Source organism: Arenibacter sp. 6A1 (assembly GCF_012272855.1).
Lineage (GTDB): Bacteria > Bacteroidota > Bacteroidia > Flavobacteriales > Flavobacteriaceae > Arenibacter.
Map to the genome: position 1 here is coordinate 1 of NZ_JAAXCQ010000018.1, position 104860 is coordinate 104860.

79 protein-coding genes and 2 pseudogenes are annotated in these 104860 nt (G+C 38.5%); 39 read left to right on the top strand and 42 right to left on the bottom strand.

Annotated elements, in window-relative coordinates:
* From HCG49_RS14770 to tnpC, 4 genes are all read left to right on the top strand, one after another.
* The coding region (locus tag HCG49_RS14770; protein ID WP_240938715.1) for an IS256 family transposase at window positions 1–834 on the top strand (834 nt) is incomplete at its 5' end.
* 42 nt (window positions 835–876) lie between these two features.
* Complete coding sequence (gene tnpA, locus HCG49_RS14775; protein ID WP_168470300.1) at window positions 877–1158, top strand: IS66 family insertion sequence element accessory protein TnpA; 282 nt, start codon at window positions 877–879, stop codon at window positions 1156–1158.
* A gap of 53 nt (window positions 1159–1211) precedes the next feature.
* Entirely contained in the window at window positions 1212–1499 is a 288-nt protein-coding gene (tnpB, locus tag HCG49_RS18855; RefSeq protein ID WP_410488999.1) for an IS66 family insertion sequence element accessory protein TnpB, read from the top strand.
* Between the two features lie 74 nt (window positions 1500–1573).
* On the top strand, window positions 1574–3124 hold the full coding sequence (gene tnpC, locus HCG49_RS14785; RefSeq protein WP_168470302.1) for an IS66 family transposase: 1551 nt from the start codon (window positions 1574–1576) through the stop codon (window positions 3122–3124).
* Between the two features lie 381 nt (window positions 3125–3505).
* Here tnpC and HCG49_RS14790 read toward each other — a convergent pair whose 3' ends face one another.
* From HCG49_RS14790 to mnmE, 9 genes are all read right to left on the bottom strand, one after another.
* A complete protein-coding gene (locus HCG49_RS14790; protein ID WP_168470303.1) occupies window positions 3506–6712 on the bottom strand; it encodes a type I restriction endonuclease subunit R in 3207 nt (1068 codons plus the stop codon).
* A 25-nt stretch (window positions 6713–6737) separates the two neighbouring features.
* A complete protein-coding gene (locus HCG49_RS14795) occupies window positions 6738–7439 on the bottom strand; it encodes a TIR domain-containing protein (RefSeq protein WP_168470304.1) in 702 nt (233 codons plus the stop codon).
* 4 nt (window positions 7440–7443) lie between these two features.
* Window positions 7444–8040, bottom strand: a complete 597-nt coding sequence (locus tag HCG49_RS14800) for a hypothetical protein (RefSeq protein ID WP_168470305.1) — start codon at window positions 8038–8040, stop codon at window positions 7444–7446.
* Window positions 8022–9194 (bottom strand): toll/interleukin-1 receptor domain-containing protein, encoded by a 1173-nt coding sequence (locus tag HCG49_RS14805; RefSeq protein ID WP_168470306.1) that lies wholly within the window; start codon window positions 9192–9194, stop codon window positions 8022–8024. Before HCG49_RS14805 ends, HCG49_RS14800 begins: the two co-directional genes overlap by 19 nt.
* Window positions 9184–10344, bottom strand: coding sequence for a restriction endonuclease subunit S (locus tag HCG49_RS14810; protein WP_168470307.1), 1161 nt, complete (start codon window positions 10342–10344; stop codon window positions 9184–9186). Before HCG49_RS14810 ends, HCG49_RS14805 begins: the two co-directional genes overlap by 11 nt.
* Window positions 10334–11896 carry a type I restriction-modification system subunit M gene (locus tag HCG49_RS14815; RefSeq protein ID WP_168470308.1) on the bottom strand — a complete coding sequence of 521 codons (1563 nt, stop codon included), beginning with the start codon at window positions 11894–11896 and terminating at the stop codon, window positions 10334–10336. The genes HCG49_RS14810 and HCG49_RS14815 overlap by 11 nt, the downstream gene beginning before the upstream one ends.
* Before the next feature lie 58 nt (window positions 11897–11954).
* Window positions 11955–12152 (bottom strand): helix-turn-helix domain-containing protein, encoded by a 198-nt coding sequence (locus HCG49_RS14820; protein ID WP_168470309.1) that lies wholly within the window; start codon window positions 12150–12152, stop codon window positions 11955–11957.
* Window positions 12153–12546: 394 nt separating this feature from the next.
* Window positions 12547–13701: a site-specific integrase gene (locus HCG49_RS14825; RefSeq protein ID WP_168470310.1), complete on the bottom strand. Its 1155-nt coding sequence runs from the start codon at window positions 13699–13701 to the stop codon at window positions 12547–12549.
* A 180-nt stretch (window positions 13702–13881) separates the two neighbouring features.
* On the bottom strand, window positions 13882–15279 hold the full coding sequence (gene mnmE / locus HCG49_RS14830; RefSeq protein WP_168470371.1) for a tRNA uridine-5-carboxymethylaminomethyl(34) synthesis GTPase MnmE: 1398 nt from the start codon (window positions 15277–15279) through the stop codon (window positions 13882–13884).
* A 229-nt stretch (window positions 15280–15508) separates the two neighbouring features.
* Here mnmE and HCG49_RS14835 point away from each other — a divergent pair, with 229 nt between their 5' ends.
* A complete protein-coding gene (locus HCG49_RS14835) occupies window positions 15509–15850 on the top strand; it encodes a DUF4870 domain-containing protein (RefSeq protein WP_168470311.1) in 342 nt (113 codons plus the stop codon).
* A gap of 368 nt (window positions 15851–16218) precedes the next feature.
* Here HCG49_RS14835 and dnaN read toward each other — a convergent pair whose 3' ends face one another.
* The 5 genes from dnaN to HCG49_RS14860 form a co-directional block, all read right to left on the bottom strand.
* The gene (gene dnaN, locus HCG49_RS14840; RefSeq protein ID WP_168470312.1) at window positions 16219–17337 is read right to left on the bottom strand and encodes a DNA polymerase III subunit beta; all 1119 of its coding nucleotides are present in this window, start codon (window positions 17335–17337) and stop codon (window positions 16219–16221) included.
* A gap of 152 nt (window positions 17338–17489) precedes the next feature.
* The gene (gene gldG, locus HCG49_RS14845; RefSeq protein WP_168470313.1) at window positions 17490–19154 is read right to left on the bottom strand and encodes a gliding motility-associated ABC transporter substrate-binding protein GldG; all 1665 of its coding nucleotides are present in this window, start codon (window positions 19152–19154) and stop codon (window positions 17490–17492) included.
* Complete coding sequence (gene gldF, locus HCG49_RS14850; protein WP_168470314.1) at window positions 19154–19885, bottom strand: gliding motility-associated ABC transporter permease subunit GldF; 732 nt, start codon at window positions 19883–19885, stop codon at window positions 19154–19156. The genes gldG and gldF overlap by 1 nt, the downstream gene beginning before the upstream one ends.
* A gap of 9 nt (window positions 19886–19894) precedes the next feature.
* On the bottom strand, window positions 19895–20191 hold the full coding sequence (locus tag HCG49_RS14855) for a putative quinol monooxygenase (RefSeq protein ID WP_168470315.1): 297 nt from the start codon (window positions 20189–20191) through the stop codon (window positions 19895–19897).
* The gene (locus HCG49_RS14860) at window positions 20192–21022 is read right to left on the bottom strand and encodes an S-adenosyl-l-methionine hydroxide adenosyltransferase family protein (RefSeq protein ID WP_168470316.1); all 831 of its coding nucleotides are present in this window, start codon (window positions 21020–21022) and stop codon (window positions 20192–20194) included.
* Window positions 21023–21149: 127 nt separating this feature from the next.
* Here HCG49_RS14860 and HCG49_RS14865 point away from each other — a divergent pair, with 127 nt between their 5' ends.
* Both HCG49_RS14865 and HCG49_RS14870 read left to right on the top strand, forming a co-directional pair.
* Window positions 21150–22103: a PhoH family protein gene (locus HCG49_RS14865; protein ID WP_168470317.1), complete on the top strand. Its 954-nt coding sequence runs from the start codon at window positions 21150–21152 to the stop codon at window positions 22101–22103.
* Window positions 22104–22107: 4 nt separating this feature from the next.
* A complete protein-coding gene (locus tag HCG49_RS14870; RefSeq protein ID WP_168470318.1) occupies window positions 22108–23061 on the top strand; it encodes a phosphoribosylaminoimidazolesuccinocarboxamide synthase in 954 nt (317 codons plus the stop codon).
* A 104-nt stretch (window positions 23062–23165) separates the two neighbouring features.
* On the opposite strand, the gene HCG49_RS14875 is transcribed toward HCG49_RS14870, so the two are convergent.
* The 4 genes and pseudogenes from HCG49_RS14875 to HCG49_RS14885 all read right to left on the bottom strand — a co-directional run.
* Complete coding sequence (locus HCG49_RS14875; protein WP_168470319.1) at window positions 23166–23840, bottom strand: PolC-type DNA polymerase III; 675 nt, start codon at window positions 23838–23840, stop codon at window positions 23166–23168.
* Window positions 23837–25759: a DUF294 nucleotidyltransferase-like domain-containing protein gene (locus tag HCG49_RS14880; protein ID WP_168470372.1), complete on the bottom strand. Its 1923-nt coding sequence runs from the start codon at window positions 25757–25759 to the stop codon at window positions 23837–23839. Before HCG49_RS14880 ends, HCG49_RS14875 begins: the two co-directional genes overlap by 4 nt.
* Window positions 25760–26185: 426 nt before the next feature.
* Window positions 26186–26917 carry an iron-sulfur cluster repair di-iron protein gene (ric, locus tag HCG49_RS18625; protein ID WP_317167506.1) on the bottom strand — a complete coding sequence of 244 codons (732 nt, stop codon included), beginning with the start codon at window positions 26915–26917 and terminating at the stop codon, window positions 26186–26188.
* A gap of 54 nt (window positions 26918–26971) precedes the next feature.
* Window positions 26972–29194, bottom strand: a pseudogene (locus tag HCG49_RS14885) (nitric-oxide reductase large subunit); the annotation flags it as partial.
* Window positions 29195–29945: 751 nt separating this feature from the next.
* Between HCG49_RS14885 and HCG49_RS14890 the strand changes: the two are divergent.
* From HCG49_RS14890 to HCG49_RS14910, 5 genes are all read left to right on the top strand, one after another.
* Complete coding sequence (locus HCG49_RS14890; protein ID WP_168470320.1) at window positions 29946–30326, top strand: hypothetical protein; 381 nt, start codon at window positions 29946–29948, stop codon at window positions 30324–30326.
* Between the two features lie 117 nt (window positions 30327–30443).
* Window positions 30444–31832 (top strand): TolC family protein, encoded by a 1389-nt coding sequence (locus tag HCG49_RS14895; RefSeq protein WP_168470321.1) that lies wholly within the window; start codon window positions 30444–30446, stop codon window positions 31830–31832.
* Between the two features lie 9 nt (window positions 31833–31841).
* Complete coding sequence (locus HCG49_RS14900) at window positions 31842–35009, top strand: efflux RND transporter permease subunit (RefSeq protein WP_168470322.1); 3168 nt, start codon at window positions 31842–31844, stop codon at window positions 35007–35009.
* A gap of 25 nt (window positions 35010–35034) precedes the next feature.
* The gene (locus HCG49_RS14905; protein ID WP_168470323.1) at window positions 35035–36144 is read left to right on the top strand and encodes an efflux RND transporter periplasmic adaptor subunit; all 1110 of its coding nucleotides are present in this window, start codon (window positions 35035–35037) and stop codon (window positions 36142–36144) included.
* Window positions 36145–36774: 630 nt separating this feature from the next.
* Window positions 36775–37986: a site-specific integrase gene (locus HCG49_RS14910; protein WP_168470324.1), complete on the top strand. Its 1212-nt coding sequence runs from the start codon at window positions 36775–36777 to the stop codon at window positions 37984–37986.
* A gap of 585 nt (window positions 37987–38571) precedes the next feature.
* On the opposite strand, the gene HCG49_RS14915 is transcribed toward HCG49_RS14910, so the two are convergent.
* Entirely contained in the window at window positions 38572–39177 is a 606-nt protein-coding gene (locus tag HCG49_RS14915) for an RNA polymerase sigma factor (protein WP_205764417.1), read from the bottom strand.
* Between the two features lie 82 nt (window positions 39178–39259).
* Between HCG49_RS14915 and HCG49_RS18760 the strand changes: the two genes are divergently transcribed.
* The 16 genes from HCG49_RS18760 to HCG49_RS14990 all read left to right on the top strand — a co-directional run bounded on the left by HCG49_RS18760 (window position 39260) and on the right by HCG49_RS14990 (window position 66025).
* A complete protein-coding gene (locus tag HCG49_RS18760) occupies window positions 39260–40399 on the top strand; it encodes a FecR family protein (protein ID WP_168470326.1) in 1140 nt (379 codons plus the stop codon).
* A gap of 124 nt (window positions 40400–40523) precedes the next feature.
* Window positions 40524–43883 carry a SusC/RagA family TonB-linked outer membrane protein gene (locus tag HCG49_RS14925; protein WP_168470327.1) on the top strand — a complete coding sequence of 1120 codons (3360 nt, stop codon included), beginning with the start codon at window positions 40524–40526 and terminating at the stop codon, window positions 43881–43883.
* Between the two features lie 9 nt (window positions 43884–43892).
* The gene (locus tag HCG49_RS14930; protein ID WP_168470328.1) at window positions 43893–45428 is read left to right on the top strand and encodes a RagB/SusD family nutrient uptake outer membrane protein; all 1536 of its coding nucleotides are present in this window, start codon (window positions 43893–43895) and stop codon (window positions 45426–45428) included.
* 236 nt (window positions 45429–45664) lie between these two features.
* On the top strand, window positions 45665–48196 hold the full coding sequence (locus tag HCG49_RS14935; protein ID WP_168470329.1) for an alpha-N-acetylglucosaminidase: 2532 nt from the start codon (window positions 45665–45667) through the stop codon (window positions 48194–48196).
* A 63-nt stretch (window positions 48197–48259) separates the two neighbouring features.
* Window positions 48260–48991 (top strand): phytanoyl-CoA dioxygenase family protein, encoded by a 732-nt coding sequence (locus tag HCG49_RS14940; protein ID WP_168470330.1) that lies wholly within the window; start codon window positions 48260–48262, stop codon window positions 48989–48991.
* Window positions 48992–49048: 57 nt separating this feature from the next.
* Window positions 49049–52033 carry a glycoside hydrolase domain-containing protein gene (locus tag HCG49_RS14945; protein WP_168470331.1) on the top strand — a complete coding sequence of 995 codons (2985 nt, stop codon included), beginning with the start codon at window positions 49049–49051 and terminating at the stop codon, window positions 52031–52033.
* A gap of 18 nt (window positions 52034–52051) precedes the next feature.
* Entirely contained in the window at window positions 52052–54373 is a 2322-nt protein-coding gene (locus HCG49_RS14950; RefSeq protein WP_168470332.1) for a glycosyl hydrolase family 95 catalytic domain-containing protein, read from the top strand.
* 216 nt (window positions 54374–54589) lie between these two features.
* Complete coding sequence (locus HCG49_RS14955; RefSeq protein WP_168470333.1) at window positions 54590–57736, top strand: DUF5107 domain-containing protein; 3147 nt, start codon at window positions 54590–54592, stop codon at window positions 57734–57736.
* Between the two features lie 231 nt (window positions 57737–57967).
* On the top strand, window positions 57968–58399 hold the full coding sequence (locus HCG49_RS14960) for a transposase (protein WP_240938717.1): 432 nt from the start codon (window positions 57968–57970) through the stop codon (window positions 58397–58399).
* A gap of 290 nt (window positions 58400–58689) precedes the next feature.
* The gene (locus tag HCG49_RS18860) at window positions 58690–58815 is read left to right on the top strand and encodes a DDE-type integrase/transposase/recombinase (protein WP_410488998.1); all 126 of its coding nucleotides are present in this window, start codon (window positions 58690–58692) and stop codon (window positions 58813–58815) included.
* A 642-nt stretch (window positions 58816–59457) separates the two neighbouring features.
* Window positions 59458–60465: a zinc-binding alcohol dehydrogenase family protein gene (locus HCG49_RS14965; protein WP_168470334.1), complete on the top strand. Its 1008-nt coding sequence runs from the start codon at window positions 59458–59460 to the stop codon at window positions 60463–60465.
* 11 nt (window positions 60466–60476) lie between these two features.
* The gene (locus HCG49_RS14970) at window positions 60477–62129 is read left to right on the top strand and encodes a UxaA family hydrolase (protein WP_168470335.1); all 1653 of its coding nucleotides are present in this window, start codon (window positions 60477–60479) and stop codon (window positions 62127–62129) included.
* A gap of 652 nt (window positions 62130–62781) precedes the next feature.
* Complete coding sequence (locus tag HCG49_RS14975; RefSeq protein WP_168470336.1) at window positions 62782–64230, top strand: tagaturonate reductase; 1449 nt, start codon at window positions 62782–62784, stop codon at window positions 64228–64230.
* Between the two features lie 492 nt (window positions 64231–64722).
* Complete coding sequence (locus HCG49_RS14980; RefSeq protein ID WP_168470337.1) at window positions 64723–64992, top strand: helix-turn-helix domain-containing protein; 270 nt, start codon at window positions 64723–64725, stop codon at window positions 64990–64992.
* Between the two features lie 3 nt (window positions 64993–64995).
* Entirely contained in the window at window positions 64996–65268 is a 273-nt protein-coding gene (locus tag HCG49_RS14985; RefSeq protein ID WP_168470338.1) for a hypothetical protein, read from the top strand.
* Window positions 65269–65539: 271 nt separating this feature from the next.
* Window positions 65540–66025 carry a hypothetical protein gene (locus HCG49_RS14990; RefSeq protein ID WP_168470339.1) on the top strand — a complete coding sequence of 162 codons (486 nt, stop codon included), beginning with the start codon at window positions 65540–65542 and terminating at the stop codon, window positions 66023–66025.
* Between the two features lie 12 nt (window positions 66026–66037).
* Here the strand turns inward: HCG49_RS14990 and HCG49_RS14995 are convergent, their stop codons facing one another.
* From HCG49_RS14995 to HCG49_RS15055, 13 genes are all read right to left on the bottom strand, one after another.
* Window positions 66038–69076 (bottom strand): TraQ conjugal transfer family protein, encoded by a 3039-nt coding sequence (locus HCG49_RS14995; protein WP_168470340.1) that lies wholly within the window; start codon window positions 69074–69076, stop codon window positions 66038–66040.
* An 11-nt stretch (window positions 69077–69087) separates the two neighbouring features.
* The gene (locus HCG49_RS15000) at window positions 69088–69627 is read right to left on the bottom strand and encodes a conjugal transfer protein TraO (RefSeq protein ID WP_168470341.1); all 540 of its coding nucleotides are present in this window, start codon (window positions 69625–69627) and stop codon (window positions 69088–69090) included.
* A gap of 2 nt (window positions 69628–69629) precedes the next feature.
* A complete protein-coding gene (locus HCG49_RS15005) occupies window positions 69630–70595 on the bottom strand; it encodes a DUF4138 domain-containing protein (protein WP_168470342.1) in 966 nt (321 codons plus the stop codon).
* Complete coding sequence (gene traM / locus HCG49_RS15010) at window positions 70595–71608, bottom strand: conjugative transposon protein TraM (protein ID WP_168470343.1); 1014 nt, start codon at window positions 71606–71608, stop codon at window positions 70595–70597. The genes HCG49_RS15005 and traM overlap by 1 nt, the downstream gene beginning before the upstream one ends.
* A 7-nt stretch (window positions 71609–71615) precedes the next feature.
* The gene (locus HCG49_RS15015; RefSeq protein ID WP_168470344.1) at window positions 71616–72236 is read right to left on the bottom strand and encodes a hypothetical protein; all 621 of its coding nucleotides are present in this window, start codon (window positions 72234–72236) and stop codon (window positions 71616–71618) included.
* A gap of 46 nt (window positions 72237–72282) precedes the next feature.
* The gene (locus tag HCG49_RS15020) at window positions 72283–73194 is read right to left on the bottom strand and encodes a hypothetical protein (RefSeq protein ID WP_168470345.1); all 912 of its coding nucleotides are present in this window, start codon (window positions 73192–73194) and stop codon (window positions 72283–72285) included.
* 1 nt (window position 73195) lies between these two features.
* The gene (locus HCG49_RS15025; protein ID WP_168470346.1) at window positions 73196–73819 is read right to left on the bottom strand and encodes a hypothetical protein; all 624 of its coding nucleotides are present in this window, start codon (window positions 73817–73819) and stop codon (window positions 73196–73198) included.
* Window positions 73816–76365 carry a TraG family conjugative transposon ATPase gene (locus tag HCG49_RS15030; protein WP_168470347.1) on the bottom strand — a complete coding sequence of 850 codons (2550 nt, stop codon included), beginning with the start codon at window positions 76363–76365 and terminating at the stop codon, window positions 73816–73818. Before HCG49_RS15030 ends, HCG49_RS15025 begins: the two co-directional genes overlap by 4 nt.
* A complete protein-coding gene (locus HCG49_RS18865; protein WP_168470348.1) occupies window positions 76350–76673 on the bottom strand; it encodes a DUF4133 domain-containing protein in 324 nt (107 codons plus the stop codon). The genes HCG49_RS15030 and HCG49_RS18865 overlap by 16 nt, the downstream gene beginning before the upstream one ends.
* A gap of 11 nt (window positions 76674–76684) precedes the next feature.
* On the bottom strand, window positions 76685–77044 hold the full coding sequence (locus tag HCG49_RS15040) for a TrbC/VirB2 family protein (protein WP_262888042.1): 360 nt from the start codon (window positions 77042–77044) through the stop codon (window positions 76685–76687).
* The gene (locus HCG49_RS15045; protein WP_168470350.1) at window positions 76977–77207 is read right to left on the bottom strand and encodes a hypothetical protein; all 231 of its coding nucleotides are present in this window, start codon (window positions 77205–77207) and stop codon (window positions 76977–76979) included. Before HCG49_RS15045 ends, HCG49_RS15040 begins: the two co-directional genes overlap by 68 nt.
* Window positions 77208–77337: 130 nt before the next feature.
* Window positions 77338–77781, bottom strand: a complete 444-nt coding sequence (locus tag HCG49_RS15050) for a hypothetical protein (RefSeq protein WP_168470351.1) — start codon at window positions 77779–77781, stop codon at window positions 77338–77340.
* Window positions 77781–78476 carry a ParA family protein gene (locus HCG49_RS15055; RefSeq protein ID WP_168470352.1) on the bottom strand — a complete coding sequence of 232 codons (696 nt, stop codon included), beginning with the start codon at window positions 78474–78476 and terminating at the stop codon, window positions 77781–77783. The genes HCG49_RS15050 and HCG49_RS15055 overlap by 1 nt, the downstream gene beginning before the upstream one ends.
* Before the next feature lie 864 nt (window positions 78477–79340).
* Here HCG49_RS15055 and mobC point away from each other — a divergent pair.
* The gene (gene mobC, locus HCG49_RS15060; protein WP_168470353.1) at window positions 79341–79730 is read left to right on the top strand and encodes a plasmid mobilization relaxosome protein MobC; all 390 of its coding nucleotides are present in this window, start codon (window positions 79341–79343) and stop codon (window positions 79728–79730) included.
* On the top strand, window positions 79727–82012 hold the full coding sequence (locus tag HCG49_RS15065; RefSeq protein ID WP_168470354.1) for a relaxase/mobilization nuclease domain-containing protein: 2286 nt from the start codon (window positions 79727–79729) through the stop codon (window positions 82010–82012). The genes mobC and HCG49_RS15065 overlap by 4 nt, the downstream gene beginning before the upstream one ends.
* 186 nt (window positions 82013–82198) lie before the next feature.
* Here HCG49_RS15065 and map read toward each other — a convergent pair whose 3' ends face one another.
* Window positions 82199–82963, bottom strand: coding sequence for a type I methionyl aminopeptidase (gene map, locus HCG49_RS15070; protein ID WP_168470355.1), 765 nt, complete (start codon window positions 82961–82963; stop codon window positions 82199–82201).
* Window positions 82964–83123: 160 nt separating this feature from the next.
* Complete coding sequence (locus HCG49_RS15075) at window positions 83124–84050, bottom strand: TolB family protein (RefSeq protein ID WP_168470356.1); 927 nt, start codon at window positions 84048–84050, stop codon at window positions 83124–83126.
* A gap of 677 nt (window positions 84051–84727) precedes the next feature.
* On the opposite strand from HCG49_RS15075, the gene HCG49_RS15080 reads away from it, so the two are divergent.
* From HCG49_RS15080 to HCG49_RS15090, 3 genes are all read left to right on the top strand, one after another.
* On the top strand, window positions 84728–85303 hold the full coding sequence (locus HCG49_RS15080) for a recombinase family protein (RefSeq protein ID WP_168470357.1): 576 nt from the start codon (window positions 84728–84730) through the stop codon (window positions 85301–85303).
* Between the two features lie 344 nt (window positions 85304–85647).
* On the top strand, window positions 85648–86085 hold the full coding sequence (locus HCG49_RS15085) for a nucleotidyltransferase substrate binding protein (protein ID WP_317167507.1): 438 nt from the start codon (window positions 85648–85650) through the stop codon (window positions 86083–86085).
* A complete protein-coding gene (locus tag HCG49_RS15090; RefSeq protein WP_168470358.1) occupies window positions 86085–86396 on the top strand; it encodes a nucleotidyltransferase domain-containing protein in 312 nt (103 codons plus the stop codon). Before HCG49_RS15085 ends, HCG49_RS15090 begins: the two co-directional genes overlap by 1 nt.
* A gap of 332 nt (window positions 86397–86728) precedes the next feature.
* Here the strand turns inward: HCG49_RS15090 and HCG49_RS15095 are convergent, their stop codons facing one another.
* A complete protein-coding gene (locus HCG49_RS15095; RefSeq protein ID WP_168470359.1) occupies window positions 86729–87901 on the bottom strand; it encodes a helix-turn-helix domain-containing protein in 1173 nt (390 codons plus the stop codon).
* Window positions 87902–88412: 511 nt separating this feature from the next.
* Here HCG49_RS15095 and HCG49_RS18870 point away from each other — a divergent pair.
* From HCG49_RS18870 to HCG49_RS15105, 3 genes and pseudogenes are all read left to right on the top strand, one after another.
* Window positions 88413–88493, top strand: a pseudogene (locus tag HCG49_RS18870) (recombinase family protein); the annotation flags it as partial.
* 329 nt (window positions 88494–88822) lie between these two features.
* The gene (locus HCG49_RS15100) at window positions 88823–89110 is read left to right on the top strand and encodes a helix-turn-helix domain-containing protein (protein WP_168470360.1); all 288 of its coding nucleotides are present in this window, start codon (window positions 88823–88825) and stop codon (window positions 89108–89110) included.
* Window positions 89111–89304: 194 nt separating this feature from the next.
* Window positions 89305–89556 (top strand): hypothetical protein, encoded by a 252-nt coding sequence (locus tag HCG49_RS15105; protein WP_168470361.1) that lies wholly within the window; start codon window positions 89305–89307, stop codon window positions 89554–89556.
* Window positions 89557–89906: 350 nt separating this feature from the next.
* On the opposite strand, the gene HCG49_RS15110 is transcribed toward HCG49_RS15105, so the two are convergent.
* From HCG49_RS15110 to HCG49_RS15125, 4 genes are all read right to left on the bottom strand, one after another.
* Window positions 89907–90194 carry a type II toxin-antitoxin system RelE/ParE family toxin gene (locus tag HCG49_RS15110; RefSeq protein WP_168470362.1) on the bottom strand — a complete coding sequence of 96 codons (288 nt, stop codon included), beginning with the start codon at window positions 90192–90194 and terminating at the stop codon, window positions 89907–89909.
* Window positions 90187–90426, bottom strand: coding sequence for a type II toxin-antitoxin system ParD family antitoxin (locus tag HCG49_RS15115; RefSeq protein ID WP_168470363.1), 240 nt, complete (start codon window positions 90424–90426; stop codon window positions 90187–90189). Before HCG49_RS15115 ends, HCG49_RS15110 begins: the two co-directional genes overlap by 8 nt.
* A 699-nt stretch (window positions 90427–91125) precedes the next feature.
* Window positions 91126–91488, bottom strand: a complete 363-nt coding sequence (locus tag HCG49_RS15120; protein WP_168470364.1) for an SdpI family protein — start codon at window positions 91486–91488, stop codon at window positions 91126–91128.
* 261 nt (window positions 91489–91749) lie between these two features.
* Window positions 91750–92139 (bottom strand): hypothetical protein, encoded by a 390-nt coding sequence (locus tag HCG49_RS15125; protein WP_168470365.1) that lies wholly within the window; start codon window positions 92137–92139, stop codon window positions 91750–91752.
* 624 nt (window positions 92140–92763) lie between these two features.
* Here HCG49_RS15125 and HCG49_RS18695 point away from each other — a divergent pair.
* From HCG49_RS18695 to HCG49_RS15135, 3 genes are all read left to right on the top strand, one after another.
* Entirely contained in the window at window positions 92764–92892 is a 129-nt protein-coding gene (locus HCG49_RS18695; protein WP_262888043.1) for a hypothetical protein, read from the top strand.
* A 906-nt stretch (window positions 92893–93798) separates the two neighbouring features.
* On the top strand, window positions 93799–101748 hold the full coding sequence (locus HCG49_RS15130; protein ID WP_168470366.1) for an MBG domain-containing protein: 7950 nt from the start codon (window positions 93799–93801) through the stop codon (window positions 101746–101748).
* 47 nt (window positions 101749–101795) lie between these two features.
* Window positions 101796–102686: a hypothetical protein gene (locus tag HCG49_RS15135; protein ID WP_168470367.1), complete on the top strand. Its 891-nt coding sequence runs from the start codon at window positions 101796–101798 to the stop codon at window positions 102684–102686.
* 140 nt (window positions 102687–102826) lie between these two features.
* Here HCG49_RS15135 and HCG49_RS15140 read toward each other — a convergent pair whose 3' ends face one another.
* The 3 genes from HCG49_RS15140 to HCG49_RS15150 all read right to left on the bottom strand — a co-directional run bounded on the left by HCG49_RS15140 (window position 102827) and on the right by HCG49_RS15150 (window position 104556).
* Entirely contained in the window at window positions 102827–103207 is a 381-nt protein-coding gene (locus HCG49_RS15140; protein WP_168470368.1) for a transposase, read from the bottom strand.
* Between the two features lie 146 nt (window positions 103208–103353).
* Window positions 103354–103932: an NAD(P)H-dependent oxidoreductase gene (locus HCG49_RS15145; RefSeq protein ID WP_168470369.1), complete on the bottom strand. Its 579-nt coding sequence runs from the start codon at window positions 103930–103932 to the stop codon at window positions 103354–103356.
* Between the two features lie 60 nt (window positions 103933–103992).
* Window positions 103993–104556: a Crp/Fnr family transcriptional regulator gene (locus HCG49_RS15150; RefSeq protein WP_168470370.1), complete on the bottom strand. Its 564-nt coding sequence runs from the start codon at window positions 104554–104556 to the stop codon at window positions 103993–103995.
* Window positions 104557–104860: the final 304 nt, after the last annotated feature.

Genomic DNA, 104860 nt, shown 5'->3' on the forward strand with positions numbered 1-104860 from the left:
TACGAAAAACATCAGAAGTCCAATGGCGGCAATGTTCGCAACGGACACTCCAAGAAGAAGGTAAGAACTTCTTTTGGGGAATCCGAGATCTTGGTTCCCAGGGACAGGGAGGCTTCCTTCAACCCCATGATAGTCCCCAAGCGGGGCAGTATCGTTGATGGGATCGAGAACGTCATCGTATCGCTCTATGCCAAGGGAATGAGCAATAGCGATATTGAAGAGCAGATCCGTGAGGTATATAATTTTGAGGTATCCACTTCCACCATATCCAGGATCACCGAAAAAATATCTGGTGATGTCGTCGCTTGGCAAAATCGCCCTTTGGAGCCTGTCTATCTCATTGTCTGGATGGACGGTATCGTCTTCAAGGTACGCGAGAACTCCAAGGTCATCAACAAAACGGTATACATAGCCGTCGGTCTGCGCCGGGACGGAAAAAAGGAAGTGCTGGGCCTATGGTTGGGCAAGAACGAGTCCGCAGCTTTCTGGATGAGCGTACTGACCGACATCAGGGCCCGTGGAACCGAGGACATCCTGATTACCGCGACCGATAACCTTAACGGGTTTACGGATACCATCAAGAATGTGTTCCCCGAATCCAAGACCCAGATCTGTGTGGTCCATCAGATCCGCAATGCGTGCAGGTACGTCGTATGGAAGGACAAGAAGGCCTTCACCGCGGATATGAAGCATATATATAACGCCCCCAACCAAGAGGCTGCCAAGATGGCCCTGGAGGATTTTGCCCAGAAATGGGACGACAAATACTCCTATGCCATAAAGAGCTGGAGGGACAACTGGGAAGTATGCATCCCACCAAACACATATTGTTAACTTGATTTCCTGCATCTAGCTTTGCTGATAAATTAGTATATAATGAGCAAGGAAGAGAAAATGTTTGCCCTTATCGAGGAATTTGAAGACAGTTCCCTTAACGGTAGGGATTTTTGCAAGGAAAAGGGCCTTTTGCCCTCGACCTTCTATTACTGGAAGAAAAAGAAAGCACAAGAGGAGACATCCGGGAGCGGTGGATTTGTGGCCATCCATTCTAAATCGGAAATAACTGGAAGCCTAGAATTGATTTACCCTAATGGGGTCCGGCTACGACTGGACACCTCACAACTTCCATTGATCAGCAAGCTTCTAAAGCTCTATTAATGTTTGCCCTGAGCTCCTACCACACCTACTATTTTTACCCAAGGCCCTGCGACATGCGCAAGTCGTTCAATGGCCTGAGCGGTTTGGTCAAGAACGAACTGGGCAGGGAACCGACCAGTGGGGATGTATTTATTTTTTTGAACCGAAACCGCACCCATCTCAAGCTCCTGCATTGGGAGGCCGGTGGTTTTGTGCTGTATTACAAACGTCTGGAACAGGGCAGTTTCAGTCCCCCGGTTTTTACAGGGGACAACCATTGTTTGACCTGGTCCAAATTGGTGCTTATGGTTGAGGGGTTGCAAGTGAAAGAGGCCCATCAGAAACTCCGTTATCCAAGATAAAAAAAGTGGTAAAACACTAATAAAAACAAGGGGTTTCAGCAGGTTCTATAGGATGGTTTTTGTATTTTTACACTATGCAAGAACCCCTAGAAAATCTTACCAAAGAACAGCTTTTGGCACTCCTTGAAATACAGGAAAAATCCTTGCAAAAGGAGGCCAAGAAATTGGCTAAAGTTGAGGGCGATCTTGCCAAGAGAGAGCATAGGATTTCCGAGCTTGAATTTCAACTGGCATATTACAAACGCTTGGCCTTTGGTCAGAAAAGGGAGCGCTTCGAGGGCGATAAGGACCAGATGAGCCTTCCCTTTGAAATGGAAGCGGAAAAGGCGGAAAAACAAGAAGGGGAGCTTAAGGAGAAACTCACTTATGAGCGCCGCAAAAGAACATCGGCCCATAAGGGAAGAATGGCCCTTCCGGACCACCTGCCCGTGGAAGAGATCAAGATCTACCCTGAAGGAGACCTTACCGATATGGTATGTATCGGGGAAGAAGTGACCGATGAGCTGGAGTACGAGCCTGCCAAATACTATATCAAACGCTACATCCGCTATAAGTATGCCCCAAAAAACAAAGAAGGAGTGGTAATCGGCGCACTTCCCGAGCGGGTAATCGAAAAGGGCATTCCCGGGGCGGGATTACTGGCCTCCATCCTAGTCGACAAATATCAGGACCATCTCCCGCTTTATCGACAAATACAACGCTTTAAAAGAGCGGAGATACCCATAGCTTCCTCGACCTTGGAGGGCTGGACCAGGCAGAGCCTTAAAATCATCGACATTCTTTACCAATACCTCCTTGAGGATATTCGCTCCAAAGGATACCTGCAAAGTGATGAGTCCACTATAAAAGTGATGGACCCCAATAAAAAGGGAAAAACCCATAAAGGCTATTATTGGGTGCATCATTGTCCCATTGATGGCACCGTACTCTTTGATTATCAGCCCGGACGTAGCCGAGAGGCTGCCAAGCATGTATTGGCAGATTTCAAGGGCTATCTTCAGACCGATGGCTATGTGGCCTATGATAAAATAGGAAAACGAGAAGGTGTTACCCACCTAAACTGCTGGGCCCATGCAAGAAGGGAATTCGATAAAGCGAAGGACAATGACAAAGAGCGTGCGGAAAAAGCCTTGACCTTTATCCAAAAGCTCCATGCGATAGAAGCCAATGCCAGGCAAAGGGAACTAAATCCCAAGGAGCGAAAAGCCCTAAGACTGGAGGAGTCCCTACCAGTGATCAATGAATTCGGAAAATGGCTGTTCCAGCAGATGAAACAGCAACTGGTCCTACCCAAGAGTCCCATCGGAAAAGCTTTCCTATATACCATGAACCGTTGGGACCAGCTCAGCACTTATCTTTATGACGGCATCCTGGAAATCGATAATAACCTGGTGGAAAATGCCATAAGACCCCTGGCCCTAGGAAGAAAAAACTATCTCTTCGCAGGTTCACATGATGCCGCACAAAGGGCCGCTGGCATCTATTCCTTTTTTGCTACCTGCAAAAAACACGAGGTAAATCCATATGAATGGTTAAAGTATACCTTGGAGAATATCATGACCATCAACCATAAGGACATCCGGGACCTTTATCCACAGAACTATAAAAAACTTAAAAAAGGATAAACCCGCTATAAGGTAAAGACCTTATAAGAATTAATCGGTTCTCCAAGACGTGGTTCGTGGGACGGATACCAGACTTTAGATAAAAGTCCAACCCCTGTTATTTTAAACTTACACAGTTAACGGGATAGTGTCATTTTAAACTTACACAGTTTACGGGATAGTGTCTACATTTCGTAAAATGGACCTCACATTCTGCCATATAATTTGTCATTTTGACTATTTAGACCTACCTAAACACTAGAAATTGAATTTATATGGTAATATTCTATTAATATAAATCTATTATGTGAAACCTCGTTCTCCGCTGAAAAGCCCCGTAGACTCAATGTTTACGGGGTTTTGTTTTTATGGGTGCTGAATTAGGTGTTGTTTGTAAAGTTTTTAAACTTTATTCTTCTTGAAATTTTCGGCTTGTTCAAAAATATCCTTGTAAACTTCATCACGTTGTACAGGCGGATAACCGTGTTCATCTAAAAGTAAAATTAAACCAACTTTTAAGGCAGATTTTATATCATCTCTTTTACTCCAATCTGGAAATTTCGCTTGACCATCAACCAAATCTTTCACAGCTTTGGCCAATTGTATTAATTTATCCTCAGGATAACGGAAATCGTATTTCACGCACAACTCTTTTAAAATGTCATAAAATGCTTTTTCCTCAAAATCAATTCCCAATTCATCACCAGATGTAAATTCTTTTTGTACTTCCCAAATTAAGTTAGTAAGATGCTCAGCCATTTCTTCGTAAACCTCACTACGTAAGACATCATCTTCTTTGCGCTCGTTGTATCGTTCAACCAAGGTTTGCATTTTCTTAGAGAAGTCAATTCCTTTTACTTTGTTTACCTTCTTTATTTCTCCAATTGCTTTGGCCAACAATTGTTGAAGCAATTTTATTTTGGTATTTGGCAACTTAATCTTGTCGATTTTCGCTAAATAATCTTCATCAAAAAGGTCTTGTTCCGACTCTGATTCGTCTCCGAGTTTAAAAATCTCTTGAACACCATCACTTTCTAATGCGTCCTTAATCATTTCTCGTACCCTGGCGTTCATTTGTGCTGTGTCAGGCGCATTACCTTTAGTGAGTTTAAAAACGATTGACCTAACCGCTAAGTAAAAGTGTGTATAATCTCTTTCTTCTTGAATTAGCTCCTCACTTCCTGCACAAATATCGTATGCAGCTTTCAAGCGCTTAACTAAGTCCATAAAACGAGTTTCGAGGTCTTTGGTCAACTGAACATATTCCGCAGCGGAATTTAATGTGTTTAGTTGCTCTAATGGCGTTCCATCAAAGTATTTTGAATCATCAAATTTATGTAAGACTTTGGATAATAGATCTAAATGATTCCTGACTATAATTAAAGACTCTTGGATATCCTCAAAGTTTTCTCTTTCACCTTTATTGTATTTGGCAAGAGCCAAATTCATAGCTTTCTTGATGCCAATGTAATCAACAACCAAACCTTTGTTTTTTCCTTTAAATTTTCGATTTACTCTTGAAATAGTTTGAATTAAGTTATGTTGCTGAATCGGTTTATCAATGTAGATTGAATCTAAGAATGGCACATCAAAACCTGTGAGCCACATATCAACCACAATTGCTATTTTGAAATTTGATTTTTCATTTTTGAATTGGCGGTCCAATTCTTTTCGGTATTCCTTGGTTCCGAGCAAATCATACATTTCTTTTGGGTCATCTTTGCCTCTGGTCATTATCATTTTGATACGTTCCATAGGTTTAATTTCCCTTTTGTCTTTGTCGTTTAAAACCACTCCTTCTTCTGCTATTCTTTTTTCAGCCCATTCAGGTCTTAAGGCAATTACGTTTTTGTAAAATTCGTACCCTATTTCCCGACTACTGCAAACAAACATCGCTTTCCCTTTTACAGTTGCCCCCTCGTTAACCCTGTTTTCATAGTGCTGCACAAAGTCCTCTGCCAACTTTAACAAGCGGTCTGGGTCACCTAATATGGTGTTCATTGTTGCCGTAGCTTTTTTGCTTTCTTCTATTTGGTATTCATTGGCCCCTGCTTCCGCTGCCTCTTCATAGTATTTTTCGATTTTCTCTAATTCACTATTATGCAAGGCAACTTTGGCTGCTCGTCCTTCATAGACAATTCTAACCGTAATTTCATCTCTTACCGATTCAGTCATTGTATAAGCATCGACCACGTTCCCGAAAACATCTAAAGTAGCATCAATAGGAGTTCCTGTAAATCCAACAAATATGGCGTTGGGTAATGAATCATGTAAATATTTTGCAAAACCATAAGTTTTCTTAACTCCTTCGGAAGTTACTTTTACTTTCTGGTCGAGATTTGTTTGGCTTCTATGGGCTTCATCAGAAATACAAATAACATTGGTTCTATCAGTTAGCAGTTCTGTATCTTCTGTAAACTTATGAATAGTAGTTAAAAAAACGCCCCCACTATGTCTGCCTTGAATTTTGTTTCTTAAATCGGTTCTACTTTCTACACTTACTACAGCATTATCGCCAATAAACTCCTTGGCATTGGTAAATTGTCCTGCTAATTGGTCATCTAAGTCTGTTCGGTCTGTAATAAGTATTATGGTAGGATTCTCAAAATGCTTGCTTCTCATTAACAAACGAGTAAGGTAAAGCATTGTATAGCTTTTTCCACTTCCTGTTGCACCAAAGTAAGTTCCACCTTTTCCGTCTCCTTCAGGTTTTTCAGCCTCTTTTATACTTTCGTATAGGGTGCGTGCGGCGTAGTATTGAGGATAACGACAAACTATTTTTTCATCTTTTTTTGAATTGTCAGGAATGAAAATAAAGTTTCGAATAATATCTCGCAATCTTTTTTGGTTCAACATACCCTGGACAAGTGTAAACATACTACTAATACCGTCTACATCTTTTACCGAACCTGCAATTCTACGCCAAGCATAATAAAATTCATAAGGGGCAAAAAACGAACCTGCTTTATTGTTAACTCCATCACTAATTACACAAAACGCATTGTATTTAAACAGTTCTGGAATATCCCGTTTGTAACGTGTTGTTATTTGAACATAAGCATTGTAAATAGTGGTATTTTCTTGAATAGCAGTTTTAAATTCAAAAACCACAAGGGGTAAACCATTAATGTAAATGATACCATCTGGTATACGTCTTTCTGTGCCTACAATTTCTAATTGATTAACAAATTTGTAGATATTTATGTCTGGTGGATATTTAACAATGGGGTCAGCAACAATAGAATCTAAATTTTGACTTTTACGCTGATTCTCTAAGCCTTTGTAATCAATGAGTTCAATATGGATGTCTTTCTGTTGCCTATCCTCTCTTTTTAAGATGAATCCGTCTGCCAACCATCGCATAATTTTTTTATTGCTTTCGTAAAGGTCTGTTGAGGAAAGTGTTTTAAGTTGCAGTATAATAGATTGAGCTTCGGTTTCAGTTAAACTTTCTTTTTCGTAACGATTAAGCAAATAGCTTTTTAAATCATCTTCAATTAACACTTCATCTTCTGCACGAGCAATGGTATTGCCCGTGAAATGTGGGAAATCTTCATTTCCTAAAAGCTCAATAAAAGCCTGTTCTAATTTTGCCTCTGTAAATTTCATTTGTGCTATAATTGGTTCGAACTTTTTATTCTAGATTCACATGAATATTGTAAGAGCTTTCATCATTTTTAATTTCAATCGCTTTATCAAAATAAAAGCTATACGAATTACCATTCATAAAATCATCCCACTTTACAGTTTTAATGAAAGAAGGTTCATTTTTAATGTGAATTTTAGATCCGTTGCACTCTCTATAATCCTTCTCAAGAATGTTAAACATGTTATCCTTTAGAATTTTAAAAAGTTGCCCTGTATGATGTGTAATACTTTTGCAGGTGGGATTTGAAGTGTAGTACCATTCATAATTTCCGTTTTCATCTGGAAGTACAACGCCCAAAACCGCATTTCTTTGTTTTGTATAGCCTCCTGTTGGTACAACTCTTAATGAGTATGAAACTTCCCAAGGTATCCATTGATCTTTTTCGAGCACATTGGATTTCATGCCTTTAGAAATTAGAACAACTGTAATACTGCATTGTCTTATCCTTTTTTTTAGTGAAGATTCTATTTGTTGGTCAGTAAAAGCTTCAAGACTTTCTCCATCTTTTTCGCCGAGATTGATATTGTCAGCTCCTATTTTCTCTTGTAGCTTGTCTACATAATCACGAGCTCGAGTACGTCTAGTATTGAATTTCATAAAACCATCAACATTCTCGTAATAGGAATCTTGAAGCTTAGCTACCTTTTCATCTTTATATTTATATGAAACAAAAATTTTTCTCGCCATAATCTTAAATTTTATCCATCAGGAATTTTTGAAATAATGACATATACCCATAATCTTTTTCGAGCCTTGTATTTTTGAAGTTTTCAGGAATAAAATTGTCATATATAATTTTGGTTGCAGCACCTGTACTAGCTATTGGAAGTAATATTGCTTCTGGGTGATATTCTCTAAACATTTTATATTCATCTTCAATACCATCCATCCCTCCAATAAAGACTGCTGCTGAGAAATCATTTTCTGATAACATTTGTTCTCTGAGTAGTTTTATACTAGCAGAAATACTGTCCTCTTTTTTCGTGAATACAATATTTTCAAACTTATTATTATCTTGAGGAAAACTATCTTTAAACCATAGCGACTGATATAGCTTGACGTGATCTTGAATGTTTATATCCAATTTCTCCATTACATAGTAAATCAAAGGAGTAATTGAAGGGTGTCCACCCCAAACTATTCTATGTTGCGGTAAAACTACTGTGGTTAAAGCAATAACTGCATCACGAATCGCAATAATATCTGCTGTTTCTATGTACTTTGCATCTCTACTAGGCAGGGGAATACTAGCAGATAGAAATATATTCTTTACGCCTTTTGTAGCCATAATTCGAAATCTTGTTTTTTTAATGTTTTTATATCCTTTCTGAAATTGTCATTTAACCATTCTAAATGTTTCAACCATTTATCACGTATTCGCAAATCATCATAGATTAGGCGTATAGAAACCTCATCATATCCCAACAACTCCTTTTTTATTTCAGCCGATTGACAGCTTGTTGATTGAGGTATGCCAATAGTAGGGATGTATATTATATGTTCTCCGTTTGGTAAATCTTCAGTTAAAATCTTTTCAGGTTGAACAGTCACGGTTCTGTTATTCTTCTCTGCTATATTTCTAAATTCAGTGATTAAATTATCCTGTCTCGCTGCTAAATTTCTTGCACGGACAGATTCTACTTCGGTAAGCACACATTTAACCACTGATTCAATAAATCGTCCAGAACTATCAGACACTTTATTGATAAAATCATCTTCTACTAATTGAATTGGGTAACTGATATAAGAAGATTTGTCAATATCCTTTATTTGATGGTTAGGCCATACTAACTGGACAATACCTATTTGCTTTGCACTTGCTTCTGCAAACTCTTCTTTACACCAATGACTTTCTAAAAAGCCTGGAGTATTTAGAAGCACAATAACATCACAATCTGTCATGCGATGCCACAACTCATCTTGAAAAGGTTCTCCCTTTTGAATTGAATGCGTATCGAGAAATACATCAAAATTATAAGCTTCTAAAGCCTCAAATAATTGAATAGCTGCAGCGGTAGATTCTGCCCTTCGGTAACTAATGAATACTTTTCTTGTACTTCGTAACAATTCAAAAGCTTCTAAGACAACATTAGCAATCCTATTTAATTCATTATCTGAATATTTAACGGCATTTTGATTTTCTAAAACGCACGGAATATCGGTTTCAAAACTGTCATAAAAGATTGGTAGTATCATCGTGCCATCTTTCATAAGCTTCTGAGTAACATCTAAATCCTTAAAATTGCTATTAGTGTCTCCAAAGTAAAGCGCAAACGCAGGTTGGTTACCCTTATATTCCGCTTCAATAGAAGATGCCGGAATAACTTTAATAAACTCTTCAGGCAATTTAAGATTCCTTAATTCCGTTCTTATTTGGTCAATTATTATCTGCCTTTCAGGAACGTTTGAGCCTAATGTTATGAGTTGATATTTATATTTCATAGTTTACTTCTTTTAAGTTAGTTTCCAAACGCTCCACAACCCCACGCATCAACACAGGACATAGAGGTTTTATACTATCTTTTAACTGCTCGTTAATACGTTTTCGAGTTTCTAAAGTGTGGTAAATGCTAACAATGGCTTCTTGTATTTTTTTGCCTGGAACAGGAACTTTTATTTCACAAAACCTTTCCCACTCTAAACTAGCTCTTACACTACTATCGCTTATGAACCAACCGAAGCGATTAAATTCTGGACGGTAGAACCATAGCATTAAAAACTCAGGTAACATTTCTACATCATCTTTAACTTTAAAAACACTATACGCAGGGGAGATTATGGCAGGCTCATCAAATGAATAAAGTACAACACGAACTGTTTCATCTCTTCCAACTTGCATTGCAGAATAAGCAAATTGACCTTTTTCGATAACTTTATACTTTACGAGATTAGACTCTGTTGTTTTTGCCTTTGATGGCATAAAAACTTTATTTACATTAATACCAAGTAGATTTGTATTCGCTCCTTCTGAATTTCTATTATCAACTAATTCTACTAAATCTCCAATTGGTTCTAAAAACTTGTTTTTCAAAGTATCCATATAAGAATTACAAGTTATCTGTAAATCTTCCAAGCTATTTTCATACACTTTTTGGTTTGTTAATAGCCCCTTATAAATATCAACATATATTTTTTGTTCTTCAATTGGAGGTATAGGAATTTCTATTTCGCATAGTCTATCCCAATCTAAACCTCCCCTCACACTACTATCACAGTAATACCATGATAAACGATGAAACTCAGGTCTTTGAAATTCAATCATTAAGTATTCAGGAAGCAATTCGTTTTCATCAATTACTTCAAAAACCTTGTAAGCTGGTGAAACTAATGCTGGCTTATCATCTTCATATAGAGCTACAGGAAGTCTTTCATCTCTACCAACATGCATAATGTTGGTTGCAAATTGACCTTTTTGAACTAATTTATATTTAGATAAATCTAATCCAGAACGATTTGCCACAGAAGGCATAAAGTTGTTTGTAATGTTTATACCTAACAAATTAGTAACCGTTAAATCTTTGTTCCGGTTATCTACTAGCTGAATGTAATTGCCAATAGGTTTGTAATTGCCTCCGTCGATTTTACAATTCATATCCTAAGGTTTTAAAAGCATTTATGAGTTGTTCTTGACTTTCTTTTTCTTCTTTTAATAACTCTTTAAAATCCTTTTGAATACGCTTCATTTCAGTATCAAAGTCAATACCGCTATCACCATCTATAAACTTAATGTATTTGCTAGGCACTAAAGAAAAGTCGTTTTCCGCTATGGTATCAAAATGTACAGACTGGCAATATTCAGGAATATTTTTATAGGTGCTTTTGTAATCTGTTTGTTGCCAATTGTGATAGTTTTCTGCCACCTTTTCAATATCATTAGCTGTTAATTCAATAAACTTCTTTTCGTACTCACTTCCCCAACGTCTTAAATCCATAAAAAGAACTTCTTTTTCACGCTCTCGATATGTTTTTATTCTATCATTAATTGTAACACTACGTTTGCTCTTATTGTGATTTAAAATCCAAAGGGTTACACTGATATCTGTGGTATAAAAGGTGTTTCTTGGAATTATAATAATTGCTTCGACCAAGTTATTTTCAATGAGTTTCCTACGGATTTTATATTCTTCACCGCCACCTGATAGTGCTCCATTTGCCAGAATAAAGCCTGCTACACCGTTGTCAGATAACTTGCTCACCATATTTAAAATCCAACCATAATTGGCATTGCTTTTTGGTGGTACATCATAACCCTTCCAACGTGGATCATCTAATAACTCATCCTCTCCTCTCCAGTCCTTTTGGTTGAAGGGAGGGTTGGCCATTATAAAATCTGCTTTTAAATCTTTATGTTGGTCATTAGAGAATGTATCCGCATGTTTATCTCCTAGATTTGCAGAAATACCTCGAATAGCTAAATTCATTTTAGCTAATTTATAAGTAGTAGGAGATGATTCTTGCCCGTAAATTGAGACTTCTTTTTTGCTTCCTTGATGGCTTTCTATAAACTTAATAGACTGTACAAACATACCACCAGAACCACAGGCAGGGTCATAGATAATTCCTTTATATGGCTCTATCAATTCAGCTAGCAAGTTTACTATAGTTTTTGGTGTGTAAAACTCTCCCTTTCCTTTCCCTTCTTTGATTGCAAATTTTCTTAGAAAATATTCGTAAACTCTACCTATGATGTCTTGGGATTCATCTTCTAAGGTGTTTATTTCATTGATTTTATCTACCAATGACGCTAATTTGGTTCGGTCTAAACCTAAGCGAGAAAAATAATTATCTGGCAAAGCACCTTTTAATGCAGGATTGTCTTTTTCAATAGTATGTAATGCAGTATCTATTTTTAAGGCTAAATCATTCTGTTTTGCATTTTTACTGATATAGGACCAACGAGAAATTTCTTCCAGGAAGAATATATTTTTCATATTGTAGAATTCTTTCATTTCTACATATTTCTCTTTGCCTTCCGCAATCAATTCTCTTTTTCTCTCTTCAAATTTATCACTCGCAAACTTTAGGAAAATTAATCCTAAAACTACGTGCTTGTATTCTGAAGGGTCCACTGAACCTCTTAGCTTATCACAAGCTTGCCAAAGTGTTTCTTCGATAGATTTTTCTTTTACTACTTTTTTTGCCATTATCCTTTTTTGTTTTTGCTTTGATATTAATGATTTTCAAATTGTTTAGAGTGAAAATCTAATTTTTGTTGACTTCTATAATTAATTCTTTGGGCTCGACCTTTAGAATCGTTGCAATTTTAAATAACACCTCTAAACTTGGTTGTGCTCTATTTTGCACATAGCCATTAACAGTGTTAAAACTCTTACCCAACTGCTCTGCCAACCATACTTGCTTAATTCCCTTTTCTTCCAACACTTCTTTTATCCGGTTCATCTTTTTTATTTGGGATTATAAACATACATTATTTTGTGTATAAATACATTGTTATACGTTATATTATTATTTAGTTGTTTTTCATATACTAGAATAAAAAAACCGCAATGAAGCAGTTTTAATTATTTAGACATTTTAACATTTTAATGAATAGTTTTTCTTCTTATATCAATTCGTTGTGTGGGTATCAAGAATCAATTTAAGATAAGCACATTTACTTAGATTATGTTATCTTTTTTTCAATGTCTCCCAAACCATCTTTTTCTTTTAATGTTAATTCTTGAAATTCTATTAGATTTATTTTAAAAATCTGAAACAAAATTTTTCTTGCCATGTGCTTAAGAATTAATTCGTATAAACATCTTAGAAGAAAATAGTGAAGAGCAATAGAGCTTTAATTAAAATCAATGTTTAATTCCGGAAGTAAGTTCGCAGCCTCCTTCATTTTCTTGTCAATGATTTTGGCATAAATTTCCGTAGTTCTTATTTCACGGTGACCAAGACGTTTGGAAACCGTATAGATGTCCGCTCCATTTTCTAATAGCAGTACCGCATTGGTATGCCTGGCGGAATGGAAGGTGATGTGCTTGTTAATACCGGCAAACATACACCAACGTAGGAGCTGTAAGTTCATATGGGCACTATATCGAAGGCCTTTAAAGACGCGGTCATTGGGACCTCTACGTTCCCCTAATAGCTCCCTAGCTTGTTCTGAAATATATAAGTATTCAACGCCCTCTGTTTTCTTTTGCTGAAACACAATGCGGTAAATAAGATCCCCGGAATTGTCCGTACCCTCATCACGTACCTCGGACCACTTTAGTTTATTAATGTCGGACCAGCGTATCCCCGATAAGGTGGAAAAGAGAAAGGCACGTTTTAATAATGGAATAGAGCAGGGAGTCTGGGATAGTTTTTGAAGTTCATCTGAAGTAAGATACTCCCTGGTGGATTCTCCCGCTGTAAAACCTTTAACCTTCTTAATGAGGTTCTCCTTTAGGTACCCTTCTTCAAAAGCGGCATTTAAACAAGCCTTAAATTTATTGTAGTACGTATTTTTGGTGTTTTGGGATAACTTCTTTTTGCTCTGTGTAACAGCAACGGTATCCAGGTATTTCTTATAACCTTTAATAAAATCGACATCAATATCGTCAAAAGTTATGGTAGGGGAGCAATAGGCTTCTAGATGTTTCTGTGCAGCATCCCAATTGTCATAATTGCCTTTGGACTGGTAGCGTTCCTCTTTCTTCTGAATATAAAAGTCTAATAAACTAACTTTTCCTTTGGTGTCGTTTTTAAGGTCATACTTCCCCTGATAGACTTCAGCCTTTCTTATTGTCAGTATTTGTTCAGCAAGCTCCAAGGTTTCCTTGTTTTTCTTTATTTCAGCATCGGTCTTGGGATCGGTTGTGAGATAGAGCTCTAGATATTCAAAATCCCTTAGATGTTTTGTTTTTCCTTCCGGAGTTAATCTATGTCCTTTATAGTATTCAATATATAGGCTAGACATTCCGCTTTTTAGCTTTTTCTTTCTGAGATGGACTTTCATACGAGGTGCATTTTTTACACCTCAGGTGTAATAAATTATTGCGAGGTGTAAATGAGATGTAAAAAAGTACAAAAAATAAATAACTATAAGAAAGTAAAACTCTTAAAGTTATTAACAAATAATTGATTTTCAGATACTTACAATTAAATGGTGTTATATGATTTCAAATAAAATGAATGTCTATTTCCCGATACAGAAATTAGCAAAAATATTCCCCAATAAATCGTCACTAGTGATCTCTCCCGTGATCTCGCCAAAGTGAAATAGGGCTTGGCGAATGTCTATGGCCAATAGATCGGCGGGCGTATCCTCGTCCATGCCAAACTGCACCCTTTCTACCTCTTCCAATGCCTTTAGGAGGGAGTTGTAGTGTCTTGTATTGGTAACGATGGTTTCGTTGTTGCGCAGGGCTCCTGTGTTGACGAACTCTAACAGCCGCTCTTTTAAGGTATCTACGCCTTCACCGGTTTTTGCCGAAATAAAATAGAGGTTTGGGATTTGCTGGTGAAGCGATTCTTGTTCCTCGGCGCTGATCAGATCGGCTTTGTTCCCTAATATCAATAAAGGTTTTTGCGGGTATTTGTTCTTTATCTTTTCGAGTTCAACTTTTAGTTTTTCGATATCAAATTCTGACTGTAGTACGGAAGAACCATCTAACATAAATATAACAACCTGTGATTGTTCTATTTTTTCGAAGGTTTTCTTAATCCCTATGCTTTCTACCACATCTTTTGTATCCCTGATTCCTGCAGTATCTATAAACCTAAATCCAATTCCACCTATGGAAATTTCATCTTCAATGGTATCTCTAGTAGTCCCGGCAATATCACTAACAATAGCTCGTTCTTCGTTCAGCAGTGCATTTAATAAGGTAGATTTACCAACGTTGGGCTCTCCAACAATAGCAATCGGAATCCCGTTCTTAATCACGTTCCCTACGGCAAAAGAGTCGATTAGTCTTTTTAGTACTTCCTGAATTCTACGCAGTAGGTCCTTAAACTGACTCCTATCGGCAAACTCCACATCTTCCTCCGCAAAATCGAGTTCCAGTTCTATTAAGGAAGCAAAATTCAGCAGTTCATCGCGTAATTTTTTAATCTCGTTGCTAAACCCACCTCGCATTTGTTGCATGGCGATTTGGTGGCTTGCCTCATTGTCAGAGGCAATAAGATCTGCTACTGCTTCGGCCTGACTAAGGTCTAGTTTTCCGTTTAAAAAGGCCCTGAGGGTAAATTCTCCTGCATCGGCGGTCCTACAGCCATTTCGCAAGAACAGTTGAATTATTTGTTGTTGTATATAAGGTGACCCATGACAGGATATTTCTACCACATCTTCACCGGTATAAGAATTTGGTCCTTGAAAAACTGAGACCAATACTTCATCCAAGATTCTATCATTTTCCACAATATGGCCTAGATGAATGGTATGGGTTTTTTGTTTTACTAAATCTTTTCCTCGAACCGATTTAAAAAAAGGAGCAGCCAGGGCAATGGCCGATTTTCCTGAAATACGGATTACCGCTATGGCTCCGGCCCCAGAAGGGGTGGCTAATGCTATAATGTTGTCGTTGGGGGTCATATCTTTTAATTGGTGTAAAAATACAATATATAAATTTCTGAACACAGTGGTTCCTTTAAAAAACAATCCCCCAAAAGATATGATTGGTCGCTGTCTTATCTATTAGCTGAAATAGAAATGATTATCCTCTAAAACAATGATCGCTTTGTATTTTATGTAACATTAGACTTACTTTATAGTCTAATAAATATATATTCATTTTAAAGGATCTTAAAATACGAGAAAAGCCATGAAGGAGCAGAATAATCAATTATTGGTATTGACCCATTTAAGTCAGCTATTAGATTTGGTGACCGGTTTTGGTGGGTTTATAGTGCCGCTTGTGATATGGCTTACAAAACGGGATAGCATTGTGGGTATGGATGAAAATGGAAAATCTATCATCAATTTTCAATTGAGTATGTTTCTCTATGCGATTATTAGCATTCCATTTATATTATTTTGTGGTGTCGGGATTGTAGGACTTATTGCCGTAGGGATCATGTGTTTAATATTTCCAATTGTCAATGCCGTAAAAGTTTCTAATGGAGAAATTCCAAAGTACCCTTTGAGTATAAAGTTTATTCTATAAGGGTTTTAGTCCGAAAAAAGAATTCTTGTTAGGCGATCCTTTACAATAAGACACTTTATCAGGATCTAATGAAAGTCTGTTATAGAATGAGCATGACCGAAAATTGATTGCATATACGAATTACATAGGACCATTAAAAAACAATAAATAGCTATTTCTGAAAAGTCGTTTTGTTTTAAATGACTACCTGTATATTGCGTTAGGGACCGCGGCGGCATCCCCGCAGCAGAGCAAGGGATATAGCCAAGGGCCCGCCCGACGCAGGAGGGAACGCCCAAAACATTATGCTAATTCTTAGGAGAAAAGATTCCATAAAAAAGCCGCACTGTATCATACAGCGCGGCTTTTTCTATAAAAAATCGGTTATTTTAATTGTTGAGCATCACCGGCATTACCAACATGGTAACGTTTTCTCCTTCGTCCAAGCCATCAACAGGGGTTAGGATACCCGCTCTGTTAGGAAGGCTCATTTCTAATTGCACGTCCTCAGAAGTAAGGTTGTTCAGCATCTCTACCAAAAACCTAGAGTTGAATCCGATTTGCATATCGTCTCCTTGGTAAGAACAGGTCAAACGTTCTTCGGCCTTGTTGCTATAATCGATATCCTCTGCAGAAATGTTTAATTCGGCTCCTGCAATTTTTAATCGGATCTGGTGCGTAGTCTTATTAGAGAATATAGACACCCTTCTTACGGAGCTTAAGATCTGATTGCGGGAAATAGCCAGTTTGTTTGGATTTTCTTTAGGTATAACAGCTTCATAGTTAGGGTATTTACCGTCTATAAGCCTACAGATCAATACCGTATTTTCAAAGCTAAACTTGGCATTGCTTTCATTGTATTCAATAACCACATCGGTTTCGCTACCTCCTAAAATACCCTTTAAAAGGTTCAATGGTTTTTTAGGCATAATAAATTCTGCAACTTGTGAGGCCGATACATCGGTACGTTGGTATTTTACCAATTTATGGGCATCGGTAGCAACAAAAGTTAAATTTTCTGGAGAAAACTGAAAAAAGACACCGCTCATCACAGGTCTTAGGTCATCGTTTCCGGCAGCAAAAATAGTTTTATTAATGGCAGTGGCCAAGATATCGCCTTCGAGGGTGGTAGACGTAGGATTAGAAAGTTCTATGGCCTTAGGAAATTCTGCCCCATCGGCATAGGCCAAGGCGTATTTACCGTGGTTAGAGCTGATCTCTACGGTGTTGTTGTCTTCCACAACAAAAGTCAATGGTTGTTCCGGAAAAGTCTTTAAGATTTCTAACAAAAGTCTTGCAGGAACAGCGATAACGCCCTCACTATTGGAGTCCACATCTAAGATAGAGCTCATGGTTGTCTCCAAATCCGAAGCAGATACCTTAAGTTGATTCTGCTTTAGATCGAAAAGGAAATTATCCAGAATAGGTAAGGTGTTACTGTTGTTGATAACGCCTCCTAAAACTTGAAGCTGTTTAAGTAAATAGGTGCTAGATACTATAAATTTCATTCGTTTATTGTTTTTTAAGGAACCCCATGATTATAAAATTAAATATAAAGAACGGTTGGTTAATAACCGCTCTATTTTGTAAAATTCCTTGAATCTCTATCAAAACAAAGATATTTTAAATGTCCTTTTCAAGGAAACAAACTTATTAACACTTAATGGCCGTATTTTTTCCTTCGAATACTGCCAATTATCAATCCACAAATCAAGGTCAAAACCAACGGGAGGCCAATATTAATCAACTGCCATTTGTTTTTTTGGTCATTTATTTTTTCCTCATCCAGGAATGGGATTGCTACTTTTTTATTCCGAATGTTTATAAGTCCGGTTTCGTCCAAGAGGTAATTTAGGCTATTTATCAGGAATTCCTTGTTGCCATAAAAATTATTGGTCCACCGGTCATAACCAAGTTCTAGCGGTCTGTTGTTGCTAACTTGGTTTTTTATAATGTCGCCATCTGCAATAACGATCATTTTATTCTGACTTCCTTTTTCTATGGGGGTCTTTAGTTTTATCGGTTTAATTCTGTTGGTGTAGGCCGATGTAAATGCCCCTTCAATTAATACTGCCAATGGTTTGTTTCCATGTCGGTAAGTTTCCTTATTTGGAGGTGTATTGATAATGTCTAATCGTATTTCTTTGGGCAGAGCTTCCTCTTTGGATAAGGGCGAGCTTTGTAAAAGGATTTGTTTTTTATATCCATTGGCCAGCGTGTCTATACTACTTGGGAATTGTAACCTTAGGGCCTCTATATTATTGTTTATAGGATGGTTGTTCTTGGAGAATACCATGGGATGGTAATACCAGGGGACTGGATTGTATTGTGAATCATTGCCTTCGCCGGAAGCGATTACAATTTGGGTAAAATATAGGTCGTTGACCAACACAGGGTTAATACGGATACCGTATTTAAAAAAGAGATCGTCTAGGTTAAGATCTCGGGGAATGGCAAAGGCAGCACCATTTTCATTGTATAAACTGTCCATTTCCATAACAGCACCATCAACAAGCCATAAGGATTTTCCTCCTTGAACCATATATTGATCCAAAATGTACTTTTCTGCTTCTGTAAATGCAACCGTGGGCTTGGCAATAATAGCTGCGTCAAAACCATTTAACTGCTCTAATACCTTTTCTGGGTTTTTGGGAACAGAATCTAAAGTGATAGCTCCAATATTGTAATACTCCCGTATCTCTGTTAAAAAGTCTGCCAAGTAAATATCCTCCAATTCGCCATTTCCTTTTATAATGGCAACCCGTTTTTTTTGGGTAATGTTTAGTTTGGTAAAGGCATTGGCAAAAGCATATTCTAAATGTTGTACAGAATTGTTTACCCTTTGTTCGGTGGTGGCGCCTATTTTATTTTTTAAGAGCGGAACTTTAATGGTGGTACTATTGTAGTTGACCAATGCCCAAGGGAACAATATTTCCTGGGATACCTTGCCTTGGTGGTCTATGGTGACATTCACGGGGGTTAACCCCATTCTTTGTAAATCAGAAATAATGGTGTTGACGGAGGCTTCTTCTTCGAGTGGATTTACAAAATTGAATTTGATATTATTGTTTTCCGATGCAAACTCCTGTAATAACTGTTGGGTTTCTGTTTTTAGCTTTATAAATTCTGCCGGTAGGTTTCCCCCTAATAGAATATCGATAATTACGGGGCTGTCAAACCCTTGGACGGATTGAAGAGAGGATGCGGTTAGGGTGTATCGTTTGTCTTCTGTCAGATCTAATCTAGCATGAAAAAAAGAAGCCAGAATATTCACCAAAATTAATATTGCCACCACCTTTATAATAGCTACATACTTTTTCGTCATTACCTATTTTGGTTTTTAAGTTGAACTGTGGTAAGGAAAATAAAAAACAGGCTTAGGCTAGAAAAATAAATGATATCTCTGGTGTCGATTACTCCTCTGGCAAGGTTGTCATAATGTGTTTTCATGCCCAATGGCTGTAGTAGTAGCTGCAAAGCTCCATCTGTCGAAAGGCCCGCTAACCCTTCAAAACCATAAAACATCAGAAAAGACAATATCATGGCGATAAGGAAGGCTACAATTTGGTTTTCGGATAGGGTGGAAGCAAACAGACCAATAGCGGTATAGGTAGCTATAAGGAATAAAAGGCCAAAATAAGAGCCCCAAATAGCGCCCATATCCAAATTCCCAATGGTTGTTCCTAGTTCAGATATGGTATGCACATAGAGTAGGGTAGGTAGCATAGCTATTATGGTTAACACAAAAGCCCCAAGGAATTTGCCAAAAACCATTTCCCCTAATCCAATAGGTTTAATGAACATCAACTCTAAAGTGCCTAGTTTTTTTTCTTCCGAAAAACTCTTCATGGTAATCGCCGGAATTAAAAAAAGAAAAATCCAGGGGGAGAGCAGAAAAAAATTGTCCAAATCGGCAAAACCATATTCAAAAATATTGAACGGTCCTTTGAATACCCAAAGAAACAAACCGTTTAAGGTAAGATATAACCCAATTACCAAATACCCTATGGGCGATGTTAAGTACGATTGAATTTCCCTTTTAAATATCGCTAGCATGCTTTAAAATTACTTGAGTGTTTCTTTCTTTATCAGGCTCCAAGCCGCTGGTTTTTCTGAAAACAAAGGTTTGGTTTCTGACCATACCTTTTTAAAAAAATCGGAATTCCTGTAATTATCTAAATCCGCCTGGCTATCCCAATAGCTATAGGTAAAAAATAAGGCCGAATCATCCTTGTCTTGGTACAGTTCCAAAAAATTACATCCGGTGACCTGGCGAATCAATTGTTTATTTGTATCGAAAATTACTTCAAATTTTTTAATATTTTCCTTCTTGAAGCGTAATTTTACAATTCTTACCAGCATTTAAAAGAAATTTATAGTAATGGTATCCCTATAATCGAGTCCCAAAAGGGTAGAGGCACCACCAACGGTATTTAAATCACTTTTGTAAATCGCAATTTCTATATAACCCGAAGAATTAAAAAGGGCCAGCAGTTCGCCAGGGGCTTTACGCTGACTTTTATCGAGCTCAAAATTGACAATATCGCTATACTTGTTATAGATCGCTTTTATTTTTTTGTTCCGAGCCAACAATTCAAAATCCCTTCCGTTTCCGTGAACGTTAAACATGCTTTTTTGGATATTGGTCACTACATTGCCATAATTGTCTATATAGATGACACTTCCAGAGATAGCATCCCCATTATTGGTGATTCTAGCACTAAAATCCTTGAGATCCTTCAGTTCGTTAAAGGGGCGGCCTATAACTTCTAAAGTTCCCCCTCTTGCGATATGACTTGCCGCTTTTACAAAGACCTCCATAACCGGGAAAGGTCCATCTACGGAATCTGGCAATTGGATTTCAACGATTTTTTCGGGTACAATTTCTGATATGATCAATCCAATCACCCCATTATTGGCCATGATAAAGTAATGATTGTCTACCAGAACGGCAATATGTTGATTTTCGGGACTCAATTCCGAGTCTACCCCTACGATATGTATGCTTCCGTCGGGAAAGTTTTTATAAGAATTCTTTAATATATAGGCACATTCTTGTATATTGAAGGGAGAAACATCATGAGAAATATCAACAATTTTAGCGTCTGGTAACTCCTTATATATAGTTCCTTTTATGGCGCCTACAAAATGGTCTTTATGTCCAAAATCAGTAGTTAATGTAATTATAGCCATAGAAAACTGTTGATATATTTTTAGTTAGGTAAGTTGTTTTTTACTTAAGTTTGTTGAACAAAATTACATAAAAAAATAGCGTGTCAAAATATATATTTTATGTCTAACAATTAAATACAAATATTCATTGAACGAACTTGTCATAGAGCTTACAGACATTAGCCCGAGAGATTTTTTTGGGCAAAATAATGAAAACATAGATTTAATAAAAAAGTTCTTCCCCAAACTTAAAATTGTTGCCAGGGGAAATAAGATAAAAGTATATGGAGACGAAGACCTTTTAGAGGAATTTGATCTTCGGTTTGATATGTTGACAGCTCATTATAACAAATACAATAAGTTAGACGAGAATAGTATAGAACGTTTATTGGCGAGTAATGGGGATGACGATTTTACCGCTTCAGTAACTAGTGGGGAGGTTTTGGTCCATGGCGTTAGCGGAAGGCTTATTAGAGCACAAACGGCAAATCAAAGAAAGCTTGTTGATGCCTCTAGGGAAAGCGACATGGTTTTTGCAGTAGGCCCGGCAGGGACAGGGAAAACCTATACCGGAGTTGCCTTGGCCGTAAAAGCCTTGAAAGAAAAGCAGGTAAAACGTATAATATTGACCAGGCCTGCCGTAGAGGCAGGAGAAAATTTAGGGTTTTTGCCTGGAGACCTCAAGGAAAAACTAGATCCGTATATGCAGCCATTATACGATGCCCTGAGAGATATGATTGCCCCAGAAAAACTGGCACATTATATAGAAAACGGCATCATTCAAATTGCCCCAATGGCATTTATGAGAGGGCGAACCCTGGACAATGCCTTTGTTATTCTAGATGAAGCGCAAAATACGACCCACGCACAAATGAAGATGTTCCTTACCCGTATGGGTAAAAATGCCAAATTTTTGATCAATGGAGATCCTGGGCAGATAGATTTGCCAAGAAGGGCGGTTTCTGGTTTAAAGGAGGCGTTATTGGTGTTGCAAAATGTAGACGGAATTGGAATTATTTATCTGGACGATAAGGACGTTATAAGGCATAAATTAGTTAAAAAAGTAATAGCAGCTTACAAAAGTATAGAGCATAATAATTGAGTAAATGAGTAATACAATAATTGACACAAATTTTAATTTTCCAGGACAGCAAGAGGTGTATAAGGGAAAAGTAAGGGAGGTATACCGTCTAGAAAATGATGTTTTGGTAATGGTAGCTACCGATAGGCTTTCTGCCTTTGATGTGGTGATGCCCAAGGGTATTCCTTACAAGGGACAAATTCTGAATCAGATTGCGACCAAAATGATGGCCGATACCGCTGATATTGTTCCTAACTGGTTAACTGCTACCCCAGACCCTAACGTTGCGGTAGGATACGCTTGTGAGCCGTTTAAGGTAGAAATGGTAATCCGTGGTTATATGTCCGGACATGCAGCAAGGGAATACAAGGCAGGGAAAAGAGTATTGTGCGGTGTTGCAATGCCCGAAGGAATGAAGGAGAACGATAAATTCCCAGAACCAATACTAACACCTGCTACCAAAGCAGAAATGGGCGACCATGATGAAGATATTTCTAGGGAAGATATTTTGAAACGCGGAATCGTTTCCGAAGAAGATTACCTGGTTTTGGAAGAATATACCAAAGCCTTGTTTAAAAGAGGTACCGAAATTGCTGCTAAGAGAGGGTTGATTTTGGTAGACACTAAATACGAATTTGGAAAGACTTCAGATGGTAAAATAGTACTGATAGACGAAATCCATACCCCGGATTCTTCGCGCTATTTTTATGCCGATGGATATCAGGAAAGACAAGACAAGGGGGAGGCTCAAAAGCAGTTGTCCAAGGAGTTTGTCCGTCAGTGGTTGATCAGCAATAATTTTCAAGGCTTAGAAGGGCAGACAGTTCCAGAAATGACCGATGAATACATCACTAGTGTTTCGGAACGTTATATAGAACTTTATGAAAATATTACCGGTGAGAAATTCGTAAAAGCCGATATTTCGGATATTCAAAGTAGAATAGAAACCAATGTGCTTGCTCACTTAAACGGAAAATAAATACCGTTTCGGGGTTCTACTAAGAAGTCTAACTGATATAGCTTTTTTAGGAACGATTTGCACATGGAAACAAAAAAAGGATGGCATTGCCATCCTTTTTTTGATTAGGAACCTAATTTTATCAAATCCTTTAATTTTAACGGCCCCTTGCTTTTTAAGCGAGTCCATATTTTTAGAAAGGCAATGGCGGTAATATAGGCGTCTCCGATGGCCGTATGGCGGTCTTTCATAGAAATATCAAATTTTTCGGCCAACTCATCCAAGGAGTAGTGGTCTTTCTTTTTAAAGACATTGGAGGTGAGCAAGGTGTTTCTATACAGTGTAGAGGTGTCCAGTGTCTTATTCAATAATTTTGGAAGCTGATGCCTTTCCAAGGCCTGATTAATCATGTTAATATCAAAAATAGTATGATGCGCTATGATTACTGCATTACCCACAAAGGCCAAGAATTGCTTTAAAGCTTCAATTTCGGTGATACATTCGGTTCCTCTGCCGTTCTTTAAAATTCCGTGGATTTTTGCGGTTTCGGCATTGTAATGATCTTGAATTAGGTATAGTTCGAAGCTTTGGTTTATAGCAATGTGATTGTTGGTGAGGTTTAGTGCCCCAATAGATAATATTCTATCATAGATATAGTCAAACCCCGTGGTTTCTGTATCTAAAACTACAAACCTAACCAAATTTACTTCCTCTGGTTGTTTTTCTAGAAAGCAATTTTCATAGGTCTTCCAGAATTCCGGGAGGTTCGCCGGTGGTCTCTTTTTAAAGAAATTTATCATCTTAAAATATTTGATATCTTGAATCTCACTGTTAAAAGTTCCTGGATTTCCTTGATCGTTTTAAAAGTCCTTTTCAGTTTTACTTTGTCCTCTTTTGTAAGTTTGTCAATGGCAATATATCTTCCCGAATCGTTGTGTAATAATCCTTGTTTGGTACGGAACTTTAATAAGGCTTTTGTGGCATAGGAGCAGGCCATAAAAATTTCTTCATTGTTAGGCTCAAGTTCCGCTAATTTCTCGTATCGCCCAGGTGTATTGTTTATAGATTTTACAGAATGGGATAAAATCAAGACCCTTGCGGCATCGGTAAGTGGCATAAGAGCTCTTCTTTTTAGGTCGAAAAAATCCTTATGCTCTCCATCTTGTTCTACTAATAGCTGTCTAAAAAAGCCTGTTGGAGACGGGTTTTGGAGTGCGCCACTGGCAAGATGAAGGAAAAAAATCGGATATTTCTGGGTGATTTCAAAGATATAATCAGAGAGTTGGTTCACCAAAGTAATATCGCCATAGGTGAGGTTGTAATCAAAAAAGATAGATGAAAGAAGTATTTCATCAGCTCCCGGATTGGTAACCCATTGGGTGATGGCTTTTTTCCATTGATCTAAACTCAGGCACCAATTAGGGTTGGAGGCCATCATTTCTGCCGGACAGTATTCATATCCAATGTCGAATAACCCTTTGTTGATGATCTTTGACAATTCTAGGAAATAGGCCGTGGTTTCTTCCATTTTCTCATCAGGAACATTCTGAAAAACTAGGGCATTGTCCTGATCGGTCTGTAATAATTGTTCATTCCGCCCCTGACTTCCAAGGGAGAGCCATGCAAAGGCTACCGGGGGTTTCTCGGGCATCTTGTCCAGGGCCATCTCAATGACCCGTTTTATACAGGCGTCGTTGAGCTCAGATATTATTTTAGAGGTCAGTGTTAAAGGAATGTTTTGTTCCAAATAAGCCCGTAATAAGTGGGTAATGCTTTTGCGGATATTTCGAATGTTTTTCACCTTTTTAGCACGCTGAATGGCTTTGATTAACACTGCTGGGTTATTACCAATGGCAACCATTAGGTCGTGTTTAGACAATATTCCAATAGCCTTGGAGTTGGGGGTGCCGTCCTTGGTAATACACAAATGGCTGATACTGCTCTTCATCATGGCTATTTGCGCCTGGGTAATGGTCATGCTTTTTGCATATGTAATGACCGGGGAAACCATAATTTTGGATGCTTCCGTGGTAATCGGATATTTACCGGTAACAATATTGTTACGCAGGTCTTTGTCGGTAATAATTCCAATCGGAAGTTTGTCCTCTACGACCAACATTGCCCCCACTTTTTTTTCGGTCATTTTCTCAGCAATCTCTTTTGCCGTGGTTGTAGCAGAACAGCTTATAAGTTTTTTAGAATATTTAACAGGTTGTAGGTCAAAAAGTTGTGCTTCAGGAGTGATAGGGCCTAAATTGGGGATTTCTTCGTACAATTTGCCCCTATGGCTTTTGGAATAAGGGTTTCGGGTATTGGAGGCAAAACTCTCTATTAAAAAATTCCCCACCTCCTTGTTTTCCCTCGCATAAGGTTTAAAGATATGTATAGGTATAGCGTAAAGGATGGTTTCCTCATGGGCCTGGGCCGTCATCTTATAATTTTCGAGTGCTATCAGAGGTCTAAGACCAAAAATATCGCCTTCGTCGCACATGTCCAAAATATCCATTTTCTCTCCCCTTTTAAGGGCTACAGCTCCTTTATGTACAACGTAAAAACTTGTATGTGGTGGATCGTTTTCCGAAAAAATGACATTGTCCTTTTCCTTGTAAATGATGGTAATTTCCTTAGAAAGCGTCGCTAATTGATCCTGCGCTAACTCATTAAAAGGAGGGAAATGTTCCAGAAAATCGGCAACCCTTTCGGAAATAGTATTTTTCATCATTAGTTGTATTGTTTTAAACCATCAACAGGCAATAAGCTATTTTATTCAGGCATATCAACCTATATATAGATCGGCTTTTTATATAGCTATAATTTTGGTTAAAGTTACCTTTTTAAGAAATTCGGTAAAAGAAAATGAAATGAAATTTGTGTTGGAAGATACTATGTTTTTTTGAGGGTAGAAAAGGGATCATGGGCGTGATAAAAAGTAAGGGGTATAATGCGACCGTTCACGGACATAATTTGAATGCCAATAGAGACATAAAGATATTTGCTTTGAAATGAACCCGTATAGTCAGGAAGGAACATAAACGAACCAAGTCTGAAACCTACCATAAAAAAGCAACATACCAAAAAACAGCACCCGATGCTAACGGTGCGCATCGGGTGTTGTATTTAAATTGTTTAATAGTTTATATATCGTTTAATTATTAGAGAAGAAAGCTAGGTTATCATTACCAACAATTCCTTTTTCTATGGCTATCGCCTTTGGAAACAATATATTATTCTCCAAGTGGATATGTAAAAGTAAATCCGCTTCAAATTCCTTGAGTAATGAAAAGGTAACCTTATAGGTGGCACAAGCATCATTTGGAGGTGTGAAATTGTTAGAGAGCGTTGCGATTTTTTTAAAGTTTTCTCCTTCATTGTCATGTTCTTGCATCATCTTGGAAATGGGGTTTTCTACAGAGCCAAAATCAGGGAGCACTAGGTTAATATCGGCTTCTAGGTTCTTGGTCATTTTTCTAACAATTGGGAAGAGAGTGGTTTCTTCCATAATCATATGATGATTTAGGTGCGTCGCCGTTTCTTTAAAAAGATCATTGATTTTGTAAAGTTCGGGGTGACGTCTTCCATGGACTTTACAGAGCTTATTAAGGTATTCTAGAAGGGTAGGAATGTTTCTTTTTACATATTGATGGTGTGTGTTTTCAATATGATCTGCTAACAGTTCCAGTGACCACGACTGATAATCGATGTCTTGGCTATCGGTAGTGTTCATTACTTCATTTAAACGCTCTAGGAGATGCTCCGTATCAATACCTTTATTTAGGCAAACTTCGTCAATAGTTTTTTCTCCTTTACTACAGAAATCAATATCATATTTAGAAAAAATTGTTGCTGTTCTATAGTTTTGGGCTACTAATTTACCCACTTGGGTTGTACCTTGAGTTTCATGTCTAACGGAAATAAGACTAACGATTTTATTTTTTAAGGTTAAATCAAATACAAACCAACAAGTGGTTACAATTCCGACCGCAAAAATGATATCGCCAATAGATCTCATCCACTTCAAAACAACCATTGTGGGGTGTTGCATCAGTTCTGCAGAACGGGCATACCACATGCCTTTTTCCATACTTTCCAATGCTTGCCATATGCCAATAGGCAAAAGGCTCAATAATGCCATTGCTAAAAGCCCTATATTAAGTGACCAGAAGGTTATTTTAAGAATTTTTTCGTTCCAAGAAACATTGCGGTACAAACTTCTTAGAACAAATAACATAAGTCCAATACCTAGCATACCATAAACACCAAATAGTGCGGTATGACCGTGTAGTGGGGTTGTATTTAAACCTTGCACATAGTACAGGGCTATGGGAGGGTTAATTATAAAGCCAAATACGCCTGCCCCCAAAAAATTCCAAAAAGCCACCGCAACCATAAAATAAATAGGCCATTTGTATTCTTCCAACCATTTTGTTGCTTTGGATAGTTTATAATTATGGTAGGCTTCATATCCAATAAGGGTAAGAGGTACAATTTCGAGCGCACTGAATGTTGCTCCTAAGGCCATTATAGCCGTAGGTGTTCCAGAAAAATAAAGGTGGTGAAAGGTGCCTAAAATACCTCCAGACATAAATATAATAGTGGCAAATAGCACGTTTGCAGTAGCGGTCTTTGTTTTTAAAAGGCCCAATCTTACAAATAGAAAAGCAATCACTACCGTAGCAAATACTTCAAAAAATCCTTCTACCCATAGGTGAACAACCCACCACCTCCAGTATTCGGCTATGGCCAGATTGGTTTGCCTGCCCCACATCAATCCTGCTGCGTAAAATAGGGCTATGGCGGTACAGGAGATTAAAAACATTATGATGAGGTTTTTTTCTGCTGTTTTCTTTTTTATGACCGGTAGCAGAGGTCGGACCATCAATGCCAACCATAGAAAAAGTCCCACCAATAGAAATATTTGCCAAAACCTACCTAAATCCACGTATTCATATCCTTGGTGCCCAAACCAGAAATTTTCAATCAAATCGAGCTTTTGCATCACTCCAAGCCATTGGCCGAACATAGATCCTACAACAATGATCAACAGGGCAACAAATAGGAAATTAACACCAAATTTTTGAAATTTTGGGTCCTTGCCAGATACTGCCGGAGCAATGTATAATCCGGTCGCCAGCCAGGCGGTGGCAATCCAAAAGATGGCTAGTTGTGTATGCCAAGTACGAGTGACCGAATAGGGGAGGATCTGGTCTAGCGGAATACCGTAAAATCCATCGCCTTCAACACCGTAATGGGCCGTTACAATACCCAGTAACATTTGCACGACCATTAATAGGCTTACCACCCAAAAATATTTTTTGATTAAATGCATTGAAGGTGTTATTCCTTGCTTCAACAAAGGGTCTTCGGATGGGGGAGGTATACTTTCTTCTTCCCCAGACCTTACATGGTAAAAAACAAGGATTCCTATGCACAGGATCAGCAATATAATGCTAACGCCAGACCATGTGTACAAGCTTGTTGTAGGAGTGTTGCCTACTAGTTCATCGGAAGGCCAGTTATGAGTATAGGAAACCGCCTCGCCAGGTCTTTCCGTTACCGTTGCCCATGTTGCCCAGAAAAAAAATGCATTCATTTTTTGCATCCTGGTGTCGCTTTTAATGGTGTTTTTAGGGATAGCATAATCTGACCGTAGTTTATCAAAGTTAGGGTCGTCTGTAAACAAGCCTTTGTAATAGTTGCTTAAATATTTAAAAGCAGCTATTCGCTCTTCTGTTATAGTAATCGTATTACTTTTTTTGTCATAGGTGTTTGTTCTAAGATTTTTTTGAAGTCGCACCTTTAAAGCAGCTTGTTGTTCTTTGTTTAAGTCATCGTAATTTTTGTTGAAATCGGACTGTGCATAGCCATTAAGAATAAATACGGCTTCTCTGTGAAGCCAATCTGCTGTCCAGTCAGGAGCAACATATGCACCGTGTCCCCATATGGAGCCCACTTCCTGACCGCCGATACTCTGCCAGATATTTTGACCTTCTTTGATGTCTTTCCCTGTAAAAACCACCTGGTTATCGGTCGATATAACTTTTTCGGGTATCGGTGGGGATTCTTGATAAATTTCAAATCCATAATAACCTAATACCCCAAAGGACAGCAGGATTACTGCTGCAAATCCAAGCCATAGTTTTCGTTCTTTCTTCATAAGTATGTATTCATTAATAATTTCAGACAAAATTGTCCTTTTAGTTGGTAAATTTTTTTATCATTTTAAAGATTTAGAATCAGATCTTAATTTATAAGGCAATGGTAATCAGTTCTTACAGTATGCGCTATCTCTTGATTAGGTTTTAAGTGTAATGGGAAGGCTACCATAAAGTTTGGAGCTAAAATCCTTTTTATGTCTTTAATTGATAGGACAAATATATTATTTTTTTTAAATAAGATAAAATTGTCCGAAATAAAAATTAGTATTTCACAAAGCGGTCGTAACTTGTTAATTTACGATAATTGGGTTTTAAAAAATATGGTTGTTTTAAGATCAGCGTATCTTTTTTGTAGTCATATGAGGGATTTAGGATTGGAGAAGGCATTGGGTTGGCGAATGATTGTTTCGTATTCATAATTATTCCGCGTTAGGGATGGCGGCGGCATCCCCGCAGCGGAGCGAGGGATATAGCCAAGAGCCCGCCCGACAAAGGAGGGAACGCCCAAAGTAAGACGTTAAGGACCCTCAGTAAATTTCTATAAATCTATAAAACCAGCACTTCTAGATTTGATCTACTGATTTTAATTAATCAGACTCTTTATAAACAGCAGTTTTATCAAAGAAAATGCCTTAAAATTCAATTCAAGCAACCTAAATGTGTTAAAAATTTACAAATTGAGGGGCTTTTTTTTTATCCTTAATTAAATCGGTATAGTTTAGCGGCCCAATGGATAGGACTACATTAAATATGGCCAAGAATTATCGACAATACTTGTTTGTATTTGTTGCCATGATTTTAGTACTGATCTCTTCCTGTTCTGTTAAATCTGGAATAAAGAGTCTCGCCGGTGTCCCTTTTTCAACCGAACAAAATACGACCAAAAAAGGCAATGTAGTATTTGGAGCCCATAAGGCGAACTGTATCAATACAGAGACAGCAAACAAGGAAATCTCTCAATCCATTTCTTTGGATACCGCCGATTCATTGCCAGAAGCACTTCTTGTGGCGGCGTTTATCTTTGTTTTCGGAAATACGCTTTACAAGCAGCAGCTCCATCCACGTTACAGTAACTTAAAAATTCCAGGTTCTTTACCTATCTTTCTTCAGAACCAAAAGCTTATCCTTTGATACCCACCTAGTCTTCTTTCTTAATATATCACATGCATCCATGTGTCATATTTCCATTGTTTTCAATTAAAAAATCTTAGGTCGGGTTGATGACCTTTTAACAAATAGTATAATAGTATGGTAAAGCAGATTATGGCAATCACAGGCCTGTGGTTGACCGTTGCTGTTATGTTCCCATTGTATGGGCAACAGCAAAACGAGCATACCTTGGGCACGTTATGGCCAAAGGTAGTAGCGTATTATCCGGGTATTGGTGTAAAAAACTCCGCAATTGATGTGGCAAAATTACAAGAGCGGGCCGTAAAAAGCGAAATGCTTCCGCAGATAAAGGCACAGGCCCAAAATACTTATGGCACCTACCGGGGAAATGCGGGAGCATTTTTCCCGCAGATGGGTACATTTAATGTAAATGCTGCGACTAGCAACATGGGGGAAAGTGCCATTGCAGCAAACAGTTATGGATCTACTACGGTAGAATGGGAAGTATTTTCTTTTGGAAAACTTCGTAAACAAAGTGAAGCTTCCAAGGCCCAGTACCAAAAGAAAGTTAGTGAAAAAGAGGCCTATCTTTTGAGCCTTAAAAAAATCGTATCGGAGCGATATATCAGCCTTCTTTATAATGCTGCCAAGCTACGCTGGTCAGAAAAAAACACGGAACGTTTAGATGATATCCGAAAAATCACATCAGGACTATCTGCAGCCGGCCTAAGGCCGGCTGCAGATAGCTTGCTGGCCTCTTCTTCCTTCATGCAATCTAAAGGTGAGCGGGATAAATGGAAAGGGTATAAAAAGGCGTCATCTATTAAGTTATTGGAGCTCTTTGGTGGCGATTCCATTAACTATGCGGCATCTGCCGCCCGTTTTTCAGAGGGATCCGCACAACATTACCTAAACCAGGAAAACACCATAAATCCCACACATCCTGTTTTGGATATGTTAGAAAAACAATCCCAATATTATAGGCTAAGTGGGCAATCTCAAAAAAGAGCATCCTTACCATCGCTGCGTTTGATGGGCGGCTATGCCTATCGCGGGACGGGAATTAACTCGGACGGGACCGTATCTGATTCTTGGAGCGACGGGTTTTCCAATAAGACCCATAATTACCTTGCTGGTATAGGCCTAACTTGGAATATTAGTAGCCTGCATACCAGTAGGTTAAAGGGGGCGGGACTTTTTAAGGAAGCTGAAGGTGCCGATTTGCTCCAAGAACAGTATGGGCAAGCTATGCAGGCCGATCTGACGGCATCACAGGCTAAATTAGTTCAACAATTTGAGCAGCTCCAAAAGACAAGCATTGCCGTAAAACAGTCACAAGAGGCTTATGCCATGTATTTGGCCCGTTACAAAAGTGGTCTGATCACCCTGAGTGAATTATTACAGATACGCCTGTTGTTGGAACAAACCGAGAATAATCATGTAGAGGCCTCACGGGACTATTGGATGCTCCTTGCTTACGAGGCGGAATTGACTGCCGATTTCGATTTCCTGTTTAATAACCTTTAATTTTTAACTATGAACTTAATAAGATTTGCGTTAAGAAGACCCATTGCCATTATGGTCATCGTACTGGCAATTACCTTCTTTTCCTATAATGCCATAAAAAAGATCAATGTGGATATCTTTCCGGAGGTGGAACTTCCGGCGATGTATATTGCTATGCCCTATGGCGGATTATCCCCTGCCTATATGGACGGGTTTATGGCCAATGAATTCCAAAAAGTATTGTTGTTTGTCAGCGGCGTCAAGAACATGGATTTCAAAAGTATCCAAGGCCTTACCCTAATGAAATTGACCTTTTATCCGGGAACTGATATGGCCCAAGCGGCCGGAGAAGTATCTACCTCCGTATCTAGGGCCATGGGCTTCTTGCCCCCCGGAGCGGTACCGCCAATGGTAGTACGCTTCGATGGGAGCTCGCTCCCCGTAGGGCAGTTGGTCTTTGAAAGTGATGAGCATTCCATTAGCGAATTACAAACCCTTGTCATTTCCAAGATAAGGCCTATGTTCGTGGAGATACCCGGTATCACTGCTCCGGCACCATTTGGAGGAACCAGTCGTTCTATCGTCGTAAATTTAGACCCTCAATCCTTGCAAGCTAACGGACTTAGTCCGGAAGAAGTTACCTTAGCGATTACAAAGAGTAGTATTCCGTCTCCCGCAGGAAATATCCGCATTGGAGAGGAAAACCTGATGGCCCCGATTAATTCCATCGCCAGAGGTCCGACAGAATTCCTTAACACTCCGATTAAATCATCCGATGGACGTACGGTTTATGTGAGGGATGTAGCGAAAGTCGACGATGGCGCCGATCAAACCGTGGGCTATGCACTGGTCAACGGGAAACGGTCTGTTTACCTGCCTATTATCAAAAAAGCGGATGCCTCTACACTAGATGCGGTAAAAAACCTTAAGAGATCTATCCCAATGCTAAAGGAACAGCTACCCGAAGAGGTGGAGATACGGTATGAGTTTGACCAGTCCAAATATATCGAGGGTTCCCTTTCTAACCTGATACATGAAGGCATATTGGGGGCTGTGTTTACAGGTTTGGTCATCTTCTTGTTCCTTGGAGATACCCGTGGCGCTATGATTGTGGTGATGACCATCCCCATAGCCATTTTAACGGCAGTTACCGTCCTTCATCTTTTTGGGCAGACTATTAATATTATGACGCTGAGCGGATTGGCATTGTCGATCGGTATTCTGGTAGATGAGGCCACCGTTACCATAGAAAACATCCATCAGCACATGGAAATGGGCAAAAACAAGCAACGGGCCATTTTAGATGCCTTAATAGAGATATCCATTCCCAAGCTATTGATTTTGCTCTGTATCCTGGCCGTTTTAACGCCGGCATTTATTATGACGGGCATTCCAAAAGATATGTTCATGCCTTTATCTATGGCTGTAGCCTTCGCGATGATCGCATCTTTTCTTGCATCCCAAACCTTTGTTCCCATATTGGCGAACTGGATGATGAAGGACAAGCATAAGATCGTTGCCGATACCCCCAGAAAACGTGCCTACTTTGAAAAGTTCCGGGTTAACTATTCCTACCGGATGCGAAAATGGTCTACCCGATCGCTTTCTCTTTTTTTACTGTATATTGGAATTGCCGGTGGTACCGCGGCATTGCTGCTAAATGTGGTAGGTACGGATGTGATGCCTGTATCGAACAGTGGTGATCTCCAAATGCGTATTCAGGCCCCGCAGGGTAGTAGGATCGAAAAAACAGAAAGCCTTGTCAGAAATATTATCGAGGATATCAAGAGTCAGCTTCCTAAAAACGGAATTTCCATTTCTTCGGCATTTGTGGGCATGCATCCGGCAACATCACCCATCAATCCTATCTTCCTTTTTTCCAATGCTTCGCATGAATCCGTTCTGCAGCTATCTATAGATCAGGAGTTATACGATGGGTCTATGGAAGCGCTCAAGGAGAAAATCAGGAATGTTGTTGCCAAAAACCATCCCGAAGTTAAGTTCAATTTTGAGCCTATGGAACTGACGGAAAAGATTATGGGTCAAGGAGCAATGACCCCTATTGAGGTAAAAGTTGGTGCGGGTCAAATTAAAACGGCCTTTGCCCATGCCTCTAAAATTGAGGCCAAGTTAAAAGGTATTCCATATTTAAGGGATGTGCGTATTGCCGAGCCCCTAGAATATCCCACCCTAGAAATAGAAGTGGACAGGGATCTTGCCGGACAGTTTGGAATGACGATGAAGGATATTACTCGTAGCCTGGTCGCGGCCACCTCGTCTACTCGTTTTACGGACAAAAACCTTTGGGTAGATCCAAGCTCGGGACGGGTATTTCAGGTGCAGGTACAGTTTCCCGAAGCCATCATGGATTCTGAGGAAAGGCTGCGCTCCCTACCCTTAAAAAACGGTAGTATCCGTCCGGTATTGGAAGATGTTGCAAAGATACGCCGTGTAACCAGCCCGGCACAGATTAATCGGAAAGGTCCAAACCGCTATGTAACCATAGTGGCCAATGTTTATGGCAAAGATTTGGGAACGGCTTCGAAGGCCGTGAACAAAGCCATTGAGGATGCCGGGGAGGCACCCCGTGGTACCACCATTTGGACCGAAGGTACCTTACAGCTTTTAGAAGACACCTTAAGTAGTCTCCTTGCGGGTCTGGGGGTTGCTATAATCGTTATATTCCTAATGCTGGCTGCCTACTATCAATCGTTTAAAGTACCACTGATTATCCTATCGGTCTTGCCTGCCGTTATTGCTGGTAGCCTTGTTATCCTTTACCTTACGGGAAGTACGTTGAACCTTCAGTCTTATATGGGTATTATTATGTCCTTGGGGGTATCTGTCTCCAATGCGGTACTACTGATCAATCAGGCCGAATACTATAGGCGAAATCTAGCGCTTAAGCCTGCCAATGCCGCACGTTTGGCAGCATCATCCCGAATTAGACCAGTACTGATGACCGCTGCAGCGATGCTGGCGGGGATGTTACCAATGGCTATCGGAATCGGTGAAGGGGCAGAACAGGTAGCTCCTCTGGGAAGGGCAGTAATTGGAGGTGTAATCGCTTCTACAGCTACTATTTTGTTGCTGCTCCCGCATTTTTTCTCTTCCATGATGTCTAGAACTAAAATTGTAAGTCCGTCTCTAGACCCCGATGATCAGGAAAGCAGGTATTTTGAAAAACAACAAGTATAAGTGTACCCATAAAAAATATAAAAAAATGAATCGTAAATCATCCATAGAAAACCAATCAGGTATTATGCTAGCAATAAGTCTGGCCGCGACCTTATTATTTACCGCATGTTCCAATAATGAGAAGGAGATGAATAAGGCTGAAATAACGCCTGCAAACTCCCTTGAGTATGCTACAACCCCTGTCCAGTATATCAATCCTGAATATACCCTATCTGTACCCGGAGAATTAAAACCCTATGAACAAGGGGCTATTTACGCTAAAGTAACCGGCTTTGTAAAGGAACTCTATGTAGATCGGGGAGATCGTGTTCGGAAAGGACAGCTGCTAGCTTTGCTGGAAGCTCCCGAAATGAACCAAAAATACCTTTCTGACAAATCTGCCGAGGATAAGGTATATAGTGATTATTTGTTTGCCAAACAGGCCTACGACCGACTTTTAGAAGCATCTGCTACTGTAGGGGCGGTTGCGGCCATTGAAGTGGATAGGGCCAAAAGTGCTATGGAAAGCGCCAAATCTGCCTATGAATCTTCCAAGGCAGAAACGGCACAGACCTCGCAGTTACAAAAGTATCTGCGCATTACGGCACCATTTGATGGCGTAATCACCGATAGAAACGTTTCTGTGGGCGCATTGACAGGTGCTAACACGGGGCTGCCTATTTTTATGATGGCTCAGGGCAGCCGTTTGCGACTGACCCTTGCGCTACCGGAAAAACATGCCGCTTCGGTCAGAGAAGAAATGCCCGCTACCTTTACAGTAAGCTCGCAACCGGGAAAGGTATTTGATGCTAAACTATCAAGGACTTCGGGCTTGCTGAACCAACAGAATCGTGCCCTGACGCTAGAATTTGATGTGGACAATGTTCTTGACGCGTTACAAGGGGGCGAATATGCACAGGTACAGTTAAAATTACAGCGTAAACAACCTTCGTACTGGGTAAACAATAAAAGTGTGCTCTATGCACAGTCCGGAACCTTCGTCATGACATTGAATAACGAAGAGATAAAACGCATTCCGGTAAAGGAAGGGATAAGACTCGATACCCTGACAGAGGTCTTCGGGGAGCTTTCATCACAGGATAATATCCTTGAAAAACCATCCGAAGAAATTAAGCTGGGTAAGATTAGTCGGTAGCCTTTTAAAATATAAATGATGTGAAATAAGCCATTGATGCCTTATGCCTAAACAGCATAATAATTCAATGGCTGTTTTCATTAGTACTTAAAAATTCAATTATTAACAATCAACCGTTGAAATGTAGATCAAAAATCGGGTAGATAATGTTGTGACTTTTAAGGTAATGTGTTTTTCCTTCTCTGCTAAATTTGACATTGAACCACAAACGCATCCGCAGAATCGTTCAATGTTAAAAATAAAGTGTTCAGGGCACCGTTCTGAAGTGTTAGAAATATTGAATTCTTCCTATTTAATCTCTCGATTTTTTTTGCTTAAAAACAACATTTGGCCATGATCCCAAATCTTGACTTGATCCCAATAAAGCAGCTTGGAATATTATAAAAAATAAAAAACCCCAAGATAAAAATCTTGGGGTTTTCCTTGTAGCGAGAACGAGAGTTGAACTCGTGACCTCCGGGTTATGAATTTTCAAAGACCTGTACTGAAATAGTATTAAATCCCTTATAATCAGAGTGTTACAATTTATGTTTAATGATTTAAATTGATTTAAAACCATTAAAAACCATCAAATGTTGTACATATGTTGTACATAGATTTTGTATCTTTAATATTGTTAGACAATAAGATATGGCCACTATTAAGATAATATTACGGAAAAATTATCAAAAGAAGGATAAAACATTTCCTATTGTTTTACGATTAACGAAGGATAGGAAGTCGAAATATTTATTTACTGGAGAGTATATATTGAAAAAGGATTGGGATGAAACTAAGGGATTGGCAAGAAATAGTCACCCAAATTCCGCACGACTTAACAATATGCTTTTAAAAAAGCTTAGCGAGGCTCATGATGCTGCCTTGAAAGAAGTGGCAAGTAATAACAAATCTTCGGTATCTACTATCTTAAAAAGAATAAAATGCGAGGATGAATTTGATTTTTTCCAAGCAAGTGAAATATTCCTTGAGAATATTTTAAGACGAAAAAAGTTTGACCAACATTACAACCAAAAAAAGAGATTAATAATATTCAAAGAATTTTTAGGTTGTAAAAAATTATTTTTTACCGATTTGGATGTCAAATTGCTGAAGAAATTTGAAGCACATTTACTTTATGAACGAAAAGTTTCTCCAAGAACTGCGGTGAACTACCTTATTTTAATTAGAACTGTTTATAATTTAGCCCGAAAGGAATATCATGTAGAGGACAGCAATTATCCATTTGGAAAAGGAAAAATTCAGATAAAGTTCCCGGAAAGTGAGAAAATTGGTTTAACCAAGGAAGAGATTAAATTGCTCGAAGGAGTGAGCGGTTTGTCGGAAGCTCAACAGAATGCGGTTAACACCTGGCTAATAAGCTTCTATTTCGCCGGTATAAGGGTTGGGGACGTTATAAAATTAAAATGGTCTGATATTAAAGATGGAAGGCTTTATTATCGGATGGGAAAAAACAAAAAACTTGTGTCATTATCAATACCTGCAAAAGCAAAAGGAATATTACATCAATACGTGTCCTTGAAAAAAGGGCAGAACGGTTTAATATTCCCGTACTTAAAGGATATTGATTTGAAAGACAATAAAAGGTTACTAATCCGTGTCAAGACTATCACAAGAAACTTAAATAGGCGATTGAAAATGGTTGCCGAAAAACTTGGCATTGAAAAGAAACTCAGTATGCATATTGCTCGACATAGTTTTGGTAATATTTCTGCGGATAAGATTCCTATTCAAATGTTGCAGAAATTATATCGACATTCCTCTATAACGACCACGGTAAATTATCAGTCAAATTTTATGCATAAGGAAACGGATGATGCTTTGGAAATGGTTATAAATTTTTGAGTTTCTGCTTGTAAAACTACTACATTAAATTCTTTTAAGACATACTGATTTGCTTATCTTTTTTAGTGGCTGAAAGCTTTGCTGTGCGAATTGAAAGTAGGGGATTGTTATCATCCTGTGCCTAAGGCTATTTGGCGAAAATAAAGTGGCATGACGTATTTACTTGTATGAATTGTGGACATCAACAGGATTTTAAAAAATCTAGATATAAGTATCCATGTTATGGTTGCCAACATCTCATAAGTGAGGCCTCCAAGAGCGTCACTAATAAATGGATAGGTTACAAACCTTTAAAAAAAGGTAGAATATTAAGCAGGAATTTAATGACAACGGTAAAAAAACACAGAACTTTATATGGCAATCATGCAATTAAAATCTTACCTCAGGGCAATACCAACCCAAGTTGCCAAATGACCTATACAAAATTAATTCGATCAATTTTGCTTGAGAATTAATTGCTCTCAGTTTAAACAAAGAGTTTTTGTAAAACAATATTAAGATAAAGAATGGTTAAAGTAAAACCAATCTAACATGAAGGTATAAAACAGGTCCTTAGTGTATAATTCAATCCTTTTAAATGGATATTTAAAACCTAGCTTTGATTGATCTGGGTACTAAAACCAATAGAAATAAAAGCGAATTGGGAATGTTCTGTCTTATTCGTTTTAGGGCTCGGCCTATGTGACTCTCTACAGTGTTTTCGGAAATATTTAAAATTTTTGAAATTTCCTTATAGGTTAATCCCCTTTTCTTATTCATTATAAATATCTTTTTAGATTTGGGCGGCAAAGCATTAATTTCTTTGTTTAACCACTCCAACTTACTTTTGATTGAATGTTCCTCTTCTTCAATTGATTGTTGTAATACTTCATAATGTATTTTGTCAAGAACATTTTCATTGCGCAGATGCTTCCTGTAATCGTTAATAAATAAATTATAGACGGATTTATAAAGATAACTTTTAATGGAGGAGCGAATTTCTAATGTATTCCTTTTTGTCCAAAGGTTTACAAAAACATTTTGTACTAAGTCTTCAGCCTTAGGTTCATTTTTGGTTAGACTGGTGGCATACAAAATAAGAACCTTGTAGTAATTCTCAAAAAGTAAGCGATAGGTTTGTTTATCGCCTTCCCGAATCTTATCCAACATGACGTCTTCGTCATAAATTATCTTATCCAACTCTCCATGCATAATTGAAATTAAAAAAAAAGATTAAAAAAAATGCAAGGTATTACATTTCTTGATTGTCATAAGGTAAACAAGATAGGTTAAAGTGAAAACAAACATAAAGATAATAATAAGAAAATATCTTCAAAATACAATTTCAGAAGAGGATTTGGACCATCTTAAAGATTGGATTTCCAATAAGGATAATCAAAAACATTTTAGAGAATATATATACTCTCATTATAATAATAAAGCTTATGACGCCAAGAGGGCTTTTAAATTATTCGAAGATGCAACATTTGATAAAAAATCGGTAATCCAATTTAAGAGTGTGAAAACCACTATTTTCAAATATGCAGCAGTATTTGTTGGCTTACTTGTATTGAGTTATACTATATTTTATTTTAACCAAAATAAAGTCACTGAACAGCCTGAAAATCAAGTAACATTGGAAGTGGAAGGTAGTGGCGTGAAATTCCTCAATACTTCTGTAACTAAAGATCTTAAAGGTAAGGACGGTCAGGTTTTAGCGAAGCAAAATAAAAATACTTTGGATTATCAAGGATTAGGTAGTGAAGACGGTGAAATAGTATTTAATGTTCTTCGTGTTCCCTATGGCAAAACATTTCAAGTATTGCTGCCAGATCAAACCCACGTTATCTTAAATGCTGGATCTAGTTTACGATATCCTAATAAATTTCAGAAAGGAAAGAATAGAGAGGTTTATTTAGAGGGAGAAGGCTATTTTAAAGTAAGCAAAAATAAAAACTCCCCTTTCATAGTAAAGTCCAATGGAATAACTACTGAAGTTTTTGGAACTGAATTTAATATTTCCTCATATACGGATGATTCTTTTACTTCTGTGGTGCTGGTTGAAGGAAGTGTTGGTGTAACAGATAATTCAGAACGGCAGTCTAATTTCAGAACTAATTTAATGCTAAAACCCAATGAAATGGCATCAAAAACTATAGGTGCTGAAATCTCAATTCAACAGGTAGATATAGCAGATCATGTTTCATGGGTTGATGGAACACTCTTTTTCAAGAACGAAAGCTTTGGGTCAATCGTTAAGAAATTACAACGGCATTATAATGTTGTAGTTATAAATAATAACAAAGCACTAGAGGAGAAAAAATTTACCGGCCGTTTCGATATAGAATCTATAGAGCAAATCTTGAAAACCTTTCAAAAAACAAATAATTTCAGCTATATAATCACCAAGAACAATATTGTTATTAACCCTTAAAACTTTAACAAAACATGAAATAAACCAACATCTATTTGAAAAATCGGGAAATGGTACCAGCATCCCCCGATTCGTAATTCAATTAAAAAAAGCTATTAAATAACCTTTTAACCAAAACAAAAATATGAAAAATGCAGGAAAGCATTACATCTTTGGTGTATTCAAATTTGATTTAAAAATGAAACTGACAACTCTGCTATTATTTGCATGCTTGTTTCAGATCAATGCCAGTACTTATTCCCAAATTACCAAATTAACATTAGATATTGAAAATGAAAGTATTGAATCGATACTGTTTAAAAAAATAGAACATGAAACCGAATTTAAATTCTTTTATGAAAATTCGACTTTGGACTTGGGTAAGAAAGTAACGTTCAAAATAAAAAAGAAACGCATTGATGAAGTATTGAAAATAATGTTTGAGAATACGAACATTGACTTCGATATTATTGACAAGCAAATCGTTCTTACTAAAAAGAACACTCTTCCAATTAAAAGGTTGGAGCCTTCCTCGAACTTTGATTCCATACCTTTAAAATGGCAAAAAACTATAAAGGGTACGGTCAAAGATCAAAGTGGCCAGCCACTGGCCGGTGCCAGTATTGTTGAAAAAGGATCCAGTCGTGGGACTCAATCTGATTTTGATGGGAATTTCTCGATCGAGGTCTCATCTGGTAATGCCACCTTAGTTGTATCCTATTTAGGATTTGCAACAAAAGAAATACAGATCAACAATCAATCTGTATTGGATATTGTATTAACAGAGGATGCCAGTTCACTAGATGAGGTGGTTTTGGTTGCATACGGTACACAAAAAATTACCAGCGTTACTTCAGCCGTGTCTGCTGTTGATGTTGAAGAATTGGGTAATATTACCAACTCTAATATTGCCGCAGCATTGCAGGGTCGTACTCCAGGTCTATATATTAAAGACGGCGGGTATAATCAAGGGTTGTCAGTACAGGTAAGAGGAGCAACTACGATAGGAAATAACTCACCTTTATATATTGTGGATGGGGTTCCTCAAGATTTACTGCAGGTAGATCCTAATGATATTGAGGCGATTTCCGTTCTAAAAGATGGTGCTGCTTCTGCGATTTATGGGTCTAGAGCGGCAGCTGGTGTCATAATTGTTAAAACTAAAACTGGAAAAAATAAAAAAGCAAGTTTTAATTTTGAAAGCTTTGTGAGTTTTAGTGATTTAACAACCACTCAAAAATCTGCCAATTCAATTCAATCCGCTACCATTATGAATGAGGCCTCCATAAACTCTGGAGGGCAAGTTTTGTTTTCACCTGAAGACTTTTCAAAATTTGAAGCAGGAAATGATCCAGCATATCCAAATACCGATTGGAAAAAAGAGTTTCTAAAAACAGAAGTTACGAACAGATACTTTTTGAGTGCTTCCGGGGGGAATGAGAAATCATCTTATTATTTTTCATTGGGTTACAGGAATGCTGATGGGATCGTTAAATCAGGAATCGACAGAAAGCAATACAATTTAAGAACCAACCTAAAAACAAAGCTAAGAGATAACATCGATTTAGATGTTAATTTGAGTTATAGCATTTCAGATAATACGGCACCAAATGTCAATGCGGGTATTGATAATATCTACCAGCACATGAATGGTACAGCTCCTTTTTTACCAGTAAGAAATGCAGATGGTGATTTTGAATTCTTTAATCAAGCTGGTGCTTACGGAAGAGGATTTTGGAATGTCATGTGGGAATTGGAGGCAGGAACGGCCAATACGAAAAACAAAGCTTTTACTGCTAATACTAATCTTACTTGGGAACTCATAGATGGTTTAAAAGTTATTGGGCGTTACTCCTTAATTTCAGGAACAAGCAGGGGAGTTTCCAGTATATATAAAAGATCTACTACTGGTGGTCCAACTTGGTTTTCAGATATAAATAGTCTAGGGCAAACCTGGAGGGATAATAACCAGTATAATGCCCAAACATTTATAAGCTATGAAAAATCTTTAGATAAACATAATATTGGAATTTTGGCCGGCTGGGACGTTCAGTTTAATAAGGACTCTTTTATTAGTGCTGGAAGAAGGAACTTTCAATTTGATAATTTATTAACTGAGTTTAGCGCTCCTAATTCTGGGGATAATGATGATATCACGGGGTTAAGTAGCAATACAGGTGAAAATGCTTTACAGTCAGGGGTAGGTAGAATCAATTATGATTTTGATGAAAAATACATACTTGAGATAACGGGAAGATATGATGGGGCATCCATTTTTGCACCTGAAAATCGATACGGATTTTTTCCTTCTGTATCCGCAGGATGGTTGATCAGTAAAGAAGATTTCATGAGTTCTAATTCAATTGACCAATTAAAATTTAGAGCGTCTTACGGAACAACGGGTAATAATAGGGTTTCAGGTAGTTATTTTTCAAATATATCATTTGGAACTTACTATTTTGGAATGGGTGATATTGTAGAATCTACTGCTTCAGAAGGAGGCATTCCATTTAGAGATTTAAAATGGGAAACTACCAGCACTATTAATCTTGGTCTCGATTTTTCATTACATAAAAGATTCCTATCGGGCTCATTGGATTATTACATTAAGGAAACCGAGGACATTTTATTGCCGAGCCCAGTGCCAGGAACCGTTGGAACTGGAAGAAGCGGTCCTGCCATTAATGCAGGTAATGTTCAAAATAAGGGATTTGAGTTAGTTTTAAATCATCAAAATACTTTATCAAATGGTTTGAATTATGGTGTTTCAGTGAATGGAACCTATAATACGAATGAAATTACGGAATTGACAAAGGCTTTTTCTGAATTCAATACCAGTTATAGGGTAGGCGATGCTTTAGGAACTGTTTACGGATATGTATCAGATGGTATTTTATCATCTCAAGCTGAAGTCGATAATTATAAAGCTCAAATTACTTCAGGTGTTAGTCCAAATACTACAATGGGTGATATTCGTTATGTGGACCAAAATGGTGATGGTTCATTAAATTTTGAGGATAATGTCGCTATTGCACAAACACTTCCAAAAATTACTTATGGGATTAACTTGAATGCCGAATGGAAGAATTTCGATATACAAATGTTCTTCCAAGGAACAGCTAAAGCAAAAGATTATAGGTCCAATGATTTATTTGGTAATTTTGGATGGATTCCAGAAGAAGCAAACGACGCTTGGAGTTCCACAAATCCGGAGGGAACTTATCCAAGGCTCTTGCTTTTTGGACAACAAACCTACTTCCAAAATTTTTACACCAATTCAAGTTACTGGGCATTCAATTCTTCTTATTTAAGATTGAAGAATCTGCAATTAGGTTATACACTTCCGATAAATGACAATAAGTACATTCAAAGAGCTAGACTCTATTGTACAGGTACAAATTTGTTAACGGTGTCTGATTTTAGACCTGGTTTTGACCCTGAATCAAATGGTTTGGCAATACCGCCTTTAAAGTCGATTGCACTGGGTGTAAATATTAATTTCTAAAAAAATAATATGAAAAATTATATTAAATCTATATACGTATTAATTTTTGCCTTTGGAACTCTTCACAGTTGTACAGAAGAGGAAATTACCAAACTTCCAGTTACAGCACTATCTGAAGATGCTTTTTGGACAAGTGAAGATGAGGTAAAACAAGCCGCTAATGCACTTTATGGGTCATTATCCAATGTGGGGCAGATAGAATGGGATGCATTAACCGAGATAATGTTTAGTCAAAGTGGAGCTTCAGTGGAAATTTCTACAGGAGGTATTAATCCTGGGGCTGGTTTGGTCAATAGTTTATGGACCGGTCAATATGCTACCATTAGAGATGCCAATTGGTTTTTGGACAATGTTGATAAAGTTGGTTTGTCTGAAAGTGCATTAGCACAGTATAAGGGACAAGTGCGATTTTTTAGGGCTTGGGCGCATTATAAGTTGATGTATCAGTTCGGAGATATTCCCATAGTGACTAAATTATTGGCAATTAATGAAGGCCAGGTAGAGCCTAGTTCCAGAGAGGCGGTTTTAAATTTTGTGTTATCGGAATTGGACGGAACCATTACAGAATTATCTTCTTCAAACTATACGCCCGAGTACGGTAGAGTAACCAAATGGGCCGCTATGGCATTAAAGTCTAGGATTTTGCTTTATGAAGGGACTTTGTCTGCAGATAATACGATGTTGACAGAAAGTGCAAATCTGGCTAGTCAGATCATGTCTGGAGGTTTTAGTTTGCATAACAATTATACCGAACTGTTTAGACCAGAAGGAGAAGGGAACTCGGAAATTATTCTTGCTAGAATTAATGCAGATCTAGAGGGGCGTTATCATTCCTTGGGCCAATGGTTGGGACCCATTAGTTTTCATGCATCATGGACCACTTATTCACCTACGAAAGCTCTTGTAGACAGATATCCAGATATAAATGGAGAAGATATTGCAACCAGTCCTTTGTACGATTCTGATATGCCATTCACAAATAGAGATCCCAGATTAAATCAAACCATTTTTAATTGGAATGAGGAGGTGGACTACGAAGGGTCGATGTTCGTAAATAATGGTACTTGGCTTAATTTTAGAAAATGGATCGATCCGGCAGAAACTGCAGAACAAAGAAGCCATATTGACTTTATAGTATTTAGATTGGGCGAAGTATATCTTAATTATGTTGAAGCCATGAATGAGGTGAACGGTCCATCCCAAGACTTGCTAAACCTTATCAATGAGCTAAGAGCTAGGGGTGGTAAAGGAGCAGCTGCAGATGGATCCGATGTTGTTGTGCCCCCTATTGCGCTGGCTGGACTAACCAAAGATAGTTTCAGAGAGATTATTAGAAGGGAAAGAATAATCGAGTTAGCAGCTGAGGGTATTCTGTATTATGACTATCATAGATGGAAGTGGTTGGAGACAACCATGAATCAACCTGCGGTCGGAGTGGTTCCATTGGAAAATAGAGTTTTCACTGCTCCGAGAGATTATAAATGGCCTATTCCTGATTTTGAATTGATTAACAATCCAAATTTGAAACAAAATACAGGTTACTAAACGAATTAAATAAAAATATAGGAAATCCCCGCTTCAAAGGGTTGTTAGTTGTTTGATGGCGGGGTTTCTTTTTATTCGAATTGCTTTTCCACAATTTTTGGTTGTAGTTTGAGAATTTGGGATATGAAAAAGTATAAGGCTTTTTCTGTTCCGAAAAATTCTATTGTTTGGTAATAAGCATATTTCTGATTCAATTTTAACCAAAATAGCCTTGTAATTCCTTAAAATAATATTGAATGAAATCATTAACTCTGACATTTTGCATATTCCTTTTACTTGCCTGTCAAAAGGAAGTTGAAAGAGCAACTCCCAAGGAAATAAATGCACATAAAGTATTGGAAAGAACTATTGGAGTTGAGCATGCCTCAAAATTTATCTTTCAACTTGAGGAAAATGATTCGTTGGATTCATTTCATTATTCAGTGAAGGATAATAAAGTAATCGTTATTGCCAATACTCCTACTTCCCTTAATAGGGGGGCTTATGACTATTTGAAAAGCGCCACAAATTCCATGATAAGTTGGTCTGGGAAAAACATCAATATTCCAGAGGAATTGCCCGAAGTAGAAAAAACAATTACCTCCCCATACGAGAACAGATATTATTTAAATGTATGTGCTTTTGGATATTCAACACCCTACTGGGACTGGGAACGGTGGGAAAAGGAAATAGATTGGATGGCCCTGCACGGAATGAATTTTCCTTTAGCATTAGTTGCCAATGAAGCAATAGCAACACGTGTATGGAAAAAGCTGGGCTTAACGCAAGACGAAATAGATGCTTTTTATACAGCGCCCTCATTATTGCCATGGCAACGGATGGGAAATGTAAATAACCTTGGTGGTGAATTGTTGACAGAAGAATGGCATAATGGACAAATAGCACTGCAGCACAAAATATTGAATAGGATGAAGGAACTTAAGATGAACCCTATTCTTCCCGCCTTTGCCGGTTTTGTGCCTAAGGATATTAGTAGGTTGTATCCAGAAAATGAGCTGTTACAGGTAAGTTGGGGAGGTTTTCCGGAAAAATACCAAGGAGCCCTCATAAGTCCAAAAACACCTTTGTTTGACAAGATAGGAAAGCTTTTTATCGAGGAGTGGGAAAGAGAATTCGGAAAAGGAAAATATTACCTTGCCGATAGTTTTAATGAAATGGACCTTCCAAAAACAGATCGGCCGGTAACCGAGCTTTTGGCCGAATACGGAAGTTCTATCTATGAGTCACTTAAATCTGGAAACCCAGATGCCGTTTGGGTAGTACAGGGATGGATGTTTACTTATCAAAGAAATATTTGGAACAAGGAAACAACGAATGCTCTTTTTAGTAAAATTCCTGATGAGAAATTAATGATTCTCGATTATGCATATGAGTATAACGGTATCGCTTATAAAAACGGGTTTAACTATGATGTTTTCGAGGGGTATAACAATAAACCCTGGGTGTATGGCTTTATGCTCAATAGTGGTGGAAAAACTGGACATACAGGTGTACACGATTATTATGCTACAAACCCAATAGCGCTTTTAAAATCTCCATATTATAAAAGTAATGCTGGTTTTGGCTTTGCCCCCGAAGGAATAGAAAATAATGAGGTCACCTTTGAACTAGTGTCCGATATGGCATGGACAGGCGAAGCTATTGATTTGGACAATTGGTACGTCGATTATGCAAAAGCACGCTACGGAGCCGCGCCGACGGCCATGGCTGAAGCATGGCAGCTACTTAGAAAAACTAGTTACGGAACTATGACAGACCATCCTCGCTTTGGTTTTCAAGGCAATAGTGGATCATGGTCTACAGGAACCATAAACAAAGATCCCCGTATTTTTGAAGCAATAGAAAAATTTCTTTCCTGTTCGGATGAATTAAAGGATTCTGAACTTTATAAAGCAGATGCCCTTGAATTTGCAGCAACTGCCTTATGCCATAAAGCTGAAGATTGGTTTGGCTATGCCTATAATGCGCATCAAAATTCAGATTTTGAAACACGGGACCAAGCAGGTGAATGGGCATTGCGGCTACTAGCTGACGCTGACAGATTGTTGGAAAACCATCCAACTTTAAATCTACAACGATGGATTGATTTTGCCCGAGCAACAAGTACCGATACAAATCAACAGGATAAGTATGAAGAGGACGCAAGAAGAATTTTGACCGTTTGGGGCCCACCAAAACTTAAATTAGGGGTTAATGATTATGCCGCTAGAATGTGGGGAGGTCTGATCCGTGATTATTATCGGGAGAGAATGGCAGGTAAGTTAGAAAGCTTACGTTTAAACGAAACCTATGATCATAGAGCATTTGAGGATGCTTGGGTACGAAACAAAGGGGTGAGTAAAATAGAGCCTTTTAAAGATCCATTGGAGTCGGCAAGGAAGTTGGTAAAACAAGCTATTGAAAGACCTATTCCTGTAATCGTACATGAGGATGATATTGTGGTGGGCGAATGGTCTTCAAAGGATAATACCATGGAATGGCCTATTAATAGAGCGGATTTGCCAAAAATTAAAGAGGTTAAATTCATTTATACCAGCGGAAAAACGCCTGTCAGTATAAAAGATGTAACATTAATTGCCGATGGTAAGCCTATCTATAAAGGCTCACAGCTTGGTTTTCTTGCTAGAGGGAATGCAACAGTAGTATATCCTTTGGAATTACCAAAAGGAGTGAGGGCAAATAACGGTGCATCTCTAAAAGTGTCAATGGACAGTAAGAAAGATGGAACACTAGCGAAAGGCAAGGTGGTTTTAATTCTTGAAGATTGAAACAACAATAGAATCGGCAAATGGAAAGAAGAACAATTGGTTTCGTTAACAAAAAAAGCGATTATGAAATTATTATCTAAACAGCAAAAAACTTTTTTCGAGGAAGAAGGGTTTTTAGTCATTGATAATTTGTTGAATGAGGCAGAGGTGATTTATTATAAAAGCCTCTATGATTCATTTTTGGACAATAAAATCGATGCCTCAAGGTACCGGTCAGATCTATCAGGTTCAGATGAGACTACTGGGGAAAACATCACGCAAATTATGGTTCCCAGTAAGTTAGTTCCAGAACTTTTGAAAAAGGCACTGCATATTAAAACCTTAAAAATAGCGCAAGAACTGATGGGCGATGATATAGCCTTGGATTTTGATATGCTTATCAATAAAGCACCGAATACCAAAACTATAACCCCATGGCATCAAGATGCAGCATATTGGATCGATATGGCCGATAAACGAGCAGTAAGCTGCTGGGTGGCTATTGATCGTGCCTATAAGGAAAATGGCTGTATGTGGTATACGCCAAAATCTCACCTCTCAAAAATTTTGCAACATGAGCAGACAGGCAACAAGGGCGCACTTAAATGTGCCGGAAGTGAGGATAATTCCATTTGTATAGAATTGTCTCCTGGAGCTTGTGTTTTTCACCATGGTAACACCTTACATTATAGTAGAGGTAATTCTACAGAGGATAACAGAAGGGCAATTATAACGAATTTTAGACCAAAGTCAATGATCGCCTTTGAACGGTCTAAAGGTATAGATCACACAGGGGAAAGAAAAGTTAAGCCATAAACCTTCAATTTTTCAATTAAATCTAAAAAAGCATCAATTTCAAATACGAATTTATTTATGAAATGTATTAAAAGGTTAATTCCTGTTCATTTTAAGCAACTACTATTTAATATCCTTATTATTTCTTTTAGTCTTTTGGGTTACTCCCAGTCAGAAGTGAAGTATAGCATTGCCGACATCCCATGGGAGTCAGGCCTTGGAAATCATAGGGCCATATTAGAAGTGCCTAAAAAAGCGCAAGCGGTTAAACTAAAGTTTAGTTGGAGGCGACATGACAAATCAATTGACAAGCGAAAGTTTATTATAATCAATGCCAAAACTGGGGATACTATTGAAAATATTCATCGTATAGATGTTGATAATGAAAAATGTGAGTTGGTTTTTGGTCCTGCAGAAAAGGGAGAGTATCATTTTTATTACTTACCCTTTAAACCGGATCCTGAATGGGGCTATTATAGATACGGATACCTAGAACAAGAAAAATCACCAGATCAGTTGTGGGTAGCAAATAATAGGCTTAATAATGAAAAGCAGCTACGTAAGTTGCCAAAAGCCACTTGTACAGAAATCCAAGCAAGAATGGAATTTGATTCCTTCTACCCTATGGAGGTTGTAGCAACCCAAGAAGAATTAGAACAGTTTGTTAGTAGTTCAGATTCGGATTATATAGCCATCCCAGAGGATAGAAAATATCCGATTAGGATGCGGGATTATCTCCCTTTGAAATGGATTAAAGATGGTATTCCCCATCAATTTAAAGGAAGTGCCAAAAGGCATGAATATTATGCTTTTCAAGTAGGAATTTATGCTTCAAAAAAGTCATTAGAAAACGTAAGACTGGAATTCTCTGGTTTTAAATCGTCTAATGGAGATACGTTGCCGCAAAGCGCTTTTACCTGTTTTAATACCCATGGAGTAGATCCATATGGAAAACCTTTTATAAAACAAGTTGATGTTGTTAAGGGTAGGGTGCAGCCATTATGGGTTGGAATAGATATTCCGAAAGATATTACGGCCGGTCTCTATACTGGTAACATAGCTGTAAAAGCCAATGGTCAACCAGATCAAATTATTACTGTCGCCTTAAATATTGAAGATCAGATAATTGCTAGCCGTGGTGATGATGAACCATGGAGACACTCCAGATTACGCTGGTTAAACTCCACAATCGGAATTGATGATGAGCCAACCGATGCATATTCGGGTATTGTTTATGATCAAAAGACCAATAAAGTGGATCTGTTGGACAAAAAAATCGCGTTCGGCGATAGTGGGTTGCCGACTTCAATAAAAGTGTCGGGTACGGAAATATTAGCAGGTCCTATTAGGTTTGTTTTGGATAGAGAACCGTTACAGAATGAAAAACTAGAGTCGACAAACAGCAAATCGGGCATAGTAGTTAAAAAGTCTACGTCTAGTACCGAGAATTTTGATATTCAAACAGAATCCACTATTGAATTTGATGGGCATATAAATTATAAGATCAAATTACTTGCCAAATCAGATGCTGACCTTAGTGAGTTTAAATTAGAAATACCTTTTCATCCATCCGTTGCAGAGTATATAATGGGTATGGGACTACCAGGCACGAAAGTACCTGGACAACACCAAGCGAATTGGAAAGGGCCACATGATAGTTTTTGGGTAGGAAATACATATGGTGGCCTGCATGTGGAACTTCGTGGCGGTGAGTACCATGGCCCCTTATTAAATCTATATAAACCAGATCCCCCAAGAAGTTGGGACAATGGTGGTAAAGGCGGCTTCTCCATAGCAAAAAAAGAAGAAGAAACCATAGCCACCATATTTTCCGGAAAAAGGAGATTTTCTAAAGGAGAAGAACTTGATTTCGAAGTTTCTTTCTTAATTACCCCGGTAAAGCAGATAGATAGTAAATCCCAATTTACTAATAGATATTACCATGATGGGTTAGCGCCAAAACCTGAAATGGATGAGATTAAGGATGGGGTGAAAATTATCAATGTTCACCATGCCAATAAATACAATCCCTACATTAATTATCCATTTATCAATACAAAAGAACTTCGAGGTTTTGTAGATGAAATGCATGCCAATGATTTAAAAGTAAAAATCTATTATACAATTAGGGAGCTCTCTAACAATGCTACCGAAATATGGGCTTTGCGAAGTTTAGGTAATGAGATCTTGGGAACTGGAAATGGCGGAGGTTATCCTTGGCTGCAGGAGCATTTGGTCACCGATTATAATACACAATGGTATTCACCATTAGAAAATGGCATTGATGCGTCAATAATAAATGCTCCAGGAGACTCACGTTGGTATAACTACTATTTGGAAGGTCTTTCTTGGTTATTGAAAAATATGGATATAGACGGCCTATATCTGGATGATGTTACATACGATAGACGAATCTTAAAAAGGATGCGGAAAATCTTGGACAGGAATAAGCCCGGGTCTATGATCGATCTTCATTCCAATACTGGATTTTCAAAGGGACCGGCCAACCAATATGCAGAGTTTTTTCCATATTTAGATAAATTGTGGTTTGGCGAGAGTTTTATATATGATGAAATGCCACCAGAAAATTGGTTGGTAGAAGTATCTGGCATCCCTTTTGGGCATATGGGCGATATGCTACATGCCGGAGGAAATCCATGGCGGGGTATGGTGTACGGGATGACCGTCCGATACCCTTGGTTTACAGAAGGTGTAACCTCAGATCCTAGAGATATTTGGAAGGTATGGGACGATTTTGGAATTGCGGAAGCTACGATGATTGGCTATTGGGATAAGAATCCGGTTGTGTTCAGTAGTCGGGCGGATGTCAAGGCAACTGCCTACGTTAAAGAAGGAAAAGTACTCATCTCCATAGCTAGTTGGGCTAAGGAAACTGTGAATGTACAACTGAATTTAAATTGGGAGGCTTTAGGGATAAACAAACGTCAAGTTCAGATGGTTGCCCCAAAGATTAAAGATTTCCAACCCGAAAGAACATTTTCCGTAGAAGAAGAAATTCCTATTGAGCCAACCAAAGGTTGGTTGTTGATTATTGAAGAATAAACTAATATACTAATAAACATGAAATTAAAATTAAGTATAAAAACTATTTTAAGTTGTATTATATTCTTGAGTCTCTTGGCGTCCTGCTCACAAAAAAAGCCAATAGCCGTTTTGTCGGAGAGACTTCCTGATTATGAACTGGAATTTGATGCCCTGGCCACAACTTGGGATGAGGGAATCCCCTTGGGGAATGCTACCTTAGGTGCATTAGTGTGGCAAAAAGATGGAAAACTTAGGTTTTCCCTCGATCGTTCGGATCTATGGGACTTACGACCTATGGAAAACTTAAACTTTGAGGATTTCGACTTTAATTGGGTACATGAACAATGGAAAAATAATACCTATAAAAATGTTCAGGATAAATATGATGCCCCATATGATAATTCACCGGCCCCGTCCAAGATTCCAGGAGGTGCATTGGAATTTGATATCAGTGAACTTGGAGAAATTGCATCTGTTAAGCTAGAAATAGCGTCGGCTACCTGTGTTGTAAAGTGGAAGAATGGAGCTGTTTTAAAAACGTTTGTACATGCCACGGAACCTATCGGTTGGTATCAATTTGAGAATTTGGAGACACCTATTCGTCCGACTATCGTTCCTCCACCATATTATGATGCCAAGAAATCAGAGGCTCTAGATCCAGTCAGTGGACAAGACCTTAGGAGGTTAGGGTATAGTCAGGGAAAAATTACACGTAGGGACAACTCCATAACTTATGACCAATCGGGATGGAATGAGTTTAATTTTCAAGTACATACTAAATGGGAGGACAGATCGGATTCTCTTTTGGGAAGTTGGAGCATTAGTTCTCAAGAAACGAAAGATGAAACTGTAACCTCGGCAACTGAGATTGTAGCGACTTCTTTCTCAAAGGATTTAGGGGAAGCATTAGAAGAACATTCCTCTTGGTGGCATCGATTCTGGAGCCGATCTAGAATTTCTATTCCCGATACCATTTTGCAAAACCAATGGTATATGGAAATGTACAAATTGGGATCTGCCGCTCGTCAAGGATTAGCACCAATTTCCTTACAAAGTGTATGGACAGCTGATAATGGTAAGCTACCGCCTTGGAAGGGCGATTTTCATCACGATTTGAATACACAGCTTAGTTATTGGCCTACCTATTCTGGTAATCATTTGGATCTAGAACAGGGATTTATAGATTGGCTCATTAAGTATAAGCAAACCTTTAAGCAATATACTAAGCAATTCTATGGTACCAATGGTCTTAATGTTCCTGGGGTAACGACATTAACCGGTGAACCCATGGGAGGTTGGATACAGTATTCCTTTGGACCAACAGTAGGGGCTTGGCTTGGCCAACATTTTTATTGGCATTGGCGCTATAGCATGGATCGTGATTTCCTAAAAGATCAAGCTTATCCTTGGATTAGTGAGGTTGCCGTACATTTCAACGAATTATCGGTATTAGGTGAAGATGGCAAGCGAAAACTCCCGTTGAGTTCAAGCCCGGAAATTCACAACAATTCTCGTGAGGCCTGGTTTGGGGAAATGACGAATTTTGATCTATCACTCGTCAGATGGACTTATAAACACGCCGAAGAACTTGCTTTGGAGTTAGGGCTAAGTGAAGAAGCTCGTAAATGGAAGGAAGAATTGAAAGCATGGCCAGACTATGCCGTGGATGAACATGGCTTAATGTTATCCTCAAATTTACCTTACCAAGAGTCCCATCGTCACTTTTCACATTTGATGGCTATTCACCCACTTGGATTGATAGACCCTTCCAATGGGGAAAGAGATATGGAAATAATTCGAAAGACCATTGAAAATTTAGAGGCTATAGGTAGTGACTATTGGACCGGGTACTCTTTTAGTTGGTTAGGCAACCTAAAAGCAAGGGCTTTAGATGGGGAAGGAGCGGCCAAGGCACTTAAAGACTTCGCTACCTCATTTGTTCTCCCCAATAGTTTTCATGTTAACGGCGACCAATCGGGCACCGGAAAATCCAATTTTACCTATAGGCCTTTCACATTGGAAGGTAATTTTGCTTTTGCATCAGGACTTCAAGAAATGCTGATCCAAAGTCATACTGGGACCGTACGACTGTTTCCTGCTATTCCAAAGAAATGGCATACAGTAGGTTTTGATAAACTCCGTACAGAAGGGGCCTTTTTAATATCTGCCCAAAAAGAAAATGGAGGCTTGAAGTGGGTTAAGGTCATTTCGGAAAAAGGAGGGGAATTGCGATTGAATAATCCATTTGAATCAAAAGATATTCGCTTTGATAAACTCGTTAAGCATGAATGGATTGATGATGTGCTTATTTTGAAAACCGAAGCAGGACAGGAAATTTTGCTCTCGAATGAGTTGTGATTTTGTCTATTTGGTTAGTAATAGGTAAGCGACTTATACCACTTGTGTGATAGAATATCAACTCTGTTAGTCATCAGTATCAAACTGTTTTTACGCGATGATTTCCATAATAGTTTATCGAATTAAGTTTGGAGAAATTTCTGAACTTGTAAAGAGCTCCATTTTAATGTTTGTCATAGTTTATTATAATTGAAGCAACACGGTAAAACAGTAAATATGCATAAGATACAATCAACATTATTACTACTTATTTTAGGATTTATGTGCGAGCAAGGTGTTTCACAAAAAGCAACAGTTCGGGAAGAAAATTTGAACATGAAAACTTATATGTTCGCAGACCCCGATCCTGTGGCCAATATTAACCGTATCTACCCTTATTTTCGTTTTGACGGTTATACGGACCAAGGGGAGTATCGGGACTGGAAAATGGTGGTGCTGGAGAACAACTATATCAAAGTATATGTTTCTCCGGAAGTTGGAGGAAAGATATGGGGAGCCATCGAAAAATCCACAGGAAAGGAATTCATGTATTTTAACGAGGTTGTGAAATTCAGGGATGTGGCCATGCGCGGAGCGTGGACTTCAGGTGGATTGGAATACAATTTTGGGGATATCGGACATATCCCCACCTGTGCCACCCCCGTGGATTACGCGTTAAAGGAATATCCGGACGGGAGCGTTTCCTGTGTGGTAGGGGCCCTGGACCTTCCTTCTAGAACCAAATGGAACGTAGAGATAAAACTGCACCCGGACAAGGCATATTTTGAAACTATCGCCACATGGGCAAATACCAGTGAGGTTCCGGTAACGTATTACCATTGGATGAATGCCGCGGCCAAAGCCGATGGTGACCTGGAATTTATCTATCCCGGTAACAAAAGAATCGGACATGGAGGGGAATTGGGGGATTGGCCCCTAGATTCCGGTAGGGATATCTCAAAATACGAAAACAATAATTTTGGGATCTATAAATCGTACCATATAATCGATAGTTATGCGGATTATTTTGGCGGTTACTGGCACGAAGATGATTTTGGGTTCGGGCATTATGCCAGTTATGAGGATAAGCCCGGTAAGAAAATATGGATATGGGGATTGTCCGATCAAGGGATGATATGGGAAGACCTGTTGACCGATTCCAATGGGCAATACATAGAATACCAGGCAGGTAAACTCTTTAGCCAAGCGGCCAATAGCAGTACTTTCACCCCTTTTAAGCACCGGGAATTTACGCCCCATGATGTGGATATCGCCAAGGAGCGATGGTTTCCCCTTAAAGGGACCAAAGGGATGGTGGCCGCATCGGAATATGGGGTGCTGAATGTGATGAGAAAGGGCAATAGCGTTGAAATTCGCTTAAGTGCCCTTCAGCCCTTGGATACTTATATAGTCGTCCGTACAGGAGCTAATTTGCATTTAAAAAAGAATATAGAGCTAAGTACCTTAGACCTATATACAGAGACCTTGACCTTTGAAAGAGATCAAGAATTTGTGGTGGTTCTTGGAAATAATCTTTTGGTCTACAATTCCAATGAAGCTTTGACGCTTCTAGATCGTCCCTATGAATCGGAAACAGTATTCGATTGGGAATCTGCTTATGGACTTTATGTGAAAGGATTAGAGCTTGAAAAACAGCGGAGGTATACCGAAGCCCATGAAACTTATTTGAAAAGCTTTGAAAAAGAAGCTACCCATGTCCCTACCTTAAACAGATTGGGACTGAGTTACTACCGATTGGAAAATTGGGAAAAGGCCTTGGAATTCTCCAAAAAAGCCTTGGAAGTAGATACCTATGACGGTCTGGGGAATTACCTATACGGACTTGCCAATTCGTCTTTGGGCAATTATGTAGATGCCAAAAGCGGATTTTCTATTGCTACGCAATCCGTGGGAATGCGAACGGCTTCCTATACAGAGTTGGCAAAACTTTTAATGAAGGAAGGGCTATATGCTAAAGCGTTGGAATATATGGACAAAGCGTTGACATACAATGCCAATGCTATTCCCGCATTGGAACTCCGGGCAATACTGTTCCGGAAAATGGACAATGAGGAAGGTGGGAGAAGAGTACTAGCCAAAATCTACGAGAACGATGCCACCAATTTATTCCATGCTTTTGAAAATTACTTTTTGGGAGCTTTGACCAAGATAGAAGTTCAGGCAAAGATCACCAACGAGCTGGCTTATGAGTCCTATTTAGAGGTAGCATTAAAGTACATGGCATATGGGGCGCAGAAGGAGGCATTACAAATACTAGAAATGTCGCCCCAACATCCCATCGTTGCCTTGTTCATGGCGCACTTGGGCAACAAAGATCAGCAAAACCTATTGGAAGGAGCGCTAGCAATGGATGCGGATATGGTATTTCCCCATAGAACTGAGACCGGTAAGGTATTAAGGAACTTCTTAAAGAATAACAGTCATTGGAAATTAAAATATTACCTGGCACTACAGCAATGGAGCAAGGGAAACATAGAAGTGGCCAAGGAACTTTTTATGGATTGCGGCAATGAACCGGATTTTGTTCCTTTTTATTTGGCAAAGATCAAATTGTATCCTGAAAATGCAGCTACTAGACTTGAAGCCCTAGAACGTGCAGTTGATTTAGATAAGGAAAACTGGCGGGTCCAGCTTGCATGGATAGAGCATTACATGGAAACAGATCAATGGAAGGCTGCTAAAAAGCTGACAAAAAAGGCCTTGTCCAAATATCCCGAGAAGGCGGTATTGGGAATGCGTTATGCAAAAATACTTTTGGAATTAAAGGAGTATAAGGCGGGTCTTCATTTTCTTGAAAACTTTAATGTACTGCCTTTTGAAGGTGCAACGGAAGGGAGGACGGTCTACCATGAGACCTGTGTGCGCTTAGCAATGCAGGCTTTGATGGCCAATGACTACGATGAGGCAATTTTTTATTCAAAGAAAGCTAAATTATGGCCTAAAAACCTAGGGGTAGGGAAACATTACGATGTGGACGAGCGATTGGATGATTATCTTTTGGCCTTGGCCTATAAGAAGAAAGGAGAGGCGGAAAAAGCTGAAAAGTATTTTGACAGGATTATGTCACATCAAACTCCGGACTACCTAAATGAAAGCTCAAAATTGTACTTCCAATTAACAGTATTCGAGAAGTTTAAAAAGAAAGATCAGATCCAACAATTATTGCAAAAGATATCAAAAGACCAAAGTGATAACAAATACTTGGAATGGGCGGTTGCCCGGTATCAGGATACCGATCATGAAGCTTTAAAGAAAGCTATACTTAGTTCAAAAGAAGAGGTACATGCCTATGATACCAAATTCGTGGATGAGGAGTTTAAGCTGATATTAAGTATTGTTGATTCATTAATGGAAGTAAAATAAGAAAAATATATTTAGCCAGGAAGGAATTACTTTACCTGTTAATCATAATTGTCTCGTTATTGGTTTTTATGGTGTATTGCTAGTGACCTCACTAATCCAATGGTTTTAGCTTTTAAAAAGCTGGTGCCTGAACTTACCAATGTTAAGGCTTTGTTGGTTCAATTCGTATTTTATTTCGGTTACTTTTTCATTACACTACCTATTGCTTATTTTCTTCGGAAATATAGTTATATGTCTGATATTTTTATAGGATTGGTATTTTATGCTATACTTATATACTCAGAAGAATGCAAAAAGCGTCTTAATTCGGAATTCGAAAAAGGAAAGTTCAGTGTTCTCTATTTGGAGAAACTTCATGGAGTCACTCACGCGACCATTTATCGATGGATCTATAAATTCTCTATCTTTAATGAAACTGGATTTGGAGTTATAGAGATGAAAGGCAGAAGCAACAAAAAGATGAAGGAACTCGAGGCTCGCGTAAAGGAGTTAGATCGTACGAAGGGCCGTAAACAGATCATAATTGACTTTTTGGAGAGGATGATGGATATCGCCAAGGAGGAACTAGATATCGATATCAAAAAAAAAACTTCGGCACCCCACAATCAACTGGTTCCGGAAAAACCAGCAAAAAATGAGTTTTTCCATGAGCAATTTGTATAAGGAAGCTGGTTTAAACTAACAAGAAGTCCTTCTATATGATGCACGACAGAAGATCTTTGACGGCAAGGTTAGTCAGCTAGTCCTCGAGGCGGACGATCTAGAAGATCATCCAGGTTGTATGGTAAAGATATTCCCTTAAACCCGGATTTATTGGAAGGGATAGCTTCGTTGAACTGATAAAGTAACTAGGATATAGTTTGAAGCGCGAAAAGAACTATATATGAGCGACTATCGCCTCCAAGATATATAACCTAAATCTTATCAAAGGAATGGTGGTGAATCGCCCATCGATGGTCTGGCAGTCTGATATTACTTATATTCCAATAGGTGATAGACACTATTATGCGTTTTTCATAATTGACGTTTACACTAAGAAAACTGTTGGATACATGGTTTCCGATAATCTGAGAGCGTAAGCAAATATGGATTCCTTGAATATTGCACTTAAAGACTATGCAGCTCCTTTGTTCCATCATAGCAATAGAGGAAGTCAGTATACGAATAAAGAGTATATTATGCTTTTAAAGAAAAACGGAAGCGAGATAAGCATGTAACTTTTAGCCCAAGACAATGCTTACGCAGAACGCATCAACAGAATCATAAAATAGGAATACCTGAACCCTTGGAAACCTAAAAACTTTATTGGGTTAAAGCTTTATGTTGTAAAAGCGGTCAATAATTACAACCATAAAAGACCGCACAACAACATAGGAAGAATGCTCCTATCACTTATAATGTTAAAGTGTCATTTTTACACCCTGATCAAAGAGAAAAACTCGTTATCTTTAATAATGAAATTAATGTCCAATACCGGTCAATACTAATCAGGGAAGTTCAGTCGCCTATTATTGAGGAGCTTTGTTGCACGTTCTAAAAGGAAGTACTTTTGGCTTATACAACCTTAAAAAGCACTTAACCAACACTGAAGACTGTTTTTTTTAGGGATTTGAAGTAACGAATAAAATTAATGGAGTCACAATCGATTTGTAAACCATTGAAGTTACTACATTTAAACAAGAATTTAAATTCTTTAAACTATAAATAACCAAATAAAAAACATGAAATACATTGTGTGTGAAGAACCAGGAAACTTTCAATTAAAAGAGAAAGAGTCACCAATAAGAAAGTCTGGGGAAGCTCTTTTAAAAATAAACAGAGTAGGGATTTGTGGTACCGATTTACATGCCTATAGCGGAAATCAACCTTTTTTTACCTATCCTAGAATACTTGGTCATGAACTGGCGGCTCAAATAATGGAAATAGAAGACAACAGCAAGGGTATAAAGGTTGGCGACAAAGTGGTAGTAATGCCATATCTTAGTTGTGGCGAATGCATTGCTTGTAGGAACGGGAAAACCAACTGCTGTACCCAAATCCAAGTTCTGGGGATACATACTGATGGAGGAATGCAAGAGCAAATCTCCGTTCCAATATCCATTTTGTTGCCCGCCAATAACTTATCCGACAATCAGATGTCTATTGTAGAACCTTTGGCCATTGGTGCTCATGCCATTAAGAGGGCTCAACTTGCTAAAGGTGAAACCATTGTCGTAGTGGGATGTGGTCCCATTGGAATCGGGATTATGAAATTGGCACAGCTAGAAGGTGCCAAAGTAATTGCAGTGGATATGAATCAGGACCGACTCCATTATGCAAAGGAAAAAATAGGAGTCGATTATATTGTGAATGCCAATAATGACGCAATAAAACAGATCTCTGAGATTACCAACGGGGAACTGGCTACAGTAGTCTTTGATGCCACTGGTCACAAAGGAGCCTTGGAATTAGGCCCCTCCTATATGGCACATGGCGGACGGTATGTTTTAGTGGGACTCTCCAAAGGAGAACTTACCTTTAAACATCCTGAAATCCATGCTAAAGAAACCACCTTGCTTTGTAGTAGAAATGCAATGGTGGTTGACTTTGAATATGTTATTTCCATGATCGATCAGTTCCCTACCGATTCCTTCATTACCCATATTGTACATTTTTCAGAAATGAAAGAGCACTTTAATAATTGGCTGGATCCTTCTACTGGAGTCATTAAAGCGACAATCAAATTTTGAAAATCTCAACTATGTCCGTAACATTTCTACAAATACACCCAGAAGACCTTATCCTTGTCGCACTTCAAGATATGCCGCAAGGCCACCCCATTACTTTTAATGGCGATACTTTTCCATTAATCTCTAAAATCTCTGCAAAACATAAATTTGCGCTAAAGGATTTTAAACCCAACGATCCCATTATAATGTACGGCAACTTAATTGGAAAAGCAACCAAACACATCGCCAAAGGGGAAACCATCACCATAGAAAATGTGGTACATGCCTCCTTCGATTACAGCGTAGGAAAACAACAATCAGAATGGATAGCCCCCGATGTAAGCAAATGGAAAGACCGCACTTTTAACGGCTACCACCGCGCCGATGGCCGTGTAGGCACGGCCAACCACTGGTTAGTTATTCCAATGGTATTCTGCGAAAACAGAAATGTAAATATATTGCGGGAAGCCTTATTGGATGCACTAGGCTATAGCACCGCTAAGGAGTATTTTGTAGATGCAGAAGTACTTGTTTCCAAATACAAAGCAGGTGCCAGCAAAGAAGATCTAATGGCGGCATACATTATTAAAACCCCAGAAGAAATTAAAGAAAATCGCACCTTTCCCAATGTAGATGGAATAAAATTTTTAACCCATGACGGAGGATGTGGTTGTGACCGTGGAGATTCGGATACTCTTTGTAACTTATTGGCAGGTTATATCACCAATCCTAACGTAGCGGGGGCAACCATTCTTAGTTTGGGATGCCAAAACGCGCAGGTGAAAATTCTAACGGATGCCATTGAAAAACGAGATCCCAACTTTTCTAAACCCCTATATATTTTAGAACAACAAAAAAGTAAAAGCGAACGCCACTTTATAGAAGATGCCGTAAAACAGACCTTTTTAGGACTTATAGAAGCGAATAAAATTAACAGAGAGCCCGCACCTCTTAGTAAATTAACATTAGGACTGGAATGTGGAGGATCTGATGGGTTTTCTGGCATCTCTGCTAATCCTGCCCTTGGCCATACTTCCGATCTTTTGGTGGCCTTGGGGGGCGCTACGGTTCTTTCCGAATTTCCGGAATTGAATGGGGTAGAACAAGAACTCATCAACCGATGTGAAACAGCAGAAAGTGCGGAGAAATTCGCTCGCCTCATGCGTGCCTATTCGGACAGGGCAGTAGCCATTGGCTCGGGTTTCGAAAACAATCCATCACCTGGAAATATTAAGGACGGACTCATTACAGACGCTATGAAATCGGCCGGAGCTGCCAAAAAAGGGGGAACTTCCTTGGTCAAGGAAGTGTTGGAGTACACAGAACCGGTTACTAAAAAAGGATTAAACCTTCTTTGCACCCCGGGAAATGATGTGGAAAGCACTACCGGATTAGCAGGCTCTGGTTGTAATGTTATTGCCTTTACTACAGGCTTGGGCACACCTACGGGAAACCCTGTGACGCCCACTGTTAAAATCTCCAGTAATAACGCCTTGAGTGAACGCATGAAAGACATTATCGATTTTAATGCAGGCACTATTATTACTGGGGAAGGCACCATAAAGTCCAAAGGAGAAGAGATTCTGGATTACATCATAGAAGTCGCCAGTGGAAACATTGTCCCGGCAGCAGTACGCTTAGATCAAAACGATTTTATTCCTTGGAAAAGGGGAATTTCTTTGTGAAATTCAGTAAATTTTTGGTGATTGAGTTTTCCTGCCGAAGGTAGGGGAAGACGAAGTCACACCTAATTTGTGAATAAAACCTTAGTAAGCAGTGGCAGTTCTCAGTAGGAAAAAACTAATACCGTATCATTAACATTAGAATAGATATAAGTACAAAGAATTGAGTAGTGAGAATTAGTTTTGAGATACATATTCGGGCTTGCCAGAGAACACGAACTTTAGTTAAAAAAAAGCTTGAGTTACTGTATGAAAAACAGAGGTTATAAGGTGTGATTAGATCATTATGGTGGAGATATACATTTAATAATCTTTACTTTTATGCTAGAAAAATCATTACCCCATACCCTGAATAGTTTACTTTTTATTGTAAAGTTTAAATGATGAATTTTCCCTCCCTTTACTCTAGGCGCTTCGGGAGGAAAGAGGTAATGAAAATTCAGCTTAGTTTTTCGATTATTTTTATGATAATTGGAGTTCGTTTTGATTTTTAGGCAATATTATTATTTGCCAATCAGCGTCTTGAATAATTAGTTAGATGATAGATTCTTTACTTTTAAAACTAGAAATAATTATTAACTTTAGCCAGGGAAGTTCTCATTTCTAAATTGCTACATTGATCCATTTGCTCATTTGTCAAATCAACAAAAAAACAATGCAAACATTAAACCGTAACAACATAAATAAACGAACCACCCCCTTACCGACCAAAATACTTCAATTTGGAGGTGGAAATTTCCTTAGGGCCTTTGTAGACTGGATGGTACAGGTCCTTAACGAGAAGACAAATTTTAACTCGGGCATAGCTATTATTAAGCCAACCGAATATGGGGATTATCAAGAATTAAAAAATCAAGACGGACTTTTCACCGTGATTCTAAACGGTATTAAAAACGAACAACAAGTACAGGAGATTAAACGGGTAGATTGTGTTAATTCCATCATTAACCCCTATACCGAATGGGAACGTTATTTGGAACTTGCCAAAGATCCCCAACTGCGTTTTGTGGTTTCCAATACCACCGAAGCCGGAATTAAATTTAATCTAGAGGACGACTTTCAATACACTCCGCCTAAAGAATTCCCTGCAAAACTGACCCTTTTCCTATACTATAGATTCCAGTTTTTTAAACAAAATCCGTCTAAAGGTCTCATCCATCTGCCTTGCGAGCTAGTAGAAAATAATGGACTTACGCTGCAAAAAGTAGTATTGGAATATGCCAAACATTGGGGGTTGGGGTCCGATTTCACCTCTTGGATCCTAACGGCTAACCACTTTTGTAATACCTTGGTAGATAGAATTGTATCCGGATATCCAAAAGATCGCGCCAAAGAAATAGAAGCAGAATTAGGGTACAGGGATCCAATGATGGTCTGCGGGGAATACTACCACAGTTGGGTGATTCAGGCTCCAGAATCGGTACAAAAAGAACTTCCTTTTGCTCAAACCGATCTCAATGTGCAATTTGTGGCAGATCTAGTCGCCTATCGTGAAATGAAAGTGCGGATATTGAACGGAGCACATACCGCCTTAGTACCAGTGGCTTATTTAGCAGGAACTCGATGGGTAGATGAAGCCTTGAAACAGCCTAAAATCAGTCGTTTTATAAACGAGCTATTGATGAAAGAGATAATCCTAACATTGGATATTCCAGAGAAAGTAAAACAACAGTTTGTTAACGATGTGTTGGATCGATTTAAAAACCCATTTTTAAAACACGAATTGATCAGTATTGCCCTTAATAGCACCTCTAAGTTTGTTGCCCGCTTGTTACCTACTCTTAAAGATTACTTAGCCTTGGAGAAAACATTACCCAAAAGGATCGTTTTTGGATTGGCTGCGCTACTTTATTTTTACAAAGGGAAATATTATGGGAAGAAAATCGACCTAAAAGACGACCCCAAGGTACTCTCCTTTTTTAACGAAAGTTGGGGTCAATACGAACGAGAAATAACTTCTTTGGAAGAAACTATGAACCAAATTCTGGCAAATTCAGATATCTGGGGGGAAAACCTTAACGAGATTCCAGGCTTGACCAAAATGATTATTAGTTTAATTGGTTCCATAGAACAGCAAGGGGTACTAAGTAGCTTGGAAGTTTAATTATAAACCATTAAGTGCGATTAGTACTAAGATTCATTATATAGAGCCTTAATTTTATAAAAGTGTGTCCATAGGCTTTATTTTCTTTTAGCTTATAAAGAATCTATAATCATATTGAATTGTAATCTAGAGAATTAACTGCAGTTGTAAGAACTATAGATCTCAACTCTTAGAGAAGTTTACAGTTGATAATTTAAAAACAGAAATGTTATTATGGTATATTTTATTTATTTCAGTGAACAACAAAATACAAGAGTAACTTTTACGCCAAAGGAATACTGTAGGCGAATTAATATTTAAACAAATATCATATCTTCAAATATGGTAATATTTGGAATTGAAGGATAGCAATTTATAAAATATCACCATTCATCTAATTCACTGACAATTAGACTAAAAAATCTTGATGGAAAACCACATATTTTGTATCTTATTGGAAGTAAAAGTACCCCTACAATTAAGTCTATTCATATAACTTTTAAAATTAAATTCATGCAAGTCGTTTGTCTTCAGGAAGAAGCATTTTATGCCTTATTTGATAAGGTGGTGGAACACATTGAATCCAGCCGAAAAAACAAACCAGCTAAATGGATAGACGGGGAAGAGGCAATGTTAATACTTAATATTAAATCTACCTCCACTTTACAGAAATTAAGGGATGAAGGAAAGATTAGGTTTTCACAACCCCAAAAGAGAATTATTCTGTACGATAGAGATTCCTTACATGAATATATAGAAAAACATGTGCGCGAAACATTTTAAGATATGAAGAAAGAAACAAAAGTAGATCGTGATTATCTACAGGCCTTTAATCTTGGGTATGAATTGGCCAAAGAGCTCAATTTATCCTCCCCAATGTTCAAGGGGCTAGATTCAGAAGACAGTCATCTAAATGCGATGCAAGCTGGTATGGCGGAATTCAATGACGAATTAAAAAAAAGTAAGGGTAATAGGCATACAAATTCGGTAGACCAGCAACATGGTAGAAGTTTGGGTTCAAGCAATGGCGAGGAAAAAGGGTGGAATCAATCTTTATAATGTTGCCTAATAGCCACACTCCATGTTCCTGCGGAAGTTGAAAAAACTTTCGACTTCATGCACCCCTAGCGTACGATCTGCGCCCGTACCGTTTCGGACGTTTTTTGACTTTGGTTTTTCAACCTCCTCGAAACCGCACATAAACGCAAATAGCGCTGAAAAAGCACCATTTGCCTTTAATTCCCCACCACTAGAATCAAGAAATGATTTTTTTTAGTACTCTATTGATAATCAGAATTTTTATATTTATAACGCTCTAAAATAGATAGTTATGAGATTAAACTTAATTATTTCCCTTATTGTCCCTATTTTTTTTACCCTCTCCTGTAGTAAAGATGATGCAAACGTTCCGGATTCCGACAGAAGTAAGGCCTTACTTGGTCAATGGGAGTATCAAGCGATAATGACTGATAGAGCGGTGGATATCAATGGTGACGGAACGGTTAATATCGATTTGTTCAATACCCAAGAAATTAGGCAATGTATAAAGGACAACCTCACCTTTTTTACTGAGATGGGGGAAGGAGAAAAAGGATTGTATGCGATTAACGAAAACGGCTTGTCATGTGATGAGCAATCTCCTTTTTCTACTATTGAGGAGGATAGCTACGAGCTAATAAATAATTCGATAATTCGGTTTGATAATAGGAATGAGATGAGAATTATCGACTTTACCAGAACGAAGTTAATAGTTGAATCAAATGATACTTTGGGGGATGAGAATGTAATAGTTACAATCACATTTAAAAAAAGTTAGGAATAAATAAATTTAAACTCGTATGATATGTCCGGTACCTTTTTCACTCCATTGTCCATTCGTATCTAAAACCCTGACTTGATAAGGTTGGTCTTGATATCGTAGTTTACTCTCCTTGGGCTCTTCCTCAAGTTCAAAATAGCGTTCTACCCCGGATCCTTTGGCGTCGTTATAATTGAATAACATGGTATCCCATCGGTTATCTTTTTTATTATAAATACGTACTTCTACCTGTTGAAGGTTGGCACCGTTATAGGCCTCGGAACAATTGGCGGCAAAACAAGTATAAATGCGGATGACATAGTCACACCCATTAAGTCCCCCACAATTAATATTATGTTTTTCACCTTTAACCGCTACGGTTGGCTTTTTCAACATTTCTATAGATTCACTGGTAGTTTGAGATATACCCGTTGAATTTTCTACCCGAAAATTAATAGTGAAAGTATCGTCGATTTCCGGATAAAACTGCATAGCTACCGAACCGTATTCCAAAGGGATCACTTCCCCTTCTCTATAAATTTTTCCCTGATGGTTAATATAACCGCCGTTCATGCCTGAGAATTGAAACGTCATTTCATAGGTAATAGAAGGGTCATGTCCGGAAGTGGCGTTGGTGACCACATTGATCAAAAACGGTTGATCCTCGAACTTGTCTTGGGTCGACTGGCTTACGGTAAGATCAAAGAACTCCTCATATTTTTGAAAATCGATGGAAACGTTGGCTGTTTTTTCTGCTTGGGAGGAAGACCTCACCGTAAAAGCGACTTGATGGTTGTCTTCGATTAATCCTGTGTACATTCCTTGGAAAGAACCAATTGGAACGCTAAAACCTTCTCCTGCTGCATAAGTTTCCCCATTAAACTCGAAAGTCCCGTTACTGTTTCCGGAAGAGAAATACATGGTATAGCTGTCTCCTCCAATGCCTATTTCCGTGATGTTGAAGTTGACAGCTACAGGCGTTTCCGTATATGTTTGGGATTGAGTTGCATTTGCGGAAAAATTATAATCTTTGGGAGATACAGTAACACTAACAGCCACTGATTTTTCTAGACCAGTATCGTTTTGGACATAAAAGACCAATTCAACATTGCTTTCATCGGTACCCTCCAAGCTCCAATTGAAATTCCCTTTAGGAACCTCATAAATGTTGCCTGAACTTACGGCTATGCCGTTCTCATTTTTAATAAGAGCATTTCCGTTAATACTGTAGCGCATCTTATAATTGGAGGTACCCACGTGCTCGGAAATATTAAAGTTTAGAGAGGTTGTTTCTCCAACAGAAATATCTGATTTCTGGCTCCCTGCGGTAAAAATGAAATCAATTTGTTTATACTCAATCGTGGTACTGGCAGTATGGGTGATATTCGCACTGGATTCAACACTAATAACAATATTGTGTTGTCCGGGTTCTGCTCCAATGTAAACAACGTTGTTATTATTTGGGTTCAATTGAAATTTTTCCCCTGGACCATATGTAGTTCCGTTTACCTGTAACGAACTATTTTTTCCTGATGAATAAAAGGCTTCGTACAGATCGTTGGTTCCTTCAGGGATTTCATCGATATCTATGATGGTTATGATAGGTGTGTTGACAAATTCTGAGGTTTTGGAAGGGGTAATATTTAAAGTGAAATCGTTCTGTTTGGTTTCCAGATCAATTAATACAGGGCCCACTTCCTGACCGTAATTATCGGTTACCATAAATGAAATTTGGTGAGAGCCCAAGGATTCAGGATAATAGAATAGGGAGATGTCGCCTATATTCACGTCGTACTCTTTTGAGTTTTGTAAGATGGTACCGTCTCCCTTTTCAACCCTTCCGTTTCCTTCTAGAATCTGATGCGATAAACTATATTGAATGTTTTGAGTATTTCCGTTAGATTTTAAATTGAAATTCAATTGGGTGCGCTCATTGATAAAAACAGAGTTGCTCTCCGAATTTCCAGTAAATGAGAAGGGAATATTTGCTACTTCGATCTCCACACTATCCCTTTTGGTTTGTCCATTGGTATCCCTAACTGAAAAATAGATTTTTCGTTTACCCAATACATTGCTCGTGAAAGTATAATTATAGGAATTAGGTATAATTGCTCTATATTGCCCTGGCTCCAGAACACCACCATTTTGATCCCTTACGGTTCCACCCCCTAGGCTAGTAGCGGCGAATGAATGTGTAATTTCATAGTTCACCTTAGATTCGTTATTTTGTGGTTTAAGGTCTACTGCGATTGCCAAATTAGTGTCTAGCTCTACTACAGTGGAAGCTGCCGTTGTGTTGAAAGTAAATTCTAGATTTACTACATTAAACAATAGTTCTTCGGTTATGGTAGCTCCGTCCGGGGCTTTGGCAGTTAAGCTAAGTTTATGCTCTCCCAAGGTTTCAGGAAGATATCTCAGTTCCGTTATCCCCTTAGGTAGGAAAAAGGGAGTTCCAGCATCGAAAGGTTGGTCGTCAACATATAGTTTTCCAGTACCGTCTTGGATTTGATATGTAATCTCAAAATCGTTTTTGTTGTTGGGGTTTAGTGTTTCCTTGTCCCGAAGCAACGTAGCATTGATTGGGTTTTTGGAATTTATGATAAACTCGGTATTCCCTTTGTTCAAAAGAAAACTAAAACTAGCATAGTTGGCATTGTATACTAGGCTGAGTTCTTTTTTATTTGCATTGGTGTCCCATGCCAAAAACTTTACTTTGTGCGTTCCTGTATCGACGGCCACATAATTGTAATTCCATTGTCGTTTTTTTACCAGCAAGGTATCGTTGGGTCGGATAGTATCCCCCTCTATAGAAATAAAGTGCCCTTTCTTATTGTTGGGAAGGTATTTAACGAAATATTCTACAGTTGAAATTTCTTTTTCTGGGGTTATCGAGAATGAGGTCCTCGTATTCTCAAATAGGAAGGTTTCCGGATGGTGCTCCCCGACAAAGGAAAAATTGAAACTATCTAGTATTAGCTCTTCAAAATCTTTGCTACAGGAAAATATCAGAATGAGGAGAGCACTTAATAGACCTAAGGGAAGAAATGTATTTTGATTAATTTTTTTCATCTTACTTGGGTTTAGAATAGAAAATATCGAATCCCTAAACCGGCATAGGGATAGAATTGACCAACGTCACTGTTGATATGAAAGTATTCATTGGCTTTAAGCAAAAGAGAAAAATCATTACTTAAGGTTATCTCGCCTTCCAATCCTAAGAATACCCCATATATAAATTGGCTCTTAGCGTCCAAAATAGCCCCGTTGGACAAGGATCGGTTTCCGTTATTAATGATTTCATATCCAAAAACGCCCCCTCCGCCGACATTTAAAGCATAGCGTTTAAAGTTTCTTTGTTCCCAAACCTTTAGAAAGTAGCCGGGCTGGACCGTGAATATGTTATAAGGAATATTAAAAGACGCTTTATCTTCGGCAATGGCAGCAAATATGCTCAATTGTGCATATCGATTTCGGTTCAGGTGGTAATTGAAGGTACCTTTAAATCCATAACCGTCCTCGGCGTAGCCTCCACTAAAACCAACCGAGGATGAAAAGTTGTTGCCTTGGGAGAAAACCCAGGAGGAAACGAAAAGAACAAAAATAAGGGCTGTGTTCCTCATATTTAAAATTGTATAGGATTATTAATAATTTCATGGCCAATGCGTAATGAGATATTGCGATTGCCATATTCTTCGTCCAATTCAACCACCACTTCTTTTCTCTCGTCCAAAGCAAACTTCTTGAAAACCACTATAAAATGATTCTCACTTTTTGCTTCGACCCTCTTTGGCTGTTTATAAGTAAAAACAGGCTCTAATTCCATTTTCTGATTGCTACTGCTATTTTTATAATTGGTGGCAATTTGATGTTTTATAAAATTGATGTCCAGATCAAGCCCCTCCTTGTTTTCGATTCGGTACTGAAAATATAGTTCGTCTTGATTGTAGTAAACACCTTTAAGCCAGATAAAAACGTTGCCCGACCTGGAAAAATACCGAATGATTTTTGGTTTGTCGAATTGCATATAATAACACCTAAGCCGAATATATTCCATAGGGTTGGATCGGTACAATTCTTCGGTTGTACCATCTTTGACCACACTCATTTTTGTTTGGGAAGGTTCTCTCTCCATTGGCCCATTACCTTCTTTCTTGATTTCCACATCATTATTTTCAATGCGCCTTCCCGTAGCTACCTCTTCTAATACAAGTTCGTCCGAGATATTGGCAATAGCCATTTCTTTTTTGATGTACCATGTAGTTTGTTGGGGAACCTCCACAAGTTTTAATATAAAATCATATACATTACCGGAGTCGGTGATAACCAAGTAATTGGTTGTTCTTTTATTTTCGGTGGCAATTTCATCGTAATATAGTTTAACGATGCGGCCACCAAATTTTCCACCCTCTGGTTTTGGCAAATCCACATTAAAACCAAAATCATTTCCAATGCTACTTTCCGAAATATTTTCCGGAAAAATCAAAATGGTCTTAAAGTGCTTCGATACCTGTAAGGTATCGCTATATGCCTGGGCACTTAACGCAGAACCAGTAATTAGGGCCAATAATATGATCCAAGCTTTTCTCATTATTCCTGTTTTTTTGGTGTTAGAAATACACGGTCCCCATTGACCAAAAGTATTTTGTCCCGTTGTTTGTATTTTTTCTTTCGGAAAAAATTGCCAAATGAACGAACAAGGTTTTGCGCCAAGGGAATATCGGTGGCATTGCCTACCGTAGCGGATAATTCTTTAATGCCCTGATGCTGTATGTCTGCTTTGAATTCCTGTAACAATTCACCTGCACGTTCATTATGTAGCCCGATCATACCATCTTCCTGATCAATGGCCGTCAAAGCAATTGGTATATTGGCCAGGTTGGAAACCTCTAACAATATTCTAGCCCCTTGGATATTGGCTGTAGCATAAACAAAGGTGTTCTTTGGGAATCGCCTTCCGTTGAGCTTAATGTCCTCCCGTAATATTAGGGTAACCCGGTTTCCAGGCAAAATAAACTGGTCACGGTAAATTACTGCATTAAATAGGGGGGTGGTGGCAATTTTTTTTTGGGAGGGTTCAATATACGGAGCAGAATAATCTTGATTACGAGCCAACCGTTGTTCTCTTGCCTGAATGAGCATATTTCTATAGGCTAACTTTTTTTGTGCCTCAGATACTATGGAAGTGGCCTTTGTAGAGGGTGACAGCGAACTGGAGGAGGAAGGGTTGTTTTGTTGGCGATCTTTATCTCTTTCACTAAATGAAAAGTTTTGCAATTCAATCAAGATCTGTTCCAGAGAGTCATTCTTCTTTTTGTTACTTTCAATTCCTTTTAATTTGCTTAGCGTTCTTAATTGGTTCAAGGAGTCTAGTCGGGATTTGTTATAGATATCGTTTGGCCCGGAAACATCAAGTTCTTGGTCGTGGTTTGGCAGACTCTTATTGTAGCCATCTTCGGACCCCTGAGGGGGTAGTTCCTTATGAATTGAACTGATACTTGTCATTACAAAGAATGCCGCCAGAAATACGATGATAGGAGCTGAGAACGCGAACAGCTTATGCCGTTTTAACCAGAGATTGAATTTTTCAATGTTGCGGTTCATAGGTTGTTTATTGTAAATCCTGATTTTTTAGGACATCGAATTTTATAATCTTTAATCCATTTAAATTGTTGAGGGTAGCGCTGGTTTCAATCAAATACCCCTGGGTGACCAAGCTTCGATATTCCGCATTCCCGCTTTTTAAAATCCGTTGCTTGCCATAGAATTTAAAGGCGAACGGATGACTAGAATAATTTACAAATATCGAGTCCATCTCAACTTCTATGGAATAGCCGCTCTTCGCGATATCCTCGTAATAGTTCTGATCGATCAAACGATTGTACAGGCGTTGAACCGAGTGATCTGCCATATAGAGTGCCTTAGTTTCGATATTTCTTTTTATATGGCGTAGATCGGGTTCCAACGCAAAAAACAGTTCGTGAAAGTTTGTAATATGTCCCTCACATAAAATATCAACTGCCCGTCTGTAGTCCTTGATCCTAACGGTTGCCAACTTTTGGCCATTATCGAGCAGATAAAAATTGTTTTTCGCGTTTTCGGTTGTCTTGTAGGTATAAAAGATATTGAGGATGGTTGTCGCGAATGTTATTATTAAAGATACATATATCACTCTATAGCTTCTGGTGTTAACCCTGCTTAAATCGTTAAAAATCTTATATTTATCGTCCATTTGTGTTTTTGATTTCGCTCAAATTATAAATTCATCGGTAAACAGATTACTGTATTAGAGTTCTTACTCCTTTTGTAGCCCCACCCGTTTTAGTATCAACGGTGGTTTGTGCTACTTTTTTGACATAGTGCTTGGTTTGGTCTTTTAGTTGATTGGCACTTATATTCATTCCTTGTACTATAAAGTTTGCTAGGGTGGGGGCTTTTAAATAAACAAATACGTTCATCAGCATCAGTAGCCCGCTGGTAAGTACCAATCCTAAATTGGCCTCTCCATTGGATAATAAGGAGGTTATTAATTTATCCAGCACATGGAGCATAAAATTATCGATCAGGTAGAGCATCGGGATCCACAGGCAAACACTCATAAATTTTTGCAACCAGGCCTTCCACATTCCGGAGAAGATAGGGATGAACGACAAACCAATATTCAATGGCCCAAAAATGATAAGTACAAATAGATATATGACCGACATGGCTTTTATCCCAATGAATACCACCGCGGAAATAACGGAAGCAACGGCGGTAACCCCCGAAGTGATAGCTCCAAGTACCAGTGCTTGCAAAGCTTCCGGATCTCCTTTTAATAGGATGTATGAAACACCATAATCTACCATTGATTTTGTTTGGGCAACTAGTATTTTAACGTGGAGCACGTCCCAGGATATGTCATTTGCCTTTAAGGATATTCCAATATTTTGGTAAAACTCAAGGATGGTAAGCGTAAGTGCCCGGTAATTAAATAATACGAAGGCCAGGGGAACCCATTTTAAATATGAAAAAAGGTCGGCTCTTTTGTCCTTATTTAGCAATGCAAGTAGTCCTACTATACTAATACCGATACAGGCAAAAACCTGCCCTATTTCTATCATGGGCGCTACCAATTCGTAGGCATCCAAAATGTACTGGTCGAAAAGTTCGTTGACCGATTCCCGTATTCCTTTATTGGTAAGGTTCATATCATGGTTGATTTATGTTAAGGTAGATCATGGTACGCCGTGCTTTTCGTAGGGAACTTACTTGTGACAACTTATGGTTGTAGGCAATCAAGTTCTCTAGAATAACCTCCAGCTTTTGATTGATCCCTGAAACCATTTTTAACCGTTCTTCGGGCATTATAATGGCTTTGGTCTGTAAAATTTCACCACATTGTTTAATTAGACTTCCAGTTTCTTGGAGTGCCTCGGCGGCATAAACTATAAACTCATCTGTTTCCTCCTTGGTTAAAAACTCCAGCTTTTCGATGGACTGTTTGGAAGTGCGGTAGGCTTCTAGGATTTTCGACTTTAGATCGATGGCCAAATTAACATCCGTCGAGAGCGTTACGTAGTTGGGGGCTCTTTTCTTGGCTTCAAGTTCTTCCTTCAGGATATCGCTAGACTTTGAGGCCTCTTTATTGTTTTTTTCCATCAGTTTAATCAACCGGGACAGGTTGTTATTTACCGCTTGCAACTGGGTGTTAATATTCATTAGATGACTGTTGGATATCCCTATACTTGCGTTGGTGGCCACATCTGTCACGGGAATTTGTGAAAAAAGGGCTAGGTATGCCAATAGGCTCCATAGTGTTATAAAGTGTTTCATGTTCTGATGGTTTTTTTAGATTTCTCGTGGGCATATGCCTTTGCCGTTAACTCCCAATGGCGATTATTTTTTTGGTGCAGTAGCTTGATCCGATCACTCTCCTTAGGATTCGTTTCATAGATACATTTTTCTTCCAACGAGGTTTCTACCCCGTAAACCTTTACTTTGTCCAACCAACAGAAGGCGACCTCGCGATATTTTCTGTCTTTTGGCAAATCTTTATTCAAGGACAGAATCAGTTGTTTCTGTTTCTCTCCCAATCCTAGGAGGGCTTGTATTTTATCAAAGGATTGGGCAAAGTCCCGCATATCCAAAAAGACCTTTATATGGGAGTTTACCACAATGGCATTTTTTATGATCTCAGAAGCGGTAAAGTCATCTACCTTTTGTGAAATGAAAATCGGCTGACCTCCCATTTTTCTTGCCATTCTGGATTGACTATTAAAGTAATGCGCCAATGCAGGTTTTGCCAATGCCTTCCAGGCTTCATCCACCGCCAATATTTTATTGATGGATAGTTTAGAGGGATCGTACATCTTCTTATTAAAGATCTCCATAATCATAAGCGCAGTAATGGGGAACAAAAGCTCATTATCAATTAGTTTCCCCAACTTGAAGTAAACCAATTTTTCATCGCTTAATTGGGAAATCCGATTATCCACTTTGTTTAACAAGTTTCCCCTAGCATTGTTGCCATAGTATTTTTCCAATAGGAAAATGAATACATTGGGATCGAATTTATCCTTTGGGATATTTTTTGATTGAACATAAGGCTTTAGATGGCTTGCACAGAAATCGAAAAAGGTGTCAAATTTAAAATTACTATCATTATTTTGCCACATCCAATGGTAATAGGCAGTAACCAAATACTCTAATACCGCATTCGTTACTTCTGGTTTTCCTACATTTTCTTGGGTGCCCATAATTAGCTTCAGGAGGGTTATAAGGTAGATTCGTTTACCCTCTACCAAGACCTTTCCTTTATCCGTGATTTCCATAAAATCATAGCTGTCCAAAACAAAGGGGTTGAAGGTAAATGGATCGGCATCTTGATGTTGGAGGATGATACCCCCAAATACCTCTGTTAACCGATCGTAGGAATTGCCATCTTCCATAATAATGGCTTCCGCACCTTGTCGCAGTTCCGATGCCAAATAATGATTGGTGAAGTAAGATTTACCGCCCCCAGACCCTGAGGCGACCAACATTCCGCGATTGAATATCCAGTCTTTTCTTTCTGGCTCTCGGTACACGGATACCGAAAGTGGTTGGCCCGTAATACGATCAACCAATTTTAAGCCGTCGACGGCCCTTGTAGCATCCCTGTAACCACCTTCAAAATAGAGTAGGGAAGAAGCCATTTCCAGTGGCATGGGGACGTACATATCTGCAGAAATCCCAATGGCGTTCCCGGCAACCCCGGCAAAGAACAAATTCTTCCTATCTATGGTATTGTGTTTGGGGTGTATCCTTAACTTTTTGAAAGCTCCTGAGAGGTTGGGATGAAGGTCACTTTGCTGTAGGGGAATTTCCTCAATACCTAAAACATTGAGGTGGTAAAAGACAGTTCCCTGATGGTTTTCTATACAGGACTTGGTATAATCATAAATCTGTTCTGCATAAATAGTATTGCGATCATCTTTCCTGCCATTGCTGAATCGATTTAAATTTCTAGCTTTTTTGCGCATTCCCGACAAAACCTTCGATTGGTCGGGTAGGTAGATGTACTGATTTATAATATGTTCATGTGGAATCTTGAAACCCAGAGGGAACAGGTTGCCGATAGGAAAGGGATGCCGTTGGGTGGTGAATTTCCCATAGAATTCATAGGTGCTGATATGGTCTTTGTTAAATTGGTCCAGGTTTTCAAGAGTGTAAAACGATCCGCGTTTGTTTCCAATATGGAGGGCATTACCGTTAAAATCTATATCCATCAGCTGTAGGTTTTGTCTACTAAGTCCAAAATAGTTGGCATAAAGTCCATTTGAGGAGAATAGGTCGTCGTAATTCAGAATTCGCGACCCCATCAAACCGGATGAGTTGATGAGGTTGTTTACCTCCTGGACCTGGGCTTCAAAATCCGTCAAATCCTTACTGCCTAAAAATTCTTTCGGAATAGGTCGAGTAAAGAAGAATTCTCGGGTTTTGCCTAAAAAAGCGTTTGCCCTTTGAGGATTGAATTTTATGTAATTTTCTGGGACCATACTGAGGTATAGATAATGGGTGCCAACCAAAAATGGACGGTTTGTAAAATAATTTTCGTTCGCCCTTTCCAATATATCTCCCTGCAGCCTTTCTGAAATAGGAGTGTAGTTCTCTTGGAAAAACAAGTCCTGTTTATGAACAAGCCTGTTGGGGCCTAAAATGGTTAAGATGGTAATGAAAAGTCTATGGAGCGTATCATAATCGTTGGCATCCAAGGTAAATGCCTCTGGGAGCGTAATCTGTAAAGGGATGGTTACACAACCTTTTTCCTTTGCTATTAAAGCTTGTCGTTCATATCCGTAAATGGGGAATACGTCCCAAAGTGCTACTTGCCTTGCCATAGTAATAGACTTTTAAAGTTATGGGTTAGCTTGATCGTGCTGGGTTTGGAAGTATCCGCCATTTTTTTAATAAAACCATTGGCGCCATAAGTGCGGGAGTAAAATAATATGATAAGGAATGCGATTCCCATTAGGGCTGCGGAAATTAGCATGGCTAAGAACGCGGGGAGGAATAGGGATAGCACTAGCCCATGTACAATGGCAGCTATACTAAGATAAACGAAGTAGTAGATGTATTTGGCTTTCAGCCCCCAATAAGAGGCTTCTTTTTGCAGGCCTTTTCTAATAGGAATGTGGGAGTTGCACATGGCGGAGATATTTAAATATTAGCAATTTCCTCACCGATGGCGATCAAGGCAAAAAATATAGCAATGCCAATAATGATCTTCCCTAGTTTATTGGCCAGGTCGGTTTGTTGGTCTCGGATATAGAGATAGGTTAAACCCGTAATGGCAATAGCCACTCCTGCAATTATCTTTATGATATCGACAATTTCTTTAGAAAGGGTTTTTGAGTCGTTTTTGAAATCTTGTGCTTCTTGTAGTAGTTGATCGAATTGACCATATGAGCACATGGTTATGATGAGGAAAAATGCTAAGAGAAGATAGATCTCAAGTTTTGGAATCCGGCGGCAATTTCTCGGCGGACTTCCTGGTGCGGATGACGGTGAGTTTTTCATGCTTTTTGTGAGTTAAGGAATTTGAATTTTCTTCAAATGACCCTTTTCTAAAAGCTTCCAAAAGTTTTGAAGCGTTTTCCGCTTCGTTTAATTGGTTGAGTACAGCATCTACATTAGTAGGATCATCTTCTGAATTATATGCAAATTTATCATTTATATACATATTAGCAACATTATTTGTGTTTTTTTTTGAAGAATCGGTATTTTTTATTATAAATATCCAAAAGACGTACCCGTACCATAGTAGGGAAAGTCCAAGGAATATGTGCCAGTATATGCTCAATTTTTTAATTTTATTGATTCTCAATAAGGGTAATCAGCTTTTCGTAGTTTTTATTGGTGAAATCCATTAAAACTTTACGGATAAGGTCGTTTCTTGAGGTTTTGATACCCATTTTATAAGAAATCCCCATAGCCATTTTTTCGTACTTGATAGCGCAGTCCTTGTTTATGGTCATAAAGATACTTTCATTCTCGCTCTTCACCGGTTCCACTTGCAGGAGTAGCTCTAATTGATTTTTAGAACTTGGCTTATTTTTAATTCTACTTTTGCCATGTGGAAGGTTTCTTTGGGGCTCATTTGCGACATCCGTTCTACGTTCGATACTTGAGCTATCAGTTTGCTTTTGTTTTGATCGATCCAGTCGGAGTTGTCTTAGGGTGCTGTTCGTCTCTTGGTTTTTATCAGCTAATTGCTGAAGTAAATCAATCGTGCTAATTTTTTTCTTTTTACCCATTACATTGGTGTTTTTGGATTTGATAAGTACTCTACTTCCTTTAAGAACTTTTTGATGCCCAAAACGCCTTCCTCTTTGTTTTCTGGGATAGCCTGTAGGGTATTGCGATATTGTTCTTTGTAGATAGTTTTATCCTTCACTACACTTTCCATCATGGGGATGCCGGCATTTAGAAATTGTTTTCTTAGTAAGGAAAACTTGTTTTTCCGTATCAACTGGTATTTGTTGAAAAATAGGTGTACGCTTTTAAGTACCCGCTCATTATTTTCCAAAAAGTTACTTTTTAGGGTAAAGTAAAAATTGGAAGTACTATCTATTTCCAATTCATCGTGGCTACAGGGAATAAAAATATGCTCAACATATAATAGGCCCTTTACCATTTCTACGTTAAGACTTCCCGGTAGGTCCAGAATAATATAATCCACTAGACCGTAATATTTCAAGATGGTGTCCCGGAGTGTATCCACCGTAACCCGTTCAATAGGAAATAGGTCCAATTCCTCAGGAGCTGCTTCCTTCAGTAGGTTCAACTCGCGCTGTCTTTTCTTATAGACGGAATACTGTGGATCGTCCCCATCCAAGAGGACAACTTTTTTTCCGTTGGCATAATAAAAGTTAGAGGCAAGGATTAGGTTTAAGGTCGTTTTCCCTATGCCCCCTTTTTCTCCGACGATACTGATAATTTTTGTTTCCAAATTATAAGTGTTGTTACAAGTCTAACGTAGGTTGAATTCCTTTAATTTAGTTTGTGGGGAGCCTTTTTTTCCTATGAATTTAGGTGCATATCTATATACCCAGATATTTTAATATGTGTATATCTTAATATCAATATATGTGAATATCAAAATATGCTAATATCTACATATTAAAATATGTCAATATCTAAATATGTGCATATGCGAATATTTGCATTCTAATATAAATATATAATTGTTTAATATATAGTAATTTAGATGTTAGGTAGTTTTGTTGCGACTATCGGTGCCACTGAAATACCATTGGGCCAAAGTGAGCTTAATAAGGCCTTATCAACTTTTTAGTTTAATGGGTAATTGACTTGGACTCTTAAAAATGGGACAGGATTCCACTTAAAAGGTTCCATGTTTGCCAAGCCCCTGCGGAAGTCGGGACATCTTTCCGATATAATTTTTTCCCCTTCCCACACTTTACATCGATCCGCCTAGGAAGGTTTTTTGCGGCAGATGTTCCCGACACCCTCGGGGCCGCACAAAAGCACAAGGGGAGAAAAACCCCTTACCCTTTTTCTCCCTAGCTATGAAATCGTGTCCATTGTACCGCGTTTTCCACTATTTCAAATAAATAGAAAGACCATATAAACTGATAGACTGTACTTAAATGGTTCTATATGGTTTGATGTGGTTTAGAGTCGTAAAATACTGTAAATAAGTCTTTTAAAGTGTATTTTGGTTCTTTATATTTATATAAGTTTATCCGTTTTTAACGGATAGCAAGTTATGTTTTGCGTAACGCAAAATACCTACTTCTAGCGAAGTGAAAAGGCTGCCCTAGGCAGTAGGTTAGGTTAAAATGAGCGAGAAATGATAATCAATAAAGTCGGTAGAAAACAGTTGGGAGACAGAAAGCGAAAGCATACTATTATGCTCCGGTTCAATACAGGGGAGCTGGAAAAAGTGAAGGCACTTTTAAGATCCTATAATGTCGATTTTCAAAGAAGGGGCGCCGTGGGCCCTTTCTTAAGAAGGCTCATTCTGAACAAGCAAGCTGAAAAATCGGAGTGTCTACCCGGAAACACCCCTAAGGTCAGGTACCAACTGAACAAAATAGGAACCAACATCAACCAATTGGTGAAGGTGGCCCATTACAAGAACAGACGAAGCCCGAATGCCAGCCTTGTACGTGAGGTGCAAAAGGCCAATGAGCTGATAACCGTATTGATAACGACCATAAACAATACGAACCTGCAATGATAGCACGACTGCTTTATCGGAAAAATGTACAAGGGGTACTGAAATACGTGCTGGGGAAACCGGAATGTACCGTATTGGGCTTTCATAATACCTATTCGGACACGGATACGGACCTTAAGCTTTTCGAACAGGTGCTTTTCTATCTAGGCAACCGGCATGAATCCGAAAAACGCTACGTACATGCCTCCCTGAACCTTCCCCGTGGCGAACATTTGGATGATGACACCTTTTTGGTATTGTCCAAAGCCTATATGGAATATATGGGCTACGGACAGCAGCCTTATATTGTGGTACGGCATCACGATACCGAGCACGAGCACGTCCACATCGTCTCCAGTACCATCAAGGAAGACTGTAGTCAGATCAACCTTTCCTTTGACTTTAGAAGGAGTATGGCTGCCCAGAAATACCTGGAGAAACAGTTTGGACTTTCCCCTTCCCCAGAAAAAAGGACGGTCTGGGAGCTCCCCAAACAGGAAACTCCACAGTTCAGGCATCAGGATATTAACGGGGTCCGTTTCTATATGCAGGACATCCTAAACAACACCCTGCAAAAACATAAGGTGCGGAGTTTTGGCGAACTCGCCAAACTATTGGAAAAGTACCATATCCAACTGAAGGTCGTAGAACGCTCGGGTAGGGTAGGGGTAGCTTATGGCATTGCGACCAAGGAAGGGTACCGATCCCGTTTCATTAGCGGCTATACCGTACACCCACAATTGTCCGGCCCCAAGCTCCAACAAGTCTTTGAGCGCAATAAGCAATCGGCCCTATTGCCCATGGTAAAAAAACGCTTGGAAAAGCAGTTGTTTACGACCTATAAGCTTTTTAACACCCTCCGTCCCGAGCACCTTCCGGATATCTTAGGTTCCTATCAAAAACTCGATTGCAGGCTGACCTGCGATGCGCAGGGACAGGTGGTGGAATTCAACATTTATGATAAATCGGGCTATGTACTGCGCAGCGGAGAGATAGCGAGCAGCCTTGGTATCAGTGAGAACCCTGACTTGTTCCAAACCGAACACACCCAAATAGACCCAGAGAGCAAGCAATTGCAATTGGAGTTCCAACGTTGCCTAAAGGAAGCCTATCAGAAAACCTATAGGGATTTGAGGCATAGACCCTTGTTCTCGGAGCATATCGCTGCTACCTCTCTAAATGCCTTGGTTAGGGAAATGATGAAATCGGAGCGCTTTTTGTTCCTTCGGAAATACCTGCATACCGATAATCAGACCATGTGGAAGGTGATCGCATCCCATTTCCATCCTTTAAGTGAGGAGCTTGGTACCACCGCCTATAACAAGGAAAAGCAGCAGTTGCAAATGAAGGCAGACCTTGTTCAACTGGCCATTGACCAGCTGTTCACCAATACCCTGGACCAAAGGGAAGTCCTTGGTGAGCTTGTCCAAAGTCTGGGTGCAAGGTACGATAGGGGCACCCTGACCTATGCGAATTCTAAGCTTCACCAAGTGCCGGTCGATATGGGTAATACCCTACTACAGACTACAAGAAACCGATATACACCTCCTAATTTTATACGTGAAAATGAAAAGCTACTGAAAGGATTGCTAAATAATAAATCTGCAAAAGAAATTAAACCAAGTTCGATAGCCCTATTCCTTCCCATGGTATTTCCAAAGCTCTATAATGCTATGGATCGGCCCTATAGGGAACGGTTCGATACCTTGGCCCTGAAAGCCTATCATCTTCATGCTGAACGCATGCAGGGGCCTTTTGAGAAATCGCCCAGGGACTATATCGCATTTTTCAATGCCAGAGGCTTTTATTATGAGCAGCAGGAAGGAAAACTCCGTGTGGGTTCTATCTACGCCAAGAATCCTGTTACTGTTGCGCTTTCAAAGAAAATGCAAAACTATTTACAATCGTCCCCTGAGTTGGACAGCGCCTTGGCTACTCAGGCTATCATCCTGGAGAATATCATAGCCCAAGGGCAGGGCAATTTAAAATGCCTTTGGATGGGCCATTTAATGGAACGCGGGCATTATAAGCGGGCAGCCTATAAGTATATATCGGACGGTGTAACACCCAATTTACCGCCCGAACTAGTAGAGCACCATATGGCAAACGGATTCAAGGAGGCCTTGGTGGCCGTAGCCAGGGAACGGGACCGTCAAGCACAGGCCAGTATGCTCCGTGCAGGGTCGCATGCCCTGGATACGCTCATGGGCAGCACCTCTTTCAAAGATGAAGAAGCCTTTAACTGGTTTAAGGACGAGCTTACGGATTATTCCAAGTACAAGGGGAATTTGCTTGGGATGTAGGTTTGGGTAGTTTATAAATACAAAACTAGATGTACAAAGAAAGTTTATCTGAAATCTTGATGTTTATCATGGTGAAGGTGGGAAGTATACAAGAGTAATTGTTACCTCTATAGCCAAAACAAGGATGTTGTTGAAAAGAGGGGGTCTGGGGGAGACTCCCCTTTACCTACTCGACTGTAGTCAGTTTTAATTCCACATTCCATTTGATTCTGTCAAAATAATAGGGTTCTTGTCTGTAATCAATATTGTCTGTTCGTGTTGAGTTACATATCCTCCTTTATTTCCAACTAAAGTCCAACCGTCATTTAATTCTACAGCAACAGTTGATTTTGTGGAAATGAAAGTTTCAATAGCTACAGTTGTATTTTTTTTAAACCTTTCTCGATTTGTTCTAACTCGGTAATTTAAAATATTTTCAGGTTTTTCATGTAAACTTCTTCCAACTCCATGTCCAGCTAAATTTTTAATAACTTTAAAGCCAGATTTTTTTGCTTCCGTTTCTATCAAGTGTCCAATGTCAGCTATTTTTACACCTCCTTTTATATTACTAATAGCTTTGTGTAAAATATTTTTAGACGCATCTACAAGAGGTTGATGATTATGAATATCCTTTCCAAGAACAAAAGAACTTCCATTATCAGAGCAAAATCCATTTAATTCCGCAGAAACATCAATATTTATTAAGTCACCTTCTTTCAGAATTTTTTTGTCAGATGGAATTCCGTGAGCAGCTTCTTCATTTACACTTATACAAGCATATCCAGGAAATTCATAAGTTTCATAAGGTGCTGATTTAGCCCCATAACTTTTTAAAATTTCAGCACCATATTCGTCTAATTCTTTAGTTGACATACCAACTTTAGCATATTCTATCATGAGTTTTAGTGTAGTTCCAACAACTTCACTAACTTTTTTCATTCCGATTAATTCTGATTCTTTTGTTATTGACATTCTGTTTTTTTCTTTATCTGTTACAACGGTTCGTATAACCGTCAGTTACGGGGCAATAAGCCTTAATTTTCGGTTTGACACTGACTTTAGCAATTCCGAGTGGAATCCGATGTTGTCGAATCCGCCGTTATTGCGGATATTTTATTGGCAATAGTTTTTGTTATATTTTTATTGAGGTCATATATATTTTACTCAACCCGTTTTCATTTTCTTGAACATATTTTTTAAAATCTGATATATTTTTAAACTTTTTCGGTTTAATATTTTGCCTCTTACTTGTAAAATATAAGGTTTGATTTTTTTCATCATAGAAGGGGCAGTATTCCATAAATTTAGTGTTAATAGGTGCGCCTATGTTTGTTGATTTTCCCCATTCTCCGTTTAAATCTTTTTTTGAAATATATAAATCACCACTTCCTTGACCATCTTCCTCATTGTATTTCGTATATAGTATAAAATCTTCGTTCTTGGAAATAAAAGCATTAAATTCATAACCATCACTATTTATATTTTCACCTAAAAGAACAGGAGCTAAATACTTTCCAGCTTCCCATTTACAATAATAAATATCATCTTTTCCAAAACCATCTGGAGAGTTCATTGTAAAATATAGATTATTGTTATCACTAATAGTTGGATAAAATTCGTCTAAATCTGAATTAATAGGTTTTCCTATATTTTTAGGTTCAGACCATTTTTCATTTTTATTTTCTCTATCAACATACCAAATATCAAAATCCTTTTTTTCATCAAGTGAATCATCCAAAGGTCTGTCAGAAACAAAAAATAACCGATTTCCATTCATTGATAAAAATGGTTCTAAATACATATATGAATCACAAAATGTCAATAATTCTGGCTCTAACCATTTACTATTTTCTTTCTTAATGGTAGCTAACTGGGATATTTTACCATTAGGGCTTTGTAGAGTGAAAAACGCTTCATCTCCATTGGTTGAAATACAAAAATCCCGCACATTATTGAATTGATTTAGTACTTTATTAAAATGAAAAATATCATTTTCATTTTGAGCCGACAGTAAATTTGAAGTTAAAATTAACGTGATTATTAATAAGTTTTTTGTCATAATTACATTCTTTTGGTTTTTGTTTAATTATTGCCAACTCGTAATATCAGTTAAATCATACTGTACAGTAAGCCATTTAAAAACAGCAGTACCAATATTATGATTTAGGTAGGGGAATAACAAATAAAACTTTAAGAAAATACAACAAATATGTTGTTCTTAAGGAGGAAATTCCAATGGCCATGTTCTTGCGGGAGGTTCGCTCCCAGCACTTTGTACGGCTTCGCTCACCACCTTCAGAACCGCGCACAAGAACAGAACGTTCCTTCATAACCTGCTATGGGATAGTTATCCTGGGTAAGGAGCAGTAACGGGGGAGTGGGCTATATCCCGGTGTTCCGGAACTTAAGCCCTTGCCACGCCTAGCACAAACTGAACGTTAACAAATTCAACGGAAAGCTAGGAATGGCACATTTTGCTCCGATAACATTGCCACAAATCGAACCGAAATACTTAACTTACATTAAAAACAAATTTTTTGCTTTTTTGACCTTTTTCAAGCGGACTTTGATTCTATTTTTTATAAAACGGTTTAAGTAAGTTTCCCTTACTTATATATTGTCCCCTAAAACGTCCGTTTTACGGGACAATAGCCCAAGGGATAAAATATGCCTGATAACAGTCCTTTTTACGGTCTTTTTTAGTAGTTTCGTAAAATAACCTTTTACGGGACTATTATGATTGTTGGATATGCCAGGGTTTCTACCAAGGACCAGAAATTAAAAGCACAGATCGATTTATTAAAAGAAGCCGGTTGTGAAAGGATCTACTCCGATGTAGCGAGTGGAGTAAGACAGGACCGGTCTGGACTGAACGAAATGATCGGACAGCTTCGGAAAGGCGATACCGTGATCACCTATAAGAATGACCGTATATTCAGGTCTCTAAAAAACATGATCGATTTGATAGACCTGTTCAATGAAAAGGGGGTACATTTCAAAAGCCTTACCGAACCTGAATTTGATACCACATCTGCCAATGGCAAGTTCCTGTTACAGATTTTTGCGGCCGTAGCCGAATTTGAACGGAACCTTATCCGGGAAAGGACCAAGACGGGACTGGATGGTGCCAGAAAGCGCAACAAATTGTTGGGCAGGCCCAAGGGCGCCTCAGAGGCCACCAAGGAAAAGTACCAATTTGCCAAACACCTGTACGGTAATAAGGACATCCCCATAATGGAAGCCTGTAAAAGGGCGGGCATTAGCAAAAGCACTTTTTACAGGGTAGAACAGTCTTTAGGAATGCTTGGATAGCGACTTCCGGACAAAGGCGGCATGGTCATACATGCATGTTTTTATAAAGAATAAGGCGTAACTTCATTTTTTATACTAATGAAGTACTAAATTATAAACATATAAGGGCGCATTTATTTCAGGTATTCCCTATGTTTAAATATCCAAAGGAAGTATTAAGGACTACTTTGTAGGGATTCAAAAAATTAACAAATACCAAAAATAAAAAGGAGCGGTTTTTAGAAAAGAACTATGAGCTTTGGAAGAAGATTGATCCAGTAAGGGTATAAAAACCAATCAAATGAAAATCACAATCAGCCATGAGTAAAGAAGATATCAGATGGGAGCAACGCTTTTCCAATTAAATAAAAGCATTTAATAAGTTAGACCAGGCAGTAACTAAAATCAAAGAAGATTTTGAAATTGGTAAGGATGGTAATATTAATGATGATGAATTTTTAGATGATATTATTAAAGAAGGGTTGATACAGCGTTTTGAGTACACGCATGAACTTGCGTGGAACGTAATGAAAGATTATGCAGCATATCAAGGGAACCCAAATGTTGGAGGTTCCAGAGATGCCGTCAGGGAAGCGTTTCAGTTACAAATAATTGCCGAGGGAAAGATATGGATGGAAATGATAAAAAGCCGGAACAAGACCTCCCATACTTATAATGAAGAAATAGCTGATGAAATATTTAGAGATATAATTTACGTGTACCATGCAGCGTTCAAGACATTTTTTAATACCATGGAAGCAAAGCGAAGTGGAGAGCAAGAAAAACTTTTTGAAGAGGAATAATGTACGGATTGGAACAAGAGGACATAGATAACATGAATTCGGTTTTTGGTAATTGTCCGGAAGTTGAAAAAGCTATACTATATGGCTCAAGGGCTAAAGGCAATTATAAGCCTTACTCGGATATAGACATCACTTTAGTAGGTCCGGCATTAACCTTATCACTGCTATTTGAAATAGAAACAGCTTTGGACGATTTGCTGTTGCCTTATAAGATGGATATTTCCATTTTCCATAAAATAGAAAATAAAGATTTGATCGATCATATTAATAGGATCGGTATTACCCTTTATGATAATAAGGCTGATTTATAAAAATCGCAAGACGAATTAGTAGGATCGCTAGCGCTGAATTTAGAGGAGTTTGCCCGTCCCGAAGCTATGGCTATAAAACAGCCATGTTCTTGTGGGAGGTGTCCAGGGTTTCATGATGTTTCGACTTGTTACCACCCTCAGAACCGAACGGCAACCGCTTTCTTGGTTCCGCTCGCTCCAACAACCAAGCCCTTGTCTTTGACATTTTTGGGGATTCTTCGTAAGAGGTACGATCGGTTAATTGTAGTTTTGTGAATTAAGTAATACTTTTTTTGCTTTACCCTATAGTTTTTCTTAGAAAAACAATAACACTTATAAATTGTATAACAATTCTAACAATTTTCCTGAATTTTTAGTATGTATTCGCTAGGACTAAGGTTCTTTAAATTCTTAAAAGCCTTGCTAAACGAACTTCTATTGGCAAAGCCACACTCCTCGGCCAGGGCTTCCATGGTGTTATTTTCTAAAAAACCGTTATCGATTAAATATTTGGCATGCTCCATCCGTAAATTATTCTTATAAGTAGTAAAACTTATACCGAAATATTGGTGTATGAAATACGATAAATGATGGGCTGGCATTTCTAGTTCCCTAGCAAATTTAGTTACAGTGAAATCCTGCTTCAGGTATAATTTCCTTTGAGCAAGGAGCTCCAATTTCTCTTTTATCTCGGTTTCATCCAAGCCAAATTTTAAATCGGCACTTATATCCGTAGTTTCATCTTTAATAAGTGGTATTTTTCTTGATCGGGGATACCCATGAAGGATCATGGGGAAATAAATGGGAACCACTCCAATAGCAAAGAGAATTAAATACAGTAAAACCGTAACAATAACGCTTCCGTTTTCCAAGCCAAAAAAGTGGTTAAATATACTGAAATCGATCCATTTTTCAACAGCATGCGCAATCGCCATCAAAGACATCACCATTAGCATCAGCCAAAAAAACATTAACCATTTGTTCAATGTCATCTTCAACTGATCCGTAGCGCCTTCATTTAAGAAAGCCAATAACTTAGGTAACAAGACCAACAAGAAAACACACTGCCATACATGACGGAGCAGATAATGTTGGTACAAAGTCAATAACCAATAATGAGCCTTAAACCTATTTTCAGTATCTGTAATTGCTCCCTGCAAAATGTCCTCGTAAACCTTACTCGGGGCTGCATAAACAGCCCCCACATCTACTACCCCCAATAAAAAAGGCACAAACAATAACAAGTATTCTTTTTTCCATAAAAATTTATCCTCTATAAGGGTTTCGAAATAAAAATAAATCGGAACGATTATGAGATTATATAGAATAAGGGGCCATAAAAAAAAATAAGAGAATTGTTTAAGGAGCCTTGCTTCTACAACATAGGTCTGCAAGGTATAAATGGAGATAATAAAGTAAAAACAGCCTAAAAATAAAGTGGCTTTGGTATTCGTAAATTTTTTAAAGAAAAACAAGGAGGTCAAAACAATACCAAAGATGGAGGTTATTAATAAAATACTATTCAAAATACAATTATTTAAAAAAAATAAAGCCCTAGTGTTATTTAAATAATAGGCAATATACTTGAGCTATTTTATGAGCAAAAGCGATATTTAGCCATACATGGAAAAAACAACTTTGGACTTTTCAGTTCATATAAGTCCATTAGTGCTTTACTTATTTTTTAGTGCCACAAGAGCGTTTATACATAAAGAAGTTAAAAATCCTACATTATTAGACGAAACTAAATTTTTATACGGTATAAAGGAATAAATCTTGATTTATATCAAGTAATTACGACATTTAAAAACCGATAATAGTATTTTGAAATTAAGAATTAATCGATATTTTATGAAAGGATGATAGACTCAGAAACTTAATTAGGGGACTAACTGCTCAAGAAAAAGGCCGATTCTGGGACCAATCAAACAATTATCGCCACCACCCTTAGAACCGCTCGGCAACCGCTTTCTTGTTTCCGACAGCTCCAACAACCAAGCCCTTGTCTATTGGATTTTTGGAGATCCTTAGTACGAGAACAAAAGCATTCCAATTCAAGAAGCCTGTAAAAGGGCGGGCATTAGCAAAAGCACTTTTTACAGGATGAACAGTCTTTAGGAATGCTTGGACACCAACTTACTTGTAATATGTGTTTCGCAATGATATCGTAAAGCAATCTGAGTTCAGAGGGATGTGCCGAAAGTTCTGGAAATTCTAGATTAGAGTCTAATTCACTCTTCAAGGAATCTCTAAGTGATCGCCAACTGTATTTTTCTTTGAGTGCGATTAAGGTATTTTCGTTTGGCGGTCGGAATCGAAATGCATATGGTATTCCATTTTTACGGCAATTTCATGGTCTTGATTAAAACTACTATACATAGTCTAAAACTATAAATGTTGTATATTATCCACAAATATGATATATATTGTGGATAATATACAACAAAATGAATTCAAAGAGAGCAATCATACTACCGAAGTATCAGAAGGTTTTTGAGCAGTTAGGTGAAAACATAAAGCTTGCACGAAAACGAAGAAAGCTAACGACTGAGCAAGTTTCTGAACGGGCTGGTATTAATCGCACTACACTTTACAGAATTGAAAAAGGTGCCTCAGCTGTTGCCATAGGTTCTTATTTTAATGTGTTAAGGGTGCTTAATTTAGAGGATGATTTTAAAAAGCTTGCCGTGGATGATGAATTCGGCAGAAAATTACAAGATCTTGATTTACCATAATAAAAATGGCTGGAGGAAAATTTAAAAGCAATTTATTCAATATTATTTTTGCCTATCCTACAATTTTTATTGCAATAACAATTGTACTTGTTAATTATGTAAGAATTTTAACTAATATTTAAGTGCTTTGGAAGGTTAAATTGTTTCTTTTGCAGAAAATGAACTTACTTAAGCAGTACTAAAATCATTCAACTATGAAACTAAATTATTCCATATTGGAATTTCTTTACAGAAACCGAAAAAGGGGATTTTCTAGGATAACGCATATTTGTTTAGATCCCAATAGAGCCACCCAAATAGCAAGAAAAATGAAGGAGGAGGGACTGATAGATTTTAAACAGCGTAGGTTTATGGGAAGCAACGGGGAACTTTGTTTCATTGCACCACCGGCATTGATGATCACACCATTGGGAATAGAGATGATCGAGTCCCAGGATATGGAGTAAAATCACTCCGTAGGAAGCTCGATCGGTAAGTTAACAAAACATGTTATTTTAAACTTACACAGTTAACGGGACAGTGTCGTTGTATGTGAATCCTAACTCTTGGTACATAACCAACCGAAGGATGAATGAACAACTTCTTTCTTTTTGCCCCTTCTTCATTTTATAACTATAACATATACAGTATATGGCCTCTAGTGACAGCTACGCTTCCACTATGCCAAAACAAAAACAAATACGAGAAGGTGCGCTTTCCCCATAGAGGAAGACCGGATCCGCCAATAACTATCCTGCCCTGGCCTATCGGCGGGCCAAATACTTTGTTATTGGCAACAGTTTTTTTATTAATTCAGTTATAGTTTTTCATTCAAATCTTGTCTTCCGACAATTGCTATTATTTCGACAATATCTTCATGTATTTTATAGTAAATACTATCAACTCCACATACGCAACGTCGATATCCCTTTTTTATATAATCCATTGATTCAAATGAAAAAGGACGTTCGGCAATAATGTCAAAATATTCAAATAAGGATTCGAAATATTTGTCCGCTTGGGTCATTCCAAACTTTTTGACGCCATAATGGTGAATCCTGATCAAGTCATTTTTTGCTTCGTTGGTTAATTTATATTTAGCCATTGAGCAAGGACTTTGATTGGACTAAAATACTTTCTTTACTGTCGTCCGTAAATCCGCTATTTTCAGCTTTTTCCAGTTTTGCTCTAATCCAGTCAATTTGAACTTGTTGTTTTCGAGCTTGTCTAATCAAGTCGTTAACTAATTCACTTTTGCTTGAATATTCTTTATTGTCCACTTGAGCTTTTAACCACTCGTCATTCGGTTTTGTAAATGATATACTTTGTCTAGACATAACTTTGTTTATTTGATGCAAATTTACACCAAAAAAGCATCATTTCCAAATTATTGCTGACGTCACGAATAACGCAAGTTGTGGCTTTGGAGCCTGAGTTTATCAGTTAAGCACTGCTTTTGAAAGATAGTCAAAAATGCTATTTTTGAGAGGTATTCCGTAATTTGTGTTATTCAATGTGTGTGCTCATGTTGGGGATTTTTAATTTACTTCAAAGTAGTTAATTAATCTAGAGGGTGAAAGTCCCTTCTGCGCTGGGGTAACCCTTCGATTTCGCTATTAGGATAGGCAAAACAGGAACCGGCTACGATACTGTATTTGAGAAACCCAAACGACAATGCAACAAGCTGATTTTTTGATTGGATGGATATTCTGGAGCTTGAAGCCCTTTCTTTAGGGCTGTACTGTAAATTACTTATTTTAAGAATTTGAAATACAGTTACGTAACACATGTAATATATGTATGATGTTTAATATGTTGCATTGTAATCCCTGTTCTTGGCACAAATCGCACCGAGTTATCGAATCAACATCTTCTTGCTTTTTTGACCTTTCCTAATAGTATATCCATTGTACATGGCCCTTGGCGACAGCTACCCTTCCACAACTAGGCCTAATAGTAAATTTATAGCGGAAAATTTGTCCTATTTTTGGAATATAGCCTACTTAGCCTTGCTTAATTATACACGCCTTAGTGCGTTAGTTATTAAATTTCTTTTTGATTTCACTTTCCACTTGATAAAGGAAGGTGATAGTAAAAATCAAGAGAACAAACACCGCGGCAATAGCTTCCATCAAGGAACCGGGTAAAAAGAATCCTAGCCAACTGATAATCATAAAAAGAATCCCCATACGAATCATTTGCTTAGAGGAATATTCCTGAGCAAAATCCCACCTTTCTTGGCTCTTTTGAGATGAAGATGTTCTATAACCGTACCAATTATTGATTTTTTTTGGAGGATACTTAAGGAAAATCCAGCCGCCGAGTGTAAAAATTAATCCACAAATCATGCAGATAATAAAAAATGGATTTATAATAATAGTCTCTGTCAAATCCGTCATTTAATCAATTCAAATTTTAATTCCAACTAACGGATAAATTTAATATAATTTTCTTACAATTAAATACAATTCGTTAGTTCAAGAAATTAATAGTGTTTCTTTATCTAGTGAATGCGCTACAACGTTCTTGTGTATGATTTGGCAAGGTTTGACCAGTTTTGTTCCCTTGGCGTGCTTACAATGGGATAATGCGTGGCGTATGCACTCTTGGCGGCCAGCAAAACTGGTTTACTAGATTAGTTCTTTGTTGTAATACGTTTTTTAATTCCATTCCACATTGAGTTTTTCCAATTCCACATTCAATTCAGCGAGTGAATTCGGATCAATTATTTGTGTATTGATAGTCAGTTCTTTTTTGTCCGTTTTTAAGATATAATCTCCCGCAAATTTTTTTATCCGTTTTATTTCGGTCAGATTTAGTTTTTTTCCGAATGGTCCATTCACGTTTATAATTCCGTTTTCAATGGTTAAATATTTGTAATTCTTTTGATAAAAATAAAGGACTAAATACATAAGAGAGATTAAAATCCAACCATAGTCAGTCCAATTTGGATCTTCTTTTCCAAATACTCCAACAAAGAACCAAACTAACCAAATAAGTCCTAAAATCAAGTTCACGTTAAGGTGTCTTTTTTTATATGATATTTTCATTTCGCAAATGTTTTACAACGTTATATCACTTTAATATATACTGTTTATCGGCTTATTACTTTGGATAATAGCAATAATACTTTACAGTTATCTATTTATAAATAGCTGTATCAATATTATGTTTTAGGTAGGTGAATAACAAATTAAACAGAAAGAAAATACAACAATTTGATGATGTGTGATGAAGGTATAGAGCCTTTACTCTTGTGTGTTTTTTGAATCCCTTCTTCTAGCACAAAACGAACCAATTTCCTTCTTTAAAATACCTTTCGCTTTTTTGATCTTTTCTAAGATTTTAGCAATAGTAGATGGCCCTGATGACAACCATCCTTTCCTCTGGGCAATTTGGGCGCGGGTCATTTCAAAATGGTATCGAACCCTTTTAAAATGATCAGGGAATTGTTGGTCTATAAGGGTCCGCGCTGGCCCAAAGATTTATTTTTCATAGGTATGCCGCAAGTTAATCAAGCCGCCTTTGCCCTGTCAATGTAGTATTTTAAAAAATGGGGTATCCCTCCTTTCGGGGGAACCCACCGCAATTTTTTAAAACCTCCACATGGACTTGTCCCCACCGCTGCGCTGCTGTTGATTGTTTTCGCTAAATAACCTTAAAAATATACTATCATGGAAGACATTGGAATCGCAACCTTCAAAGATTTCGTCGGCGAGTTAACCGCCATTTACCGAAGAACGCAACTGCCCACTATTAAAATAGACCTTAAGAAGTATATAGTGGGGGTTAATGGTAGCTAGGTCACCATTAATAGCTAGTTTATAAATAAAATCGGTAATGCCGCTTACTCGGGAAAAGAAAACCTCCTATTGACCAGTGGACAAATTCTAAAAGTAGTAGCCAAGTTAAATCCTTCGATCACGAAGATACGTCTAGATACAATTTGGATGTTGATAGGTTTGAATGGCCCGTGAACCACATCGCAATACGAAGGGCATTCTAGGCAACAAAAATATTGGAGGGCTTCTAGTGTACCCCTATCGTATTGATGTCGAAAAATGCAGGAGCTGCATGTTAAGATAGGGTTGTTATAAGCCTAACATGAAAACTAAAACGAATTCAGTGTCCATAAAATCAAATCTGCATTAAAAGCTGATAATTTTCTAGAGACAGATCTCAACAGAGAGGAAGCAAAGTACAGTGCGTTGAAAATGTCCATGGATATGGACGAGCATATGGTTTGTTTTCGTAATAGAAAAATAAAACCTGATTGATAATTGGAATTATTCTATTGTATGTGAAAAGTTTTATCACGTATTCTAATAGACATGAATTTACGACTAACTAGCTTTTGTGTATTCAAGGTTAATTGGTGTCCAGATTTAATTTGGATACCATATTATCTTCATTTTAATGGTTTTTGCGTTTTTTTAGATTTCTTTTGCGCGTGAATATAATGTAATCTAAAACGTATATTATGTTTGTAAAAACTGCTAGAATGTAGTTGCAAAATCACACAAAACTGAAAACATAAATTGGATCATCAATTAACTTTTGTGAAGAAATTATTATTGCCATTTATTTCTTCTTCCAATGATCTGCACTCCTATGGTTTATTCAAATCTAGAATCGTAACGCTCGTTTTATTTTAAATTAACAATTGAATTATATTTTTAATATTCATTTTCCCCAAACTATTAATGCTTATGAAAAAAACTACTACTACTAAAATTCCAGTTTTATTTTTTCTTTTCGTGCTAGTACATTCTCTGAATGTTTTTGCGCAAAGTACTTACATACTGGACTACGCTTCAGAGTCTATAACCAATAATGTTAATGACTATACTATTGCGGCGGGATTAACCAGTCCTACCAACTTCACGATTGACTGGGGAAATGGTGGGGAATTACCTGGTACGTATACGAATGCCCTTGTTAAAGTAGTCCCTGGAGCGATTATTCCGGTGGACAGGGGAACTCTTGGCGCTAATGATGGCTGGGGTTTTAACGCTAAAAGCTGGGGGCTTCAGCTTACAGCAGACAACAATTTCTCTGTTGATGCACTTAAGCTGGGGCGTCGGTCAGAGGGTAACAGCAATAGGAACGATTTTACCATTTCAGGCTATAAGGATGGTCAGCTATTGGTCTCTCAAACCTTAACATGGACCGTTTATGGGGTTTCTGAACTTGAGGTGTTTACCCGTGGTACCGGTAGTTGGGATTCCAATCCTGCCTGGAACAATATTGATAAATTAGTGGTCAGCTGGCCAGATCCCCAGGAAAACCTTACGGATTATCAGGAAATTGCAGTGATCAATATTTCGGTTTCCGACCCAGTGGCCGCGAATAGTACACCAACAGTAACCACTTTGGTAACCTCTTCAATTACGGCTACCGGAGCTACCTTAAACGGGAACGTGACCGATGATGGTGGGGCTATGGTAACCGAGCGTGGATTTGTGTATGGAACCAATTCTAATCCGACCATAGGAGATGGACGTTCTATCCGTATGCCTGTCGGTAGCGGGATTGGGACTTATAATAAAGCTATTAACGGCCTTTTTGCAACAACTACCTACTACGTTAGAGCGTATGCTATAAATAGTGAGGGGACGAATTATGGTAGTGAGAAAAGTTTTTCTACCTTATCATCACCATTTGAAAATTTTTCTTGGTCTGCGGATAATTTGGCCGCCGGTGCAACAGGGGTAACTTATACTTTCTCATATACTACAGTAACTGCGATGAGTGGGGCTTATGATGCTATCTTATATGCCTTACAATCTGTTAATAGTGGTTGGAATACCGAAAATGTTTCAGTAGAGGATGTTTCTGTAACTATTGATGGGGTTAAACGAGTTGTTTCAAATGTTTGGACAGGATCTGGGTCTCCTTCAAATAGTGTTTTTATTAGGCTAACAGATCCATTGGTTCCGGCAGGATCTGAAGTAATTGTTACAATTGGTAATGTTATAAATAATTCAATTGTTGCCTCATATCCATGGAACTGGATTAGGACTGCTACGGGAGGAGGGAATCAAATTGATGAAGCCGCAAGTCCTGACCCTATTGTTTTGACTGCTCCAACTGCAAAAGGAGCAATAACCATTACCAATGCTCCAAGCGACCCTTCTTCTGATTGGTTATTAAGTGAAGGTAAGTTAATTCCCTTAGTAGATGGCGCCAAAGTAAACGTTGATGTAGTGAACAATGCGCTCGCTACAGGAAATCTTACTATCGAAGCTCAAACAGATGTCTTTATTGATGCGAAAGTAGCTCCTGTTTTATCGGCAGATAGAACATTGACGCTAAAAGCAAATAGGGACATCAATCTAGAGGCTAATAGTTCAATTGCAGCTAATGGCTTCTCTTTAAATACTATAATATGGTCAGATGCCGATGCCTTGGAAGGGGGCGTTACCTTTATTAAAAATCGGGCTGAGATTTTGACTGATGGAGGCCATCTTTGGATTGGAGGCGGTAGTGATAGTGCTATCTGGAATGGATTAACCGTAGGGAATGGTACATCTACCGGGAATACTACTAACTCGAATGGAATTACGTTGATTAAAACCAATATTCAAACAGATGGCGGAAACATAGCTTTTTACGGAAAAGGATTGCCAGGTTTTAATGCGGGAATACCTACTCCCATTTCAACGGGTAATTCGACAAATGCTAATGGTATTCGTTTGCACGATGGAAACCTGATAGATGCAGGGTTTGGTACTATTTATATGTATGGTTATGCAAATAACCAACATCCAACATCCAATTCAAATGGAGTAGAATTGAGTCAAACTGTAGGAGCACCCGATTTGATTACTTCTTCCAATAATACTGAAGAGGCTATCTTTATTGAAGGTCATGCCGAAGGTCCTTCTACTGTAGCTAATTCATGGGGGTTTTATTCACATCTTTCCACCGTTGAAAATACAGGAGGAGGTACTGTTCATATAAAGGGTAGTGCCGTGAAAAACTCAGGTGTTACCGTGGCCACAAATGGGGCAATTTTAGCTGCTAGTGGCAAAATAATACTAGAAGGAACCGCAGCTGGAATGACAAGCCCTAGTGTTCTATTGCAAGGAGTCGTTGGGCAGAAAGAGAATACCAATGTAACCTTATCCGATGCAAATATCGAAATTATCGGTGATAGATTTTCAATTTCTGGACAAGCTCCTAATGGAAGAATTCAATCTTCTGGAAAATTGGCCATACATGCTTACACAAACGGTATTGATATTGGGTTAGGTAGTGCGTTAGCTACACTGCAATTACCCGCTTCTTATTTTATTTCAAACTTTGCAGATGGTTTTTCGGAAATTTTAATAGGTGATGCCAATACAGGAGCAATAAACATAAACGGCAAGTTACTTTATCAAGACCCCTTAACACTAAAAACAAATAATAATATCGTATTTAACGCTCAGGCAGATGTTAGTAGTGAAACTGCTAATGCCCTTAAACTTTGGGCACGGGCTAAAGGAGATAACGAAGCCAATGATGCTAATTTTGGTGCGATATGGATGCAGCAAGGCTCAACAATCCACACAGCTGGTGGAAACCTAACCATGGGCGGCGGATCTGATCCTTATATGGGTTATGCTATGGGGGATCCTTCAGTACCTTCGCCCGAAAATAATGCCATATATCGTGGTGTTGCCATGAATGGTTCTATAAATGCAGCAGGAGGTCATATTATTATCAATGGTAGAGGGAGCAGCGCTAGTAGTGTTGGTCATGCCAGAGGTGTTAATATAGGGGGACCTATAGAAACGACAGGTTCGGGTAATATCACTATCAGAGGAATTGGTAGAGGTCTTTCGGATGCGATTGCTTTGGGAGACAGTTATTTTTTTCCGAATGCTGTAGGCACATTGAAAACGGAAACTGGTAATATTACCATAGATGGAAAGCCATCCAGCCCCAATAGAAATGGTCTAAGTATTTCTACTTCTGGATCATATATTCAAACAAATGGAAACTTTTCTGCTACCACTAACGGAAGAATTACTGCCACGGCTGGCGCTTTGGATATTGGGGGCAGTACCTATCTTGAAGCGTTAGATCATATTACATTGACTCATGAAAACAATGATTTTGATGGTAGTATAACAGTAACATCAGCTTCTAATCTTCAACTAGCGGACATAAATGAATTGATCTTAGGAGAGATTAGTGCCAGGGGAACGATTGTAATTGTCAGCCAGAATGGGGATGTAACGATTGCTGAAAGTATTTCCTCCACCAATGCTACGGTAGATGCCATTCAGATCTATGCCGATAAAGATAAAAATGCAGGGGATCTAGTAGGAGGGAATATTAAAATTAGCGGAACTCCGGTTATCAGTACAGGTGCTGGGGGACAGGCCAAGTTTTACAGTGGCTCAATTTTGGGAAGTGCAGGTTTAATCGCTCTAATAGGTGAGGACAATACTCGATATAACGTAGATGCCAATACTACCATATTTGACCCCGTATTAGGTTCTGGAAATTATGCATTGATAAGGGAAAAGGAAAATTTACCTCCAACAGCAACAAATGTGAGTTTTTCAGGTACTTTAACAACTATGCAAGAATTGACCGCAACCTATGATTATAATGATGCCGAAAATGATCTAGAAACCGGAACAACCTACCAATGGTACCGTGCAGATGATTCTAACGGAACAGGAAAGTTAGCCATAGAAAGTGCCAATGCAATTACTTATACACTTTCACAGGAGGATATTGGTAAGTTTATAAGTTTTGAAGTAACACCAAAAAATGCAGCCGGTACAGGTGTCCCGGTTGAAAGTGTTTTTAAAGGACCAATTGCTGATGTTTTTAGTGCCCGTATATCGGCTTCCATAAATGTAAGTTGTAATGGGGGAAGTGAGGGGTCGGCCACTGTTGAAATAGCTGGAGGTGTTGGGCCATACAGCTATAATTGGAATGATCCTTCTAGATCTACTACCTCTGTAGTAGAAAATCTTGAAGCTGGGACATACGTAGTTACAATTACGGATAGTAGAAATCAGGAAACTACAGCCTCAGTAACTATTACAGAACCGGAAGTATATACAGTAGAGGCTCCAGAAGATGTAGTTGCCTGTGGTAGTTATAGCCTTCCGGTATTAATAGAAGGAAATTACTTCACACAGCCTGATGGTAAAGGAACAGCACTTTTTGCCGAAGATCTCATTACAAGTTCTCAAACACTCTATGTTTATGGAGAAAATGAAAATGGTTGTACAGATGAAAAAAGCTTCGATATTACCATTAATGAAAATGATATTGCAGGAATAATATTTTCAGATAATGAAGTTGTATACAATGGAGAAGAGCACACGCTTGCCGTCGTTGGATTGCCAGCTGGTGCCTCAGTTGATTATAATGTTGGGAATACCTATACAAATGCAGGTAGCTATAAGGTTACCGCAACAGTAACTTCAGCACATTCTAGCTGTCCAAACCGAATACTAACTGCCACCCTTACCATCAACAAGGCGGAGGCGGTCATCACCGCGGAAGCCATCCAGACGTTTACCTATGATGGCAGCGTGAAGAATGTATCGGCAAGCCTCAACCATTCTGAAGCGGAATTGACCTATACCGAACAGCAGGGGTATACCAATGCGGGCACCTATCAAGTGATCATCTCCTCTGAAGAGACTGCCAATTACCTGGCGACTTCCAAAGAAGTATCCTTGGTCATTGAAAAGGCAGAAATTACCGGAGTGACCTTTGAAGGTGAATCGTTTACCTATGATGGAGACGCCCACAGCCTGTCGGTAGCCGGACTTCCTGAAGGTGGTACCGTGGTTTATTTGAACAACGGGCAAACCAATGCAGGGATTTATACCGTTACTGCCACAGTAAGCCAAGATAACCATAACGATAAGGTATTAACTGCCACCCTTACCATCAACAAGGCGGAAGCGGTCATCACCGCGGAAGCCATCCAGACGTTTATCTATGATGGCAGCATGAAGAATGTATCGGCAAGCCTCAACCATTCGGAAGCGGAATTGACCTATGCCGAACAGCAGGGGTATACCAATGCGGGCACCTATCAAGTGATCATCTCCTCTGAAGAAACTGCCAATTACCAGGCAGCTTCCAAGGAAGTGTCCTTGGTTATTGAAAAGGCAGAAATTGCCGGAGTGACCTTTGAAGGTGATTCGTTTACCTATAATGGTGAAGCCCACAGTCTTTCAATAGCTGGAATTCCCGAGGATGCAACCGTGGTTTATTCGAACAACGGGCAGACCAATGCAGGGACTTATACCGTTACTGCCTCGGTAAGCCAAGATAACCATAACGATAAGGTATTAACTGCCACCCTTACCATCAACAAGGCAGAGGCGGTCATCACCGCGGAAGCCATCCAGACGTTTATCTATGATGGCAGCGTGAAGAATGTATCGGCAAGCCTAAACCATTCGGAAACGGAATTGACCTATGCTGCACAACAGGGGTATACCAATGCGGGAACTTACTCGGTTCTAATTTCAGCCGAAGAGACCGCAAATTACTTGGCGACTTCTAAAGAAGTATCCTTGGTCATTGAAAAGGCAGAAATTGCCGGAGTGACCTTTGAAGGTGATTCGTTTACCTATGACGGTGAAGCCTACAGTCTTTCAGTAGCTGGACTTCCCGAGGGAGCAACCGTGGTTTATTCGAACAACGGGCAGACCAATGCAGGGATTTATACCGTTACTGCCTCGGTAAGCCAAGATAACCATAACGATAAGGTATTAACTGCCACCCTTACCATCAACAAGGCGGAAGCGGTCATCACCGCGGAAGCCATCCAGACGTTTGCCTATGATGGCAGCGTGAAGAATGTATCGGCAAGCCTCAACCATTCGGAAGCGGAATTGACCTATGCCGAACAGCAGGGGTATACCAATGCGGGCACCTATCAAGTGATCATCTCCTCTGAAGAGACTGCCAATTACCAGGCAGCTTCCAAGGAAGTGTCCTTGGTTATTGAAAAGGCAGAAATTACCGGAGTGACCTTTGAAGGTGATTCGTTTACCTATAATGGTGAAGCCCACAGTCTTTCAGTAGTTGGACTTCTCGAGGGAGCAACCGTGGTTTATTCCAACAACGGGCAGACCAATGCAGGGACTTATACGGTTACTGCCTCGTTAAGCCAAGATAACCATAACGATAAGGTATTAACTGCCACCCTTATCATCAACAAGGCGGAGGCGGTCATCACCGCGGAAGCCATCCAGACGTTTACCTATGATGGCAGCGTGAAGAATGTATCGGCAAGCCTCAACCATTCGGAAGCGGAATTGACCTATGCCGAACAGCAGGGGTATACCAATGCGGGCACCTATCAAGTGATCATCTCCTCTGAAGAAACTGCCAATTACCAGGCAGCTTCCAAGGAAGTGTCCTTGGTTATTGAAAAGGCAGAAATTGCCGGAGTGACCTTTGAAGGTGATTCGTTTACCTATAACGGTGAAGCCCACAGTCTTTCAGTAGCTGGACTTCCCGAGGATGCAACCGTGGTTTATTCGAACAACGGGCAGACCAATGCAGGGACTTATACAGTTACTGCCACGGTTTCTCAACACGGACATAAAGTCCTGGTGCTAACTGCCAATATATTAATTGAAAAGGCATCACAAAGAATCACTTTTGATGAAATTGGAAATCGACATCAACTTACGGATGAAGATTTTCAGTTGAGTGCAGCTTCAACCTCTAGTCTACCTATAAAATATTCTTATACCTACGAGACCGAAAATCCGGCAGCTGCTGTTGGTGTTCATGGGTTTGTGAAAATTCTAAGAGGTGGGCAAATCGCCATTACGGCTGCGCAGCCAGGTAACGAAAATTACGAAGCAGCAGATCCTGTGATAAGAACGCTTAAGGTTATCGGTGGTGAAGCCCGCTTAAAAACAGCGGTTATTAATGGAGTTGCCTATTCCAATCCTACTGAAGATATTTATTACCTCATTGGTTGCGGGAATTCTGAAGAAGAGGTTCAAATTCAACTTGAACAGAATCAAGGTTCATCAATAGATCGCGATAAGATCTTCACCCTCAGTACGCCGGTACCCGGAATTTACAGGGATACGGTGATAGTGACTTCGGAAGATGGAAACGTAAGTAAGCGCTATAATATTATGGTGGAAAAGAATTTCAATTTTGAGGATATTGTAATTCAGAAGTTTAATAATGTATTGCTGGTTAACAATAACCCGAACACCAATGGCGGTTACCAATTTGTAAGTTATCGTTGGTATAAAAATGGATCTGAAATCGGAAATGGTCAATACTATTCTGCCGGTGAAAATGAAGACGACCAATTGGATACGGATAACTCTTATTATGTAGAGATGGAAACCGAGAATGGGAATATTTTGAAAAGCTGTACTTCTTCCATTCAATTAAAAGGTTCTTTAAGCCTTTCCTTGGCTCCAAACCCTGTACAGGCTGGAGAAAGCATGGAGCTTTTTACCGATTTTCCAAAAAGCGAGCTTGAAACAATGCAGCTTTCAATACACAATCTTAACGGGATGCTTATCAAGGAAATGAAATCGAATAGCAAAAGAACGAACATAAACCTGCCTTATAATCTGCAAATGGGTATTTATATATTGAAGGTCAGAACTAAGAGTATGAGTAGAACGCTTAAGTTTATAATTAAATAGGCAACGTTTGAATTTTTCTAAAATTACTTTGACGATTAAACATACATATGAAAACTAATAATATAAAAGTAGCCATGAAGAATACTATTTTAAGGCCTGTGATGGTACTTATACTAATTGGTATGAGTGGGCAGGTTTTGGCTCAATCCAACCATGAAGTCTCATTTTACCTACAGGGATCTTTTTCCAAATTACGATATGAAGCGCTGGAACAGAAAAACAAATTGAAAAACGGGTTTGGCATAGGAACTAGATATGCCTATTACTTTTTTGAAAATTGGAGCCTTGGAACTGGTGCTGAATTACAATTTATGAAAGGAGCTTTTTCTAAGTCTAATATTCAAGGGGCTTATATGAGTCAAGACTCAGAAGATGAGGAGTTTGAATTCCGGTATCGAGCCGGTAATTTTTCGGAAAACCAGGAGGTATATTTCCTAAATATTCCCTTCCAGATTCAATATGAATCTCTGGGGATGACTCGGTTTTATGCCGTTGCTGGTGTTAAAGCGGGTTTCGTTTTAGCTTCGGATTATCAAAGCTTGTCAACTTCCTTGCAGACCAGTGGATATTATGAGCAATATGATGCTGAACTGACCGAGCCTAAATTTGCCGGATTTGGCGAATTTGGTCGTGTGAAAAATTCAAATTCAGAATTGGACCTGAAGACAAACATTGTAGCACATCTGGAGAGCGGAATAAAACTAATCTTGGAAAATAAGCGATCCCTTTATATGGGACTATTCCTTGATTATGGTTTAAATGATATTAAGCCTAATCCTTCAAGGGAAAGGATTATTGAGTACAACAATCAAAATCCAACAGCGTATGTATTGGAGAGCTTATTATCATCTAGGAGGGATGTGATTCCGACGCAACATGTAGAGAAGGTATGTACAATAGCCTTTGGTTTAAGAATTCAGTATGCATTTGAATTTTAAAAATAGAATTTTATAAAATAAAAGAGGTCGTCTAAAAACTATTTGGACGACCTTTTATTTTTATGACTTTTTGGTTTCATTCTTGATTTTATTGGTTAACCCACCAATTAGTTCTTGATTAAAATCAGGCAAAGCGACTTCTATATCGCCAAACTTATTTTTTTGAGGTTATGAGCCATTGCTATGAGTCCTATTTCCGTTTCTACCTTGGCAAGACCACTTAACATAAACCTTTTAAAGTTCATATTGTGCTTTATATTTCCGAAAACAGCTTCCACATCCCAACATCGTCGTTTGCGGTGGGCAACCCCTTGTTCGCTAAGAAGGAACTCTCTTGCTTTTTGTTTTATTCGGACCAGATTATGGTTGCGCTCTATGGTTCTGTGGCCGCTTGCCTTATGACAGGCCCCGCGCAAGGGACAGCCCTTGCAATTGACGGCCTGATATTTTTTTAATTGTTGTGTGAAACCTGTTTTAGTCTCTTTTGTGATATTTCCAATACAGCGCATTGGCTGGCCCATGGGGCAGTAGTAGGTATCGGTGTCTCTCGATAGCAAAATAGCGGAGGGCGCCGAAACAATGTCTCAATTTAGGAAATATATTGTTTGTAAGAAAATTTTTCAACACGCTATACGGCAAAATGAACCATATGCATTGTTGGCAGTAGTTATTGCACGCTTTCGCCTAACAATGTTGCTTTTTTTAACCACTTTTCTCTAAAATCCGAAGTTGAATTTTTTATTGAAGCAATATAGGTTGTTTTTACAGGACTTATTCCGCAAAATTTTAATGTTCCGTTTTTAAATTGGTTGATTGTCGGACTTTTCATTATCAGAAAATCATACCATTTTGGCGTATCAGCCGTAATAATTAATCGTGCAGATTTTCCTTTCAGTAGTTTTTCAGGTAATGCTTTTCCCTCAATCGGTTGATATGTAATTGACGGTAAAAATGTTCTGTCTATAAATCCTTTCATAAGAGCTGGATAACCATACCACCACATTGGAAATACCCAAACAATATGGTCTGCCTTTTTAATTTTTTCTATGGCTAAAACTAAATCAGGCTCTAATTCTATTCGTTTCCGATAGCCAAATTGTAGATTAGGATTAAATTCCAATTCCGCAATGTTAATTTGAGAGATTATAGAATTTGTTTTATTTACTCCTTTTATGTAAGCTTCCGATAATGCGTAATTAAAGCTCTCTTTATCAGGATGTCCGTTTATTATTAATACTTGTTTCATATTTGTTCTTTGTTTTGTGCGAAGAACAATACTTCGTTACTTTTTTAAAAGGACATTTGTCTAATTCGTATACGTTTTTCTTATTCTACTTAAATGTCTTTGGGTAATTCCTAAATATGAAGACAGAAAATTTAAGGGAATTGATTGTAAATATTCAGGTTGATTTATTAGTAAATCTTTGTATTTTTTTTCTGCGGATTCTTTTTGTAACAAGAAAACTCTTTTTTCCATTTTGATGTATTCCTGTTCAGCAATTAATTTGAAAAATTTCAGCCAATTTGCACTTGATTTCTCTAAAATTAAAATTTCTTCTCTTGATATAGTTAATAACTCTATATCTGTTAATGCTTGAATATTTTCAATTGTTTTTGTTTGAGATAAGAAAGAAGAGTAAGCACTAACAAAAGAATTCGAAAAGGTAAAACAATAGGTAACTTCCTCTTCGGATGACGAATAATAGAATGACCTAAACAAACCAGAAACCACAAACGCTACTTCTTTGGATATTCGATTTTCTTTGATGAAAAAATCGCCTTTTTTCAATTTCTTATTCCGAACCTTACTTTCAAAAAGGTCAATTTCATTTTCGGTTAAAATGTTAAATGTTTGTAGGTAGTTCCTCATTTTCTTTAATTACTGCAAACGGTCTTGTATATGAAAAGTAGCGCTGAGAATAAGCGATAATTTTCGGATGAAACACAAGCCAAATTTTATTAATTATTTTATTTTGGGGAATTTGTCAAATTTAAAAATTTGGCGACTTTCCAAAAATGCCCGAACCTTTGTGTTAGCAACGACTAGCGCTATTTTTTATATACGTGGTGTGTGCCCAGCATGGGCATCTTTTATCTACTGCAAAGTAGATAATTAATCTAGAGGGTGCAAGTCCCTTATGGGCAGGGGTAACGCCTTGAACCATTAGTAAGTC

Excerpts from the sequence above, each read along its gene's own strand:
- tnpA (WP_168470300.1), top strand. The coding sequence starts at position 877 with ATGAGCAAGGAAGAGAAAATGTTTGCCCTTATCGAGGAATTTGAAGAC.
- tnpB (WP_410488999.1), top strand. The coding sequence starts at position 1,212 with ATGCGCAAGTCGTTCAATGGCCTGAGCGGTTTGGTCAAGAACGAACTG.
- tnpC (WP_168470302.1), top strand. The coding sequence starts at position 1,574 with ATGCAAGAACCCCTAGAAAATCTTACCAAAGAACAGCTTTTGGCACTC.
- HCG49_RS14790 (WP_168470303.1), bottom strand. The coding sequence starts at position 6,712 with ATGAAATTTACAGAGGCAAAATTAGAACAGGCTTTTATTGAGCTTTTA.
- HCG49_RS14795 (WP_168470304.1), bottom strand. The coding sequence starts at position 7,439 with ATGGCGAGAAAAATTTTTGTTTCATATAAATATAAAGATGAAAAGGTA.
- HCG49_RS14800 (WP_168470305.1), bottom strand. The coding sequence starts at position 8,040 with ATGGCTACAAAAGGCGTAAAGAATATATTTCTATCTGCTAGTATTCCC.
- HCG49_RS14805 (WP_168470306.1), bottom strand. The coding sequence starts at position 9,194 with ATGAAATATAAATATCAACTCATAACATTAGGCTCAAACGTTCCTGAA.
- HCG49_RS14810 (WP_168470307.1), bottom strand. The coding sequence starts at position 10,344 with ATGAATTGTAAAATCGACGGAGGCAATTACAAACCTATTGGCAATTAC.
- HCG49_RS14815 (WP_168470308.1), bottom strand. The coding sequence starts at position 11,896 with ATGGCAAAAAAAGTAGTAAAAGAAAAATCTATCGAAGAAACACTTTGG.
- HCG49_RS14820 (WP_168470309.1), bottom strand. The coding sequence starts at position 12,152 with ATGAACCGGATAAAAGAAGTGTTGGAAGAAAAGGGAATTAAGCAAGTA.
- HCG49_RS14825 (WP_168470310.1), bottom strand. The coding sequence starts at position 13,701 with ATGAAAGTCCATCTCAGAAAGAAAAAGCTAAAAAGCGGAATGTCTAGC.
- mnmE (WP_168470371.1), bottom strand. The coding sequence starts at position 15,279 with ATGACCCCCAACGACAACATTATAGCATTAGCCACCCCTTCTGGGGCC.
- HCG49_RS14835 (WP_168470311.1), top strand. The coding sequence starts at position 15,509 with ATGAAGGAGCAGAATAATCAATTATTGGTATTGACCCATTTAAGTCAG.
- dnaN (WP_168470312.1), bottom strand. The coding sequence starts at position 17,337 with ATGAAATTTATAGTATCTAGCACCTATTTACTTAAACAGCTTCAAGTT.
- gldG (WP_168470313.1), bottom strand. The coding sequence starts at position 19,154 with ATGACGAAAAAGTATGTAGCTATTATAAAGGTGGTGGCAATATTAATT.
- gldF (WP_168470314.1), bottom strand. The coding sequence starts at position 19,885 with ATGCTAGCGATATTTAAAAGGGAAATTCAATCGTACTTAACATCGCCC.
- HCG49_RS14855 (WP_168470315.1), bottom strand. The coding sequence starts at position 20,191 with ATGCTGGTAAGAATTGTAAAATTACGCTTCAAGAAGGAAAATATTAAA.
- HCG49_RS14860 (WP_168470316.1), bottom strand. The coding sequence starts at position 21,022 with ATGGCTATAATTACATTAACTACTGATTTTGGACATAAAGACCATTTT.
- HCG49_RS14870 (WP_168470318.1), top strand. The coding sequence starts at position 22,108 with ATGAGTAATACAATAATTGACACAAATTTTAATTTTCCAGGACAGCAA.
- HCG49_RS14875 (WP_168470319.1), bottom strand. The coding sequence starts at position 23,840 with ATGATAAATTTCTTTAAAAAGAGACCACCGGCGAACCTCCCGGAATTC.
- HCG49_RS14880 (WP_168470372.1), bottom strand. The coding sequence starts at position 25,759 with ATGAAAAATACTATTTCCGAAAGGGTTGCCGATTTTCTGGAACATTTC.
- HCG49_RS14890 (WP_168470320.1), top strand. The coding sequence starts at position 29,946 with ATGGCCAAGAATTATCGACAATACTTGTTTGTATTTGTTGCCATGATT.
- HCG49_RS14895 (WP_168470321.1), top strand. The coding sequence starts at position 30,444 with ATGGTAAAGCAGATTATGGCAATCACAGGCCTGTGGTTGACCGTTGCT.
- HCG49_RS14900 (WP_168470322.1), top strand. The coding sequence starts at position 31,842 with ATGAACTTAATAAGATTTGCGTTAAGAAGACCCATTGCCATTATGGTC.
- HCG49_RS14905 (WP_168470323.1), top strand. The coding sequence starts at position 35,035 with ATGAATCGTAAATCATCCATAGAAAACCAATCAGGTATTATGCTAGCA.
- HCG49_RS14910 (WP_168470324.1), top strand. The coding sequence starts at position 36,775 with ATGGCCACTATTAAGATAATATTACGGAAAAATTATCAAAAGAAGGAT.
- HCG49_RS14915 (WP_205764417.1), bottom strand. The coding sequence starts at position 39,177 with ATGCATGGAGAGTTGGATAAGATAATTTATGACGAAGACGTCATGTTG.
- HCG49_RS14925 (WP_168470327.1), top strand. The coding sequence starts at position 40,524 with ATGAAAAATGCAGGAAAGCATTACATCTTTGGTGTATTCAAATTTGAT.
- HCG49_RS14930 (WP_168470328.1), top strand. The coding sequence starts at position 43,893 with ATGAAAAATTATATTAAATCTATATACGTATTAATTTTTGCCTTTGGA.
- HCG49_RS14935 (WP_168470329.1), top strand. The coding sequence starts at position 45,665 with ATGAAATCATTAACTCTGACATTTTGCATATTCCTTTTACTTGCCTGT.
- HCG49_RS14940 (WP_168470330.1), top strand. The coding sequence starts at position 48,260 with ATGAAATTATTATCTAAACAGCAAAAAACTTTTTTCGAGGAAGAAGGG.
- HCG49_RS14945 (WP_168470331.1), top strand. The coding sequence starts at position 49,049 with ATGAAATGTATTAAAAGGTTAATTCCTGTTCATTTTAAGCAACTACTA.
- HCG49_RS14950 (WP_168470332.1), top strand. The coding sequence starts at position 52,052 with ATGAAATTAAAATTAAGTATAAAAACTATTTTAAGTTGTATTATATTC.
- HCG49_RS14955 (WP_168470333.1), top strand. The coding sequence starts at position 54,590 with ATGCATAAGATACAATCAACATTATTACTACTTATTTTAGGATTTATG.
- HCG49_RS14960 (WP_240938717.1), top strand. The coding sequence starts at position 57,968 with ATGTCTGATATTTTTATAGGATTGGTATTTTATGCTATACTTATATAC.
- HCG49_RS18860 (WP_410488998.1), top strand. The coding sequence starts at position 58,690 with ATGGTCTGGCAGTCTGATATTACTTATATTCCAATAGGTGATAGACAC.
- HCG49_RS14965 (WP_168470334.1), top strand. The coding sequence starts at position 59,458 with ATGAAATACATTGTGTGTGAAGAACCAGGAAACTTTCAATTAAAAGAG.
- HCG49_RS14970 (WP_168470335.1), top strand. The coding sequence starts at position 60,477 with ATGTCCGTAACATTTCTACAAATACACCCAGAAGACCTTATCCTTGTC.
- HCG49_RS14975 (WP_168470336.1), top strand. The coding sequence starts at position 62,782 with ATGCAAACATTAAACCGTAACAACATAAATAAACGAACCACCCCCTTA.
- HCG49_RS14980 (WP_168470337.1), top strand. The coding sequence starts at position 64,723 with ATGCAAGTCGTTTGTCTTCAGGAAGAAGCATTTTATGCCTTATTTGAT.
- HCG49_RS14985 (WP_168470338.1), top strand. The coding sequence starts at position 64,996 with ATGAAGAAAGAAACAAAAGTAGATCGTGATTATCTACAGGCCTTTAAT.
- HCG49_RS14990 (WP_168470339.1), top strand. The coding sequence starts at position 65,540 with ATGAGATTAAACTTAATTATTTCCCTTATTGTCCCTATTTTTTTTACC.
- HCG49_RS14995 (WP_168470340.1), bottom strand. The coding sequence starts at position 69,076 with ATGAAAAAAATTAATCAAAATACATTTCTTCCCTTAGGTCTATTAAGT.
- HCG49_RS15000 (WP_168470341.1), bottom strand. The coding sequence starts at position 69,627 with ATGAGGAACACAGCCCTTATTTTTGTTCTTTTCGTTTCCTCCTGGGTT.
- HCG49_RS15005 (WP_168470342.1), bottom strand. The coding sequence starts at position 70,595 with ATGAGAAAAGCTTGGATCATATTATTGGCCCTAATTACTGGTTCTGCG.
- traM (WP_168470343.1), bottom strand. The coding sequence starts at position 71,608 with ATGAACCGCAACATTGAAAAATTCAATCTCTGGTTAAAACGGCATAAG.
- HCG49_RS15015 (WP_168470344.1), bottom strand. The coding sequence starts at position 72,236 with ATGGACGATAAATATAAGATTTTTAACGATTTAAGCAGGGTTAACACC.
- HCG49_RS15020 (WP_168470345.1), bottom strand. The coding sequence starts at position 73,194 with ATGAACCTTACCAATAAAGGAATACGGGAATCGGTCAACGAACTTTTC.
- HCG49_RS15025 (WP_168470346.1), bottom strand. The coding sequence starts at position 73,819 with ATGAAACACTTTATAACACTATGGAGCCTATTGGCATACCTAGCCCTT.
- HCG49_RS15030 (WP_168470347.1), bottom strand. The coding sequence starts at position 76,365 with ATGGCAAGGCAAGTAGCACTTTGGGACGTATTCCCCATTTACGGATAT.
- HCG49_RS18865 (WP_168470348.1), bottom strand. The coding sequence starts at position 76,673 with ATGTGCAACTCCCACATTCCTATTAGAAAAGGCCTGCAAAAAGAAGCC.
- HCG49_RS15040 (WP_262888042.1), bottom strand. The coding sequence starts at position 77,044 with ATGAAAAACTCACCGTCATCCGCACCAGGAAGTCCGCCGAGAAATTGC.
- HCG49_RS15045 (WP_168470350.1), bottom strand. The coding sequence starts at position 77,207 with ATGTATATAAATGATAAATTTGCATATAATTCAGAAGATGATCCTACT.
- HCG49_RS15050 (WP_168470351.1), bottom strand. The coding sequence starts at position 77,781 with ATGGGTAAAAAGAAAAAAATTAGCACGATTGATTTACTTCAGCAATTA.
- mobC (WP_168470353.1), top strand. The coding sequence starts at position 79,341 with ATGATAATCAATAAAGTCGGTAGAAAACAGTTGGGAGACAGAAAGCGA.
- HCG49_RS15065 (WP_168470354.1), top strand. The coding sequence starts at position 79,727 with ATGATAGCACGACTGCTTTATCGGAAAAATGTACAAGGGGTACTGAAA.
- map (WP_168470355.1), bottom strand. The coding sequence starts at position 82,963 with ATGTCAATAACAAAAGAATCAGAATTAATCGGAATGAAAAAAGTTAGT.
- HCG49_RS15075 (WP_168470356.1), bottom strand. The coding sequence starts at position 84,050 with ATGACAAAAAACTTATTAATAATCACGTTAATTTTAACTTCAAATTTA.
- HCG49_RS15080 (WP_168470357.1), top strand. The coding sequence starts at position 84,728 with ATGATTGTTGGATATGCCAGGGTTTCTACCAAGGACCAGAAATTAAAA.
- HCG49_RS15090 (WP_168470358.1), top strand. The coding sequence starts at position 86,085 with ATGTACGGATTGGAACAAGAGGACATAGATAACATGAATTCGGTTTTT.
- HCG49_RS15100 (WP_168470360.1), top strand. The coding sequence starts at position 88,823 with ATGAATTCAAAGAGAGCAATCATACTACCGAAGTATCAGAAGGTTTTT.
- HCG49_RS15105 (WP_168470361.1), top strand. The coding sequence starts at position 89,305 with ATGAAACTAAATTATTCCATATTGGAATTTCTTTACAGAAACCGAAAA.
- HCG49_RS15110 (WP_168470362.1), bottom strand. The coding sequence starts at position 90,194 with ATGGCTAAATATAAATTAACCAACGAAGCAAAAAATGACTTGATCAGG.
- HCG49_RS15115 (WP_168470363.1), bottom strand. The coding sequence starts at position 90,426 with ATGTCTAGACAAAGTATATCATTTACAAAACCGAATGACGAGTGGTTA.
- HCG49_RS15120 (WP_168470364.1), bottom strand. The coding sequence starts at position 91,488 with ATGACGGATTTGACAGAGACTATTATTATAAATCCATTTTTTATTATC.
- HCG49_RS15125 (WP_168470365.1), bottom strand. The coding sequence starts at position 92,139 with ATGAAAATATCATATAAAAAAAGACACCTTAACGTGAACTTGATTTTA.
- HCG49_RS18695 (WP_262888043.1), top strand. The coding sequence starts at position 92,764 with ATGGAAGACATTGGAATCGCAACCTTCAAAGATTTCGTCGGCGAGTTA.
- HCG49_RS15130 (WP_168470366.1), top strand. The coding sequence starts at position 93,799 with ATGAAAAAAACTACTACTACTAAAATTCCAGTTTTATTTTTTCTTTTC.
- HCG49_RS15135 (WP_168470367.1), top strand. The coding sequence starts at position 101,796 with ATGAAAACTAATAATATAAAAGTAGCCATGAAGAATACTATTTTAAGG.
- HCG49_RS15140 (WP_168470368.1), bottom strand. The coding sequence starts at position 103,207 with ATGGGCCAGCCAATGCGCTGTATTGGAAATATCACAAAAGAGACTAAA.
- HCG49_RS15145 (WP_168470369.1), bottom strand. The coding sequence starts at position 103,932 with ATGAAACAAGTATTAATAATAAACGGACATCCTGATAAAGAGAGCTTT.
- HCG49_RS15150 (WP_168470370.1), bottom strand. The coding sequence starts at position 104,556 with ATGAGGAACTACCTACAAACATTTAACATTTTAACCGAAAATGAAATT.